Annotated in this window: 98 protein-coding genes, 1 tRNA gene, 1 rRNA gene and 1 other annotated feature; of the genes, 28 read left to right on the forward strand and 72 right to left on the reverse strand. The window is 58.8% G+C overall.

Annotated elements, in window-relative coordinates:
• The 44 genes from QWJ34_RS10375 to QWJ34_RS10590 form a co-directional block, all read right to left on the reverse strand.
• Positions 1-67 (reverse strand): 16S ribosomal RNA (locus tag QWJ34_RS10375); the annotation flags it as partial.
• A 595-nt stretch (positions 68-662) separates the two neighbouring features.
• A complete protein-coding gene (gene pheA, locus QWJ34_RS10380; protein WP_302727511.1) occupies positions 663-1550 on the reverse strand; it encodes a prephenate dehydratase in 888 nt (295 codons plus the stop codon).
• On the reverse strand, positions 1547-2521 hold the full coding sequence (gene thrB, locus QWJ34_RS10385; protein WP_483314259.1) for a homoserine kinase: 975 nt from the start codon (positions 2519-2521) through the stop codon (positions 1547-1549). The genes pheA and thrB overlap by 4 nt, the downstream gene beginning before the upstream one ends.
• A 40-nt stretch (positions 2522-2561) precedes the next feature.
• Complete coding sequence (locus tag QWJ34_RS10390; RefSeq protein WP_302727513.1) at positions 2562-3854, reverse strand: homoserine dehydrogenase; 1293 nt, start codon at positions 3852-3854, stop codon at positions 2562-2564.
• Positions 3855-3954: 100 nt separating this feature from the next.
• A complete protein-coding gene (locus QWJ34_RS10395; protein WP_302727514.1) occupies positions 3955-4392 on the reverse strand; it encodes an ACT domain-containing protein in 438 nt (145 codons plus the stop codon).
• A gap of 433 nt (positions 4393-4825) precedes the next feature.
• Positions 4826-6136 carry a GTPase ObgE gene (gene obgE / locus QWJ34_RS10400; RefSeq protein WP_302727516.1) on the reverse strand — a complete coding sequence of 437 codons (1311 nt, stop codon included), beginning with the start codon at positions 6134-6136 and terminating at the stop codon, positions 4826-4828.
• A gap of 13 nt (positions 6137-6149) precedes the next feature.
• Positions 6150-6800 (reverse strand): Spo0B domain-containing protein, encoded by a 651-nt coding sequence (locus QWJ34_RS10405; RefSeq protein ID WP_302727518.1) that lies wholly within the window; start codon positions 6798-6800, stop codon positions 6150-6152.
• Positions 6801-7092: 292 nt separating this feature from the next.
• Complete coding sequence (gene rpmA, locus QWJ34_RS10410; protein WP_018977229.1) at positions 7093-7404, reverse strand: 50S ribosomal protein L27; 312 nt, start codon at positions 7402-7404, stop codon at positions 7093-7095.
• Between the two features lie 22 nt (positions 7405-7426).
• On the reverse strand, positions 7427-7759 hold the full coding sequence (locus QWJ34_RS10415; RefSeq protein WP_302727521.1) for a ribosomal-processing cysteine protease Prp: 333 nt from the start codon (positions 7757-7759) through the stop codon (positions 7427-7429).
• Positions 7760-7773: 14 nt separating this feature from the next.
• Positions 7774-8085 carry a 50S ribosomal protein L21 gene (gene rplU, locus QWJ34_RS10420; protein WP_302727522.1) on the reverse strand — a complete coding sequence of 104 codons (312 nt, stop codon included), beginning with the start codon at positions 8083-8085 and terminating at the stop codon, positions 7774-7776.
• Positions 8086-8098: 13 nt separating this feature from the next.
• Positions 8099-8182: a sequence feature (ribosomal protein L21 leader region), on the reverse strand.
• Between the two features lie 65 nt (positions 8183-8247).
• Complete coding sequence (locus tag QWJ34_RS10425; protein ID WP_302727523.1) at positions 8248-9486, reverse strand: Rne/Rng family ribonuclease; 1239 nt, start codon at positions 9484-9486, stop codon at positions 8248-8250.
• A 217-nt stretch (positions 9487-9703) separates the two neighbouring features.
• Positions 9704-10501 (reverse strand): septum site-determining protein MinD, encoded by a 798-nt coding sequence (gene minD / locus QWJ34_RS10430; protein ID WP_302727525.1) that lies wholly within the window; start codon positions 10499-10501, stop codon positions 9704-9706.
• Positions 10502-10504: 3 nt separating this feature from the next.
• Positions 10505-11191 (reverse strand): septum site-determining protein MinC, encoded by a 687-nt coding sequence (gene minC / locus QWJ34_RS10435; protein ID WP_302727527.1) that lies wholly within the window; start codon positions 11189-11191, stop codon positions 10505-10507.
• 130 nt (positions 11192-11321) lie between these two features.
• The gene (gene mreD, locus QWJ34_RS10440; protein WP_302727528.1) at positions 11322-11852 is read right to left on the reverse strand and encodes a rod shape-determining protein MreD; all 531 of its coding nucleotides are present in this window, start codon (positions 11850-11852) and stop codon (positions 11322-11324) included.
• Entirely contained in the window at positions 11849-12748 is a 900-nt protein-coding gene (gene mreC / locus QWJ34_RS10445; protein WP_302727530.1) for a rod shape-determining protein MreC, read from the reverse strand. The genes mreD and mreC overlap by 4 nt, the downstream gene beginning before the upstream one ends.
• 43 nt (positions 12749-12791) lie before the next feature.
• Positions 12792-13829: a rod shape-determining protein gene (locus QWJ34_RS10450; RefSeq protein ID WP_302727532.1), complete on the reverse strand. Its 1038-nt coding sequence runs from the start codon at positions 13827-13829 to the stop codon at positions 12792-12794.
• 109 nt (positions 13830-13938) lie between these two features.
• Complete coding sequence (gene radC / locus QWJ34_RS10455; protein ID WP_302728186.1) at positions 13939-14610, reverse strand: RadC family protein; 672 nt, start codon at positions 14608-14610, stop codon at positions 13939-13941.
• A 293-nt stretch (positions 14611-14903) separates the two neighbouring features.
• Positions 14904-15500 (reverse strand): Maf family protein, encoded by a 597-nt coding sequence (locus QWJ34_RS10460; protein WP_302727534.1) that lies wholly within the window; start codon positions 15498-15500, stop codon positions 14904-14906.
• A 194-nt stretch (positions 15501-15694) separates the two neighbouring features.
• On the reverse strand, positions 15695-16543 hold the full coding sequence (locus tag QWJ34_RS10465) for an ABC transporter ATP-binding protein (protein ID WP_302727535.1): 849 nt from the start codon (positions 16541-16543) through the stop codon (positions 15695-15697).
• Between the two features lie 63 nt (positions 16544-16606).
• Positions 16607-17695, reverse strand: a complete 1089-nt coding sequence (locus QWJ34_RS10470) for a taurine ABC transporter substrate-binding protein (RefSeq protein ID WP_302727537.1) — start codon at positions 17693-17695, stop codon at positions 16607-16609.
• Positions 17696-17728: 33 nt separating this feature from the next.
• A complete protein-coding gene (locus QWJ34_RS10475; protein ID WP_302727538.1) occupies positions 17729-18577 on the reverse strand; it encodes an ABC transporter permease in 849 nt (282 codons plus the stop codon).
• Positions 18578-18604: 27 nt separating this feature from the next.
• A complete protein-coding gene (locus QWJ34_RS10480; RefSeq protein ID WP_302727540.1) occupies positions 18605-18922 on the reverse strand; it encodes a DMT family transporter in 318 nt (105 codons plus the stop codon).
• Positions 18919-19302: a DMT family transporter gene (locus QWJ34_RS10485; protein ID WP_302727541.1), complete on the reverse strand. Its 384-nt coding sequence runs from the start codon at positions 19300-19302 to the stop codon at positions 18919-18921. Before QWJ34_RS10485 ends, QWJ34_RS10480 begins: the two co-directional genes overlap by 4 nt.
• A 21-nt stretch (positions 19303-19323) precedes the next feature.
• Positions 19324-20232: a LysR family transcriptional regulator gene (locus QWJ34_RS10490; protein ID WP_302727543.1), complete on the reverse strand. Its 909-nt coding sequence runs from the start codon at positions 20230-20232 to the stop codon at positions 19324-19326.
• 93 nt (positions 20233-20325) lie between these two features.
• The gene (locus QWJ34_RS10495; RefSeq protein WP_302727545.1) at positions 20326-22389 is read right to left on the reverse strand and encodes an alkaline phosphatase family protein; all 2064 of its coding nucleotides are present in this window, start codon (positions 22387-22389) and stop codon (positions 20326-20328) included.
• A gap of 274 nt (positions 22390-22663) precedes the next feature.
• On the reverse strand, positions 22664-24043 hold the full coding sequence (gene murC / locus QWJ34_RS10500) for a UDP-N-acetylmuramate--L-alanine ligase (RefSeq protein ID WP_302727547.1): 1380 nt from the start codon (positions 24041-24043) through the stop codon (positions 22664-22666).
• 8 nt (positions 24044-24051) lie between these two features.
• Positions 24052-25425 (reverse strand): bifunctional folylpolyglutamate synthase/dihydrofolate synthase, encoded by a 1374-nt coding sequence (locus tag QWJ34_RS10505; protein ID WP_302727548.1) that lies wholly within the window; start codon positions 25423-25425, stop codon positions 24052-24054.
• A gap of 12 nt (positions 25426-25437) precedes the next feature.
• A complete protein-coding gene (locus QWJ34_RS10510; protein WP_302727550.1) occupies positions 25438-28110 on the reverse strand; it encodes a valine--tRNA ligase in 2673 nt (890 codons plus the stop codon).
• A 648-nt stretch (positions 28111-28758) separates the two neighbouring features.
• Positions 28759-29760: an RluA family pseudouridine synthase gene (locus tag QWJ34_RS10515; protein WP_302727552.1), complete on the reverse strand. Its 1002-nt coding sequence runs from the start codon at positions 29758-29760 to the stop codon at positions 28759-28761.
• On the reverse strand, positions 29760-31061 hold the full coding sequence (hemL, locus tag QWJ34_RS10520) for a glutamate-1-semialdehyde 2,1-aminomutase (RefSeq protein WP_302727553.1): 1302 nt from the start codon (positions 31059-31061) through the stop codon (positions 29760-29762). Before hemL ends, QWJ34_RS10515 begins: the two co-directional genes overlap by 1 nt.
• A gap of 11 nt (positions 31062-31072) precedes the next feature.
• A complete protein-coding gene (hemB, locus tag QWJ34_RS10525) occupies positions 31073-32074 on the reverse strand; it encodes a porphobilinogen synthase (protein ID WP_302727555.1) in 1002 nt (333 codons plus the stop codon).
• A gap of 103 nt (positions 32075-32177) precedes the next feature.
• Positions 32178-33740: a uroporphyrinogen-III C-methyltransferase gene (gene cobA / locus QWJ34_RS10530; protein WP_302727557.1), complete on the reverse strand. Its 1563-nt coding sequence runs from the start codon at positions 33738-33740 to the stop codon at positions 32178-32180.
• Between the two features lie 4 nt (positions 33741-33744).
• Complete coding sequence (hemC, locus tag QWJ34_RS10535) at positions 33745-34677, reverse strand: hydroxymethylbilane synthase (RefSeq protein WP_302727558.1); 933 nt, start codon at positions 34675-34677, stop codon at positions 33745-33747.
• Between the two features lie 5 nt (positions 34678-34682).
• The gene (locus tag QWJ34_RS10540; protein WP_302727559.1) at positions 34683-35330 is read right to left on the reverse strand and encodes a precorrin-2 dehydrogenase/sirohydrochlorin ferrochelatase family protein; all 648 of its coding nucleotides are present in this window, start codon (positions 35328-35330) and stop codon (positions 34683-34685) included.
• 9 nt (positions 35331-35339) lie between these two features.
• Complete coding sequence (ccsA, locus tag QWJ34_RS10545) at positions 35340-36167, reverse strand: cytochrome c biogenesis protein CcsA (RefSeq protein WP_302727560.1); 828 nt, start codon at positions 36165-36167, stop codon at positions 35340-35342.
• Positions 36168-36180: 13 nt separating this feature from the next.
• Positions 36181-37536, reverse strand: coding sequence for a glutamyl-tRNA reductase (gene hemA / locus QWJ34_RS10550; protein WP_302727562.1), 1356 nt, complete (start codon positions 37534-37536; stop codon positions 36181-36183).
• A gap of 139 nt (positions 37537-37675) precedes the next feature.
• A complete protein-coding gene (locus QWJ34_RS10555; RefSeq protein ID WP_302727563.1) occupies positions 37676-38263 on the reverse strand; it encodes a non-ribosomal peptide synthetase module in 588 nt (195 codons plus the stop codon).
• A 163-nt stretch (positions 38264-38426) separates the two neighbouring features.
• Entirely contained in the window at positions 38427-39122 is a 696-nt protein-coding gene (gene yihA, locus QWJ34_RS10560) for a ribosome biogenesis GTP-binding protein YihA/YsxC (protein ID WP_302727565.1), read from the reverse strand.
• Positions 39123-39209: 87 nt separating this feature from the next.
• Positions 39210-41573, reverse strand: coding sequence for an endopeptidase La (lon, locus tag QWJ34_RS10565; protein ID WP_302727566.1), 2364 nt, complete (start codon positions 41571-41573; stop codon positions 39210-39212).
• 199 nt (positions 41574-41772) lie between these two features.
• Complete coding sequence (ispG, locus tag QWJ34_RS10570) at positions 41773-42903, reverse strand: flavodoxin-dependent (E)-4-hydroxy-3-methylbut-2-enyl-diphosphate synthase (RefSeq protein WP_302727567.1); 1131 nt, start codon at positions 42901-42903, stop codon at positions 41773-41775.
• A gap of 145 nt (positions 42904-43048) precedes the next feature.
• On the reverse strand, positions 43049-44305 hold the full coding sequence (gene clpX / locus QWJ34_RS10575; RefSeq protein WP_302727568.1) for an ATP-dependent protease ATP-binding subunit ClpX: 1257 nt from the start codon (positions 44303-44305) through the stop codon (positions 43049-43051).
• 19 nt (positions 44306-44324) lie between these two features.
• On the reverse strand, positions 44325-44915 hold the full coding sequence (gene clpP / locus QWJ34_RS10580; RefSeq protein ID WP_087801036.1) for an ATP-dependent Clp endopeptidase proteolytic subunit ClpP: 591 nt from the start codon (positions 44913-44915) through the stop codon (positions 44325-44327).
• Positions 44916-45210: 295 nt separating this feature from the next.
• Positions 45211-46530, reverse strand: coding sequence for a trigger factor (gene tig / locus QWJ34_RS10585; protein ID WP_302727572.1), 1320 nt, complete (start codon positions 46528-46530; stop codon positions 45211-45213).
• A gap of 181 nt (positions 46531-46711) precedes the next feature.
• Complete coding sequence (locus tag QWJ34_RS10590) at positions 46712-47611, reverse strand: hypothetical protein (RefSeq protein WP_368046480.1); 900 nt, start codon at positions 47609-47611, stop codon at positions 46712-46714.
• 276 nt (positions 47612-47887) lie between these two features.
• Here QWJ34_RS10590 and QWJ34_RS10595 point away from each other — a divergent pair.
• Positions 47888-47961, forward strand: a tRNA-Arg gene (locus QWJ34_RS10595).
• Between the two features lie 134 nt (positions 47962-48095).
• Positions 48096-49490, forward strand: a complete 1395-nt coding sequence (locus QWJ34_RS10600; RefSeq protein ID WP_302727574.1) for an ATP-binding protein — start codon at positions 48096-48098, stop codon at positions 49488-49490.
• A gap of 115 nt (positions 49491-49605) precedes the next feature.
• Here QWJ34_RS10600 and QWJ34_RS10605 read toward each other — a convergent pair whose 3' ends face one another.
• The 6 genes from QWJ34_RS10605 to QWJ34_RS10630 form a co-directional block, all read right to left on the reverse strand.
• Entirely contained in the window at positions 49606-50187 is a 582-nt protein-coding gene (locus QWJ34_RS10605) for a copper amine oxidase N-terminal domain-containing protein (protein WP_302727575.1), read from the reverse strand.
• A gap of 119 nt (positions 50188-50306) precedes the next feature.
• On the reverse strand, positions 50307-51887 hold the full coding sequence (locus QWJ34_RS10610) for a response regulator (protein WP_302727576.1): 1581 nt from the start codon (positions 51885-51887) through the stop codon (positions 50307-50309).
• The gene (locus QWJ34_RS10615) at positions 51884-53791 is read right to left on the reverse strand and encodes a cache domain-containing sensor histidine kinase (protein ID WP_302727578.1); all 1908 of its coding nucleotides are present in this window, start codon (positions 53789-53791) and stop codon (positions 51884-51886) included. The genes QWJ34_RS10610 and QWJ34_RS10615 overlap by 4 nt, the downstream gene beginning before the upstream one ends.
• Positions 53792-53980: 189 nt before the next feature.
• Complete coding sequence (locus QWJ34_RS10620) at positions 53981-55645, reverse strand: type 2 periplasmic-binding domain-containing protein (protein WP_302727579.1); 1665 nt, start codon at positions 55643-55645, stop codon at positions 53981-53983.
• Positions 55646-55768: 123 nt separating this feature from the next.
• Positions 55769-56659, reverse strand: coding sequence for a carbohydrate ABC transporter permease (locus QWJ34_RS10625; RefSeq protein ID WP_302727580.1), 891 nt, complete (start codon positions 56657-56659; stop codon positions 55769-55771).
• Between the two features lie 22 nt (positions 56660-56681).
• The gene (locus tag QWJ34_RS10630) at positions 56682-57647 is read right to left on the reverse strand and encodes an ABC transporter permease (protein WP_302727581.1); all 966 of its coding nucleotides are present in this window, start codon (positions 57645-57647) and stop codon (positions 56682-56684) included.
• 638 nt (positions 57648-58285) lie between these two features.
• Here QWJ34_RS10630 and QWJ34_RS10635 point away from each other — a divergent pair.
• On the forward strand, positions 58286-59296 hold the full coding sequence (locus QWJ34_RS10635) for a bifunctional helix-turn-helix transcriptional regulator/GNAT family N-acetyltransferase (RefSeq protein ID WP_302727582.1): 1011 nt from the start codon (positions 58286-58288) through the stop codon (positions 59294-59296).
• Between the two features lie 148 nt (positions 59297-59444).
• On the opposite strand, the gene QWJ34_RS10640 is transcribed toward QWJ34_RS10635, so the two are convergent.
• Entirely contained in the window at positions 59445-60965 is a 1521-nt protein-coding gene (locus tag QWJ34_RS10640) for a DHA2 family efflux MFS transporter permease subunit (RefSeq protein ID WP_302727583.1), read from the reverse strand.
• 262 nt (positions 60966-61227) lie between these two features.
• Here QWJ34_RS10640 and QWJ34_RS10645 point away from each other — a divergent pair, with 262 nt between their 5' ends.
• Together QWJ34_RS10645 and QWJ34_RS10650 are read left to right on the forward strand one after the other, a co-directional pair.
• A complete protein-coding gene (locus QWJ34_RS10645) occupies positions 61228-61851 on the forward strand; it encodes a TetR/AcrR family transcriptional regulator (RefSeq protein ID WP_302727584.1) in 624 nt (207 codons plus the stop codon).
• Positions 61852-62136: 285 nt separating this feature from the next.
• A complete protein-coding gene (locus QWJ34_RS10650; RefSeq protein ID WP_302727585.1) occupies positions 62137-63330 on the forward strand; it encodes an asparaginase in 1194 nt (397 codons plus the stop codon).
• 207 nt (positions 63331-63537) lie between these two features.
• Here the strand turns inward: QWJ34_RS10650 and QWJ34_RS10655 are convergent, their stop codons facing one another.
• Positions 63538-63801: a hypothetical protein gene (locus tag QWJ34_RS10655; protein ID WP_302727587.1), complete on the reverse strand. Its 264-nt coding sequence runs from the start codon at positions 63799-63801 to the stop codon at positions 63538-63540.
• Complete coding sequence (locus QWJ34_RS10660) at positions 63798-64064, reverse strand: hypothetical protein (protein ID WP_302727588.1); 267 nt, start codon at positions 64062-64064, stop codon at positions 63798-63800. The genes QWJ34_RS10655 and QWJ34_RS10660 overlap by 4 nt, the downstream gene beginning before the upstream one ends.
• Positions 64065-64300: 236 nt before the next feature.
• Between QWJ34_RS10660 and QWJ34_RS10665 the strand changes: the two genes are divergently transcribed.
• Genes QWJ34_RS10665 through mnhG form a run of 7 tightly spaced genes read left to right on the forward strand, consistent with a single transcriptional unit; the run spans position 64301 to position 70286 of the window.
• Positions 64301-66853 carry a Na+/H+ antiporter subunit A gene (locus QWJ34_RS10665; protein WP_368046484.1) on the forward strand — a complete coding sequence of 851 codons (2553 nt, stop codon included), beginning with the start codon at positions 64301-64303 and terminating at the stop codon, positions 66851-66853.
• A complete protein-coding gene (locus tag QWJ34_RS27105; protein ID WP_368046486.1) occupies positions 66840-67265 on the forward strand; it encodes a Na(+)/H(+) antiporter subunit B in 426 nt (141 codons plus the stop codon). Before QWJ34_RS10665 ends, QWJ34_RS27105 begins: the two co-directional genes overlap by 14 nt.
• Positions 67265-67621 carry a Na(+)/H(+) antiporter subunit C gene (locus tag QWJ34_RS10670; protein WP_302727590.1) on the forward strand — a complete coding sequence of 119 codons (357 nt, stop codon included), beginning with the start codon at positions 67265-67267 and terminating at the stop codon, positions 67619-67621. The genes QWJ34_RS27105 and QWJ34_RS10670 overlap by 1 nt, the downstream gene beginning before the upstream one ends.
• Positions 67618-69096, forward strand: coding sequence for a Na+/H+ antiporter subunit D (locus QWJ34_RS10675; RefSeq protein WP_302727592.1), 1479 nt, complete (start codon positions 67618-67620; stop codon positions 69094-69096). Before QWJ34_RS10670 ends, QWJ34_RS10675 begins: the two co-directional genes overlap by 4 nt.
• 5 nt (positions 69097-69101) lie before the next feature.
• Positions 69102-69581 carry a Na+/H+ antiporter subunit E gene (locus tag QWJ34_RS10680; RefSeq protein WP_302727593.1) on the forward strand — a complete coding sequence of 160 codons (480 nt, stop codon included), beginning with the start codon at positions 69102-69104 and terminating at the stop codon, positions 69579-69581.
• A complete protein-coding gene (locus tag QWJ34_RS10685) occupies positions 69581-69871 on the forward strand; it encodes a Na(+)/H(+) antiporter subunit F1 (protein ID WP_483314260.1) in 291 nt (96 codons plus the stop codon). Before QWJ34_RS10680 ends, QWJ34_RS10685 begins: the two co-directional genes overlap by 1 nt.
• Positions 69843-70286 carry a monovalent cation/H(+) antiporter subunit G gene (mnhG, locus tag QWJ34_RS10690; protein WP_302727594.1) on the forward strand — a complete coding sequence of 148 codons (444 nt, stop codon included), beginning with the start codon at positions 69843-69845 and terminating at the stop codon, positions 70284-70286. Before QWJ34_RS10685 ends, mnhG begins: the two co-directional genes overlap by 29 nt.
• Positions 70287-70430: 144 nt before the next feature.
• Here the strand turns inward: mnhG and QWJ34_RS10695 are convergent, their stop codons facing one another.
• From QWJ34_RS10695 to QWJ34_RS10705, 3 genes are all read right to left on the reverse strand, one after another.
• Complete coding sequence (locus QWJ34_RS10695; RefSeq protein WP_302727595.1) at positions 70431-71150, reverse strand: class I SAM-dependent methyltransferase; 720 nt, start codon at positions 71148-71150, stop codon at positions 70431-70433.
• A 293-nt stretch (positions 71151-71443) separates the two neighbouring features.
• The gene (locus QWJ34_RS10700; RefSeq protein WP_302727597.1) at positions 71444-71758 is read right to left on the reverse strand and encodes a ribosomal protein L7/L12; all 315 of its coding nucleotides are present in this window, start codon (positions 71756-71758) and stop codon (positions 71444-71446) included.
• 52 nt (positions 71759-71810) lie between these two features.
• The gene (locus QWJ34_RS10705; protein ID WP_302727598.1) at positions 71811-71966 is read right to left on the reverse strand and encodes a hypothetical protein; all 156 of its coding nucleotides are present in this window, start codon (positions 71964-71966) and stop codon (positions 71811-71813) included.
• A gap of 388 nt (positions 71967-72354) precedes the next feature.
• On the opposite strand from QWJ34_RS10705, the gene QWJ34_RS10710 reads away from it, so the two are divergent.
• Together QWJ34_RS10710 and QWJ34_RS10715 are read left to right on the forward strand one after the other, a co-directional pair.
• Positions 72355-73596 carry an outer membrane protein assembly factor BamB family protein gene (locus QWJ34_RS10710; RefSeq protein WP_302727599.1) on the forward strand — a complete coding sequence of 414 codons (1242 nt, stop codon included), beginning with the start codon at positions 72355-72357 and terminating at the stop codon, positions 73594-73596.
• Between the two features lie 434 nt (positions 73597-74030).
• The gene (locus QWJ34_RS10715) at positions 74031-74291 is read left to right on the forward strand and encodes a GlsB/YeaQ/YmgE family stress response membrane protein (protein ID WP_302727601.1); all 261 of its coding nucleotides are present in this window, start codon (positions 74031-74033) and stop codon (positions 74289-74291) included.
• 188 nt (positions 74292-74479) lie between these two features.
• Here the strand turns inward: QWJ34_RS10715 and QWJ34_RS10720 are convergent, their stop codons facing one another.
• The 4 genes from QWJ34_RS10720 to QWJ34_RS10735 form a co-directional block, all read right to left on the reverse strand.
• On the reverse strand, positions 74480-75715 hold the full coding sequence (locus QWJ34_RS10720) for a methyl-accepting chemotaxis protein (protein WP_302727603.1): 1236 nt from the start codon (positions 75713-75715) through the stop codon (positions 74480-74482).
• Positions 75716-75858: 143 nt separating this feature from the next.
• Positions 75859-76203, reverse strand: coding sequence for a hypothetical protein (locus QWJ34_RS10725; protein ID WP_302727604.1), 345 nt, complete (start codon positions 76201-76203; stop codon positions 75859-75861).
• A gap of 117 nt (positions 76204-76320) precedes the next feature.
• On the reverse strand, positions 76321-83127 hold the full coding sequence (locus tag QWJ34_RS10730) for a non-ribosomal peptide synthetase (RefSeq protein WP_302727606.1): 6807 nt from the start codon (positions 83125-83127) through the stop codon (positions 76321-76323).
• A 74-nt stretch (positions 83128-83201) separates the two neighbouring features.
• Positions 83202-83903, reverse strand: a complete 702-nt coding sequence (locus tag QWJ34_RS10735; protein ID WP_483314263.1) for a 4'-phosphopantetheinyl transferase family protein — start codon at positions 83901-83903, stop codon at positions 83202-83204.
• Between the two features lie 255 nt (positions 83904-84158).
• On the opposite strand from QWJ34_RS10735, the gene QWJ34_RS10740 reads away from it, so the two are divergent.
• From QWJ34_RS10740 to QWJ34_RS10785, 10 genes are all read left to right on the forward strand, one after another.
• Positions 84159-85109, forward strand: coding sequence for a DNA-binding transcriptional repressor DeoR (locus QWJ34_RS10740; RefSeq protein WP_302727609.1), 951 nt, complete (start codon positions 84159-84161; stop codon positions 85107-85109).
• Between the two features lie 80 nt (positions 85110-85189).
• Positions 85190-85855 carry a deoxyribose-phosphate aldolase gene (gene deoC, locus QWJ34_RS10745; protein WP_302727611.1) on the forward strand — a complete coding sequence of 222 codons (666 nt, stop codon included), beginning with the start codon at positions 85190-85192 and terminating at the stop codon, positions 85853-85855.
• 55 nt (positions 85856-85910) lie between these two features.
• Positions 85911-86324 (forward strand): cytidine deaminase, encoded by a 414-nt coding sequence (locus QWJ34_RS10750; RefSeq protein ID WP_302727613.1) that lies wholly within the window; start codon positions 85911-85913, stop codon positions 86322-86324.
• A gap of 176 nt (positions 86325-86500) precedes the next feature.
• Positions 86501-87703: a NupC/NupG family nucleoside CNT transporter gene (locus QWJ34_RS10755; RefSeq protein WP_302727615.1), complete on the forward strand. Its 1203-nt coding sequence runs from the start codon at positions 86501-86503 to the stop codon at positions 87701-87703.
• A gap of 55 nt (positions 87704-87758) precedes the next feature.
• Positions 87759-88940 (forward strand): phosphopentomutase, encoded by a 1182-nt coding sequence (gene deoB / locus QWJ34_RS10760; protein ID WP_302727616.1) that lies wholly within the window; start codon positions 87759-87761, stop codon positions 88938-88940.
• Positions 88941-89159: 219 nt separating this feature from the next.
• Positions 89160-89867, forward strand: coding sequence for a purine-nucleoside phosphorylase (gene deoD, locus QWJ34_RS10765; RefSeq protein WP_302727618.1), 708 nt, complete (start codon positions 89160-89162; stop codon positions 89865-89867).
• Positions 89868-89892: 25 nt separating this feature from the next.
• Positions 89893-91194, forward strand: a complete 1302-nt coding sequence (locus QWJ34_RS10770; protein WP_302727619.1) for a pyrimidine-nucleoside phosphorylase — start codon at positions 89893-89895, stop codon at positions 91192-91194.
• Between the two features lie 204 nt (positions 91195-91398).
• Positions 91399-92013, forward strand: a complete 615-nt coding sequence (locus QWJ34_RS10775; RefSeq protein WP_302727620.1) for a hypothetical protein — start codon at positions 91399-91401, stop codon at positions 92011-92013.
• 332 nt (positions 92014-92345) lie between these two features.
• Positions 92346-94175, forward strand: coding sequence for an HSP90 family protein (locus QWJ34_RS10780; RefSeq protein WP_302727621.1), 1830 nt, complete (start codon positions 92346-92348; stop codon positions 94173-94175).
• Positions 94176-94181: 6 nt separating this feature from the next.
• Complete coding sequence (locus QWJ34_RS10785) at positions 94182-95255, forward strand: hypothetical protein (protein ID WP_302727623.1); 1074 nt, start codon at positions 94182-94184, stop codon at positions 95253-95255.
• Positions 95256-95550: 295 nt separating this feature from the next.
• Here QWJ34_RS10785 and QWJ34_RS10790 read toward each other — a convergent pair whose 3' ends face one another.
• Positions 95551-96246 (reverse strand): MgtC/SapB family protein, encoded by a 696-nt coding sequence (locus QWJ34_RS10790; RefSeq protein WP_302727625.1) that lies wholly within the window; start codon positions 96244-96246, stop codon positions 95551-95553.
• 479 nt (positions 96247-96725) lie between these two features.
• On the opposite strand from QWJ34_RS10790, the gene QWJ34_RS10795 reads away from it, so the two are divergent.
• Positions 96726-97394, forward strand: a complete 669-nt coding sequence (locus tag QWJ34_RS10795) for an S-layer homology domain-containing protein (RefSeq protein WP_302727626.1) — start codon at positions 96726-96728, stop codon at positions 97392-97394.
• 94 nt (positions 97395-97488) lie between these two features.
• Here QWJ34_RS10795 and QWJ34_RS10800 read toward each other — a convergent pair whose 3' ends face one another.
• The 4 genes from QWJ34_RS10800 to QWJ34_RS10815 form a co-directional block, all read right to left on the reverse strand.
• Positions 97489-98118 carry a PepSY domain-containing protein gene (locus QWJ34_RS10800; protein ID WP_302727627.1) on the reverse strand — a complete coding sequence of 210 codons (630 nt, stop codon included), beginning with the start codon at positions 98116-98118 and terminating at the stop codon, positions 97489-97491.
• Between the two features lie 161 nt (positions 98119-98279).
• Positions 98280-99215 (reverse strand): PepSY domain-containing protein, encoded by a 936-nt coding sequence (locus QWJ34_RS10805; protein WP_302727629.1) that lies wholly within the window; start codon positions 99213-99215, stop codon positions 98280-98282.
• The gene (locus tag QWJ34_RS10810; RefSeq protein ID WP_302727631.1) at positions 99212-100678 is read right to left on the reverse strand and encodes a sensor histidine kinase; all 1467 of its coding nucleotides are present in this window, start codon (positions 100676-100678) and stop codon (positions 99212-99214) included. Before QWJ34_RS10810 ends, QWJ34_RS10805 begins: the two co-directional genes overlap by 4 nt.
• Positions 100675-101409 (reverse strand): response regulator transcription factor, encoded by a 735-nt coding sequence (locus QWJ34_RS10815; protein ID WP_302728192.1) that lies wholly within the window; start codon positions 101407-101409, stop codon positions 100675-100677. Before QWJ34_RS10815 ends, QWJ34_RS10810 begins: the two co-directional genes overlap by 4 nt.
• 320 nt (positions 101410-101729) lie before the next feature.
• Here QWJ34_RS10815 and QWJ34_RS10820 point away from each other — a divergent pair, with 320 nt between their 5' ends.
• Positions 101730-102716 carry a diaminopimelate dehydrogenase gene (locus QWJ34_RS10820; RefSeq protein ID WP_302727633.1) on the forward strand — a complete coding sequence of 329 codons (987 nt, stop codon included), beginning with the start codon at positions 101730-101732 and terminating at the stop codon, positions 102714-102716.
• 336 nt (positions 102717-103052) lie between these two features.
• On the forward strand, positions 103053-104429 hold the full coding sequence (gdhA, locus tag QWJ34_RS10825; RefSeq protein ID WP_302727635.1) for an NADP-specific glutamate dehydrogenase: 1377 nt from the start codon (positions 103053-103055) through the stop codon (positions 104427-104429).
• A 455-nt stretch (positions 104430-104884) separates the two neighbouring features.
• On the opposite strand, the gene QWJ34_RS10830 is transcribed toward gdhA, so the two are convergent.
• From QWJ34_RS10830 to chvE, 7 genes are all read right to left on the reverse strand, one after another.
• Entirely contained in the window at positions 104885-105316 is a 432-nt protein-coding gene (locus tag QWJ34_RS10830) for a DUF6526 family protein (RefSeq protein WP_302727637.1), read from the reverse strand.
• A 128-nt stretch (positions 105317-105444) separates the two neighbouring features.
• Entirely contained in the window at positions 105445-106674 is a 1230-nt protein-coding gene (locus QWJ34_RS10835) for a response regulator (protein WP_302727639.1), read from the reverse strand.
• Positions 106671-108521 carry a cache domain-containing sensor histidine kinase gene (locus QWJ34_RS10840; protein ID WP_302728194.1) on the reverse strand — a complete coding sequence of 617 codons (1851 nt, stop codon included), beginning with the start codon at positions 108519-108521 and terminating at the stop codon, positions 106671-106673. Before QWJ34_RS10840 ends, QWJ34_RS10835 begins: the two co-directional genes overlap by 4 nt.
• A 37-nt stretch (positions 108522-108558) precedes the next feature.
• The gene (locus QWJ34_RS10845) at positions 108559-109569 is read right to left on the reverse strand and encodes a substrate-binding domain-containing protein (protein ID WP_302727640.1); all 1011 of its coding nucleotides are present in this window, start codon (positions 109567-109569) and stop codon (positions 108559-108561) included.
• 200 nt (positions 109570-109769) lie between these two features.
• Positions 109770-110933, reverse strand: a complete 1164-nt coding sequence (mmsB, locus tag QWJ34_RS10850; RefSeq protein WP_302727641.1) for a multiple monosaccharide ABC transporter permease — start codon at positions 110931-110933, stop codon at positions 109770-109772.
• Positions 110908-112467, reverse strand: coding sequence for a multiple monosaccharide ABC transporter ATP-binding protein (gene mmsA, locus QWJ34_RS10855; protein WP_302727643.1), 1560 nt, complete (start codon positions 112465-112467; stop codon positions 110908-110910). The genes mmsB and mmsA overlap by 26 nt, the downstream gene beginning before the upstream one ends.
• A gap of 22 nt (positions 112468-112489) precedes the next feature.
• On the reverse strand, positions 112490-113575 hold the full coding sequence (chvE, locus tag QWJ34_RS10860) for a multiple monosaccharide ABC transporter substrate-binding protein (RefSeq protein ID WP_302727644.1): 1086 nt from the start codon (positions 113573-113575) through the stop codon (positions 112490-112492).
• A 327-nt stretch (positions 113576-113902) separates the two neighbouring features.
• Between chvE and QWJ34_RS10865 the strand changes: the two genes are divergently transcribed.
• Positions 113903-114943 (forward strand): ABC transporter substrate-binding protein, encoded by a 1041-nt coding sequence (locus QWJ34_RS10865; protein WP_302727645.1) that lies wholly within the window; start codon positions 113903-113905, stop codon positions 114941-114943.
• Positions 114944-115343 lie beyond the last annotated feature (400 nt).

Below are 115343 nucleotides of genomic sequence, written 5' to 3' on the forward strand. Positions count from 1 at the left end.
GCTCGACTTGCATGTATTAGGCATGCCGCCAGCGTTCGTCCTGAGCCAGGATCAAACTCTCCATTAAAGTTGCGATCCGAAAATCGCTTTAAAAGAAAGCACCGTGTGCTCGTTTAAAACGTGGCGATTCTCGATTGCTCAAGAATCTTTATTTCTCACGACGACCGAAGCCGCCATGACTCAACTTCACTATCCAGTTTTCAAAGAACAAACTTGGTTGAACTCCCTGACTTTCATCAATTCATTCTATCCCCGCCGCTCACTCATTCGATCGCAGCAGCAACTCTTATATATTAGCATGTTCGTTTTCGTTTTGCAAGCCTTTTTTCGAAATCTTTTTTCAGCTTCTTGCGAAGCCTCTTATTCGATCTCGTTATTCGCCTGCTCAACTCGACAAACCGCTCCGCCTCGCATTTGCTCGGCTAGATTTATAATATACCATCGTTTCTTTTCGATTTCAAGCATATTGCCAATATTTTTTACGCCATGCAACACTTCTTCCTTTGGGCATCTACTACCCTTCTCTTTGCTGCTTTTCTCCGTTCCGCTTATCTATTGATTTTCTTATAAATAAAAAGCAAAAAGGAACGCGGCGCGCTCCTCTGTGCCTTGCTGTGCGGTTCTTGTCTTTTTACAATCCACTGTTCGGTACGTCCCGCCTCCTACTTCACTTTCGTATGCGAATCCTCGTAAGCGAAGCAAGGGTAAGAACCCAGAATGCGCACCTGGCAGCCCAGGGCTTCGATCTCTTCTACCGCCGCCTGAAACAGAATCGAATCTCCCGGCACCATTACATCGATATAGAAGTAGTAGTTTCCCAGTTTCTTCTTCGTCGGACGCGACTCGATACGGGACAAGTTCAAGCGTCTCCAGGCAAAAGCGGACAGCACCTGGTGCAGAGCGCCCGTGTAGTCTTCCGGCAAAATGACCTGGATGCTCGTTTTTTCGTGATCGACTTTGCCGGGAAGCTCGATGGGATCGGCGCCGATCAGTACAAAACGGGTATAGTTGTTGTCGTGGTCGGTCACGCCTTCCGCCAGAATATCCAATCCGTGCCGCTCCGCGCCCAGACGGGTCGAGAAAGCGGCCCAGCGCAGACCGGGATTGGCCGCGACCGTACCGGCGCCTTCCACGGTGCTGTTGGCGTTCTCCAATTCGGCCTGTGGCAGATTCGCGGCGATAAACGCCCGGCACTGCGCGATTGCGACCGGATGGGACAGTACCTTCACGACTTTTGAAAAATCCAGTTCCCCGTGTTCGCCGACAAACTCTTCTCGCCGTCCGACCAGGTTCTGAATCGAAGGATACACCCACTCGGCGCGCATCGGCACATCGATTTCGTTGACCAACCAATCCATATGCAGGCTGACCGAGCCCTCTATCGTATTTTCGATCGGGATTACGGCATAGTCCGCCGTTCCGTTGACCACGGCCAGGAACACATCCGAAATCACTTTATAATGAATCAGCCCGGCAGGCCGGTCTCCCAACACGTAACGAACCGCTTCGTGCGAGACGGACCCTGCGGACAGCAGCGCTATTCGTTTCATGACGAGATTTCTCCTTTGATCCGCTCCGACAAAAGTTCGGGCTCCGCATTCGTTTCGCCGACGGCTCCGTCCAGATCGGGTTCCAGCCAGAGCGTGCGCGCTTCAATGCCGTTCTCACGCATGACGTCCTGCATAAAGCTTTCCAGTTCCGCGTGTCTGCCCCCTTCGCGGTCGACCAGAGCGAGCAGCGTCGGTCCGGCTCCGCTCAAAGCGGCTCCGAGCGCGCCGCGCTCCGGCGCTTCCGCCAGGATGCGTTCCATCCCCGGCACCAGCGCCGCCCGGTAAGGCTGATGCAAACGATCCTGCATCGCCGAAGACAGCAGATCCAATCGGCCGGATACCAGCGCCGCTGTCAGCAGGGACGATCGGCTGATATTGTAAACGGCGTCCTGGAGGCTGAGCTGCTGCGGCAGCACCGCGCGCGCTTTCGACGTTTCCAGTTCGAAGTCCGGGATCAGCGCCAGCACCTGTAAGTTTTTCGGCGGTTCAATCCGGATGTAATCCGCATGATTGCCGTCCCAGGCCGCCGCGACAATACCGCCGAACAGCGACGCTCCGACATTGTCGGGATGCTTTTCCAGCCCGGTTGCCAGATCGAACAAACGGTCGTTGGACAGCGGATAGCCGATCAGCGCGTTGGCCGCGACCAGCCCGGCGATAATCGCCGAAGCGCTGCTGCCCAGTCCGCGCGTCAGCGGAATATCGGAACGCATGCCGATTTCAAGCTCCGGTACTTCCACGCCCGCCGTTTCAAATACCAGCTGCGCGACTTTATAAATCAGATTGCGTTTATCGGCGGGAATTTCTTCGAACCCGTCTCCTTCAAAATGCACGATCGTCCGCTCGGAGCGGCGCATCTCGATCCAGATATAAAGGGACAGCGACATGCCGAGCGTATCGAACCCGGGTCCCAGGTTGGCCGTGCTGGCCGGTACCCGTACGCGCACCGTCCCGGCATTTTCGTTCATCATGTTTCTGCTCCTTCCGACTGCTTCTAAAGTTTGCGGGCTTTTATCCCTCCACCCGGTACACGCTCTTGATCCGGCGGACGACTTCCAGCTCCTCGAATCGCTTCAAGACCTGGTCGATACTTTCTTTGCTGGCCCGGTGCGTCACGATAATAATTTCCGCGTCCGGATTCAGCTCGTTCGGCTGCTGGACAACGGATGCGAGACTCACATCGAATTCGGCAAAAATCTGCGTAATCCGAGCCAGTACGCCCGCTTTGTCGTCAACATGCAGCAGAATGAAGTTTTTGCACAGGATTTCGGCGTCGCTTTTCAGTTTTTTCGGTTTGTGCGGCACGATCTGCTTCAAGCCGTTGACGCCCAGACGCAGATTTTTGATCACCGCGATCAGATCGGCCACCACCGACGTCGCCGTCGGCATCTCGCCCGCTCCCGCGCCGTAAAACATCGTTTCGCCCACCGCTTCGCCGTATACGTATACCGCGTTGAACACACCGTTGACCGATGCGATCGGATGCGAAGCGCGAACCATCGTCGGCTGCACGCTGATCGAGATCGCATCGTCTTCGCGTTCCGCGATTCCCAGCAGCTTCACTTCGTAACCCAGATTTTTGGCATACGCGATATCCGCCTGGCTGACGCCCGAAATGCCTTTGACGTTCACATCGGCCAGCTCGACGTTCGTGCGGAATCCCAGCGTGCCCAGGATCGTCATTTTGCGAGCGGCGTCCAGCCCTTCCACATCGGAAGTCGGATCGGATTCGGCGTAACCCAGCTCCTGCGCCTCCTTGAGCACATCGTCGTAGGAAACGCCTTCCTTGCTCATTTTGGTCAGCATATAGTTGGTCGTCCCGTTGACGATGCCCACGATCTTCGTGATACGGTCCGACGAAAACCCTTCGATCAGCGTACGGATAATCGGAATGCCGCCGGCGACGCTCGCTTCGTAAAAGACGTCGCACTGCATCTCCTGCGCTTTGGCCAGAATCTCCGTTCCGTACAGCGCCATCAGGTCTTTATTGGCCGTCACGATATGTTTGCCCTGGGCCAGCGCTTCCAGCACGTATGTACGAGTCTGCTCCACGCCGCCCATCACTTCCACGATAACGTCGATCTCGGGATCGCGAATCACTTCCCACGGATCGTCGGTCAATTTGGACGGGTCGATCGGGATATTGCGCGACTTCTCCCGGTCCTTGACGGAGATCTTCTCAATCACGATCGGCGAACCCACCTGCCCGCTCAAGTCTTCCTGATGGCCCTCGACGATGCGTACTACGCCCGTTCCCACCGTACCGAGTCCGAGCAGTCCTACCTTTACCGGCTTGTTACTCACGTACAATTTCCTCCCCGTCATTTCGCAGTTCGCAAGCGAAGCGCACGCCGCGCCTTGCTCCCTGCCTGTTCCGATTAAAAATTTCCGCCCTTCGCCTTCGTCAACCCTGCCCGATCACGACGACCCTGCTGACTCCCGTCAGTTCTTCCAGCGCTGCCGTCATTTGTCCGAGGTCTTCGTGCAGGCGGGACGTTTCTACCGATAATACCACATTTGCGCTTCCCTGGAGCGGAATGCTCTGATTGATCGTCAGAACGTTCCCTCCGCTCTCCGCGATCAGTCCCAGCACTTTGGACAGAATCCCCGCCTTGTGCTCCAGCAGCAGCGAGAGCGTCACCAGTCTCTCCCGGTCGAGCTGGTTCACCTGATGAATCCCGTCTTTGTACTTGTAAAAAGCGCTCCGGCTGATCCCTGCGATGTTAACCGCTTCGTTTACCGTCTTCGCCTGCCCGCCCGCCAAAAGCTCTTTGACATGCAGCGTCTTCAGAATCGCTTCCGGCAAAATATCTTCTCTCGCCAAATAATAACGTTCTTTCACAAAAGTCCTCCCCTTAAAGACTGCTGTTTTCATATAGCGGACATTATATCGAAGAAACCGACCCAGCGTCAACCCTTTAACGCAAAAAAGTTACATGGCATGGTACTTCTCTTGTATCACTAATCGCAATCCGGCTACAAAAAAAGCGGAAGAGCGTTGTTTTCTTTAAGAAAACAACGCTCTTCCGCAAGCCTATCCATCGCACAGCGGACAGTTAGTCCGCGCCTGCGATACTGGTTGTATCTTTACTGCTTCTTTTGACAAAAAGAAGCAGCCTTAATCCTCCGAGCCGGAAAACAGGCGAGGGGCTATTCCCCCTCCCGGCGAGCGGTTTGCGATTGGAGCGACCTTTGGCTTTCCTTCTACTGCCGGACTCTATTAAAGTCCGCAGAGGAAAACAACCGGAGCGACAAGCGCAAACCGCGAGCCCCGCTTAATAATAACTGCTTCCCTCCACAAACTCGAACTCGAAGTCCGCGATCCGTACGATCGTGCCGTCCTTCGCGCCCCGCTTGCGCAGCTCCTCATCAACGCCCATATGGCGCAGCGTGCGCGCCAGTTTGAGAATCGCATCGTGGGAAGTGAGCTGCATGCGCTTCATCATGCGCTCGATCTTCACGCTTTCCACGACGAATATCTCGTTCTCGCGGCGAACCGTAAAGCCTTCGTCTTCGACTTCCTCGACGCGGTAGACTTTGCGTTCCGCCGCATCGGCCGTTTCCTGGATCGCCGGAGCTTCCGGAATCGAGTCCAGTACGTCCGCCGCGCGGTACATCAGTTCCTGTACGCCTTGGCGGGTCAGCGAAGAGATCGGCAGAATCTCGATTTCCGCATTGACTTCCGCTACTTTTTCGCGGAAAATGCGCAGATTTTCTTCGGAGTCCGGCATATCCATCTTGTTCGCCGCGACGATCTGCGGACGATTCTCCAGTTCCGCGTTATACAGTTTGATCTCTTCGTTGATCTTGATCCAGTCCTCGAACGGATCGCGGCCTTCGGAGCCGGACATATCCACCACATGGATGATGACCCGCGTCCGCTCGACGTGACGCAGGAACTCGTGTCCCAGACCCACGCCTTCGTGCGCGCCTTCGATCAGTCCCGGCAGGTCGGCCATGACGAAGCTGCGGCCTTCACCGACGCCCACCACGCCGAGGTTCGGCGTGATGGTCGTGAAGTGATACGCGCCGATCTTCGGCGTCGCGCCGGAAACGACGGACAGCAGCGTCGACTTGCCCACGCTCGGGAAGCCGACCAGACCCACGTCTGCCATGACTTTCAACTCGAGCACGATATAGCGCTCCTGGCCTTCTTCGCCGTTCTCCGCAAGCTCGGGCGCCGGATTGTTCGGCGTGGCGAAGCGGATATTGCCGCGTCCGCCGCGTCCGCCGCGCGCGATGACGAGCTGCTGCCCCTGACGGGTCATATCCGCCAACACTTCCTGCGTATCGTCGTCGATAATCAGCGTGCCGGGCGGAATGCGTACGACCATGCTTTCGGCGTTCGCGCCGTGCTGGCTTTTGTTGCGGCCTTTTTCGCCGCGCTGCGCTTTAAAATGGCGCTGGTAACGGAAGTCCATCAGCGTGCGCAGGCCTTCGTCGACGCGGAAAATAACGTCGCCGCCTTTGCCGCCGTCCCCGCCGGCCGGACCGCCGTTCGGTACATACTTCTCCCGGCGGAAAGAAACGATACCGTCCCCGCCGTCTCCGCCTTTTACATAAATCTTCGCTTTATCTACAAACATGGATTCACCTCTTTTAAGTTTGAAGCGGCAGCTTCCAGCGGATCAACGTCCCGCTTGCTTCCGCCTCCGCCAGCAGCGAACACGGCTCCAGCGCTTCTTCGAACGCGCGGTGCAGCACCGGTACGGCCAACGGATCGTTTTCCGGTTCGATGAACAAAGTCGCTTCCCCGCTCTCTTCGCCGAACACGATCCGCAGCGCCGGCTTCGCGGCTTTGGCCGCAAGCCCCGAGTAACGATAAGCCGCGACTCCCGCCCTTACGGCGCGAATCAGGCATTCTTCTTCCTCGCTTGTCAGGCTGCCCGCAAAGTGAAGTTCCTGCTCCGCCTTGACATGCAGTTCGACTTCCCGGTTCTCCGCTTTGACCGTCATCAAATAGAAAACGAATTCGGGAAGACCCAGCTTTGCAAGACGGCTCTCCGCATGCATATCGCCGCTGACGCGGTTTACGATTTCATGGATCTTCTCGTTTCGACCCATTTTCGAATAGCTGAAGACCAGTTGGAGTTCGTTCATCCAATCGTGCCGCTGATGACTGAGGACTTCGAGAAAAAATTTCTGCATGGACTGTCTCAGCGCGCCAAGCTCCCTCTTTCTGGAATTTCTCCTCTCCCGCGACATCAGCAGGAAAACGCCGGCCAGCCATGCGGTCAGCAAAGCGAACATGAACGTTCTCGGAAAAATCCAGGTTAAAATCAGAGGAACTGCGACAGACAGCGGCAGCATCACAGACAGGTCTCTCCACCTTCTCATCGGCTCTCACCGCTCCTAATCGTAATAAAAATTCAAAAGGCTCACTAAATTTGAGTATAACCAGAAATCGGTAAAAATCCAAGCGCGACGGGTATTTTTACCGTAAATCCGGCCGTGAACCGCTGTTTTGCTTGCATTTGCGGCCCGGCAACAAAAAAAGACCTTCGGTACGAGTACCGAAGGCTTCTTGATTACCCGTTAGGCCTTAGGCCTCTACGGAAGCTGCTACGTCAGCAACTTGCACCGGGTAGACGCTGACTTTTTTGCGGTCGCGGCCGAGACGTTCGAATTTTACAACGCCGTCGATCAGAGCAAACAAAGTGTCGTCTTTGCCAATACCTACGTTCGTTCCCGGGTGAATCTTCGTTCCGCGCTGACGGAAGATGATTCCGCCGCCGCGTACGGCTTGACCGTCCGCACGTTTAGCGCCGAGGCGCTTCGAGTGGCTGTCACGTCCGTTTTTCGTCGAACCTACACCCTTTTTGGAAGCGAATAACTGGAGATCCAATTTCAACATAGTGGTCTACCTCCTTCTTTGCTTATTTTTTAACCTCATCGAGGCGAATATATTCACGATAAGAAGTCTCGATCGTATTCAGCATGACCACCATCGATTCAAGAATCAACTCGGCTTTGGTCTTGAGTTCGTCCGATTCTATCGGCGGAAGACTTCCGCTGAGAAAACCGTCCTTCATCCGCGTCTTCATCACCGTTCCCGCGAGCACTTCGACCGAATTCACCGTTCCGACCGTAATGGCCGAGATGGCGGAACAGACGATATCCTCGCCGCGATCAGCGTAACCCGCATGACCCTTGACTTTAAACCCCGTGATCTTGCCGTCCGGCGATCTTAATATCTGGACGATAACCAAGTTATCACCTTCAATTATGCTTGAATTTTGCCGATCGTTACTTTAGTGTACGGTTGGCGATGGCCTTGTTTCTTGTGGTAGTTCTTTTTAGGTTTGTATTTGTATACAACAACCTTTTGGCCTTTACCGTGTTTTTCAATGGTCGCCGTTACGGTTGCTCCGGATACCAATGGAGCGCCGATTGTCAGTCCGTTTTCTTGGGAAACGGCCAGGACACGGTCGAACGTTACGCTTTCGCCGTCTGCGGCTTCCAGCTTCTCGATGAACAGAACGTCGCCCTCTTGGACTTTGTACTGTTTACCGCCTGTTTCGATAATTGCGTACATCTTCTTGCACCTCCTCATGTCTCAGACTCGCCTGGTTCGGGTGGAACGCCTGCAAAGGGAGTTCGCTTAGACCCGGCCTGTGCGGTTGCAGCATGTGCAAGACGGATAAACCGGCACACATACCAGAACATTCTATCATGTATCGACGAGCGAGTCAACAGATTAACGAATCATAATTTGGCCGCTTCCGCCGCAGGTGCCGCATATCCGATAAAATAGCCCGGCTCCGCTTTCGCGAACCTTTTTGCGCGTCAGTTCGAGCAGTCCCAGCTTGGTCCAACCCACCACATGCGACTGGGTACGGTCTTTATGCAGTCTTTCTTCGAGCCGGTTCAGCACCCTTGAACGATTTCCGTCTTCCTGCATATCGATAAAATCGATAATGACGATCCCGCCCACGTCCCGCAAACGCAGCAGCCGCGCGATCTCGCCGGCCGCTTCGAGGTTGGTATCGGTCACGGTCGTTTCCAGACTGCCGTCGGCCCCCGTAAATTTGCCCGTGTTGATATCGACAACGGTCAGCGCTTCGGTCTGGTCCCAGACGAGATAACCGCCTCCCGGCAGCCAGATCTTGCGTCCGAAATCCCGGTGCAGCTGGCGCTCGACCGGATACGCTTCGAACACGGGCGTTTGTTCCCGGTGCAGCAGCACGCGCGGCAACACGCCCGGTAAAGTCCGTTCTAGATAAGATAAAGCGCGTTCCTGCTGCCCGGGATCGTCGACTACCAGCTGATCCGTTTCCGGATCGAACACATCCCGAATCAAGCGCTGGGTCAGGTCCAGATCCCGGTAAAGCTCGACAGACGCTTCGGCGGCTTCGGCTTTTGACCGGATTTCTTCCCAGCGTTCACGCATTCTCCGCATTTCTTCGCCGATCGTCTCCTCGTGCTCGCCGCCCGCCACCGTACGCAAAATAATTCCTTCGCCGGGACGCCGAACATGTTCGCCGAGCAGCTTCAGCCGCGTGCGCTCCGACTCCGGCTCGATCTTTTTCGATACGGCCACATAATCGGCTTCCGGCATATACACCAGCCTGCGGCCCGGCAGCGAATAGTGCATCGTGACCCGCGCGCCTTTGCCGCCCAGCGGTTCTTTCATAATTTGGACGAGCAGCTGCTGCCCTTTGCGGGCGATCTGCTCGATCGAAGGTTTGGCTTTGGGCTGCTTTTCCAGATGGGCCGGCAGCATGTCGTCGATATATAGAAACGCGTTCTTTTTCAATCCGATATCCACAAACGCGGCCTGCATCCCCGGCAGCACGTTAACGATCCGTCCTTTGTAAAAACTGCCGGCCATCCCGTACTCGCGGGTGCGTTCCGCCGCAAATTCAATCAATTTTCCTTCTTCCAGCAAAGCCGTCTGTGTCCATTCCGCTTCGCTGTGCACCACCAGTTGTTTCATGGGTCACCTCTTATGCCCTGCAATTTTCGGCGTTCGCCTGCCGCGCGCAAACCGCGGCACGCGCCTATTCCACTAGACGCAGCCCGTCCGTCAAAAGTTTCGCGGCCGCGGCTTTCGTCATTAAAAAAAGCAGACCTTCCGCCGGACGGCGAAAAAGTCTGCTTGCTGCTTCTTGTATCGTATTGCGGCGCAGAGCGCGATGTGCTTTCCGCCGCCTTTATCTGCCCCGTCCGAAAATTTTCTTGAACAAATTGAAGCGTCCTTTTTTCTCGTCCAGCTGCATCAGCGGAACGGTATCCCCCTGGATGCGGCGGGCGATATTGCGGTACGCAATCGACGCTTTGGAATCCGGGTTCATCACGGTAGGCTCGCCGGTGTTGGCCGCTCTGATGACCATCTCGTCGTCCGGCACGATGCCCAGCAGATCGATATTGAGCACCTGGAGCACTTCGTCCACGTCCAGCATCTCTCCGGCTTTGACCATATTCGGCCGAATCCGGTTGACAACGAGCTTGGGCGATCCGATATGCGAGCTTTCCAACAGGCCGATAACCCGGTCCGCGTCGCGCACGGCGGCGTTCTCCGGCGTCGTGACGACAATTGCATGGTCGGCGCCCGCGATCGCGTTCTTGAACCCCTGCTCGATGCCCGCCGGGCAGTCGATCAGCACGTATTGAAACTCGCCTTTCAGTTCGACGATGATATCGCGAACCTGTTCGGGCGACACGGCGTTCTTGTCTTTGGTCTGCGCGGCCGGCAGCATATACAGCTCCTCAAACCGTTTATCTTTGACAAGCGCCTGATGCAGCCGGCAGCGTCCGTCGGCCACGTCGCAAATATCGTAAATAATGCGGTTCTCCAGGCCCATCACGACGTCCAGGTTGCGCAGGCCGATATCCGTATCGACCAGACAGACCTTTTTGCCGAGCAGCGCAAGCGCCGTCCCGATATTGGCCGTGGTCGTCGTTTTGCCGACGCCGCCTTTTCCCGAAGTGACGACTATAGCCTCTCCCATACTCTACACTCCTTTGAACACATTCAGATCCCGGCGCAGCCGGGCGATATTCGCCATCTTGTCGATCTGCATCTGTCCGTCTTTGAGGTAAGCGAACTCCATCTGCGTCTCGTGCGGATGCTCGCTTGCCGCATCTTCGCTGTCCGGAGGACGGCTGATCACTTCCGCGATCCGCAGCTGCGTCGGCGCGAAATGCGATGCGCCGATCACGGCCTGTTCGCCGCCTTCGGAACCCGCATGAGCCATTCCGCGCAGCGCTCCGAGAATATAAATATCCCCCGTGCACACGATTGTGCCGCCGGGGTTGACGTCTCCCAGAAACAGGAGGTTGCCGTCGTGCCGGAGCACCTGCCCGGAACGGACCATGCCGCTCATCGTAAACATCGGCATCCGAAGCACCGCGTTCTCGCGGACTTCTTCCGCCTTCGCTCCTTCGATCGAACGCACCAGCAGGTTGCGCCTGCTGCGCAGCACGTCCAGGATCTGCAGCTTCTGCTCGTCGGACAGCTCGCGTTTGCCGAAGCGCACGTCGATCGCCACAAGCGGGCCGCTCAGGATCGCCTGGTGGCTGTGTTCAATCATCTCTTTCAGCGCGTCCAGCAGTTCCGCGAAGTCGCACTGCTCGTCCAGGCGGAAAACGAGTCCGTCCTTGATTCCTTTGATTGTCACCGGATTGCGCTTGATGGACATCTCCCCCGCTCCCCCTTCACCTTAGAACATCTTTTCGAGACGAAGGCTCCGTTCTCCTGCCCGGGAATTCATAAAACTTCGTGAACGCCCCGTCCGCGGGTGTTTCTGCAGGACGGTCCGCTCCTTCGGCTTATTCTTTGTCCGCCTTCTTCGAACGAAGCGGCATCTTGTCGAACTGCCGGCGAATCGGCACGTAAACGATCAGCGCGAATATAAGGCGGAACAGCAGATCGGGCACGATATACTGCACCAGCGCCCAGTCGTACGTTTGTTCATTGAAGTTGAATACCCGGTAGATTCCGTACAGCATGCTGTCCATAATCAGGCTGCCCAGCATCACGACCGACAGCATCACCGGCAGAGGCGCCTTTGGCAGTTGGAAAATCAAACCGAGCAGATAAGCCGTAAATCCCATCGTAAACGAATAAGGTCCGAGCATCGCGCCGTAATACACCACGTCGTGCAGCATCCCGAATACGAGCCCCAGCACCATCGCGGCATAGCGATGGCGATAGACGGCTACAAACAAAATGCAGATAAAGACCAGATTCGGCATCAAATGCGGAATCCAGGCGTGCGGCAGAAACCACGGCAGCACGCTGCCTTCGAACAGGAACAGAACGAACAGCAGCAGGACGAGGAACTGTTTGCGCCACGTCATGGCGTATCGGCTCCTTCTGCAGGTTCTGGCCCCGGAATCACGACGAAGAGTTCTTTCCATTCCACGAAATTAGCAGTCGGATAGATTTTGGCGGTCTTCGTCAAACCAAACTCGCTTGATTCAACGGCTCTGACCTCTCCAAGCACAATGCCGGCCGGGAACACTCCGCCGCTGCCCGAAGATACAATTTTGTCGCCTTCTTTAACCACATTGTTCGGATCGTCGTTTTTAATTCCGGTCATAAGAAGACGGTTATCCTTCTTATCGTAGCTTTCGACAATACCGAACGTTCCAGGCTTTCCGTCTGCGGTTACTGCAATTGCATAGCTATCGGGCGAAGTCAGACTGAGCGAAGTAATCAATTGAACGGTCGCTGTATAGTCCGTCGTTGTGCTGATAATACCGACCATACCTTTGATACTGGTAACCGCCATGCCAACTTCCACGCCGTCTTTTGCACCCACATCAATATTGACAGTTGGATTGTTGACGTCTTCGCTTACGGAAACAACCTGAGCGAAACGGTAATGTTTAGAAACTTTATCCGTCTGATTCTTCGTGAAGTGAAGCGAATCCCGAAGAACATCGATATCATCTTGCAGGCCATGGTACTCAACTAAATCGCGTTCGAGTCGAGACACTTCAATTCTGAGTTTGTCATTCTCCGCGTAAACGCCTTTCAAATCCGCAATATCCTCAAAAAAACCCGACACTGCGGTTGCCGGTTTATTCACTACCCGCTGCGTAAACCCGACCGTGTCCTTCACGAACTTCTCCGGCCAGGTCAGGCCGATCCGGTCGCCGAGCGTTACGCCCATCAGGGCGACGAAGAGGACGAGCACGATCAGCAGGATGAACAGCTTTCGATTTCCCAGTACTCTAAACAGTTTGACCACCCTCTAACATCGCTGAATTCTTCGTAAGCCTCATGACGAACGATCAGCCGCGCTTGGAGCGGCCCGAACCGTTGCCGCGCGCTTTGAACAGGTGGATATTGTCGAGCGCGCGGCCTGTGCCGATCGCGACGCAGTCCAGCGGGTTCTCGGCTACGATGACCGGCATGCCGGTTTCGCCCGCGAGCAGTTTGTCCAGGTTGCGCAGCAGAGCGCCCCCGCCCGTCAGCACGATGCCGCGGTCCATAATGTCGGCCGCAAGCTCCGGCGGGCACTTCTCCAGCGTCACTTTGACCGCTTCGACGATCGAAGCGACGGTGTCGGCCAGCGCTTCGGAGATTTCCTGCGACGTCACGGTAAGGGTCTTCGGCAGCCCGCTGACCAGGTCGCGGCCGCGGATTTCGATCGATTCCGGCGTTTCGAGCTGGATCGCCGAACCGATTTCCATTTTCAACATTTCCGACGTGCGCTCGCCGATCATCAGGTTGTACTGGCGCTTCACGTACTGGATGATCGACTCGTCCATCTCGTCGCCGGCTACGCGCACCGAACGCGCGGTTACGATCCCGCCCAGCGAGATAACCGCGACTTCGGTCGTGCCGCCGCCGATATCGACGACCATGCTGCCCGTCGGTTCCCATACCGGCAGATCCGCGCCGATCGCGGCCGCAAACGGTTCTTCGATCGTATAAGCTTCGCGCGCTCCGGCCTGCTTGGTCGCGTCTTCGACGGCGCGCTGCTCGACGGCCGTGATGCCCGACGGCACGCAAACCATCACGTTCGGATGACGCTGGAACATGGAGCGTTTCTTCTGCGCCTGGTTAATGAAATATTTGATCATCGTCGCCGTCGTATCGAAGTCGGCGATAACGCCGTCCTTCATCGGACGGATCGCGCGGATATTGCCCGGCGTTCTGCCGATCATTTTCTTGGCGTCCTCGCCGACCGCTTCGATCGTTTTCGTATCGGTGCGCAGCGCCACCACGGAAGGCTCCCGTACCACGATTCCCTTGCCCCTTACATAAACCAGCGTGTTTGCCGTTCCCAAGTCGATTCCCAGATCCTTATTGAAGCCACCCATCATTCTCTTAAACTCCCTTTCTCGTTCGAATTCGTATATTTTCTTGGACTCGTCGTCCGATTAAAAGCGTGCATGCTTAAATAAAGGCTCGTCCTGCGCCGAACGTCCGGGCTTACATCAAGCCCCGTTCTTTGAGGCTGACAAAGCTTCCGTCTCCCACGACGATATGATCGAGCACGTCGATTCCTACGATGCGTCCGGCCTCGACCAGCCGTTTGGTGATGGCGATGTCTTCCGGACTCGGTGCCGGATCGCCGCTCGGATGGTTATGGGCGCATACGATCGAAGCGCTGCTGAGTTTGATCGCGGCGCGAAACACTTCGCGCGGATGCACAATCGAAGCGTTCAAGCTTCCGATCGACAGTGTTTCCTGCGCGATTACATGATTTTTCGTATTTAGAAACAGGCACACGAAATGTTCTTTTTGAAGGTAACGGAGCTGCTCGCTCAGCAGTTCCGCCGCGTCCTGCGGACTGCGGATCACGATCGGCTCTCCCAGTCGGGAAGCCGACATTCGCCGGCCCAACTCGATCGCCGCTTTCAGTTGAATCGCTTTTGCCGGGCCCACGCCCTTGATTTCGATCAGTTCTTCGACGCCCATATCGACGAGTCTGCGCAGGCCGCCGGCCTGTCCGACGATTCGCTGTGCAACCGCGATCGCCGATTCCCGTCTGGTTCCGGTGCGCAGCAGGATGGCCAGCAGTTCCGCCTGGCTCAGCGCTTCCGCTCCGTACTGCATCATGCGTTCCCTCGGCCGTTCCGCTTGAGGAAGATCCCGCAGCATCATATTCGTCGTTTCCGTTTGCAATCTTCGTCCCTCCGTAATGGAAAGCCGCTTCAGTGTTCAACGTTTGTATTCGATCATGGCAGGATCGGGACATGCACTTGTTCAACGCAAAAACGGCAGCACCGATTTGCCCCTTTTAAACAATACCAGCTTAAAGCGGCTTGTCAACCTGAACCGTTCGCCGCGCTCGGCGGCAGCCGGTCACGCGCAGTGCCGGCCCCTATGTAACACCCGCCCATTATACCATGACTGCGGCGCGCAATCGAGTCGGATGCACGCGCCGCCGAAAATCAAGCCAGCGCGCGGATTCCGAACTGTTCGAGCATGCCATGCAGCAGGTTCAGCGGAAGGCCCATGATGGCATGGTAGTCGCCTTCGATCCGCTCGATAAACACCGCTCCCAGCCCCTGCACGGCGTAAGATCCGGCTTTGTCCATCGGCTCGCCGCTCGCGATATAAGCTTCGATCTCCGTTTCGCGAATCTCGCGCATGGTCACCCGGGACCGGCTGAAATCCGAAAAGATTCTGCCGTCCGGAATGCCGATGCAGGCCACGCCCGTGTAAACGTCGTGCGTCCGGCCCGACAGACTTCGCAGCATCTCCGCCGCCTGCCGGCCGTCTTCCGGCTTGCCCAGCACGGTTCCGTCCAGCACGACGATCGTGTCGCTGCCGATCACAACCGCTCCGCTTGCGTCCGCCGCGGCGGCAACAGCTTCCGCTTTGCGCCGCGCCAGCTCCGTCACGATCCGCTCCGGCGTCCACTCCTCCGGCGTGCTCTCGTCGGCATCGCTTACTCTCACCTCGAAAGGCAAGCCGAGCAGCGCCAGAAGCTCCCGCCTGCGGGGCGAACCCGAAGCCAGAAGCAGTAAACGTTTCTGTTCATTCATGCTGTCTTTCCTCCTCAAAAAGGCACCGGCCGGCTTAACGCCGCGCCGCTGCCCGCCAAAATAGCACTTCACTATTATAAAGGAACGTTCTTTGCGGCTCAAGTTCATCCGTGTTGCCGTTCCCAAGCCCGTCGATGCGAAAACGCAAACAGCGGGACCCCCTTGCCGGGAGTCCCGCTGTTTGTCCGCCGCTTTCAGCCGGCGTGATGTCCGATTCGTCCGATCAGCCAGCGCCGCAGCTCCGCATATTCCCGGCCGGACCGAATCTCTTCGAACGAGCCGGAACCCGCCAGCGGATTGGACAGATCTTCTACAATACGGCCCGGTCCCGGGTGCATCACGATCAAACGAGTGGCAAGCAGAAGCGCTTCGTCCACATCGTGCGTAATAAAAAACAAACATTTGCCGGTCTGGCACCAGATCTCCCGCAGATGGGACTGCATGTTTTCCCGCGTCAGCGCATCCAGCGCACTGAACGGCTCGTCCAGCAGCACGATCTCCGGCTCCGCCGCCAGCGTGCGCGCAATCGCCGCGCGCTGCTTCATCCCGCCGGAAAGCTGATGCGGCAGCCGACGGCCGGAAGAAGTCAGGCCCATCATATCGAGAAAATAGGCGACCCGGGCCTGCCGTTCTTGTTTCGGCCGATTCTTCATGCGCAGCCCGAACTCGATATTGCGGGCCAGAGACAGCCAGGGAAACAGATTGGGCTGCTGGAACACGACGCCAACTTCGGAATCGGGAGCCGTATGGGGTCTGCCGTTGATCGTCACGCTGCCGCCGCTCGGCCGGATATAACCGGCGATCACATTCAGCAGCGAGGTCTTGCCGCAGCCGGAAGGACCCAGCACCGCGACGAACTCGCCGGGCGCAATCTCCAGATCGATCCGGTGCAGCGCTTCTTCTTCGGCTTTTCCGTTCCAGTAGGACAAGCCGATCTCGCGCAGCCGGATTCCGCGCTCCGAAGCGGCCGAAGCCTCCGGCCCGCTTTCGCCGCCGCGCTCAATCTTTTTATTGGCGGACTTTTCGTGTCCGATACTTTCCATACTTTTCCTCCTTTCCGGCGGCTACCTCCAGCGACTTCCCCGTTTCAGCCGGGCACCGCCCGATCAGTCGGCATACAGGTCGCTGCGCAGCGCTTTTTGATACACGGATAAATCCGGCGAAGACGTAATCGATTTCTGTTCCAGCAGAAAGTCGCCGGTGTCTTTCAACAGCTGGCCGAAAGCGCCGGGCTGTTCGGGCGTTCCCATATACTCGGCTTCCGTCTGCTGCGAAGCGTCCAGCACGATGATCTCGTTCATCGCCTGAAGCGAAGCTTCCGGCGTCAGGCCCAGTTCCTGCGACAGCGCTTCGGCCGCTTCCTGTGGATGATCGCGGTAATACTTGACCGCTTCGTCCAGCACGGCGATATAGCCTTTGACCGCATCGGGATATTTGGCGATAAAGTCGTTGTGCACTACACCGAACTCGCCGGTAATACCGCCTTTGGCCGCAACGTCGGCGGAACTGACGATGACTTTGCCGCCGTCTTCGACCAGCTTCGACTGGCTGGGCTGCCAGGTGTAAGCCCCGTCGATATCTCCGCGCTGCCAGGCGGCCACGATATCGGGAGCCTGCATATCGAGAATAGTCAGCGTGCCCGGATCGATGCCTTCCTGCTTCAATGCGGACAGCAGGCTGAAATGCGAAGTCGAACCGAATGTCGTGGCGATCTTATGGCCTTTTAGATCCTGCAGCGATTGAATACCCGAATCTTCTTTGACGACCAATGCTTCGCTTTTGCCGATAACGTCGTGGATGTAATACACCTGATCGGGCAGTCCTTGAGCGATGCCGGAAGCGCCCGGCGGCGTTCCGAGCAGGCCGAAGTCGATACTGCCGCTGGCGATCGCCACGTTCACATCGCGCCCGGAATCGAATTTAAGCCAGGAGATCTTCGTATCCGGGTATTTCTTTTCCAGCAGTCCGAGCGCTTTGGCCAGCAGTTCGCCGTTCGGCGAAACCTGGTAGCCGATCCGGATTTCTTTCGGCAGTTCGCCGGACGGCTGCGAAGCTTCGGCCGTCTTGGCGGACGAACCCGCCGGCGCCGCGGCGTTCGTTCCGTTCGACGCACCGCCGCAGGCCGTCAAAGCCAGCACAAGCAGCAGCGAAGCCGCCGCACCAAACGACCGATCAAACAAAGTGTTGATTCTCATTCCCGGTTTGTCCCTTCTACAGTGAAATGCGTGCTAGTGTTCGATCCAGGGCGAGACGCGCCGGATCAGCATGCGGATAATCAGGTCGATAGCGACCGCAATCAGCGCCATCACGATAATGCCGAGATACATAATGTCGCTTCGCAGAAACTTGCTGGCGTCGAGCACCATCCAGCCGACCCCCGATACGGCCGCGACCATTTCGGCGGCGACCAGCGTTGCGTAACTGACTCCCACCGCCGTTCTCAGTCCGGTCAACAGCTCGGGCAGAATCGAAGGAAAGATAACGAATACATACAGCTTCCAGCCTTTCGCTCCCAGCGATTTGGCTCCGTTGATCCGGTCGGCGCTTAAGCGCTGAACGCTGAACACGGCCGTGATAAACAGCGGAGCGAACGCGCCCAGGAACAGCAGCAGTACTTTGGATACGTCGGTGATGCCGAACCAGAGGATCAACAGCGTATAGTAAGCCAGCGGGGGCAGCGGCCGGTAGAATTCGACGAACGGATCGAACACCGCTCTCAGCCAGCGAAATCTGCCGCACAGGATGCCCAGCGGCACCGCGGTGACGAACGCAAGTCCCAGCGCGAGAAACAGTCTTCTCATGCTGGTTCCGATATGACTGAGTAGACTTTCTCCTTTGTATCCTTCCCGCACGATATCCGTAAAAGCCGCCCAGACGGCGGCCGGAGACGGCAGAAACAGTGGATTGACCCACTGCCTGGCGCTGACCAGCCACCAGAGCAGGAACACGGCCAGAACGACGCCCGCCGAGATGCTCCGGTACAGCCATTCGCCGGTCCCGGAGCGGCGCCGTGCGGCGCGCACCGCGACCTTCCCGGCGCTTTCGCGCGCCGATCCTGCCGCATGATCCTGATTCATTGCGATAATCTCCTCCCGGGCGTAAGGCTACCCTCCATATTTCAATCCCAGAATGCCGGTAACGATCATGGCCGCAAACAGCAGCCGCGGCAGCGTCGCCGGTTCTTTGTACAGCGCGATGCCCCAGACGATCGCTCCGCAGCAGCCGATTCCGGTCCAGACGGCGTAAGCCGTGCCGACCGGAATATCGATCAGCGAACGAGACAGGCCGTAGAAGCTCAGCACAAGCGCCGCGACGGCCGCGGCCCCGAAGCCAACGCGGCGGAACCCGCGCGAAGCTTTGAGCAGCGGAACGCTGGCGACTTCGGCGCCGCCGGCCAGCAGCAGCCAGAGCCAGGCGTTCATGCTTTCTCCCGGCTGCCGTGTCGGCGCTCGCTCAAGCCCAGCCCCGCCATGCCCAGAAGCAGCAGCCCCAGATACGGCAGAGAAGACGGCTCCGCGCGCTCGCCGAGAACCAGTATTCCCATCACCGCCGTTCCGGCCGTTCCGATGCCAGTAAACAGCGTATAAGCCGGACCGACCGGAAGCCGGGCGATCGCTTTGATATACAGCGTATAACTTGCCGCGATACATACTGCGGCCAGCAGAGTCGGACCCGGTGAAGTAAAACCGTTCGTGCGCTTCAGCAGCAGCGCCCACACGACGTCCAGCGCGCCGCCGGCGATCACCAGGTTCCAGGCGCTGCCCGGCCAACCGATTCTGCGCTTTTGCGCTTTTCGAGTCATAAATATTCTCCTTCGCCGGTTCTATCCGGCAAATTCGTTCATGGTGCAGAAAGACCGGATCGTGTCCATCATTTCTTTTTCGATCCGTGAGAGATGATGCCGCTTGCTCCAGGCCATCACAATGGAAATATCGAGCCGGACGTCCGAAATATCCAGCGGAACCATATCGGGACGGCTGCGAAAATAGTCCTGCATAAAACGCGGGACGAAAGCCGCTCCCTGGTTCAGCGAAATGACTTTCTCGAACATCGGAATACTGTCCAAACGGTAAGCGACTTTCAGTTCGCCGTGACGCTTGAGCAGCGAGGACACCTCGCAGTCGGTGACGAACTCCGTATTGTACAGTACAAGCGGCTGTTCGATCGCTTCGGCCAGCGTGGCGGACTTACGCGCCGCAAGTTCCGAATCGCGGCCGACAAGCAGCATCAGCCGGTCTTTGAACAGCTCGCGAATGCTCAGGTCTTTGTCTTCGGACAGCGGCCCCGTTTTCATCAGCACGCCGAAATCGGCTTTGCCCGCCGCGATATCGCGCAGATTGTTGCCGGATTCCCCTACCTTCATCAGCACATCCACTCCAGGGTGCCGATGCTTGAACTGGGTCAGCGTGCTGACCATGATCGTATTGCTCAGAAAAGGCTCGACCGCTAGATGAAGACTGCCGGTCGGTGTCTGCGCGCTCTGCCGGGTCAGCGCCCGGATGTCTTCCAGCAAATCGAGCACGTCCATCGCTTTGCCGATTACCGCTTCTCCGACTTCCGTCGGCTGGACTCCCTGGCTGCTGCGCTTGAACAGCGGAGCGCCGAGTTCCGTTTCCAGCTTCGAAACAGAAGAACTGAGCGCGGGCTGAGAAATAAAGTTGCGCTCCGCCGCCAGCGAGATCGAACCCGTACGGGCGATAGCCACAATATGATAGAGCTGTTCCAGGCGCATATTCCCACCCTTTTCTCCTATGATCTCGGATTATACAATAAATCCAATCAGAATAATAGGATAAAGTCCCGGGAACGGAGGCGCAGCGATGTGTCAGACCGTTTCGGCCGCGGCTTCGCGCTTTTCTTTTTCAGCCGCTCCGTCTTGCTCCTGCTCGATGCCCTCAAAAATCTGGTACAATACGCCGCCTTCGGCTTGATACGGAACCGGAGCGCCGGACAGCGCGCACAGCGTCGGCACGATATCCACCACTTTTACTTTGCGGTCGATCGTTTGGTTCTGCTTGATTCCGGCGCCGAGCGCGATAAACAGGGCTTTCATGGAATAGCCCGACAGGCTGTGGTTGCTGAGGCCGTTGCCGTGGCAGCGGGTAAAGTCCGGTTCGAGAATATAGAAGATGTCCCCGCTGTTCTCGCCGCCGAGCCCCACCACTTCCATATCGTTGCGATTGAGCGCGAAGCTGATGACCCGCCGTCCCGTTTTGGGATCTCGATAGTTGTAGAGGTCGTCGATGATGCCGCGAACGACGGCGTCGTAATCGGCGGGATCGACAATGCCCTGCGGATCGCGGCCTTTTACGTTCAGATAGATAAAAGTGGCCCGCTGGGCGACGGCCGTCGTGCGGCTCCAATCGATCTCCTTGCCGCCGAGTCCGTCGTCTTTAACCGCCGTATATCCCAGTTCGCCGAGGATGCCGACATTGATGCCCCACATATCGCCGATCAGCGGATGATCCGTTTCTGGATTTTTGGCTACCCCGCCGTGGTCCGACACGATAAAGATGGAGGTCTTGCCGTCCAGCCGTTCCAACAGCGCGCCGATAAAGCGGTCGGTGATCTCGTAAATGCGGTACACGATTTCCTGATAACGTTCGTATTCCGGCGACGCCGCTTCCAGCGTATGATCCAGATAAAAGTGCATAAACATATCGATTCCGTGCATATGCGTGTAAAACAAATCCCATTCTTTGTTGTCCAGCAGATAGTTGATCGCATCCACATGCCAGCGGTACATCTCTTCGATCGATTCCAGCAGCACTTCGTCGGCGAGCGGCGTCAGGCGGCTGTAGTTGGACGGCTGGAGCATCGGTCCGACTTCGGTATACAGCTCTTCGCCGATGCCGCGGGGATGGAAAAACTTGCCGGTCTTGAGGTCGAGCGCGTAGGACACGTAAAAAGAAAAACTATCGCCGGCCGCGTCCAGCTCCAGTACGCGAATCTTGTAGGCGACCGGGATGTCCGCTCCGCCGATGCGGTACGTATCGTAGATCCAGCCGCTCCAGCAGCCGCTTTTCGCTTCGCCCAGCGACTGCTGCGACTGCCGGTCCGCGTAGACGCGGATTGTATCGTAAGCGGCTCCGGCTCCTTCCGACGAGGCAACGACCAGCCCCCATCGCCGTTCCGCTCCGCCGTTGACGGTGAATTCGAACGCCCGCGCGTTCGGCGGAACGGAAGCCCAGCCGTCGGCCGAACCGATCGGCGTCCGGATCCAATCCGCCGTCGGCACGTCGGCGGACAGCTCGCCGTCCTGCGTCGTGGTGACCAGTCCCGGCTGGGAATAACCGAAGCCGTCGTACGTTTCTTTGCTGATACCGGCTTTTTGCGTCGTTTCTTCGCCTTCGAACCGGCAGTTGGCGCCCGTGTTGTCCAGCGTATGCGGCACTTCGATCAGCTGCGCCTGGTCGACGCTGCCTTCCACGACTTTCTCGTAATCGACATAACCGCGCAGATTGGTATAAATACTGGTACCGTCGACATAAATCGAATCTTCCGCTTGAGGCGGCCAGGACGTCGGATAATTGAACACGATACTTTTTTTGCCCGCCCGGGCATAAGCCTGCCAGATCGTTTCCGCTTTGAGCAGCCCCGAGTCGAATCCGTAATCGAGTACGTCCAGTTCGTTGCCCAGCGTATGATTCCAGAAGCAGGTGATTCCGTGCGTGCTCGGATACGCGCCGGTTGCGATCGAAGCCCAGTTGGGCGGCGTAATGGCGGGAAGCACGCTTTGCATGCTGAGATCGGCCGCCGCCGAACCGAGCTCCAGCGCTTTTTTGAAGTTCGGCAGTTTGCCCTGTGCGATATACCGCGAGACCAGTGTCGGATCGGCTCCGTCGAGACCGAGCACCATGACTTTGGCGGCTTTGTTTGTCGATGACATTGACGATTCATCCTCTCTTCCATCACTTTAAATCTTAAATCCCCATCAATTAACTCGGTTTTGGTATTGTCGTCATTATAGCGGGCCGGGCGCGGCAGGAGAAATAGCCTTTCGTTATACGGGGTATAACGCGCGTCTATCCCGCCGGAATTCGCTCCGCAGCAGAAACGGCAAAAAGCCGCTTCCCGCGCCCGAAGGCGGAGAAACGGCTTGGATCATCGGTTCGATAAAGTTCGTCAAACGAAGCGGCGCTGTCGGGGATGCCGAAACGGTCTTAGACCGTTTTGCGTTTCCAGTCTTCGGCGAGCGTGTGCGACACTTTCCAGATATCGCCCGCGCCCATCGTAATCACGAGGTCGCCGTCTTGAATCCGGTCCGACAGGTCGCCGAGCACTTCTTCCTTCGTCGCCAGATACCGGGCGTTCGGGTTGCTGCGTTCTTTGATCAGATCGGTCAGGATCGACGAGTGCACGCCTTCGATCGGCTGCTCGCCGGCCGGCGAATAGATATCGACGATGATCGCCTCGTCGGCGTCGGTAAACGCGCGGCTGAACGCGTCCAGCAGGAAGAACGTGCGCGTGTAACGCTGCGGCTGGAACACGGCGACGATCCGTTTGCCCGTGGTCTTGGCGGCGCGCAGCGTCGCTTCGATCTCGGTCGGATGGTGCGCGTAGTCGTCGACGACCAGCACGCCGCCCTCGTCGGCCAGGACTTGAAAACGGCGCTTCGCGCCGTGGAACTTCGACAGTCCGATCGCGGCTTGCTCAAACGGGATGCCCGCTTTGAGGCAGGCGATCAGAGCGGCGGTCGCATTGTACACATTGTACGTGCCCGGCACGAACAGCTCTACGCGTCCCAGTGTCCGGCCTTCCGTACTCACGGTGAACGACGAACGGCGGTCGCCGAGCTCGACTTCCCCGATCACATAGTCCGCGTTTTCGCCCATGCCGTATGTAATCAGCCTGGCGTTCAGTTTCGGCATCAGTTCGCGCAGGTTCTCGTCGTCCGCGCAGACGATCGCATAACCGTCCTCGCGCGTTTGATTCAGGAACTGTACATACGCTTCCTTGATCTTCTCAAAGCTGCCGTCATAGTTCTCCAGATGATCGGCTTCGATATTGGTCACGATGCTGATGTACGGATGATACTGCAGGAACGTGCCGTCGCTTTCGTCGGCTTCCGCCACGACAAAGTCGCTTTTGCCCGCTTTGGCGTTGGTGCCGAAGCCGACGATCTCGCCCCCGATAATGTAAGTCGGATCGACGCCGCATTCTTCCATGGCGAGCGCGGTCATCGACGAAGTGGTCGTTTTGCCGTGCGCGCCCGCGACGGCGATGCCTTTGCGCTCGTTCAGCAGGCGGGCCAGCATCTGCGAGCGGTGCAGCGTCGGAATGCCGAGCCGCTGCGCTTCGACGCGCTCCACATTGTCTTCCGGCAGCGCTGTCGAATACACGACCGTATCGGCGCCGCGCACATATTCGGCTTTGTGGCCGTAGTGGATCTCGGCGCCTCCTTCAACCAGTTTCTTCGTCAACCCCTGCTCGGCCACGTCGGACCCCGTAATCTTGTATCCCATTTCCAGCAGCACGCGTGCGATCGCGCTCATGCCGTAACCGCCGATGCCGATGAAATGGATGTGTTCTGTCTTTTTCATATGTTGTTTCACCAACCTTTCTCAGAATCGGCCTGGTGCAGTAGCTGCGCACGCACGTCGGAAATCAGGTAAAGCGTACCGGACACGACCCCGAGGTCTTCCGATCCGATCGAAGAGCGGAATTCGGCCAGCGCCGTTTGCCAATCGGGCTGCACCGTAATGCGCAGATTCGGCTTGGCGTATTCCGCCCGCAGTCCCTCCGCGATTTCGGCCAGCGACGAAGCATTCATTTTTTTGCGAAAATCCGGTTCCGTGATGATCAGTTCGTCGACCAGCGGCAGAATGGATTTGAAATAGTCTTCGTGGCTTTTGGTGGACAGCATGCCCATCATCAGCACAAGGCGGTCGTACGTCCAGCCGCTTTGCAGACTTTGCGCCAGCGCCGCCGCCCCTTCCGGGTTGTGCGCGCCGTCCATCAGGATGCGCGGGCGCTCCGACACCAGTTCCATGCGCCCGGCCCAGAAGGCTTCTTCGAAACCGGCGGCCGTTTTCTCGTCTTCGAGCTGGAACGCCATATACTGCCGCAGCACTTCGAGCGCCATAAAAGCGCCGGCCGCGTTCTCCAGCTGATACTCTCCGCGCAGCGAGAGAGACAGGTCGAAATCGCGGAAAGGCCCCTTGAAATGCAGGCTTTGGCCGCTTTCGCCCGTGCTTGTTTTCTCGTAGGAAAATCGCTCGCCGGCCGCATAGCAGGTACTTTTGCGCAGCTCCGCCGTGTCTTTGATGACCCGAAGGACTTCCGGCTGGCTGACGCTGGTCACAACCGGAACGCCCGGCTTGATAATGCCCGCTTTCTCGGCCGCGATCTTCTCCAGCGTATCGCCCAGAATATCCATATGATCGTGTCCCACGTTCGTAATGATCGACAGCACGGGATTGACGATATTGGTCACGTCCATCCGGCCGCCGAGCCCCGTTTCCCAGATTACGACGTCCGGGTAGCATACTTCGGCGTAATACAGGATCGCAAGCGCGGTCGATACTTCGAACATGGTCGGCGATCCGAGTTCCGTTTGCGCGATCTTCTCCACGGCGGGACGCAGGCGGTTCGCCAGCTCCAGCAGCGTTTCGTCCGGAATATCGCGTCCGTTGTACTGGAAGCGGTTCGTGAACTTGGTGATATAAGGGGACGTAAACGTCCCGACGTCGTAACCGTTATGGATCAGCGCGCTGGTCAGAAAAGCACAGGTCGAGCCTTTGCCGTTCGTCCCCGCGACATGCACGAATTTGAGCCGGCGGTGCGGATGGCCGAAAGCTTCCATCAGCGCCTCGATCCGCTCCAGCCCCGGACGGATGCCGAACGGAATCAGCCCGTTGATCCAGTCCACCGCTTCGGCGTAAGAAGTCAGGGGTGCCGAAGCGCCCCGTTCGTTGTTATCCATCGCTGCCTCACCTTACCCTTTCAGCTCGGCGATGCGGGCCAGCACTTTGTCGCGCTTGTCGGAGTAGTCGGCCTGTTTGGCGCGCTCTTCCTCGATCACATGCGCCGGAGCCTTCGACGTGAAGCCCGGATTGGACAGCTTTTTGTCGACGCGCTCCACTTCCGAGTTCAGCGTCTTCACTTCTTTTTCGAGCCGGGCGATTTCCTGGTCGATATCGATCAGGCCCGCCAGCGGCAGATACAGCTCCGCTCCGGTAATCACCGAGATCATCGCTTTATCCGGCGCCTGCAGATCCAGTCCGCTGGAATACTCGGACGTGTTGCAGAAGCGGCGGATGTAGCCTTCGTTCGCACGCAGGATCTCGAACGTTTCCGGCGAAGTCGCTTTGATGTTCAGCTCGATCTTTTTGCTCATCGGCACGTTCACTTCGGCGCGGATATTGCGGACGGAACGGATCACTTCCATCAGCAGTTCCATTTCGCGCGCGGACGCCGCATTTTCCAGGCTGTCCTCGTAAGTCGGCCACTGGGCCAGCGTGATCGTTTCGCCGTCGTGCGGCAGATGCTGCCAGATCTCTTCGGAAATAAACGGCATAAACGGATGGATCAGGCGCAGGGTGCGGTCGAGCACATAAGCCAGCACGGACTGCGTTTTCGCTTTGGCCGCCGCGTCCTCGCCGTACAGCGACAGCTTGGCGAACTCGATATACCAGTCGCACAGATCGTCCCAGATAAAATTGTACAGCAGACGTCCCGTTTCCCCGAACTCGTACGAATCGATCAGGCGGGTAATATCGCGGGAAGTCTCGTTCAAGCGATGCAGAATCCAGCGGTCCGCCGTCGTCAGGTCGCCCGTAATATCGATCCGGTCGTACGTGAAACCTTCCAAGTTCATCAGCGCGAAGCGCGAAGCGTTCCAGATCTTGTTCGCGAAGTTGCGGATCTGTTCGACGCGTTCCCAGCGGAAGCGCAGATCCTGTCCCGGCGTGATGCCGGTGGACAGCATAAAGCGCATCGCGTCCGCGCCGTATTTCTCGATGACTTCGAGCGGGTCCACGCCGTTGCCGAGCGATTTGGACATTTTGCGTCCTTCGCTGTCGCGGACGAGGCCGTGGATCAGGGTATCTTTGAACGGCATTTTACCGGTGAATTCAAAGCCCTGGAAGATCATCCGCGATACCCAGAACGGAATGATGTCGTAGCCCGTTACGAGCACGTCCGTCGGATAATAGCGTTTGAAATCTTCGCTTTCTTCGTCCGGCCAGCCCATCGTCGAGAACGGCCACAGGGCCGAGCTGAACCAGGTATCGAGCACGTCGTTGTCCTGGACGAGATCGTCGCGGCCCAGTTTGGCTTTCGCTTCTTCTTCGTTTTTGGCTACGACCATTTCGCCCGTTTCTTCCGAATACCAGGCCGGGATGCGGTGTCCCCACCAGAGCTGACGGGAAATACACCAGTCGCGGACGTTTTCCATCCAGTGCAGATACGTGCGTTCGAAGCGTTCCGGCACGAATTTGACGCCTTCACCCGACTTCTGCGCGCTCACGACCGGCTCGGCCAGCGGCTGCATTTTGACGAACCACTGCGTGGACAGGTACGGCTCGACAACGGCGTCGGTGCGCTCGCTGTGGCCGACTTGATGCAGATGGTCTTCGATCTTGATCAGTACGCCCTGCTCTTTGAGGTCGGCGACGATTTTTTTGCGGCAGTCCGCGCGGTCCAGTCCTTCGTACGGACCGGCTTCGGCGTTCATGACGCCGCCTTCGTCCATCACCGTAATCTGCGGCAGATCGTGGCGCAGGCCGACCTCGAAGTCGTTCGGATCGTGCGCCGGCGTAATCTTGACCGCGCCGCTGCCGAATTCTTTCTCCACGTACTCGTCGGCGATGACCGGAATCTCGCGGCCGACTACCGGCAGCACAAGCGTTTTGCCGATCATGGCGGCGTAGCGCTCGTCTTCCGGGTGAACGGCGACGGCCGTATCGCCCAGCATCGTTTCCGGACGCGTGGTCGCGACCGTGATCGAACCGCTTCCGTCTTTGAGCGGATATTCCAGATGGTACAGATGGCCCTGCGTTTCTTTGTACTCGACTTCGATATCGGACAAAGCGGTGCGCGCGGCCGGGTCCCAGTTGATGATGCGTTTGCCGCGGTAGATCAGACCTTTGTCGTACAGCTTGACGAACACTTCCTTAACCGCGTCGGACAGCCCTTCATCGAGCGTGAAGCGTTCGCGCGAATAGTCGAGCGACAGGCCGATCTTCGCCCACTGCGCTTTGATATTGGCGGCGTAAGTCTCTTTCCATTCCCAGGTCTGCTCCAGGAACTTCTCGCGGCCCAGATCGTAGCGGCTGATGCCCTGCTCGCGCAGTTTCTGCTCCACTTTGGCCTGCGTGGCGATTCCGGCATGGTCGGAGCCCGGCAGCCACAGCGCGTCGTAACCCTGCATCCGCTTGGCGCGGATCAGAATATCCTGGATCGTAAAGTCCAACGCGTGACCGATATGCAGCACGCCCGTTACGTTCGGCGGCGGAATCACGATGCTGTAAGGCTTCGCTTCCGGCACGCGGCCCGCTTTGAAAAAGCCGTTCTCCATCCAGTATGTGTACCACTTCTGCTCCGCGGACTTCGGATCGTAAGTCGTCGGCAGCGACGTTTGATTCTCGTTACTTTGAATATCCGACATCGGACAGCCCCCCGTTATGTGGAATGAATTTGCTGGTTTGCACGGTTTTTTAAAAAAGGCAATAAAAAAAGCCTTTCGTCGCAAAGGACGAAAGGACTTGCTCTCGCGGTACCACCTTTGTTCCGCTGCTAGCTGTTTTCCGCAGGAAAATCAGCAACCTATTAGACACCCGTTTTCCGAAGAAAAATCGGGCTCTATCCGGGTCCTTTCGGTCAACCTTTTTCTTAACGAAAATCGGTTTCCTCTAAAGGACACTCCGCTCGCGGCACTCGTACGGATAACGGCCGTAAACCGGTCTTCCCTAGCTCTGCGCAAAGTCGAAGACTCCGCGTGAAAGGTTCAGGAAAACGACTCCCGGGCGACTTCGGCCAGCGCTCGTCCTGCGAAATCTTCCAGCCTGTGGATTCCGCTCTCTGAAGGGGCAGCTGCCTACTCTTCCCATTCCCCGTCTTTGAAAATGTCATGAATATTCACTATCATACCGTGCCGGGCTGCGGTAGTCAATGATTCCGTGACAAACGCGGGCGGGGCGGTACGTCAAGGGAAAGCGACGCGGGCGGCGAATAAAGCGTGCATGGTTTTAAGTACGGTTCATTCGTGGGCGAAAAAGCGGCTAAAGACATACTTCTGTAGGCTTGAAGACACGCCCTAAGTCAAGCGGTCGAGAAGCGCCCGCATATCGTCGGGCAAAGGATCGTCGACCTCGATCGTCCCGCCGGTAAACGGATGCGCGAAGCTCAGCTTCTCTCCGTGCAGCGCCTGGCGGTTCAGCGGATCGGCCGGGCCGCCGTAAAGCGTATCGCCGATCAGCGGATAGCCGGCGTGCGACATATGCACGCGGATCTGGTGCGTGCGGCCGGTCTCCAGCACAAGTCTGACCAGGCTTGCGCGGCCTCCGGCGAGAACTTCGAGCCGCTCGACGCGGGTGACCGCTTCCTGACCGCCGGGGGACACCCGGCGGCGGCTCTTGTGATGGCGGTCGCGCCCGATCGGCGCGTCGATCACGCGCAGGGCCGGCGGAACTTTGCCCGCCGCGACCGCGAGGTAAACGCGGCCGATGGCTTTCTCGCGCATCTGCGCGTCCAGCGCCAGCCGCGAGAACTCGCCTTTGGCGTACAGCACGGGGCCGGACGTGTATTCGTCCAGCCGGTGCACGTGATGCACGGCGCACTGCTCGCCGTGCAGCTGGTAATGCGCGGCGACGAGGTTCGCCAGCGTAGCGCGCTTCGCGCCGCCGCCATCGGGATGCACCGGCATCCCGGCGGGTTTGCGGACGACTAAGCAGAAGTCGTCCTCGTACAGGGCTTCGAGCCCGTCTTCGGTCCAGACGGGCTCGAAGCCGAAGGGCTCGTCCGGGCGCAGCCGCAGCTTCGCGCGGCCGCCCCGGACCTGCACTTCGCCCGCCGCGAGCAGGCGGCGGGCCAATCTTTCCGGCACGCCGAGCGCGGCGGCGGCCAGAGCTTCGGGCCCGGCGGCCGCAGGCGCCGGGCGGCTTGGCTCGTCCGCGGCTTCGTCCGCGCCCGTCTCTCCCGCCGGGTCCGCGACGCCGCGCCCGTTCGTCCGGTCGGCGGCTTCCGCTCCGCCCGAGCCGCCGACCGCCGGCAGCGCCGTCTCGATCCACTCGCCCCGCCGCGTCCAGGAACGCGCCATCAGAGCGATTGCAGCGCGCCGCGATGCGCTTCGATCGTGGCGTCGATATCTTCGTCGCTGTGCACGCCGGAGATGAACATGCCTTCGAACTGCGACGGCGCCACGCTGACGCCGCGGTCGATCATCGCCGCGAAGTAGCGGCGGAACAATTCCAGGTCGCTTGCTTTGGCGCTGTCGTAATCGACGACCGCGCCTTCCGCGAAGAACGGACACACCATCGAACCGACGCGGTTGATCGTAACCGGGATGCCGGCTTCCCGCGCGTTCCGCTCGAATCCCGCCTGCAGGCGCGCGCCTGCCTGCTCCAGCCGCTCGTACACGGCCGGCGTAAGCAGCTTCAGCGTCGTATAGCCCGCCGCCATCGCCAGCGGATTGCCGCTGAGCGTGCCCGCCTGGTAGATCGGGCCGCTCGGCGCGATCTGCTCCATGATCTCGCGCTTGCCGCCGTAAGCGCCGACCGGAAGGCCGCCGCCGATCACTTTGCCGAAGCAGGTCAGATCCGGCTTGATCCCGAATCGTCCCTGCGCGCAGCTCATGCTTACGCGGAAACCGGTCATCACTTCGTCGAAGATCAGCAGGCTGCCGTGGCGCTCGGTCACTTCGCGCAGCCCTTCGAGGAAGCCTTCGCGCGGAGGCACGACGCCCATATTGCCGGCGACCGGCTCGACGATAATGCAGGCGATCTGCTCGCCGAATTTGTCGAACGCCAGCTTGACCGATTCCAGGTCGTTGTAAGGCACCGTAATCGTATTGCTCGCCACGGATTCCGGCACGCCGGGGCTGTCCGGCAGGCCGAGCGTAGCGACGCCGGAACCCGCCTTGATCAGCAGGCTGTCGCTGTGACCGTGGTAGGAGCCTTCGAACTTCAAGATCTTATCGCGCTTTGTCGCGCCGCGCGCCAGCCGGATCGCGCTCAGCGTCGCTTCCGTACCGGAATTGACCATGCGCACGATATCGACCGACGGCACGCGCTCGACCACGAGCTTCGCCATTTCGGTTTCCAGCAGCGTCGGCGCGCCGAAGCTGGTGCCTTTGGCCGCCGTTTCCTGCAGCGCCCGAACCACGTCCGGATGCGCGTGGCCCATAATCAGCGGCCCCCAGGAACCGACGTAATCGATAAACGTATTGCCGTCGATATCGTAAACGCGCGAACCTTCGCCGCGCTCGATATAAACCGGTGTCAAACCGACGGATTTAAAAGCCCGGACCGGGCTGTTGACGCCGCCGGGAATATACTGCTTCGCTTCCGCAAAAGCGGCGCTCGACTTGGCGTCGATACGCTTGGATACGGATTCGCTCATGGGATCGTCTCCTATTCTTCGCGCAGCCAGCGGGCCGCGTCTTTGGAATGATACGTGATGATGATATCCGCGCCTGCGCGCTTCAGCCCCGTCAGCAGTTCCAGCACGATCGCTTTTTCGCTGATCCAGCCGTTGGCCGAAGCCGCTTTGACCATCGAATACTCACCGCTGACGTTGTAAGCCACGAGCGGCAGATCGAATTCGTTTTTGATTGTGCGGATAATATCCATATAAGCCAGCGCCGGCTTGACCATCAGCATGTCGGCGCCTTCGAGCACGTCGCTTTCCGCTTCGCGGATCGCTTCCAGCGCGTTGGCCGGGTCCATCTGGTACGTTTTGCGGTCGCCGAACTGCGGCGCCGATTCGGCGGCTTCGCGGAACGGCCCGTAGAACGCCGACGCGTATTTGACCGAGTATGCCATGATCGGAATCTGGTCGTAACCCGCCCGGTCGAGTCCTTCGCGGATTGCCTGGACGTAACCGTCCATCATATTCGACGGCGCGATAATATCCGCGCCCGCTTCGGCCTGGGCCACCGCCGTGCGCACGAGCAGCTCCAGCGATTCGTCGTTCAGCACGTCGCCGTGGATATGGCCGTCGCGTTCGAAGGTGTGCACCATGCCGCAGTGGCCGTGGTCCGTAAATTCGCACAGGCAGGTATCCGCGACCACAAGCAGATCCGGATGCCATTCTTTGATTTTGCGCGTCGCCTGCTGGATAATTCCGTCGTTCGCGTACGCTTCCGTACCCAGGCTGTCTTTGGTTTCCGGGATGCCGAACAGGATTACCGCTTTGATGCCCAGTTCGGCGATCTCGTCCACTTCGCCGCGCAGCGTATCGAGCGAGAATTGATACACGCCCGGCATGGAGCCGATTTCGTTCTTGACTCCTTCTCCGTACGTGACGAAGATCGGCATGATAAAATCGTCCGCGCTGATCGCGGTTTCGCGCACCATGCTGCGCAGCGCCGCCGTGCGGCGCAGGCGACGGTGTCTGACTGTAGGAAATGCCATGTGAAAAGACTCCTTTTTATATAAAGTTCGCGATAGTCTTCCAGCGCTGCCGTGCTTGAGCATTCTTGCGCTTAAATTCACCCGCTTTTAAAATGACTTGTCGTTAAGAATTGGGGTTATCCCGGTCCGATGCCGCTTTCCAGTCGCACAGGCAGCGGATCAAGCCTTCGATCGTTGCTTCTTCCGCCAGCAGATCGACGTTCAAACCGGCTTCTTCGGCCGTCTTCGCCGTCTGCGGGCCGATGCAAGCGATCGACGCCCGGTTCAGCAGCTCTGCGGCGTTTTTTTCGCCCATGCGTTCCAGCACCGCGAGCAGATTGCGGACCGTCGACGAGCTGGTGAACGTCACGGCGTGAATCTTGTCGTCATGCAGCAGGTCGAGCAGTTCTTCGTCGTCTTCGCCGGTCAGGACCGTCTCGTACGTATCGAGCTCGGCGACCTCCAGGCCGCGCTCGCGCAGCGCTTCCGGCAGCCAGGAACGCGCCAGGTCGCCGCGCGGCAGCAGCGCGCGCTGCCCCGGCAGCAGATGCTGCCCGTAGGCGGCGATCATCCCTTCGGCGTCGAAGTTCTCCGGCGGCGCTTCGCTGCGGATGCCGCGGAGTTTGAGCGCTTCGATCGTCGCCGGGCCGACGGCCGCGATACGCGCCCGGTGCAGACTGCGAATATCCAGTCCTTCGCGTTCCAGATGACGGAAGAAATAATCGACGCCGTTGACGCTGGTGAAGAACACCCAGTCGTAGCTTTCGATCTTTGCGAACGCCTGCCGGATCGGTTCAAGCTGTTCGTCCTTTTCGGTGATTACTGTCTCGATCACCGGGAACTCGTACGGCTCGCCGCCCAGTTCCTCGATCCGGTCGACCAGTTCGCTGGCCTGGCTGCGCGAGCGCGTCACCAGGATGCGGCGCCCGAACAGCGGCATCTGTTCCGCCCAGTGCAGTCTCTCTCGCTGGCCGACCACGTCGCCGACCACGATCACCGCCGGCGGTTTGAAATCTCTCGCCGCCACGGTTTCCGCGATATCCGCCAGCGTGCCGGTCAGGGTCTCCTGCTCGGCGCGCGTGCCCCAGCGGATCAGGGCGACCGGCGTGGATGCCGGACGTCCGTGCTTGAGCAGCTGCGCGGTGATATGCCCGATCTGGGCGACGCCCATCATAAAGACCAGCGTGCCCGTCGCGTTCGTTACTTTGTCCCACTTGATCATCTTGTCCAGCTTCTCGGGATTCTCGTGTCCGGTAATCACCGAGAACGAAGACGCCAGATTGCGGTGCGTCACCGGAATCCCCGCATAAGCCGGAACGGCGATGGACGACGTAATGCCGGGCACGATCTCGTATTCGATCCCGTTCCGGCGCAGTTCTTCCGCTTCTTCGCCGACCCGGCCGAATACGGTCGGATCGCCGCCTTTGAGCCGGACGACGATATGCCCTTCCAGCGCCAGCTCGACCAGCAGCTTGTTGATATCTTCCTGCTTCATCGTATGGCGCTCGGTGCGCTTGCCGACGTAAATCTTGCGCGCGCCCGGCTTCATCTGCCGCAGCAGCCGCGGGCTCGCCAGCCGGTCGTACACGACGACGTCGGCTTTCTTGATGCATTCCAGTCCTTTAATTGTAATCAGTTTCGCGTCGCCGGGACCGGCTCCGACCAGATACACTTTTCCTTTTGTCATACGCTCAGCTCCTTGCCTGTTCCAGAATGCGGTCCGCGCCCTTGTCCGAAAGCATAGCCGCCACCCGGCGTCCAAGCTCTTCCGGATCGCCGCCGGACGCCGATTCTTTCAGCAGCACGCTGCCGTCCGGCATGCCGACAAGCCCGGTCAGCGTGAGCGTTTCCCGGTCTTCGCCCAGTACGGCATAAGCGCCGATCGGCACCTGGCAGCCGCCGTTGAGCGAGCCCAGCAGCGATCGCTCCGCCGCGACGGTGCGCGCCGTGTCCGCGTCTTGATAGCGGCCGAGCAGCTCCAGCAGTTCGGCGTCGCTTGCCCGGCATTCGATGCCGAGCGCGCCCTGTCCGACGGCCGGCAGACACACCTCGACCGGAATATACGAAGTAATCCGGTCTTCCCAGCCCATCCGCTTCAGTCCGGCCGCGGCCAGCAGAATCGCGTCGAAACCTTCCGTTTCCAGCTTGCGAATGCGCGAATCGATATTGCCGCGAATCCATTCCACGTTCAGGTCCGGCCGGTACGCCAGCAGCTGGCTGGAACGGCGCAGGCTGCTCGTGCCGACTTTGGCTCCCTGCGGAAGATTGTCCAGATCGGCCCCTTCGCGGGAAATCAGGCAGTCGCGCGCGTCCTGGCGCAGCGGCACCGCGCCGTTGACCAGACCTTCCGGAAGCACCGACGGCATATCTTTCATGCTGTGCACGGCCATATCGATCTCGCCGCTCAGCAGCGCCTGTTCGATTTCTTTGACGAACAATCCTTTGCCGCCCACTTTGGACAGGGTGACATCGAGAATCCGGTCGCCTTTGGTCACGATTTTCTTCACTTCGAAACAAAGAGGCAGATTCATTTCTTCCGCCAGTTTCTCCAGCGCTTCGATCACCTGGTTCGTCTGCGTCAAAGCCAGTGCGCTCTGCCGCGATCCTACTACGATTGTACGCATTCTCTCTATTCCTCCCGCTCTCTTTCGATCCATGCCGCCGCTTCCGCATCGCTCCACGGCACGAATTTATCTTGTTTGATCTGGTCCAGTATATCGGTTTCCGCCAGCTTGCGCAGCAAACGATGCCGCACTTCCGGTTCGTTTACCGCTTCCCTGACTTTGCGGCGCATAACATAAAGAAACTCGGCGTACGTTTCGTATTCATCGCCGAAACGTTCGTCGAGTTCCCGAATCAGCGCCGACGCCGCGGCCGGACCGGCTCCCGATGTCGAGACCGACACGACGAGCCTGCCCCGGCGCAGCACGCCCGGATGGATGAAGCTGCCTTCTTCCGCCCGGCTCGAAGAGTTGACCCATATGCCGGACGCGCGCGCCGCGGCGGCGATCCGGGCGTTCAATGCCTCGTCGCCGCTCGATGCGTATACCAGTTTATAACCGTTTACGTCTTCTTCGAACGCTTCTCGCCCGATCCAGCGCAGCATGCCCCGGCTTTCCAGGCGGTGCACCGCTTCACCGGCTTCGGGACTGATGACGGTGATATCCGCTCCGGCATCCGCCAACTGCTGCGCTTTGCGCCCGGCTATGTTGCCGCCCCCGACAACCAGGCAGCGCATTCCGCCCATATCCAGCATAATCGGCATGTAATAGGTCATATCGCCGCTTCAGCCTCCGTTCCACTTGTGATATTCGGAAAAGGCGTTGGTCAGCAGATTCAAAATGACGAGCGCATAGCCGACAAGCGTCCATTTGGCAATCGAAAAGCCCGAATACTTTCGCGTCCGCTTCAAAATAAAATACAAAGCGTACACGGCGAGCGCCGCGAACGTCGTAATTCCTTTGACGTCCAGCAGCATTTCCCAGCGCTTCTGCGCCACGATCAGCAGGAACGCGACCAGCAGCGAGACGATCAGCAGCGGCGTGCCGGTCAGTACGGCCACATGCGCGTAACGTTCCGTTTGCTCCAGACTGGGCAGGCGCCGGACGGTATCGTTCCATCTTTTCTTTTTGAGCATCGCATACAGCACCAGGTACAACACGCCGAAAACGGCGGCGATCGTGAGCGCGACCAGACTGAGGTTCGCCAGCACGATATGCAGGATCAGCAGCAGCCGCTGCGTGTATCCGATATGTTCCGCATGCTCGCCGACCGGGAACCAGAACTCGTTCAGCACGCTGGCCGTAAATCCGATAATGCCGAGCAGCAGCGCGACGAATTCGGTCCGTTTGCTCAGCGCGACGCCCAGGCCCGTTACGGTCAGTACGAACACGAACAGAAACAGGAAATCGTATACCGAGAACAGCGGCACGCGCCCTTCCAACGCAATGCGCACCACGATTACGCAGAACTGAAGCAGCGCCGTGACGCCAAGAAGCCCTGTTCCGATCCGCCGGGATCTCGCGCTGCGGCTTACGCAATCGGAGAAATAGAACAGAAGGCTCAGGGCATAAATATAAATCATCAGCTCGATCAAACTCGCAAGCAGCAGCATGCCGTTCACCCGCCTATAGAACCGCCGGACGCAGGGTAAAAGCAGGACTGTCCGCGGTCGATTTTACAGCTTCTTTGGTTTCGGCCGCAGCGGCCTGCTCCAATCTCGATTCGAGCGCAAAAATCTGGGTGAACATCTCGACGGCTTCGGCGCCGTTTTTCTCCGCCGCCATTTCTTTGACCCGGTCGATCGGATCGTGCATCATCTGGTTGGCGACGCTTTTCATCAGCCGGCTGATGACTTTTCGCTGGCGCTCGTCCAGTTCCGGCAGCTTGTTGAACAAGCTCTCGATTGTTTCCTGGTGAATATCCGACGCTTTTTCTTGCAGAGCCCGGATAACGGGACGCACCCCCAGCGTTTTGAGCCAGCCGTAGAAGTTGTCCGATTCCTGGGCGATCATCCGCTCGATCTTGACCGCTTCGGCCCGGCGGAGTTCCATATTGCTCTCCACAATGCCTTCCAGATCGTCGATATCGTACAGGAACACGCCCGGCAGCTCGGCGATCGTCGGATCGATGTCGCGCGGCACGGCAATATCGATCATGAATAGCGGACGCGAACGGCGCGCCGACGCCAGCAGCTTGACCTGCTCGCGCGTCAGTACGTATTCGGTCGCTCCGGTGGAGCTGATCACGATATCCACTTCGCCGAGCATGCCGACGCCTTCTTCCAGCGTACAGAATACGCCGTTGAATTTGCCCGCCAGCTCGCGCGCTTTCTCCACGGTGCGGTTGGCGACGATCACCTGGGCCGCTCCGCTGGCGTAGAGATGCTTTACCGTCAATTCGCTCATCTTGCCCGCGCCGAGGATCAGTACTTTTTTGTCCGTAAACATGCCGAAGATGCGCTTGCCCAGTTCGATCGCCGCATAGCTGACCGATACCGCGTTCTCGCCGATCGACGTTTCCGAATGGGCGCGCTTGCCCAGCGTGACGGCCTGCTTGAACAGCATATTGAACCAGGTGCCGGTCGCTTTTTCTTTCTGCGCGGTCAGAAACGCCTGCTTCACCTGGCCGAGAATTTGCGTTTCGCCGAGCACCATCGAATCCAGTCCGCAAACGACTTTCATCAGATGCTCGACGGCGCGTTCGTCTTCGTAAATATAGAGATGCTGCGTAAACTCGGTTTTCGGGATACCGAACCACTGCTCCATAAAGTTGCGGATATAAAAAGCGCACATATGCAGCCGGTCCACCACGACGTAAAGCTCGGTCCGGTTGCAGGTGCCCACGATAACGCCCTCGAGCACGCTCTTCGTGTCCTGAAGCCGCTGCAGCGCTTCCGGGAGCTCTTCTTCCGCTATGGTAAACCGTTCTCTGATGTCGACTGGAGCCGTCCGGTAATTCAACCCGACTACCATGATGTGCATAACAAGTTCACCGCCTGATCTGGGATTTCTACTGGGATTCGATCACTACAAACTATATAAATTATATCACACCCCACCCCGCGATTTTGTGAAATTAAATGAAATGTTTATGAATGTTCAATTTATTTTTACTTATTGTTTACGCTTCCAATCTAAATAACTTTTCGGCTTCGGTCCGCAGCAGCGCATCGAGCCTGCGCACTTCTTCGGCTTCTCCGGCGCCGCGGCGGCGGTCGAGCAGCAGATCGACCCGGCGCCGCACGCGTTCGATTTCCGTTTCCACATCGGTCGATTTGAATCGATATTCCAGTTCGGGCAGCCGATCCCTATGCTCGAATACAAGGCGGCTCGCGCCCTGCGTCAGTTCGATAATCCGGCGTACGGAACCTTCGGTATAGAAGTCGAGCATGACGAATCCCGGATAGATGCGTCTGACCATCCCGTTGCCTTTGAACGAAACGAACAGCTTCCGCACGAGATGGGTCAGGCGCGGACTGCTGATCCGGCAGGAGATTTCGCAGATATACAGGGTTCTTCGGTGTTCGAGCGACAGCATGACCAAATCTCCGTCCTCGTCTTCCAGCAGGATTTCCCGGTTTCCGCTATCGAGCATCCGAACGCTATGCCGGATATGCGTATCCCGGACTTGCAGCATAAACGTCGACATCTGGCTTTCCGGCAGCATTAAACGGGCCTTGACGAATTCCGTGGCTAATCGCTGCGCCATGACGGATCTCCTCGATTCCTAAAAGTGGATACACCTTTATTATACCCAAATTATGCAAAAAGGCCGCTTCGTTTCCGAAGCCGCCTCTGCCGTATATCGGCGTAAATTCCGCCGTCAAAACGGTTTGTGTATGCGATTTGTTTGTCCGTGCTCGGCACTGCGCTTATTCCGCCGGTTCGTCCGCTTTCTCGCCGCTTTCTTGCGTCGGCGTCGTTTCGGAATCGGACGGCTGCGTTTGCGCTTCTTCGGCCGTTCGCTCGTCTTCTTCGCTTTCTACGGCCAGATAACTTTCGACGATGGCCCACAATTCTTCTTTGCCCATATCTTCTTCGGACGAAGACATCACAAAAGGCTGCCCGGGGCGCATGCCCAACTCCTGGCGGATGATCTTGGCATGCTTCTGCCGGCGGGTCTTCGGCACTTTATCCGCTTTGGTCGCCACGACGCAGATCGGACGATCGTAGTGGCTCAGCCATTCGTACATCGCGATATCGTCTTTGGTCGGCGGATGCCGCAGGTCGATCACCTGGATGACCAGCTTGAGCGTTTCGCGTTCGAGCAGATAACGTTCGATCATCTGTCCCCACGCTTCGCGCTGCTGCTTGGATACTTTGGCGAATCCGTAACCCGGAAAATCGACAAAGTACATTTTTTCATTGATCAGGTAATAGTTCATATGCTGCGTCTTACCCGGCACGGAACTTGTGCGGGCCAGATTCTTGCGGCGCAGCAGACGGTTGATCAGCGAGGACTTGCCCACGTTGGAGCGTCCGGCGAGCGCAAACTCCGGCAGGCCGTCCTCCGGGTACTGCGCCGGTCCCACCGCGCTGATTTTGAATTCGGAACTGGTTACATTCATTTGAAAAATATCCTCTCCGGAATCGCGCGGGCCGCTTCGCCGCATCGGCGGCGGCCCGCGATTTCTCCGTTACTTAATATTTCCGTTTCAATGCGCTTCGGCCGCGGCGGCCGGAGGCGCGGAAGGAAGAGACTGCAGCGCGTGCCGGAGCACTTCGTCCATATGCGACACCGGTACGAAGTTCACCGCTTCTTTGACGCTTTCCGGAATATCGCGCAGATCGCGCTCGTTCTCCTTCGGCAGCAGTACTTTCTTGTAGCCGGCGCGGTGCGCGGCGAGCGACTTCTCTTTGAGCCCGCCGATCGGCAGCACCCGGCCGCGCAGCGTCACTTCGCCGGTCATCGCCACTTCCTTGGACACGGCGCGCCCGGTCAGCGCCGAGATCAGCGCCGTCGCCAGCGTAATCCCCGCGGACGGACCGTCTTTCGGCACCGCGCCTTCGGGAATATGAATATGCACGTCGTTCTTCTCGTAGAAAGAACCGTCGATGCCGAGCTGCTCCGCGCGCGAACGCGTATAACTGAACGCCGCCTGGGCCGATTCTTTCATGACGTCGCCCAGCTTGCCGGTCAGCGTCAGCTTGCCGCTGCCCGGCAGCACGCTGACTTCGATCGTCAGCGTCTCGCCGCCGACTTCGGTCCAGGCGAGCCCGGTCGCGCTGCCGACCTGGTCTTCCGCTTCGGCCAGGCCGTAGCGGAATCTCGGGCTGCCCAGATACTCCTTGATGGTATCCGGCGTAATCGCGATTGCTTCGCGCTCGCCGGATACGAGCTGCTTGGCCGCTTTGCGGCAGATGGACGCCACCTGCTGTTCCAGGTTGCGCACGCCCGCTTCGCGGGTATACTCGCGGATCATGCGCAGCAGTCCTTCTTCCGGAAGCTCAAGCTGCTCTTCGGACAGACCGTGCTCGCGCTTCTGCTTCGGCAGCAGATAGCGCTTGGCGATCTCCAGCTTCTCAAGCTCCGTGTAGCCCGGAATATTGAGCACTTCCATCCGGTCGAGCAGGGGACGCGGGATGCCCTGCAGCATATTGGCCGTCGTCACGAACATGACTTTGGACAGATCGTACGGCAGCTCGACAAAGTGATCGCTGAACGTATTGTTCTGCTCCGGGTCGAGCACTTCGAGCAGCGCCGACGACGGGTCGCCGCGGAAATCCGACGCCATCTTGTCGATCTCGTCGAGCAGGAATACCGGATTGGAACTGCCCGCCGTGCGCATGCCCTGCAGAATCCGGCCCGGCATGGCGCCGACATACGTCCGGCGGTGGCCGCGGATCTCCGCTTCGTCGCGTACGCCGCCGAGCGACACGCGCACGAATTCGCGGCCGAGCGATCTGGCGATGGAACGCGCCAGCGACGTTTTGCCGACGCCCGGAGGCCCGACGAGGCACAATATCGGTCCTTTGAGCTTCTTGACCAGCTGCTGTACGGCCAGGTATTCCAGCACGCGCTCTTTGGGCTTCTCCAGCCCGTAGTGGTCCTCGTTCAGAATCTCTTCGGCGCGCGCGATATCGAGCACGTCTTCGGTCAATTTGTTCCACGGCAGGGACAGCAGCCAGTCGACGTAACCGCGGATAATGCCGCCTTCCGCCGCGCTTGTCGGCATGCGCTCCAGCCGGTCGATTTCTTTGGAGATGCGCTCATAGACTTTCTCCGGAAATTCTCCGTTTTCCAGCTGTTCGCGCAGTTCTTCCACTTCGCCGGCTCGGCCTTCTTTTTCGCCGAGCTCTTTTTGAATCGCCTTCATTTGTTCGCGCAGGTAATACTCCTTCTGCGTTTTCTCCATCTGCTTTTTCACCCGCTGGCCGATCTTGCGTTCAAGCTCCAGCACTTCGCGTTCGGTGTTGAGCAGATCGAGCAGCTTCTCCAGGCGCGGACGGAATTCCACCGTTTCCAGGATCGACTGTTTGTCTTTGATCTTGAGCGGCAGATGGCTCGTGATCACGTCGGCCAGCCGGCCGGGCTCGTCGATATCCGAGACCGCCGCGAGCGTCTCCGGCGTTACCTTTTTCGACAGATTGATATAATGCTCGAACTGGGTAAGCACCGTGCGCATCAGCGCGTCGACTTCCGGGTCTTCCGTATCCGGCTCCGGCAGTTCGCGGGCGGACACCTCGTAGAATTCCGTATTTTCTTCGACGTATTCCAGCACTTCCGCGCGCTCCAGTCCTTCGACCAGCACACGGATCGTACCGTTCGGCAGCTTGAGCATCTGTCTGACTTTCGCAACCGTTCCGATACGGAATATATCATCCTGCGCCGGTTCCTCGATATTCACCTCGGACTGCGAGCAGAGAAGAATCAAATGATCGTCGACCATCGCCTTTTCCAGCGCCTTGACCGAACGTTCCCGTCCCACATCCAGATGAAGCACCATACTCGGATAGACGAGAAGTCCCCGCAAAGGCAGCAACGGAAAACGGCGGTTTTTCTGTTTATTCAATCCCATCGTTTTCAACTCCCAAAAAAGGCATATCGCGCATGTGCATGCAGGCGGCGCTTACGCGTGTGTTAAGTGTAGCATACCGCCGCTTCGCGCCGCAAAAAATACAAGTGCTTTTGATAAAAAAAGACGGCCTTGCCGGGCGTTTGCCCGCAAGCCGTCCTGCTTATGAATCTTTATTGTCCGACAGCCGTTCTTACTGGGTTCACGCTTCCACCTGCGCCGCTTTCGGCTGATGGCGTTCCTCGCGGCCCGGAATCTGGCCGGTCGCCTCGTAAGCGACCACGATCGCGTCGATTTCTTTCTTCAACTCTTCGACCATATCGGCTTCCGGCACTTTGCGGATCATCTTGCCGTAGCGGAACAGCAGTCCTTCTCCGCGCGCGCCGGCAATGCCGATATCCGCTTCGCGGGCTTCGCCCGGTCCGTTCACCGCGCAGCCGAGCACCGATACTTTGATCGGTACTTTGATCTTGGAAATATACTCTTCGACCTCATTCGCGATCGAGAACAAGTCGATATCCAGCCGGCCGCAGGTCGGGCAGGAGACGAGCGTGGCCGCATTCGTAATCAAGCCGAACGTTTTAAGCAGTTCGCGCGCCACTTTGACTTCTTCGACCGGATCGGCGCTGAGCGAGATGCGCACGGTCGAACCGATGCCCATCGACAGCAGCGCGCCGATCCCCGCGGAACTTTTGATCGTGCCCGCATGCAGCGTGCCCGCTTCGGTGATGCCCAGGTGCAGCGGATACGGAATCACCTGCGCCGCTTTGCCGTAAGCTTCGATCGCCATCGGTACATCCGACGCTTTCAGCGACACGATAATATCGTGGAAGTCGAGTTCTTCGAGGATACCGATATGGAACAGGGCGCTTTCGACCATCGCATCGGCGGTCGGATACCCGTACTTTTCAAGCAGATGGTTTTCGAGCGAACCGGCGTTGACGCCGATCCGGATCGGGATGCCTTTTTCTTTGCAGGCTTTCACGACCGCTTCGACTTTCTCTCGCTTCCCGATATTGCCCGGGTTGATGCGAACTTTGTCGATGCCGTTCTCGATCGCTTTGAGCGCTAGCTTATAGTTGAAGTGAATATCCGCGACCAGCGGAATATGAATACGCTTCTTGATCTCTTTGATGGCGTCGGCCGCTTCGTCGTTGTTGACGGTAACGCGTACAACCTGGCAGCCCGCTTCTTCCAGGCGAAGGATCTCGGCCACCGTCGCTTCGACGTCGGCCGTTTTGGTCGTACACATACTCTGGATAATCACTTCGTTGCTGCCGCCGATCACCAGATTGCCTACCTTTACAGGCCTTGTCTGTTGTCTCAAGTACATTTCGTTCGACCTCCAGATCGGAAAGAGCAAGATAGCGTCCGTTATCGGACGCGGGAATATCGCTTCGGGCTTATCGCAGCAAACCGGCCAAACCTTATAGGTTGACCGGCTCGGCGACTAACTTATGGAAGAGAAAGAAAAGCCGTTAGGCACTTTCTTCCTGCTTTTTGTCTTTGCCTTCGCCAAGTTCGGGAACAACCTTCTCCTTGACGACTTTCTCGGTAATGACGCATTCCGTCACGTCTTCGCGCGATGGAACTTCGTACATGACGTCGAGCATCAGACCTTCGATGATCGCTCTCAGACCGCGGGCGCCCGTGTTGCGTTTGATCGCTTCTTCGGCGATCGCGCGCAGCGCTTCGTCTTCGAACACGAGGTTGACGTTGTCCATCTCAAGCAGCTTCTTGTACTGCTTGGTCAGCGCGTTCTTCGGTTCGGACAGGATGCGCACCAGCGTCTCTTCATCCAGCGGAGCCAGAGTCGAGATAACCGGGAGACGTCCGACAAACTCCGGAATCAGACCGAACTTGAGCAGATCTTCCGGCAGCGCCATCATCAGGTATTCGCCGGCTTTCAATTCGCGTTGGCCTTCGCCTTCCGCATTGAAACCGATGACTTTTTTGCCGATCCGGCGTTTGATCAGCTGCTCCAGGCCGTCGAAGGCTCCGCCGCAGATGAACAAAATGTTCGTCGTATCGATTTGGATAAATTCCTGATGGGGATGCTTGCGTCCGCCCTGCGGAGGAACGGAAGCGACCGTGCCTTCGAGGATCTTCAGCAGCGCCTGCTGCACGCCTTCGCCCGACACGTCGCGGGTAATCGAAGGATTTTCCGATTTGCGCGCCACTTTGTCGATTTCGTCGATGTAAATAATGCCGCGTTCGGCTTTCTCCACATCGTAATCGGCAGCTTGAATCAGTTTGAGCAGGATGTTCTCTACGTCTTCGCCCACGTAACCGGCTTCCGTAAGGGAAGTGGCGTCCGCAATCGCGAAAGGCACGTTGAGAATACGAGCCATCGTCTGCGCGAGCAGCGTTTTACCCGAGCCCGTAGGACCGATCAGCATGATATTGCTCTTCGACAGTTCTACGTCTTCGGATTTGCTCTGCGCGTTAACGCGTTTGTAGTGATTATATACGGCAACGGACAGCGATTTCTTCGCTTGATCCTGGCCGATGACATACTGGTCGAGAATCGCGCGGATTTCCTGAGGTTTCGGAATATCCTTCAGATCCACTTCCTCTTCGTGTCCCAGTTCTTCTTCCACGATCTCCGTGCACAATTCGATGCACTCGTCGCAGATATATACGCCGGGTCCGGCAACCAGCTTGCGTACCTGCTCCTGCGTTTTACCGCAGAAGGAGCACTTCAGCTGACCTTTTTCTTCGTTGAATTTAAACATCTAACCACCCCTTCGAGGATTAAGGATTAATCGGTCGCTCAAGAACTTTGTCGATCAGTCCGTAAGACTTTGCTTCTTCTGCGCTCATGAAGAAGTCGCGGTCCGTGTCCCGCTCGATTTTCTCAAGGGGCTGACCTGTCGTATCCACATAGATTTTGTTAAGCTTCTGCTTCGTCTTGATGATCCAGTCCGTATGGATCAGAATATCAGAAGCCTGTCCGCTAACTCCGCCCAGCGGCTGGTGAATCATGACTTCGCTGTTCGGAAGCGCAAATCGTTTGCCCGGCGCTCCTGCCGTCAGCAGAAGGGAACCCATGCTCGCCGCCATTCCGACGCAGATCGTGGATACATCCGGCTTGATGTATTGCATTGTATCATATATACCCATGCCCGCAGTTACAGAACCACCGGGGGAATTAATGTACAAGTAGATGTCTTTCTCTGGATCTTCCGCAGCCAGAAACAGGAGCTGAGCGATAATCAGATTCGCCACATGGTCGTCGATCGCATCGCCAAGCAGAATGATCCGATCCTTGAGCAGCCTCGAATAAATATCGTAGGAGCGCTCGCCGCGGCTTGTAGATTCAACAACTGTAGGAACTAAACTCATGCGATCAACCTCGCTTTCTTTGGACAATTTGCGTGCAGGGAAGCCGCGCTTTCGGGCTTATGCTTCTATCCTACGCTTTTAGTCTACCATTTTCAAAGGCGGATGTCATTTTTCAGTCCGCGCTAAATGCGCGGAGCCGAAGAAAACTCGCAAACAATGACTTACGGCTTTCAAATAAAACAACAAGACACGCTCAAATTCATAGCGTGCCTTGTCCATATGAATACTTATTTCGAGAATAAGCACCGGTCATGCTGTTCGATTGTTCGAAACCGGTACGGCTCCGGAATCCGAATTACTCGGCGGATTCTTCGGCGGCCGCGGCCGGAACTTCCTTGCTGTTTTCCAGCAGGAATTCGATTGTTTTGCGCAGCGTGATTTCGTCGCCCAGTCCGGACAGCGAACCGTTGGCGCCCAGGATGCCGCGGATTTCGTCCGTGCTGCGTTTGTACATGTCGGCCATCGAAGTCAGTTCTTTTTCGATGTCTTCTTCGGAAGCCGAGATGCTTTCTTCCTTCGCGATCGCTTCGAGAACGAGGTTGTTGCGCACTCTCTTCTCGGCATCGGAAGTCATTTGCTCGCGCAGATCTTCAGCCGTTTGACCGGAGAAGCTTGTGTACATTTCCAGGTTCATGCCCTGCTGGCGAAGACGGTTGTCGAAGTCGCGCATCATGTTCTCGACTTCGCCGTTCACCATGGCTTCCGGAATTTCCACTTCCGCGTTTGCCGCTACCGCTTCGACTACCGCGCCTTCGCGGGCAGCGTCGCTTTCGCGTTTTTTGCGATCCGCGATTTCTTTCTTCAGATCTTCTTTGTATTCGTCAAGCGTTTCGAATTCGCTTACGTCTTTGGCGAACTCGTCGTCCAGCTCAGGAAGCTGCTTGCGCTTGATTTCGTGCAGCTTCACTTTGAAGACCGCTTCTTTGCCGGCCAGTTCGGCTGCATGGTACGCTTCCGGGAACGTCACGTTGACGTCTTTGGAATCGCCCGTGGACATGCCTACAACCTGCTCTTCGAAGCCCGGGATAAACGAGCCCGATCCCAGTTCGAGCGAGTAGTTCTCGGCTTTGCCTCCTTCGAACGCTTCGTCGCCTACGTAGCCGTCGAAATCGATCGATACAACGTCGCCGTCGGCTGCCGCTTCTTCGTCCACGACGGTCAGCTCGGCGTGACGGGTTTGCAGACGCTCCAGCTCGGATGCGATTTCTTCGTCGTTTACGCTGATTTCGGATACCGGCACTTCCACGCCTTTGTATTCGCCCAGTTTCACTTCCGGCTTAACGGTTACTTTCGCTTTGAATTTCAGCGATTGGCCTTTGCCGAATTGTTCGATATCGATCTCCGGACGATCGACCGGGAAGATGCCCGCTTCTTCTACCGCTTCGCTGTAAGCTTCCGGCAGCAGGATGTCGATCGCGTCGTTGTACAGGCTTTCCACGCCGAAGCGGGCTTCGAAAATGGAACGCGGCACTTTGCCTTTGCGGAAACCAGGCACGCTGGCTTTCTTAACGACTTTTTGGAATGCTTTATCAAGCGCGGACGCTACGCGTTCCGCTTCGACTTCGACTTCGAGAACGCCAAGGTTCTTCTCCGTTTTTTCCCAACTTGCTTTCATATTGAGTATTCCCCTCCAACAATTAACTGTCAATTAATGAATGTAAAGTACTGCTTTCACGTTCGCAATAACCATTCTATCATAACCAAATTCATTTCGGATTTCAAGCGCAAACGCTGATCGGACGCCAAAACAAGCCCGAAAGCGTCAAAAAGTAACCGTTTCCCCGGCCGCCGCGACTTTATCGCGTCCCGGGAGCGCTTTGCGTGAATGCGCGAAGCGCGCGATCCGCCTGTTCGCTGCGAAAACGCAGCTCGCCCGTAATCCCGTAAATCTCACGTATGCGCTCGGCGCGTCCGCCGCCTTCGAGCGCTTCCGACGCCCTCGCGTGCAGCGCCGCCGCCCAGGCGTCGAGCTCGCTGTCTTCCTCCCGGACCAGCGCGACGTAATCCGGCGTGCCGTAGGCCGCCATCATAAACTGCATCCACAGTTCCCGCGCAAAATAAAACAGCGAAGGATCGCTCGTCTCGGTCTGCTCCGCTACGCGGCGAAGCACTTCGCCCGCCGCGGGAGGAAACTCGTCCGGAGACAGCGGCGTCCGCTCGATCTCCAGTTCCAGCACGCTTCTGTTCCGGCGCAGCCGGACCGGACCCGAGGCGCCTCTGCGCTTCAGCGTTTGCAGCACCCGGAATTGAAGCAGCGGATGCAGATCGCCGGTTTCCAGCCAGCTCGCCAATTCGCGGTCGGCCGAAGCGTCCTCCAGATACGCGAGCTGCTCCAGCGCGATCTGTCCGCGCTCCGTCATCGGCTCTTCCATCACCCGCCGGACCAGCCTGCCGGCGTACCCGGCGTCTTCGCGCTGCTTCTCCAGCGTTCGCCGCTTCAATACTTCGCCCGGGTCTTCCGCGGCTTCTTCGCCCGCCAGTACGGCCGCATTGTCGTAGGCGTCCTGTGCCCCGCCCGGGAACGCTACCCGCAGCCATTCGAGCAGCGTGCTCCATTCCTGGCGGCTGCTCTCGCTCTGTCCTTGGCAGCCCAACAGGAATTCGAGCGTTTCGATCGCTTCGCCGTAGCGCTCGGTTTCCAGCATTTGAGTGAGCTTCGTCCGGTAAAACTCCAGCGTTTGCGGCAGCAGAACCACCGCCGCCTTGTCCGTTTTGCCCGTGGAATCGATAGGCGTTGCCTCCTTTCTTTCCTCATATCGAGGCTAAATTATACCATACCGCTTTCCCTTCTGCCCAAATTCCGCTCCCGCTCTTGAACGCAAACCCAAAACCAAAATCCAAAACCGAATAAATACGATATATATAAGTAGAAATAAATCCCGAAAGTACTTTTCTTGTTGAAATTCTTTTTTCACGCTTGCACTAACCAAGCATTTATGATATATTAATTTCTGTTCTGTTTTTCATTTCTTGTCCCAGTAGCTCAGTTGGATAGAGCATGCGCCTTCTAAGCGCACGGTCGGGGGTTCGAATCCCTCCTGGGACGTAAAAGGTAAGGCTCTCCTTTCGAGGAGGGCCTTTTTTGTCGTTTCCAAATCGAGCATCCGGCGGCCCATTGTTCAAAACTGGAACTTTCTTGTTATAATTAATTTCATATTTATGATAAAAAGGAGAACGGCCATGAATCGACTGGAATGGATAAGCCGCATCGCCGGCTTGCACCCCGAAGATGCCGAGACGCAGTACTGGCTCGGGCAAGAATTAAGCGGCGCCGGGCGCTACGCCGAAGCGCTGCGCGTCTACAGCGAAGGCCTCGCGTTATGCCGCGAGGAGAAGCTCCGCACAGCGCTGCTGCAAGCGCTGACGTCGGCCAGCGCCGCGCTGCAAAGCGGCGCGGCGGCGGTTCCTCCGGCGGCAGCGGAGGCCCCGGCGGAGCCGCAGGCCGAAGAAGCGGCGGCAGCCGCGGCAGAGGCCCGCTCGCACGAGCGGCGCGAGCACGAAGTCGACCATGGCGAAGACGGCGGCAAAGGGCTGGCTTTGGATCGCGAACCGGAGGCCGCCTCCGACGACGAAAGCGAAGCGGAATCGGACGGCGAGTTCGCGGATCGCGGCGAAGCCGGGACTTCGCCCGCAGCCGCGCCGGGCCGTTCGGCCGGACGGCCAGGACTCCAGGTCGTGGACGGAGGCCGGACTCCGGCCCGGGCGGACAAGCCGAACGCGATCCGCTTCGAAGACGTCGCGGGCCTGGAAGAATTGAAGAAAACGATCCGCATCCGGATTATCAGCCCGTTTCAGAATCAGGGGCTGTTCTCGAAATTCCGCAAAAAATCGGGCGGCGGCGTGCTGCTGTACGGTCCTCCCGGCTGCGGCAAAACGTTTATCGCCCGGGCGACGGCCGGCGAATGCGGCGCAAACTTCATGCCGGTCAGCATCACCGATATCCTGGATCCGTATATCGGGGTCAGCGAACGCAATCTCAAAGATTTGTTCGACAAAGCGCGGCAGCGGAAACCCAGCATCATGTTCTTCGACGAGATCGATACGGTCGGTTATAACCGCGGCCGTTCGTCCTCCAGCATGCGCGGCGTAATCGATACGTTCCTGACGGAGATGGAAGGAATCGACACCGATACCGATCAGGTGCTGATTCTCGGCGCAACCAATATGCCCTGGGATGTCGACAACGCGCTCAAGCGCCCCGGCAGATTCGACCGGCTCGTATTCGTCGCTCCGCCGGACGAACAGGCGCGCGAGCAAATGTTCAGGTTGAAGATCGAAGGGCGATACGCCGAAGGAATCGATTATACTCGACTGGCCGCCCGCACCGATCTGTTCTCCGGCGCGGATATCGAGAATCTTTGCGAGCGCGCCGCGGAACGGGCGATAGGCGAGATCCTGGAGACCGGCCGCGAGCGCGCGATCTCGATGGAAGACTTTGAAGCGGAACTGGAAAGCACCCGGCCGTCCACGCTGGAATGGCTGCGCACGGCCAAAAATTACGTCAAGTACGCCAATCAGTCCGGCATTTACAACGATGTCGAAGCTTTTCTGGGCAAATACGGACGGCGGATTTAGAACGAAGTCAACGATGCGCGGGCTGCTCCGTTCAAGCAATTGGCCGCAATAAAAAAAGCTGTTCCTGCCCGATCCGGGTCCGGGAACAGCTTTTTGCGCGTCAAACCGGTTCTTTTTATTTGGCGGACGGCGGAGTCGGCGGTTTGGGAGCCGTCGGGCCGGATGGCCCTGAAGGCGACGCCGGAACCCGCGAAGGCGTTCCCTGCGAAGAAGACGGGCTTCCCGTATCCGATTCTTTGGTGATCAGCACGCGGCCTCCGTTTTGATCCCATTCCAGCTTGGCATTCAGCAGATTGGCCGCGGTTCGCACAGGCAGCATCGCTTTGTTTTCATAGATCAGCGGCGGTGCTTCCAGCGTGATATTCTGGCCGTTGCGGCGGGCGTCGCGGCTGCCGAGCGTCAGCACGAATCGTTCGCCTTCGCCGGTAATCGTAATCGTGCGCCACGTCTTGCTGTAGCGGAAGGTGTAGTCGCCCAGCGCTTTCAGATCGGTCAGCGTCAGATAAGTCGTCCCGTTTCGAACCAGCACTTCTCCCGACGCAAGCCGGCCGTTTATGTAGACCGACGTCCCTGCGGCTTCGGCCTGTCGGACATACGGCAGCACGGCGACCGACGCCATCAGCGCCGCCAAAGCGATCGAAAGCAGTTTTCTCCGCCCCGACGCTTTCCAGACGTCTGCAAGTTGCTTTTTTATCATGTTTCGCCCTCCCCTCGATATACCGGTTTTTAACCGGCCGCGGGATGTTCTAATCGTATTTCGGACGCTGACGGCGCTGCGCTGTGCCCGAACTGTGCGGCATTGTTCTTTCGATCGTTCTAAGGTGTCTGCTGCGTATGAACTTTGCTCCGGTATTCGTGCGGAGAGATGCCCTCGAGTTCTTTGAACACCCGGGCAAACTGCTTGGCGTTCTCGAACCCGACCGCTTCGCCCACTTCCGACAGTTTGAGTTCGTATCCCGACAGCAGCTCTTTGGCATGCTCGATACGCACTTTCTTCAGGTACACCACAAAGCTTTCGCCGGTATACGCTTTGAACGCTTCGCTGAAATACGAGTAGTTGAGCGATACGTGATTGCTGACCGTGGCCATGTTGAGCGGACGAGCGTAATGGGTTTCGATAAAGGCCACGGCTTCTTTCAAATTCTCGTTCTCGGTATAGGCGAGCCGGACCTGCTTGATGTAATCGTTCAGGCTCGACAGCAAATTCTCCAGCCCGCGGAAATAATCGTGAAAGTAGCGGAAGTTGTTCCAGTCGCCCACCTTGCGGTACAGCTTGAGCACTTCCATGGACGCTTCCCCGTACTGCCGGAATACTTCGTCGAGCAGCCGCTCGTTGATCAGCCGGGCCGCTTGTTCGATATAATCGATATCGATCCGCGCCAGCTGGTCGATACGAAAAATGCGGTACAGCAAATCGCCCATCTCCCGTTTGCGGTCCGTGCCGAGCAGATTGCCCAGCAGACGAACCTCTTCTTCCGGCAGAGGAAACATCCGGCGTTCTCCCTGCTCCCCTTCGATCGCCAGCGCGTTCACGCGCCGAACGCCCGGATGCAGGAACGTATACTTGAGCGCTCTCGACGCCGAGCGGTAGCAGGCGGGCAGATTCTCCAGCCGCCGGCCGGGCGGGCCGATGCCGATCAGCAGGCCGCCCAGTTCCCGCTTCTCGGCCAGTTCCGCCAGCCGGGCGAAGCGGTCCGGCGACGGATCGACCAGCACCAGACGGCCTTCGCGGTCCCAGAGCGCGGCCTGGTAAGCGTCGAACGGCGGACCGTCCAGCCGTTCCACCACGGCTTCCAGCTCCTCGCGGCTCATGCTTCCGCCCTGTTCGTAGCGGTAGGTCACGACGCCCAGGTAAAACGGCAGCGCAATGCCCGCTTCTTCGGCCGAGAAATCGCCGAGGATCTGCGCCGCTTCGCGTTCGTTCTTGGCTTCGAGCAGCTGCCCCAGCCGGGCCAACCGCAGCCGCTTCTTGTAATCGATCGCCGCTTCCTGTTGTTCCGAAGCGGAATCTCTGCGTTCAAGCTCTTCAAAAGCCCTGCCCAGCGCTTCGAACAAATCTTCGCGCCGGATCGGCTTCAACAAATAGTCCCTGACCTGAAACCGGATCGCCGTCTTGGCGTATTCGAATTCGTCGTATCCGCTCAGCACAAGCACGATCGGCCCTTCGGACGCCCTACGCTCGGCGCGCAGCTTCGCCAGCAGCTCCATGCCGTCCATAATCGGCATGCGGATATCGGTAATCACGATCTCGGCCGGCCGCTCGGCGTGCATCTCCAGCGCTTCGCGCCCGTTCGCCGCCAGGCGGACGCGGCACGCTTCGCCGAATTCGCGGCCGATCATCGCCTGCAATCCCTGCCTGATATTTTTCTCGTCGTCCACAATCAGCAGTTCTCTCATTCTTCCCATCCTCCTCCGGTCAGCAGCACCCTGGGGATTGTCAGCACGACGCGCGTATACTGTCCTTCCACGCTTTCCAGGGACAGACCGTACTCTTCGCCGTAGAACAGCCGCACGCGCTGGTGCACGTTGCGCAGCCCGATTCCGCCCAGCTTTACTCCCGTATACGACGTCCCCGGCGAATCGCTGCCGCTGCGGATCTCTTCGTTCAGCTCGGCCAGCCGCCGCGGATCGATCCCGCTGCCGTCGTCGGTCATCCAGATACGGATCTTCGCGTCCGCGTCTTCGCGGATTTCGATCCGGAAGCGCCGATGCTCGCGGCCTTCGTCCAGCTCGTTCCAGGCGTGCTTGACCGAATTTTCCACAATGGGCTGAAGCGACATTTTCAGGATCTCGAGTTCCATAAACCGCTGCGGAATATCGCATACCAGCCTGACCGGTTCGTCAAATCGGATATTCATCACTTCGATATAGTTCTCGATATGGCGCAGCTCGTCTTTAAGCTTGACGTATTCGCCCGTCCATTTGAAGTTGTAGCGCATCATGCCGCCAAGCGAAGTCAGCGCGTCCGAAATCTGCATCTGTTCTTCGATCTCCGCCAGCATCTTGATATTTTCCAGGGTGTTGTACAAAAAGTGCGAATCGATCTGGTTGTACAGGGTGCGCAGCTCGGCTTCCTTCATTAAAGCCTGCTTGCGCACCGCTTCGGCGATCAGCTCGTTGATCGTCTGCGTCATTTTATTGAAATGATGCGCCAGCTCGCCGATCTCGCCGCCTCCGCTGATCTGGAGCGAAGGCCGGAGCTCGCCTTTGCGCACCCGCTTCATCGCGTCGGCGAGCTGTTTCAGATTTTTCAAAATAAACGAATTCATAATGTAGGTCAGCATCGCCAGCACGAGGATAAAGCCGATGTTGGCGTAGATCAGCATGCTGCGGGTCCGGTTAACGTCCTGCAGCATCTTCTCCAGCGACACGGCGTTCAGCAGATAAGCGTCCATGCGTTCGAGCGGCGTGTACATCAGCATATAGGCTTCGCCGCCTTTGTCGTAGCGCAGCGTGCCGTCCGGGATATTCGGGTCTTCGCCGGGATCGCCGAGGCCGCGCAGCTTCGACACCGCGTACTGCACGACCGGGGATGCGTCCGTCAGCAGATCGCCGCCCTGCGCGCGGGTGTACACGCTGTCGCCGGTGACGAGCAGCATCTGCGAACCGTCTTCTTGAAGTTCGCCGAAGATGCGGGGCGCAAACTGGTCGAGCCGCATATCGACCTGGACGACGCCCACATGCCGGTCTTTGGGCAGATTGATCTCCCGCAGCAGCGACAGCTTGGGCGGATCGTTCTCGGACGGCGCCGTCCCGCCTACGTCCTGAAGCGCTTCCCGGGGCTGGAAATACCAGGCCTGACGTTCGCCGAGTCCCTGGGCCAGCGCGAACCAGGGTTTCTTGCGCACCCGGCTTTCCCGGAAAATGATCGGCCAGATTTCGTAGTTCCGCTCGTTGGCGGTGTACAAACGCAGATGCAGCACGGCCGGATTGGTGACGAGAATCCGCGTGAGGTTCGCGTAGGCCGTGTTGTTGAAGTCGACCAGCTCCGAGGTGGGCGTATCGCCTTCCTCGGTCAGATACCGCTGGACGTCCTGGTCCGACAGCGGAAGCTGCCCCGCCCGTTCCATCGTCTCGATCTGATTGACGATTACCTGCTTCTCGCTCTGCATCAAATAGTCGCTTTTGTCCCGCGCGTCTTCGATATAACTGTCTTTGATGTCGTTGTAGAAATAAGTGGACAGCAGCGTGCTCGGAATCAAAATAAGCAGCGCGTAAGCGGTCACCAGCCGGCTTTGCAGCGAACGGGTCGCAAGCCAGCGGTACAGCGCCGTGCCGGCCGACTTGAGTGGTCTGTCCATGGCTCCCCCTGTATCCGTTTTCATCGCTTTGTGCTTTTTTATCATACCGAGTCGGCCGAGCCTCTGACAAGCCCAAAACCCCAAAACAGTCCGGTACCCCGAATATGTATCTTCGGGGTACCGGACTTTCATAAAAGCGGCGGGTCCGCGGAAGCGGCCGATCCCGGCCGTCCGCAGAGAAATCAATCGTTATTTCGCGCCCAATTTTTCGAGATTTTTCTCATACTCGGTCTGCTGGTACGCCTGAACGTCCGCAAGACCGGACGATTCGCGTTTCTTCTGGTAATCGGTCCAGATCTGGTCGAATTCCGCATCCGATCCCGCCAGCAGCAGCTTAGGCAGCGTTCTGCCCCACAGCTGTCCGAGCTTGGTGTTGGCAATGCCTTCTTTGGAGTTGCCCGTCGGATTGATCTGGTCGAATTCGGATACGCTGATCGTTTTGCCGCGCGTCCAGTCCGCCATTTGTTTAAACGGTTCCACCGCTTCCGGCGCCCACTGGTCGGTAATGTTCGTGTCCATCATCATCCAGTATTTATGCGACGCGCCGTATTTCGTATCGAATGCCGGGCGGTCGGTATTGAGCAGTTCCAGCACTTCCGGCTTGAATGTCGGTTTGCCGTCGACTTCGTCGTACGTTACGCCTTTTTCGCCCAGGTACAGATCGCTTTGTCCTTCTTCGCTGGTCAGGTAATCCAGGAAGCTGATGGCGCGCGCTTTGTCTTTGACGTCTTTGGAGATCAGGGTCAGCGTCCAGCCGGAGATAACCGGGCCGGCCAGGGTCGGAGCGTCTTTGGCCGCATTGGCCGGTCCGTCGACCGCGATATAAACAGAGTTCGGATCTTTCGCGAACAGCGCATTCTGCGGGTTCGTGAAGTCGCTCCGCTGGTACATCATGGCAAAGTAACGGCCCTGCGCGATTTTTTCTTCCATTTGAGCGCGTTTGTCGATAAAGATGTCTTTGGCGAGCAGTCCGTCCTGGTTGGCCTGACGGAACGTTTTCAGCCATTGTACGTATTCCGGATCGGTTGCGCGGTCGTAAAGCTTGCCGTCTTTTTGCTGCGGGATCGCCAGGAAGTTTTGCAGGTAGCCTTCCAGCGAGTAGTTGCCGTTATCCGTGAATTCGTGCAGGCCGATCGGGATCAGCGGCTGTCCGTTCACGTCCGGGAATTTTTCTTTGGCGGCTTTGAGCGCGGCCAGGAAACCTTCCGGCGTGCTCATGTCCGGTTTGCCCAGCGCTTCGTACATGTCTTTGCGCACCACGAACGTCTGGTTGGATACATAGTTCTCGCCGTATTTCTCATAGTCGGCCGGCGAGGAGGAAGCGTTCGGATAACCGTAGAAATTTCCGTCTTCCTGCGTGTACCACGAAACTTTCGCCGGATCGGCAACGTTCGTGAGGAAGTAAGGATCGTACTGTTCGGACAGTTCGTTGAGCGGCAGCACCAGCTTGCCTTCGATCATTTTTTTGACCGCGTCGTCGCTCCAGGCGATCGTCACGAAATCGGGCAGCTTGCCGGAAGCCATCATCGTGTTCATTTTTTCCGCTTCGTTGCCGGCCGGCACGATAAAGTTGATGCCGACACCGGTTTTCTTGGTCACGTACTGGCTGGTCAGGTCTTTGCCCCAGTCGGTGCCCGTATACCAGGCGAAGTTGATATACCAGTCGAATGTGATCGGCGAAGTGTCGTTTTTCCAGCCCGGTTGTTCCGGATCGACTTTGGAAGTCTGCGCGGCATCTTCTTTTTTGTCGGTCGACGCCGTTTCCTTGGTCTGTCCGCCCGACGAGCACGCCGTGCTGAAGATCATCAGCATCGCCGCGAGCATAATCGAGAATCGTTTGCCTGTTTTTCTCATGCTTCTACCCCTTTTCTGTGTTCTGTCGATTGTAACGCAAATGCCAAAGCTGTATTTAAACGTGAAGCGTGAAACCGAAAGGTCGGAAAAAGCGATAGGCGATTCGACGCGAAACTTGGAAACTCAGCCCTTGATCGAACCGATCATCATGCCTTTGACGAAATACTTTTGCAGGAACGGATAAGCGAACACGATCGGCGCGGTCGTCACGACCATCGTTGCCAGCTTGATCGACTGCGAAGTTACGGAGCGGGTCGTAATGCCGCCCGGCACCGCCGACATCATCTGGTTGGAGCTGGATTCCGCCACAACCCGGTACAGGTACGTCTGGATCGGCTGCAAGTCCGGATTGTTGATGTAGATCATGCCGGTAAAATAATCGTTCCATTGATATACGCCGTGGAACAGCGCGATCGTGGCGAGCACGGGCATCGATACCGGAAGCACCACGCGCAGGAAGATGGACCAGTCGTTCGCTCCGTCGATTCTCGCCGCTTCTTCCAGTCCGTCCGGGATATCCCGGAAGAACGTCATGAAGATGATGAGATCGAAGAAGCTGAACAGGACCGGAATGATGTAGACCAGGAAATTGTCCAGCATGTGCAGATCGCGGATCAGCAGGTAGGTCGGAATCAGTCCGCCGCCGAAGAACAGCGTTACGGTTCCGATCAGGATGTAGACCTTGCCTCCGATCAATCCTCTGCGGGAGAAGGCATAAGCGACCATCGCGGTAAAAAAGACGTGGGCCGCGACGCCGAGCAGCGTCTTGGCGACCGTAATGCCCATTGCCATCATGATCCCCGGGCTGCGGAAAACGGTGGTGAAGTTCTCTACCGTGAACTGCCGCGGCCACCAGTAAATGCCTCCGCGCATCGCGTCGGTCCCGTCGTTGAACGAGTTGACCAGCACGTACCAGATCGGATAAATGGTCACGAAGCAGATCAGCGCCATGCCGACCACGTTCAGAAAATCGAAGATGGCTTCGCCTCTCGTTTTACGTTTTAAACTCAACATATTCAAGCTCCCCCTCTCCCGCCTAAAACAGCGATGTGTTATTCAATTTTTTGGTGACGCCGTTGGCGATAAGCAGCAGAATCAGCGCGATAACCGATTTAAGCAGGCCGACCGCGGTCGAGTACGAGAAGCGTCCCTGCTGGATACCCGTCTGGTACACGTAAATGTCGATAACATTGCTCGCGCTTTCGTTAAGCGAGTTGCGCAGCACGAGAATCTGGTCGAAGTTCGAATTCAGCACGCCGCTGACCGCCAGAATAAACAGGATTGCGATCGTCGGGCGGATATTCGGCAGCGTGACGTAGAACATTTTCTGGAATCTTCCGGCTCCGTCCATCGTCGCCGCTTCGTACTGCTCCGGCGATACGCCGGCCATGGCCGCCAGATAAATGATCGCCGACCAGCCGAGTTCTTTCCAGATATCCGAGCTGATGACGATGCCCCAGAAATACCGCGGCTCCGCCAGATACGAGATCGGTTCGCTGATCAATCCGAGCGCCATCAGGATGCTGTTGATGATGCCCACGTCGGCGAGCCAGGTCGCCAGAATGCCGCCCAGGATAACCCAGGACAGAAAGTGCGGCAGATACGAGATCGTTTGTACGATCTTCTTGAATCTGATCGAACGCAGTTCGTTCAGGAACAGGGCGAAGACAATCGGCAGCGGAAAACCGATCGCCAGCTTGATCAAGCTGATGCCGAGCGTATTTCGAATAACGCTTCTCAGTTCGTCGTCCTGCAAAAACTCGCGAAAGTGCTCCAACCCTACCCAGGGCGAATTGGCGATGCTGTCTACAATGTTGTATTCCTTGAATGCGATGATGATTCCGTACATGGGAATATAGTTGAAAATAATCATCCAGGCGACGCCGAGCAAAGCCATGGTCTGCAGATGCCGCTGCTGCAGCAGTCTTCTCCACCATTTCCTTGCTTTTCCGTCCTCCCTGGATGGAACCTCCGAAGTCCCCGCCGCGATTTTTCTCTCCATTTTCTCTCTGGCCCCCTCAACCTGTGCGGTCGGCGTATTTGTAAGCACTTACATCTTATAAATTTATTGTAGCCTGCCTTCTCGCGTTGGGTAAGGCTTCATATTTCATATTTGGGTAACGAAATTTCGGGCCCGGTCGACAAACCCGAAATTCCGGGACGGCCCGAAACCCCCGCCGCGCGCGCTCCGGTCTCCCTTCGGCCCTCCGAAACCGATAAGCATTGTGCGCCGTATAAAGACGCATGCAAGCGAGCCGCGCTTCATTCCGGCTATCTTTTCTTGTTATAATCGTAACGAGCCGCTGGGGCGTATGTTCAAACCTCGAAGGAAGCAGATTTGGCTGAATTTTCGTTCGATGCAAGGAACTTTTCCGAAGGCGTGCCGGGGCACGTCAAGGGAACGTGACGCGGCCGTTGAATGAAGCGTACACGCTTTAGGTACGGTTCATTAGCGGGCGAAAAGGCAGCTAAAGATGCACTTCAGTAGGTTTGAACACACGCCCTAGGGCGTGTGTTCAATTCTGCCAATGCGCACCTTTTGCCGCCTTCGGAATTGGAAGACACGTCCTGAAGCGTATCCGCACTCTATCCCCAATACCCGGCGCGAGGCTCGCCATTGCCGGAGAAGGAAGTGAACTTATGCACGATCCCCTGGTATGGAAGCAAAGAATCCGCACAATCCGCGCTTTCAATTACAGCGCAATCATGCAGGCCGGCGTCCTGCGCGAGCGCCTGCTGCACAGCTCATACTCACTGACCGAATCCCGGATCATTTTCGAAATTTCCCAGCATGCCGGTTGTACCGCGACCGACCTGAGCCGCAATCTCGGCCTCGATCCCGGTTATCTCAGCCGGCTGCTCGGCCGGCTCGAACAGTCCGGCGTCATCGAGCGGCCGCGCAGCGAAAGCGACGGCAGACGCCGGGTGCTCCGGCTGACGGCGCAGGGACACAAAGTCGCCGAACTGCTGAACCGCCGGGTCGACGACGATGTGGCGGAATATCTGGCCGGCATCTCCGAGGAGGATCAGCTCCAACTTATGGAAGCGATCGAAACGATCGGCCGTATCGACAAATCGCGCGAGTCTCGCGCCGCGCAGCTGCGTTATTTCCTGCGCGATATGGAAGGCGCCGACGTTCCGCTGCTGCTGCGAGCTTACGAGACGGTGTTCGAACAAACTTTCGGCGGCGTCAGCGGGTTCGGGGAAGTGCTGGCCGAAACGGTCGGCCGCCTGTTCGAAACCGGCCCTTCTCCCGCCGCCCGCTGCTGGATTGCCGAAATGAACGGGGAAGCGGTCGGTTCACTCGTGCTCGAAGCGCTTGAGCGCGACGAAAAATCGGTCCATATCAAGCTGTTTATGGTGGAACCGCGCTCGCGCGGTCTGGGAATCGGCGGCAGTCTGCTGGACGAAGGCATTCGCTGGGCCCTCGGACAGGGCTACGATAAGCTGCTGCTGTGGATGGTTCCCGACCAGGCCCGGATTCATCGGCTGTTCGGCAAAAAAGGCTTTGCGCTGACCGAACGGCCGACGATTCCGTACATGGGCACGAGCTTCGATCTGGAATGCTGGGAGTTAAATCTTCGAGGCGATGCGTCTACCGAAGAGCTGGCGCAAAGCGAACGAACGAGCAAATCAACAAGCGAAAAGTAAACAAACGAAAAGCAAACAAACGAAAAGCAAACAAACGAAAAAGCCGAACCCCCGCCTGCGCAGGCGGAGGTTCGGCTTTGTGCGGCCCGAAGCCGCAAAGGACGCAAAAATGAATATCGGAGCGCCGGACAGTGCTCGGCGCAGCGGCTTACCGGTTCGCCGACTTGCGGCCGGGCTCTACACCGGGCCCGTCGGGCCCGGCTTTGCGGCCTCGGCGCAGCACCAGGCCTAGCACCGCGCCGCCGAGCGCGACGAACGCCATGATATGGAACGTATCCGTAAAGCCGCCCGCGACCGCGGCGTGCATCGCCTGTTCGGCGGAAGCCGGCGAAGCGGAAGCCGCGTTCGCTCCCTGCTGCGCGGCCGCCGCGCGCAGTTCGTCGGCGCGTACGGTCGTTTTGGCCGTAAGTATCGTAACCAGCGTCGAGATCGCCAGCGAATTCACGACCTGCTGCATGGAGTTGGTCAGCGAAGTCACGCGGCTCACCAGATTCTGCGGCGCTTTGTTGATCAGGTGCGTGTTCATCGGCATGGTCATCATGCCCATGCCGAGCCCACACATCACCAGCGGCAGAATAATATCCCGGCTCTGCGTATTCAGGTCGAGAAACGAATACTGGTAAAGGGCTCCGGACACCAGGCTCAATCCGGCGACGACCAGCCACCTCACGCCGATCCGGTCGAACAGGAAGCCGGCGATCGGCATCATCAGTCCCGAAGCGATCGCCTGCGGCAGCAGCGTCAGTCCGGTATCGAACGCGCCGAATCCGCGCGCCTGCTGAAGGAACTGCGGCAGCAGGAACAAAGCGCCGTACAGCCCGAACTGGCCGACCCATTGTACGATAATGCCCGCGCTGAAGTCGACGGAACGGAAGATCCGGAGTTCCAGCAGCGGCGTTTCCACCCGCAGCTCGTTGATTACGAAAGCAACCAGCGCCAGGATGCCGACGCCCAGACCGATCAGCGTCTTATCCGACGTCCAGCTTTCGGAGCCCTGGCTGACGCCGTACGACAGCGCCGCGAACGCCAGCGGTCCCAGCAGAATGCCGAATTTATCGAATCCGGCCGCTTTGCCCGGCTCTACGCGCGGCAGCTTGAACCAGCCGATCAGCACGCAGATGATTCCTACGGGGATATTGATCAGGAAGATCCAGCGCCAGGAATGATATTCCACCAGCCAGCCGGACAGCACCGGACCGATCGCCGGCGCGAACAAGACCGGCACGCCCATGATGCCCATCACGACGCCGACTTTGTTCATCGGGCTGAGGCGGTAGACGTACGCCATCGAGACCGGCAGTACGCAGCCTCCTCCGAGACCCTGAATCACGCGGAATACGATCAGCCATTCCGCGCTGCTCGGAGTCGCGCACAGGATCGAACCGATCGTAAACAGCACGATCGCGGTCAGAAACACCTTTTTGGCGCCGAAACGGTCGGACAGCCATCCGGACAGCGGAATCACCGACGCCTGCGCCAGCATATAGCCCGTCACGACCCACTGCAGGGTCGTCAGCGATGTGGAGAAGTCTTTGACCAGCGTCGGCAGCGCGACATTCATCGCCGTGCTGTCCAGCACGACCATGAATACCCCGGCGATAATCGCCAGCAGCGGCACCAGTATGCTTCTCAATTTGAAGTCCGCGTCCCGCGGAGCGGCAGTTTCCATTCTTTTCTCCTTCCGGATATACGGGCGCGGCTGACGAGCCGCGCATCCCGCTCTTTCCTTTTCCTTCAATCTACGGATTCCGCTGTCTTTCCGAAGCGTGTATTTGTATAATTCAGATAGACGGCAGTTTCATCGGACAGTTGTCCTTAATGAACGAATTTCAGTTTAAGGACAACTGTCCTTAATGTCAAGATATTTAATCGTGCGCAGCGCCGCAGTTTGCGCCTGATGGACATCCGCGCTTATAAGGAGCGATTTTTCAATGAATAAAAACACACCCTCAGGAAATTCGCCGGGCAAAAGACGCAGCGGCGAAGCTTACCGCGAATTGATCCTCGAAGCGGCCCGGTCGCTGATGCGCGAGCACGGCCCGGAGTCGGTCAGCATGCACCATATCGCGCGCAAAGCCGGGATCGGCCAGGCTTCGCTGTACCGCCGGTACGCCGACAAAGGCGAGATCTGCTCGGCCCTGCTCAGGGACAGCTCGGAGCGTTTTCTGCTGCGGCTCGAAACGGGTTTGTCCGAAAACGAAAACGGCACGCAGCTTCCGCCCGGACGACGCCTGGAGCAAACGATCGGGCTTATCCTCGATTTTATCGACGAGCACGCCGATTTGTTGAACCTGATCAAAGCCGAATTTACCGGCAAGCATCAATTGACCCAATTCGAACATCCTTTTTTTCTCCGGCTGGGCGCGATCGGCGAGCGGCTGTTCGAAAGTTTGATCGGCCAAGAATCTTCTTCGCCCGAAGTCCGCTTTGCCGCCAGCGCTTTCGTTTCCCAGCTCAGTCCCGATCTGTATCTGTACCGCCGCAAAACGGGACTGTCCAAAGAAGACATTCGTTCGGGCACGATCCGTTTATTTTCGTCAAACCTATCTTCGTAAGAACTCCCTGTCAGTTTACCTCCCGCAAAAGCGGACTACATGCCAACTTTGTACGCTCCTCTGTTTTTCTTCTGTCCTTAATCCGCCTTTCCCTAAAAGTTAGACAGCTGCGAAAAAGCGAGCATTCTTTCAAATTTCAACGAAATCAATTCGGTTAAACGCTTTATCGCTTTAAATCGGAACTTGTTAATTATCCTTACGCATTATTATAGTTGAAGCAAATCGGGAAGCAAAATGTCAGATAACCTTCCTTTCCGAATATTATCGCATCCGAGGAGGAATATTATGTCCCAACTGTCCACGAAGGTCCTGAAAGCAGCCCTCGCGCTGAGCGTAACCGCGGCTGTCGCCGCTCCGGTCGTCCGTCTGCCTTCCGCTTCCGCCGCTTCCGTGACAGGAACGGTCGTTGCCAGCACTCCGGCCCAAGCGGGCACCGCTTCGACCGGAGTCAAGGCGCTGCCCAAAGTCGAGGTCATCGCCACGGGAGGCACGATCGCCGGGCAGTCCGTCGACGCGACCAGCTTCGCCAACTACCGCGCCGGCACGCTGCTGATCGCCGATATGGTCGCTGCGCTTCCGGACAAAGACAAGATCGCTCAGGTCAGTACATACCAGTTCGGCAATTCCGGCTCCAGCGCTTATACGATCGCGGACCTGTACGATCTCTCGCTGCGCGTCGATCAGGCCCTCCAAACGCAGGACGCCGTCGTCGTGACCAGCGGGACGGACACAATGGAGGAAATCGCCTACTTCCTCGACCTGACGGTGCGCAGCAGCAAACCCGTCGTCGTCACCGGTTCGATGCGTCCGTGGACGGTTATCGGCAGCGACGCGCAGGCCAACCTGTACAATGCGATCAAGCTGGCGGCCAGCGGCAAAACCAAAAAATTCGGCGCGGTTCTGATGCTGAACGACGAATTCCATGCGGCGCGGGAAGTCACCAAAACCAACTCCTACCGGACCGATACGTTCTCGACGCCGGAGCTCGGCGCGCTCGGCTATATCGATGAAAGCGGCGTACGCGTGTACCGCGCGCCTTACCGCGCTCTGCTCAAAGCCGACAGCTGGAACACGCCGTTCGACCTGAGCAAGATCGGCAAAGACCAGCTCGCCAAAGTTGAAATCGCGTATTCCTACCAGGATGCCGGAGCGGGCGCCATTGCCGGATTTGCGGCCAACGGCGCGGACGGGATCGTGACGGCCGGTACGGGCGCCGGGGGCATCTCCAAAGCGATGAGCGCCGAGCGGACCGCCGCGGTCAAAGAACACGGCACGATCTTCGTGGCCACAACGCGGACGGGATCGGGCAGCAATTATTCCGAAGGCGACCATATTATCGCGGGAGACAACTTGAACGCGGCTCACGCGCGCATCATGCTGCTGCTGTCGCTGTCGTTCTCCAAAGACTTCGATACCGTCAAAGGCTGGTTCGAAACTTACGGTTACGCGCAGATCGATGCGCCGGATGCCGAAGAATAAATCGCTTCGGGACGATAACCGGGCCGGCTGCCCAAAATAAAAAAAACGCCGGAAGTTCCGACTTCCGGCATGCGCAAAAAAAGCCTTTCCGCGAGCATCCGCCGCGGAAAGGCTTTTTCCTATATGAACCTCCTGAATCAAACGCCGTCCGGATCGCATGAATCGATCTTCGCGTGAAAGTCGCTGCCGTATTGTTCCAGTCCGAGCTTATCGGCCAAACGCATCGAAGCCGCATTGCCCCAGGATGTACTGTACAGCGGAACGAGACCTTCCTGCGCCGCAAGCCGCGCCCAGAGCCGGACGCAGCCGCAGCACGCTTCCTTCCGGCGTGTCGCCGAAGAAGAACGCCGGCGCTTCGCCGCCGCCGTATTCGTTGATTCGCACCAGGGACAGCGAATCGTCGTGCACGAACAGCGTTTCGGCCTGCAATTCCATGTGCTGCAAACGGGAAAGCTTCGGTCCGCCGCTCATAGACGCTCCGATCTTTGCCGTCCGGATTCCGCCGCCCCGATTCCCGGCGTTTCCGGCGCAGGCTCCCGCCCGTCTATTTTCATTCCCGGCGCAAAACGCTCGAAGCCCAGACTTCCGTAATACTCCAAATGTTCCTCGGAACAGAACAGCTGGATATGCAGCCCTTCTCGGCGCGCTTCCCGCAGCAGCGCCCCTGCATCGGGAATCCGGTTCGTATAGCGAAGCGTCCCGCCGCTTACGGTCTCCTGTGTAAATTCGTTCAAAATCGCCACCCTCTTTCCGTCTATTTCTTGTATGGTCTACCACGATACGAATTTGCCGCGCGCCGGGCAAGCCGGGGCTTTTTTTGTCCACAAACCACATTCGGAAGCTTGGACTTACCTAAAGTCGGGTAATAAAGAAAGCAAAGCCGGCTTGGTTGAAACCGGCCGGGTCGGAACGCGGTCCGTTCCGATCGAAACCCTACCGAATAAACTACGCTGCGGAAAGGAGAAGCCGTTTGTCCCTACTCCATCTCTTGACGCTGTCGCCGTTTCTGATTGCCGCTTTGATTCCCTTACTCGGAAAAGCGGTTCCCCGATTGCATAAAGGCTGGTTCGTCGCGGCGCTGTCCGCCGCCTTGTTTACGATCCTGCTCGGTTATTCCGCCGATATTCGCGGCGGTTCCCCGGTTATCGAATCGTTCGATTGGATTCCGACGCTCGGCATTTCGTTCACCGTCTATCTCGACGGGCTGTCCCTGCTGTTCGCCCTGCTGATTACCGGCATGGGAGCCTTGGTCGCCGTTTATTCCGTTGCTTATATGAACCCGGAAGAAGAAGATCTGACGCGCTTTTATATCCTGCTGCTGATCTTTATGGGCGCCATGCTGGGACTCGTCCTGTCGGACAATCTGCTGACGCTGTACGGCTTCTGGGAGCTGACCAGCGTATCGTCGTTCCTGCTGATCGGATACAACCACGCCAAGCATCGTTCTCGCTACGGCGCGCTCAAGTCTCTGCTGATTACGATGACGGGCGGGGTCGGCCTGCTGAGCGGTTTTATCCTGCTGTATGTGATGAGCGGCACATACCGGATTCGCGAATTGTTCGAAGCCGGCGCTCCGCTTGTATCGGAGCCGCTGTTCCTGCCCGCCATGCTGCTGATCCTGCTCGGGGCGTTCACCAAATCGGCGCAGTATCCGTTTCATATCTGGCTGCCCGACGCGATGGAAGCGCCGACTCCCGTCAGCGCGTATCTGCATTCGGCCACCATGGTCAAAGCCGGGTTGTATCTGGTCGCCCGGCTGAGCCCGATCTTCGCCGGCACGTCCGAATGGTTCTGGTTCGTCTCGCTGGGCGGACTGGTGACGCTGCTGTACGGCTCGGTGGGCGCGGTCAAGCAGACCGATCTCAAAGGCATCCTGGCCTACTCGACCATCAGCCAGCTCGGTCTGATCATGTGCCTGCTGGGCCTGTCCTCGCTCGCCGGAGTGTTCGACGGCGAGGAGCGGCTGCTGTACGCGGCGGCCGGCACCGCCGCCGTGTTCCATCTGCTCAATCACGCCGCGTTCAAAGGCGCGCTGTTTATGGTCGCCGGCATCGTCGACCACGAAGCCGGCACCCGGGACATCCGCAAACTGGGCGGCCTGGTCCAGGTCATGCCCGTTACGTTCACGATCTCCGCGTTCGGCGCGCTGTCGATGGCCGGACTTCCGCCGTTCGGCGGCTTCCTGAGCAAAGAAATGTTTCTGGAAGCGGTCATCGAACCGCTCCACGCCGGAATCTTCCGGCTGGAAACCTGGGCGCTGCTGTTTCCCGTCATCGCCTGGATCGCGAGCGTATTCACATTTATTTACTCGGCGCTGCTGGTCGTCCGCACCTTCCTGGGACGCCGACAAGAAGCGCTGAGCGAAGCCAAGATTCACGAAGCGCCGCCGCTGATGCTGATTCCTCCGGCGCTGCTGGCGGTTCTGGCGCTGGCGCTCGGCTTGTTTCCGGGGCTTGTCGCTTATTCGCTGATTCGTCCGGCGGCCGAAGCGATTCTGCCGATCGTCCAGGCTTCGGGCGAGCGCATGCCGTCGGATATCAAGCTTTGGCACGGATTTACGCCGGCGCTGTGGATGACGGTCGGCATCGTCGCCACCGGCACCGTGCTTGCCCTGACCGCCCGCCGCTGGATCGGACTTTACAGCCTTTTTCCTCCGCGGCTGTCGATCAACCGGCTGTACGACGCCAGTCTGCGTTTCTTCGAACGGATTACGGTGCGCGTCACTTCCCTGTACATGAACGGATCTTCGCGCAGCTACGTCAAGTATATTCTGGGCTTTATGCTGCTGGTGCTCGGCTTTATCCTGTTCAATTCGACCGGAATTACGTTCCGCGTCGGCGCTTACGCCCAGATCGCGCCTTACGAATGGTTTATCCTGCTCGGGCTCACGGCTTCGGCGCTGTCCGTCCCGTTCGCCAAATCCCGGCCTGTCGCGATTATTCTGACGGGAGCGGCCGGCTATCTGATGACGCTGATGTTCGTCTTCCTGCGGGCGCCCGATCTTGCGCTGACCCAGATGGTCGTGGAATCGATCTCCGTCACGCTGTATCTGCTCTGTTTCTATCACCTCCCCAAGCTGCGGACGGAGCGGCAGGCCGCGAAATTCCGGCTGCCGAACTTCCTCGTCGCCGTCGCGGTAGGAGTGCTGGTGACGCTGATCTCGCTCGCGGTGCTCGGCACCAACCCGTTCGATCCGGTATCCGATTACTACGTCCGGGAAAGCTACGAATCGGCTGGCGGCAAAAATATCGTCAACGTCATTCTGGTCGATTTCCGCGGTTTCGATACGATGCTGGAGATCATGGTGCTCGGCGTCGCTTCGCTCGGAATCTATAACATGATCAAGCTGCGGCGCAAAGCCACCGACGTCGGCTCGCGCCACGTCACGCACGAAGGCGAGGAAGCCGACGACGAAGCGGCGCGTCTGCGCAAAGCGCAGTACGGCCACGACGGACCGGACGCGCAGCCGGAAGACATGCCGCAATCGCGCACCGAAGGAGGAGAACCGGATGCCGAAAGGTAACGATATTTTTTTGCAAAACGTCTCGAAAGTCGTGGTATTCATTATTCTGGCGTTCGCGCTGTATCTGTTCTTCACCGGCCACGGCAGTCCCGGCGGCGGCTTTATCGCCGGGCTGATGACGGCGGGCGCGCTGCTGCTGCTGGCGCTATCTTTCGATATCGAAACGGTGCGCAAAGTGGTGCCGGTCGATTACAAGCTGCTGACGGCCGCCGGGCTGCTGATCGCGCTGTGCACCGGAACCGGCGCCCTGTTCTTCGGAGAGCCGTTCCTGAAGCACGCATTCGGTTACTTCGATCTGCCGCTGCTCGGCAAGACCGAACTGCACACCGCCCTGATCTTCGATCTGGGCGTGTACCTGGCCGTTATCGGCGTAACGATGACGATCCTGCTGACGATTGGAGAGGATAACTGATGGAAGTCATTGCAGCCGTCGTCGTCGGCATCCTGTTCGCCGTCGGCATATACCTGATTCTGACCCAGGACCTGCTGCGCATCGTGCTCGGCACCTCGCTGATGACGCATGCCGTGCACCTGCTGCTCATGGCGATGGCCGGACTCAAAGGCGGCGCGGCTCCGCTGCTGGACCGGGGCAAAGAAGAATTCGCCGATCCGCTGCCGCAGGCGCTGATCCTGACTTCGATCGTGATCAACTTCGGGATCACCGCATTCTTCCTGGTGCTGTCTTACCGGGCGTACCAGAAGCTCGATACGACCGATATGGATCAGCTGCGCAGCGAATCTTCGCGGCATAGGGGGAGGAGCCGATGAACAACTGGGTAGCCGCTCCGCTGCTGATTCCGCTGTTCACGGCGGTCATCCTGATCTTTCTGCACAATAAACTCATGCTCCAGCGCTGGATCAGCCTGTTCAGCACGCTGCTGAACACCGCCGTCGCGATCGGACTGCTGCTCCGCGTGCACGAAGACGGCATCCAAACGCTGAACATGAGCGGCTGGAAACCGCCTTACGGCATCGTGCTTGTGGCGGACATGTTCGCCGTCCTGCTCGTTCTGACCGCTTCGGTCGTCAGCGCATGCTGCCTGGCGTATTCGTTCCGCGGTATCGACGAACAGCGCGAACGGCATTACTTTTATTCGCTCGTGCACTTTATGCTCGCCGGAGTCAACGGTTCGTTCCTGACGGGCGATTTGTTCAATCTGTTCGTCTGCTTCGAACTGATGCTGATGTCGTCTTACGCGCTGATCGTCCTCGGCGGCACCAAGCGGCAGTTTCGCGAAACGCTGCACTACATCCTGATCAACGTGCTGTCTTCGACCCTGTTCGTCGCGTCGATCGCTTACCTGTACGGAGCGACCGGCACGCTGAATATGGCGCATCTGTCGCTGCGGATCGCCGAACTCGGACAAAGCGGGCCGATTACCGCCGTGGCCGCGCTGCTGCTCGTCGTGTTCAGCGTCAAAGCCGGGCTGTTCCTGTTTTTCTGGCTGCCCGGCTCCTACGGCGCTCCTCCGGCGGCGGTCTCGGCCCTGTTCGGGGCCCTGCTTACCAAAGTGGGCATGTACGCGCTCATCCGGACTTTTACGCTGATCTTCTACCACGAGGCCGTCGTCACCCATACGCTGATCGGCATCATGGCCGTCGCCACGATCGTGCTGGGCGGATTCGGCGCCGTCTCGCAAACGAATGTCAACCGCATTCTCGGCTACAACGTCATCGCCAGTATCGGTTTGATCTCGCTCGCCCTGGCCGTTTCCAACGAACACGCCCTGACGGGCGCGGTGTTCTATCTGGTCCACGACATGATCGCCAAAGCGCTGCTGTTCCTGCTCGCCGGCGTCCTGGTCGCGGAGACCGGCACGGAGCGCATCAACCGCATGGGCGGCGTGCTGCTGCACTCGCCGCTGCTGGCCTGGATGTTCCTGATCGCTTCGCTGTCCGTGGTCGGCCTGCCGCCGCTGAGCGGCTTCCCCGGCAAGCTGCTGATTATCCAGGGCAGCCTGGAAAGCGGAAGCTATATCATCGCCGCGGCGGGAGTCCTGCTGACGCTGCTGCTGCTGTACTCGCTGATCAAGATTTTTATTCTCGGCTTCTGGGGCGACGCGCGCAAAGAGCGGAATCCCGAATGGAAGCAGCCGCGCAAACTGCTGGCGAGTTCGGCTCCGCTTATGCTGATCATCGTCCTGCTCGGATTGTTCGCCGAACCGGTTCTGCCGTATATCCAGCAGGCCTCGGGAGCGCTGAGCGATCCTTCGGTGTATATCCAAGCCGTTTTTAAGGAGTAGATGCCATGGCTTTTCAACTGCTGCTCAATATCGTGATCGCTTTCGTATGGATGCTGCTGATGCGCGAAATGACGGTGTCGGGATTTATCGTGGGTTTCCTGATCGGCCTGCTGCTGATGAGCCTGATGCGCCGATTTTTCCCCAAGCCGTTCTATCCGCGCAAAGTCTGGTCCTGTCTCAAACTGCTGCTTCTGCTGCTGAAAGAACTGGTGGTCTCGTCGTCCGCGGTGATCCGCCAGATCCTCAAGCCGAAACTTGATATGACGCCCGGCATTTTCGCTTACGAAACGAAGCTGAACCCCGGCTGGGAGCTGACGCTGCTGTGCGGACTGGTCAACCTGACGCCCGGCACGCTGCTGCTGGAGGTCGATCCGGAAGAAAACATGCTTTATATCCATGCCATGCATATCGAAGAAGCGCACGGGGTGGAAAAACATATCCGCAGCACGTTCGAACGCGCAATTATGGAGGTGACCCGAAGCTGATGCAAACCGTTCTGCTGATCTCGATGATGCTGTTGGCGCTGGCGATTACCGGCTGTTTGTTCCGCGTGCTCAAAGGACCTTCGATCGCCGACCGGATCGCGGCGCTCGACACGATCGGCGTCAACGTCGCGGCCGAAGTCGCCGTAGCCGGCGCCTACATGCGATCCACCGCTTACTTCGAACTGGTGCTGCTGATCGGCATTCTCGCTTTTATCGGCACGGTCGCGCTGGCCCGGTATATGGAAAGGGGGCGGGTGCTCAATGCCCCAGACGATTCTGCTGGCGATTGAATGGCTGTCCGTTCTGCTGATCCTCGCCGGCGCGCTGCTCAGCGTACTCAGCGCTTTCGGACTGATCCGGCTGCCCGACGTTTATCTGCGCTCGCACGCCGCCACCAAAAGCTCCACGCTTGCCGTTATGTGCGTATTGAGCGGCGTGTTTTTGTACTTCGCTTCCGCCATGCAAACCGTCAGTATCAATATCCTGCTCGGCATCGTTTTTTTCTTTATCACCGCACCGGTGGCCGGTCACCTGAACGGCCGCGCGGCCCATCGCAGCGGAGTGCCGCTCTGGAACCGCAGCATCCGCGACGAGCTGGCCGAAGCCGGGCGGTCGGACAAGGCTCCCGACGCGAATACCGGCCAGCCCGCCGATGACGCGGAAACGGATGCGGATACCGGCAAATCGGACGCCAAAGATTCTTAGCCCTTTTGTCCGACTTTGCCGGCCGTCTTCTTTTCTTCACGCAAAAAAGCGCTTTTCGGGCCGTCCGGCGGCATTCCTGTGAATGTCCGGGCGATTCCGAAAAGCGCTTTTTCGATTGCGGTTGCAAGCCCGATTCGGCTCCGTTCACGGCTTGCGGAACGTCAGCCGGTACATCAGGCCTTTGCAGACTTCTTCGTAGCGGACGTCCAGCATATCGCCCGGCAGGATGCGGAGGATGTCCGGACGGAGAGGATCTGTTTTCTTGGCCAGCGAGATGCGGTTGTGACGCCGCCGCGTCCGCCGGTCGACCTCGTCCGCGATCAGCAGCGTGGTGCCGCTTTTGGCGACCCGGACCATCTCGCGCACCGCGCGCGCCGGATCGTCGAAATCGCTCAGCCCGCCGATATGATACACGCAGTCGAACGAAGAAGAACGAAAAGGCAGATACTCCGCTTCGCTTTGAAACAGCTGCGCGTTTACGCCCCACTCTTTCAAATGGCGGGAAGCCGCGCGCAGCATGGCCGGCGAAGCGTCCACGCCGTAAAGTCTGGCTCCGGCCGGAAGAATATGAAGATTGCCTCCCGCGCCCGTCGATACTTCCAGCACGCGATCGCCGCGGCCGATATCCAGCCGGGACAAAAACGTCCAGCGATAATGAATTTCCCCGCCGAATCTCAGCTTGAAGTAAATCCGGCTCGACAGCGTATAACAGCGGACAAACCCGTCATACAGCCGCTGACGCCCGAGATTCGCCAGTCCCGTTCCCCGCGGACGGACGACATGCGCGAATCCGTCTCCGCTATGTATGGGCGCGTAGGGCTCCGGCTGCTGAATCTCTTCCGAAGTCCCTGTCGAATGCAGCATAACCATCCCTCCCCGAGTTCAGTCACGCAGACTTTCCGTCTTGGTTTCAGTGTACTGCGCCGGAAAAGAATACGCCTCTGGCCCGGGAACGAAACCGGACTCGGTCCCGGGAACGACGCCGCTGTTTGGCTCTAGGGCGTGTCTCCAAACCTCGAAGGAAGCAGATTTGGCTGAATTTCCGTTCGATGCAAGGAACTTTTCCGAAGGCGTGCCGGGGCACGTCAAGGGAACGTGACGACGCAGCGGGCGAAAAGGCAGCTAAAGATGCACTTCAGTAGGTTTGAAGACACGGCCTAAAGAGAATCCACATAATCTTTGGCGTCTTTGAGCGATAAATTGTACAGTTCCCTGGCTTCTTTGATCGCTTCGATCTTGCGTCCGCGCGCCACCAGATTGCGAAGATGCTCCTCGCCGTTTGCGTCCGCGCGCGAAGAAGCGCCGGCCGGGCCGGAAGCCGCTTCGCCGGAACGCATATGAATGCGCGGCGAAGCGGCGATCCGGTCGAGTTCCTCGCGCATGCTGCGCACCTCGAAGCGAAGCCGGATCACCATCAGCATCAACGAAAATACGATAATCGCCAAAACGACGGATATGTATGTATCGGTCATACGCTCCGCCTCCCTTTTTGGTTCATTATACACGATACCCGTCCGGGATGTCTCAACGAATCGCCGCCGAAGCTTCCATTTTCTCGTTCAGGATTTCGCGAAAGCTTTTGCTTTTCTCTCCGTCCGCGTTCTTCTCCGGCGATACGGCCGGCTGCGCTCTGAAGTGATGGGGATTGAACGCCATCAGGTTATGTATGCTCATATTCATCCTGCTTCTCTCCTCCCGGTTATGTGCTCGGTCGCTCTCTTGCAGCTGTTACGAATATATAACCGAGGCGGCATGCAAATAAACCGTTTTTGAGACTTTCAGGAATAAAGTTCCACCGTTTTGGCAGCAAACCCGACCGAAGCCGCAGCATATGCGACCGAGCGAATATTTGCGATTTTAAGTAATTTTTCAGAAAAAACGCCGCTCGCCGCCTAACTTCAAGCCGTTTGCCCTGCCGGTTTGAAGAAAAGCCAGGCCTTACGTCTCGAAACACGCATAAAATGAAAAGCTGGGGAAGGCTGGAAAAGCTTATGCACAGCGTGTATAATCAGCGTAGCCCATTTTCTGCGGGCGCAAGGTTTACAGAAAGGAATTGACTTTATTCATTATGAAATCGACTGAAAAATGGGGAGCTCTCGTCCTCAGCGCAGCCGTGCTGCTCAGTACTCCTCCGGCTTACGGCCACGCCCAGGCCGCTCCGAGCGCGCTTCCGCAGCCTTCCTGGACCTCTTCGTCCCTGTACGACGCGAAATCGGCTTCCGTGCACGACGTGCATGCCGTTTCCGCCGCGGGACTGGTGTACGCCCATACCGTGCAAAGTATCAAGAAAACCTCCTCAAAGACGTCATACGACTGGTACCAAGAAACGATTACCGCTTTCGACGCAAACAGCGGCGCCCGGAAGTGGACGCATACTTTCCACGATAAAGCGGGACCTTACACCGTTTCAAGCTCCATCCTGTATACCGGCGAAGGATCGGTTTACTTCGTCGGAAGCTTCTCCGACAAAACGCAGAAAATATACGCGCTCGGCGCGGACGGCAAACTGAACTGGACCCGTCCGCTCTCGTTCGGCAGCGATGTGTATCTGCTCGGCGACGAAAGCCTGCTGATCGCTTCTCCTTCGGCGCCCGACAAACGCGGCGCCGTCAAAACGTCGATGGTCCGCTGCGACGCTTCCGGCAAAACGCTGGCCCAGAGGACCGTCCAGGGCAGCGTGCTGACGGCCGACGGCAGCCGCATCGTCGTCGATACCGGCGGCAAGGTCAAGATCGGCGGCGTATGGGATCGCTCCCCGAGTCCGTCCATCGCCGTCTGCGCGCCTGATCTCAACACGCTTTATACGTATCGTTTCCCCTCCAGCGTCAATCTGCTCGGCGACGGCGGCGGTTCGCCGATCCTGGTTCTGGGCGACGGCTCCGTGATTTTCCGCGGTTCGGTAGCCGGGACGGTGAACCGGCTGTTCGCGTTCGAACCGAAGGGCAGGCTGCTGTGGGCGCGCACGATTCCCGCCGATTCCGTGATCGCTTCTTTCGGCAGCGGCTACGTTACTTATTCCGGACGCCAACTTTCTTCGTTCAGTCTGGACCGCCAGCTGGCGCAGCGGACGCTGGACGATCAGCCCGGGCAGATCGTGCTGCTGGAACGCTCCGGCGACGGCCTGCTGCAGGTGGACATGAACGATACGCTTTACATCCTCGATCCCGATAACCTGAATGTGCGGCAGGCCGTTTCCAACCGTCCGCTCCGGTCCGAGTACGCTTTCGCCTACGACGGCGGGGTGCTGTACGCGGCGGACGCGGGGGCGCTCGTCAAATATACGCTTCAGGCGGATGCCCGGGACAATTGACCCGCCGCCCGCCTGATCTCCCCGGACCGTTTTTTGGAGCAGTCCGGCGATCGAACGGCCCCGCGCGCATCGCGCGGAGGCCGTTTATTTTTCGTTCCGACCTTTCTTCCTGTCTTACTTCTTACCCCGCACCTCCCCCTTCTGCAACAAAACCCCCGCTTTCCCGCCGATTCCTTTATTTTTTCGGGTTCCCCAAAAAAATTTCAAAATTTTTGTTTGCGCTTCGCAGGCTCCTTTTGCATTTTCCCGCCGAAAACGAGCAACCTATATATATGCCTTTGGGAAGCCCCGGCAAAGCCGCCCGGCCGCGCGGCGGAATGCTCGAATCGTCGGCGGATTTTTCAAATTAAATATTTTCTGCCGTATTCAAATGCTTGCTTCGCGGTTAAGTTGTAGTAGAGCAAACAAAACACATCACAGTGGAGGCGATACTAATGGGTTGGTTATGGGCACTTATCGTAGGCGGCATCATCGGCTGGTTGGCCGGACTCATCGTAGGTAGAGATATCCCGGGCGGCATCATCGGAAATATCATCGCCGGTTTCATCGGAGGTTGGCTCGGCGGCGTACTGCTTCCGGAGTTCGGTCCGGAAACAGGCGGATTCTATCTCATCCCGGCATTGATCGGCGCTATCGTTCTGGTCGCGATCGTCAGCCTGATTATGCGTTCGATCGGCGGCAGAAACAGAGCCTAACCGCAGCGAACGACATTTTGCAAAACCGGCAGCACGCCGATTCCGCAAGGAACCCGCGTCTTGCCCCAATTAAAAAGAGCGCATCCCGCCATGCAGCGGAATGCGCTCTTTTTAATTGTTGGGAAATCATTACGGCTCGACGGTCCGTAAGAAATACCGAGCTTTGAAGCAGTCGTTTCAACGACCGGTCAGTTCGCCGCCTGCAGTTGGCGGAAGCGCTCGACCGCTTCCTTCACGCCTCCGGTACGCTGCGCCAGAACCGCCACCGTCTCGGTAAGCTGCTGCATGCTCGCCAGCTGCTCCTCCGCCGCCTGGCGAACCGTCGCCGACTCCGCCGAGTTGCCGGCGATCATTTCTTCGGTCCGGTCGATCGTATCGCCGACCTGCTCGGTATGCGCCGAAATCTGCTCCACCGCGGCGGAAACGTCCTGCATCTGCATGTTGACTTCGTCGACGGCCGCCTGGATAAACTGGAACGCGCGTCCCACGCCCTCCAGCGACTGGATGCCTTCTTTCATATCCTCCGCCACCTGCGAAGAAGTCGCGACCACCTCGCTCGTATCCTGCTGGATGCTCGCGTTAATCGTCGATACCCGCTTCGCCGATTCGGAAGACTGCTCGGCCAGTTTGCGCACTTCCGACGCGATGACCGAGAAGCCCTGGCCGGATTCCCCGGCCCGGGCCGCTTCGATCGCGGCGTTGAGCGCCAGCAGATGCGTCTGCGAAGAAATTTCCGTAATGATGCGGACGAAATATTCGATCTCGTCCGATTTCTCGTCGAGACGATTGACCTGTTCGAGCAGCGTCTGAATCGTGCCGTCCGTTTTGCGGACCTGCCCCATCGCTTCGGTCAGCAGTTTATACCCTTCTCCGGCCTGCTCCGACGTGACCAGGGTCGCGCTCGCCACTTCGTCGGCGCTGCTTGCAACCTGCTGCACCGCGGAAGACATTTCGCCCGCGGTCCGGGCGATTTCCTTCATCTTCTCGGACTGTTCGGCCGAGCCGTTCGCCGCGTTGCGCGCGGAGTCGGCGATCAGATCCGCGGTAAACATCCCCTGCTCCGCGCCCGATTTGACCTGCTCGACATGTCCGTCGATCTCCAGCATATGATCCTGCATACGCTCGATCACGTGCTGCATGGCGCGGCCCGGTTCTTCATGCTCGCCGTCCTTGCCGGTTTCCGCGGCGTCCGTTACGCCAAACCCTCTGCCCAGCTCCGCGGCCCGCCGATCCATCGCGCGCAGCACCATAACGATGCCTCCCCCGAACGCGGCCGCCGCCGCAAGCGCGGACAGCATCATTCCCGGCACGAAGCTTCCCCAGCCCCGGCCCGGCACCATAAACAGAAAAGCGATAAGAAGTTCGACCAGCGCGGCCGCCGCGGCTCCGATCAGAACCAGGCGTCCGTTTCCTTTTGTATGCATTGTTCCCCCACCAACTTATGTTATAGTCGGCCCGTAAGCCCGGGCGCCGGCGCTTCCGTCCCCTCCCCGGGAAGACGGAAGTGAAAAAAGCCCGGCTGGCCGGGCTTTCTTCCGATCGGTTCGCTGCCTGCGTCAAACGACGATCAGCTGTTCAGGTAAGCTTCGGCGTCTTCGAGCTTCTCGAACGATACGACGATATCGCCGAACATCCGCTTCATCTGCATCTTGGACACGGCGGAACCGGTGTAGTAAGCCCATTTCTTCAGGCCTTTTTGCACGGACAGCTCGCCCAGCGGAGCCAGCGCCACCGCGACTTCCTGCGTGAACAGTTTGCCTTTGCTAAGATCGGTCAGACCGGTGAAGTCCGGTTTTACTTTTGCAAGTTCGGCCTTGTAAGCGCGATTGTAAGCGTCGACTTCATCCATCGTGATGCTCTCCACCGTACAAACGATACGATTGATAGCCGGAAAATATTCAACTTTAAACATGTGCAGCTCCCCTTAAATCAAATTAAGTGCTCTCATCAACAGTGTACTAAAAAAATTGTCGAATTCAAAGAAATAAATTGCATAATTTCATGTAAATCCTTTATTTTCATCCAAATGTCACGAAAGGAAGCCGGTTTCTCTGGCATACCGGATCATACGGTCCGCCGTTTCGTCGTCCAGCGCTCTCCATTCGAAGCCGAGCCGCTCCAGATAAGCCGTTGTCAGCTCGGAAGCGATCTCGAACCGGGTCTGGATCTGGGCGCTTTCCAGCCATCCGTAATGCAGCATAATCTTGTCGATCTCCGCACGCGATTCGTTTGCGGCGAATTTGGCGGCAATCTCGTCGACAAATTCCGCAAATCCCAACGCGCGCATCGGACGTCCCGCGCGCCGCTGCGTCAGGACCCGATGCAGACTTTCAAGCTTCGGATTCAACAGGTGAAAAATGCCGTTTTGCGCGCCTTCGGGACGCATCAGCAGCAGAATCGCCCGGCTGATTCCGTCCACGTAAGAGAAGTCGATATCCGGCGCAAGTTCCGGGACGAGTCCCAGGCGAACGAACGACTGCATCAGGGTATAAAACGCGTTTTCGCCGATATTTTCCTGGAAACGGCCCGTTTCGGAATTGAACACGACGTTGCCCAGACGATAAATGCTGGTATTCAGACCGTCTTCGCGCGCGGCGGCCACCCATTCTTCGGCTTCGAATTTCGTTCGGGCATAATAGTTCTCGTATTCCTGGCCCTTATCCAGATCGTATTCGCCGAAAAACACTTCTTCGCGGCCCGGCACGACTCCCGTCGCTACGCCGAGCGTCGAGATATGGTGGAAGTCTTTGCGGCGCGGCGAGCGGGCCAATTCCAGCAGGCGCCGGGTCGCGTCCACGTTATGACGCTTGAAATCTTCGTAGCTGCCGTAATGTTTGACCGTCGCCGCGGCATGTACGATCGCGTCGGTCCGGTCCGCCAGTTCCGCATAAGCGGCTTCCGGCAGGCCGAGCCGTTCTTCCGCCAGGTCGCCGCAGCGCACATGCAGGCGTCCGAGCGTTTCCTTCAGCGAATCTTCGCCGAAGTAGAAGCCCAGTTTCGCCCGCAGGCGGCGCCCCGCCCCGGCCTCGTCTTCGCCGCGGACGATGGCGTAGATCTCCCAGTCCGTGCGCAGCAGCATATCGCGCAGCAGATACACGCCGACATAACCGGTGGCCCCGGTCAGCAGCACGCTTTTGTAGCCGCGCAGCCTGTCCAGGTCCGCGGCCGCCGCATCGGCCCGCGCCTGTTTGCGGTACGCTTCGCGCTCTGCTTGCAGCGTATCCGCCTGCGATTTGAGACTGGCGCTTTTCAGTTCCGCCAGCTTCTCGGCGATGCGGTTCGAAGCCGGTTTGACGACGGCGGCCAGTTCGGCCAGCGTCTGGTGCTCGAATACGTCGTTGATGCTCAGCTCGAACTGCTCCTGCAGGCGAGCGACCATGACGGCCGCTTTGAGCGAATGCCCGCCGAGGTCGAAGAAATTGTCTCCGCGGCCGATTCTGCCGGCGCCGAGCACCGCCTGCCAGACTTCGGCGATGCGGATTTCGGTTTCCGTTGCCGGAGCGGCATACTCCGCGCCCGATACGGCTTCTCCCGGCTGCGGCTCCGGCAGGGCGCGGCGGTCGATCTTGCCGTTCGGCGTCAGCGGCATGACTTCCAGCCGCACGAAGTACGACGGAACCATGTAATCCGGCAGCCGGGCCGCCAGATGCTCGCGCAGTTCGCGCTGCGGGACGGGCTCCGGCGAAGCCGTATACGCGCACAAATATTTGCCGCCCGCCTCGTCTTCTTTGGCGAGCACGATCGTTTCCTTGACGCCGGGATGCTCCAGCAGCGCCGTCTCGATCTCGCCGAGCTCGATCCGGAATCCCCGGATCTTCACCTGGTGATCCAGCCGCCCGAGAAATTCCAGCTCGCCCGATCCGTTCCAGCTCGCCAGATCGCCGCTTTTGTACATGCGGCCGCCCGGCACGAACGGGTCGGGCAGATAGCGTTCCGCCGTCAGGCCCGGCTGGTTGTAATAGCCTCTGCCCACGCATTCCCCGGCGATATACACTTCGCCCGCGGCTCCGAGCGGCTGCAGCGCCAAGAACTCGTTCAGCAGATAGACGCGCGTATTGGCGATCGGTTTGCCAATCGGCGGCAGCTCGGGAATCTCTCCGGCGGGATCGACCGTATGCGCGGTGGCGACATGCGTTTCGGAAGGACCGTAGTGGTTGTGCAGGAAAATCCCGTTGCGCCGCAGATGCTGTTTGAATTTGTCCGGAACGACCAGCTGCTCGCCCGCCGTGACGATATGCCGGATGCAGGACGGAAAGCGTTCTTCGTATTTTTTTTCGCTCAAAATGAATTTCAGGAACGAAACCGGCATAAACAGCACGCCGATCTCCTGCTCTTCGATCAGATCGAGCAGCTGCCCGACTTCGCGCCTTGTCTCGCCGCGAATCATGCACAGCGTGCCTCCGGCCAGCAGCGTCGACCAGATCTCCTGCGAGCAGACGTCGAAGCTGATCGTCGTAAACTGCAGCACGCGGCCGGAGTAGTCGATATTCGTTTCCGTATACGCCCAGTGCAGCAGATTGTTCATATTGCGGTGCTCGATCATGACGCCTTTCGGCCGGCCGGTCGTGCCCGACGTATAAATGACATACAGCAGATTCTCCGCCGAACTGCGGCCCCGCGGATTGCCGGTTTCCGGCGAGTAAGCGTCCGCTTCGTCGAGAACAACCGATTCTCCGGCGAAAGCAAGCTTGCCCGCCAGACGGCGCTGCGTCAGCAGCAGGTCCGCGCCGCTGCTCTCCATCATATACAGGATGCGGTCTTCCGGATATTCGGGATCGATCGGAACGTAAGCGCCGCCCGCTTTGAGGATACCGAGCAGCCCGACGATCATTTCGAGCGAACGGTCGACCATCAGCCCCACCAGTTTATCGGCGCGTACGCCCTTCCCGATTAGCGTATGAGCCAGGCGGTTCGCGCGCTCGTTCAATTCGGCATAGCTCAGCGATATTCCTTCGAACGTCACGGCCGTGCTGTTCGGCGTTCGCGCCGCGATCCGTTCGAAGCCTTCCTGGATCGTCAGACCGCGCTCGTAATCGGCGGCGGTATCGTTCAAACCGAACGCCAGCGCTTTCTGTTCGGAGACGTCAAGCATCGGCAGCGCGTGCAGCGCCGCATGTTCGCCCGCCGCGGCGGACTCCAGCAACGCGAGATAATGTCCGGCCATCGCCCGGATCGTCCGCTCCTCGAACAAATCGGTGCAGTACTGAAAATCCACGCGAATCCCGTTTTCTTCTTCGGTTACGTCGGCCATCAGGTCGTACTTGGACACCTTCGGCGCATGCGGACGAACCGTCGTCTCCGCGCCCTCGAGCACCGGAGCCAGGCTGCCCGTGTTCTGCATGACGAACATCGTATCGAACAGCGGGCTTCGCCCGGCGACCCGCGGCACGCCCAGCTCGTTGACCAGCTCGCCCAGTTCGTATTCCTGATGGTCGAACGCGCCGAGCAGCTCGCGCTTGACCTCCTCCAGATAATCCGCAAACGGCCGGGAAGCGGCGGGATAGGTGCGCAGCGGCAGCGTATTGACGAACATGCCGATCACGCCGTGCAGCTCTTCCCGGCTGCGGTTGGCGACCGGAACGCCGACGATCACATCCTCCTGCCCGGCATAGCGTCCGAGCAGCGTTCCGTAAGCCGCCAGCATCACCGTAAACAGCGTGGTGCCCGACCGGTCCGCCAGTCTTTGCAGCGCTTCCCGCAGCGCGGGTCCGATCCCGACGCGCAGCGTATCCCCCCGGAAGCTTTGCTTGTCCGGCCTCGGCTTGTCGGCGGGCAGCTGCAGCATCGGCAGTTCGCCGGACAGCTTCTCCCGCCAGTACCCGAGCTGCGCGGCGCGGATCTCGGCCGCCGCTTCGCGTTGGTACCAGACGGAGAAGTCTTTGAATTGGAGCCCCGGCGCTTCCGGGCGTTCGCCGCGGTACAGCTTCGACCAGTCTTCGAAAAAGACGTGCATCGAAACGCCGTCGACGGCGATATGATGAAAGTCCAGCAGGATAAAATGCAGCCCGCCGCCGCACGATACGAGCCCTGCCCGCATCAGCGGCGCGCGGCCCAGATCGAACGGCCGGACAAACTCGTCCATCAGGGCCGGCACGTCCCTTTCGGCGGCTCTTCGCGCCGACAAGCGCAGACGAACGCCGCTTTGTATAGATTGAACGATCTGCTCGCCGAAAAGTTTGAAAGAAGTTCGCAGCGAATCGTGGCGCGCGATCAATTCGTTCAGCGACCGCTCCAGCCTGTCCGCGTCCAATGTCCCTTCGACGCGAAGCAGCACCGGCGCGTTGTAAGACAGATCGGCGCCTTCCATCTGCTCGATCAGGAACAGGCGGCTCTGCGCCGGATAAGCCGGATAATACGGGGCCGGATCGGCGCAAGGAATCGTTCCGGCAGCCGCGACTCCCCGCTCCCTGCGGCCGATCTCCGCCGCCTGCGCGCGGACCGTCGTATGCTCGAACAGTTCCCGGATCGACAGCCGCACACCGAATTCGCGCTCGATCCGCGCTCTGAGCACTGCCGCCTGGAGCGAGTGGCCGCCGATGTCGAAGAAGCGGTCGGCCGCGCCGAAACGGTCGTGTCCGAGCACATCCCGCCACAGCGCGTACAGCTTCGCTTCGGCTTCGCCCGCCGGCGGTTCGAACGCCGCCGGCGGAGCCAGCTCCTGCGGCTCGGGCAGCGACCGCCGGTCGATCTTGCCGTTCGCGTTGACCGGCAGCCGTTCCAGCGTCACAAAGTGCGCCGGAATCATATAATCCGGCAGCGTGCGGCCCAGTACTTCCGTCCACTGGGCGTACGGCAGTTCTTCGTCCGCTTCCACATAAGCGCACAGATAAGCGTCCCCTCCCGGCGCGCTCAGCGCCGCGACTACGCAGTCCCGCACCGATTCATGCTCCAGAATCCGCTGCTCGATCTCGCCGATCTCGATCCGGAAACCGCGGATCTTGACCTGGTGATCCAGCCGGCCGAGAAATTCGATCGTGCCGTCGCGTTTCCAGCGGGCCAGGTCGCCCGTGCGGTACATGCGCGCGCCCGGCCGATACGGATGGGCGATAAATTTCTCCGCCGTCAGTTCCGGACGGTTCAGGTAACCGCGCGCCAGCCCGTCTCCGGACGCGCACAGCTCGCCGGCCACGCCGACCGGCTGCAGACGGCCGAAAGCGTCGAGAATCAGAATCTGCGTGCCTCGCACCGGCTTGCCGATCGGGATATTGTCTTCCATCTCGGTCACGAGATGGGAAGTCGTCACGATCGTGTTCTCGGTCGGCCCGTAGCAGTTGTGCAGTTCGTACGGGCGCGGCCGGAACGTCTTGAGTTTATCGCCGCCGGTCAGCAGAACCCGCAGCGAATAATTGTCGTATTCCATAAACTGCTCGCACAGCTGCGTCGGCAGGAACGCGATCGTGATGCCTTTTTCGTTGAAATGCATATTGAGTCCCGCCGGGTCGAGCCTAAGGTCTTCCGGGATCATGCGAATCGAAGCTCCCGACAAGAGATACGGGAAGATCTCCCAGACGGAGGCGTCGAAGCCGAAGCCCGCGTACTTGACCGTGCGATCCTCCGGCGTTACCCGGAAATGGTCGATATGCCACTGCGAGAGATTGATCAGCGAGCGATGCTCGATCACGACGCCTTTGGGCGTTCCCGTGGAGCCGGACGTGTAGATCACATAAGCCGGCGCGTTCGGATCGCCCGCGACTTCCGCTTCGCCCGGCGCCGCGTCCCACTCGCGGTCGCCGCGCACCGGAACGACCTCGCCGGCATAGCCGATCGGCGGGGCAAGTCCCGGCGTCAGCAGCAGCTGCTTCGCGCCGCTGTCTTCGAGCATAAACAGGATGCGCTCTTCCGGATATTCGGGATCGATCGGCAGATAGGCGGCTCCGCTTTTGAGCACCGCCAGCACCGCAAGGATCATCTCCGCCGACGGCCGGGCCATAATGCCGGCGATCGCGCCGGCTCCCAGACCGAGTTCCCGCAGTTCCGACGCCAGTATGTCGGAACGCTCGTCAAGCTCGGCGTAAGTCAGCGAGCAGTCTTCGCAGACGACCGCTTGGCGCTCCGGCATCTGCGCCGCGCGCTCTTTAATCAGCGCGTGCACCGGCCGCTTCGGCTCGAACGGAGTTCCCGCCGCGCTCCACAGATTCAGCAGAATCTCGCGTTCCTGGTCGCCGAGCAGCTCGAGGCTTCCGATCTGCGCTTCGGGTTCTTCGATCATGCGGGCGGCTATGCGCTGGAGATGATCGACGACACGCGCGACAAATTCTTCGTCGAACACCGACCTGCGGAACGCGACGCGCAGGCGAACGCGCCCGTTCGCGCCGGAGAAAGCCAGAAACAGATCGCAGCCCGCGGCCGCCAGCGCTTCTTCCGCCCGGATGGGCAGATCGAAGCACGCGCCCGTATTGTAAGGACGCTCCGCGTCCCCGGAAGCATACCAGCTTTCGAGCGCGTCGGGCGCGGGCGCCCATTCGCCCTGATCTTCCAGCTGCTCCGATACCGCTTCGATGCGGGCCCGCAGCGTGTCCCTCGCGTCGGTTTTGAGCAGAACGGGCAGCGTCCGGTCCGGCCCCGGCAGATAGACGACGAAAGCCGGTTCTTCGGCGCGCAAATAGCGCTGCAGCAAAACGGACCAGGCGGCATACAAAGCGGGCGCGGCGGAGGCGAAGCGGCCGCGAAGCCCGTTCGCGTCGATCGCCCGGAATTCATATTCCGACGCGCCGATCGCGCCGTCCGCCGGGACGGAAGGCGCATCGGTGACCAGCAGCGTTCTGTCTTCGATCGTTTCCAGCTTTTTCAGCCAGTGGTTCTTGATCTTCGTTTCGTACTTCGGCTCGGCTCTCATCGTTGGGTTTGTTCTCCTTCCGTGACTGTGCAGTCTGTGCAGTCTTGTATATCGAACAAGTCGGGCGCCAGGGGTTAAAACAGGCGGATAAAACGCGTCAGCAGCTCCGGCCAGGTCAGCAGGTCGGCTTCCCGGCACGGCGGCTCGCCCGGACGCCGGCATGCGGACAGCGCGTACCCTTCCTGCAGCGGGATCGTCTCGACGATCCACGGAGTCTCGCCGCCGCCCGCTTCCGCGCGAAAAGACGTTTTCCCGGGTTCGAGGCAAAAGGCGTTCTTGATCCGCCGCCCGCTCAAACCGGCGCCTTCCGCTTTGAGCCGGCTCTCCAGCATGGTCCATCGTCCGTAAAACCGGACCAGATCCACGGCGCCGCCGTCTTTCGCATCGTTATCCGCTTTTATTCCATCCAGAATCGCTTGAATCGTTTCGTGGTCCAGCGGGAAGATGCGTTCCACGTCGATGCCGACCGCTTCGTCGGCCAGCGCGCAAACCACCCAGCCGCCGGAATGCGACAGGCTGAAAGCGGGAGCGTCCGGACGATCCAAAAATGGTTTGCCGTAAGTCCCGCGGCTCAGTCTTAGTTCGCCGTACCCAAGGCCGAGCCGTTCGCCGAGCAGCACGCAAATCAGCATATGCGCGGCCGTTCTTCGCATTCTGTCGTCGGATCGGACAAAGCGCAGAATCCGGGTCCGCTCTTCCGGGATAAACGTCGAAAGTACGCGTCTCCACTCGTTTTCCGCAATGTTCGGGATCAGCGAAACCGCATAAACGTCGATCCGTAACTCCCCCTTTCATTTCCGTGGATTCCGATGTTCGGCCGGAATTGCTCTATTTTCCAATTCGTCTTCTCCCCTATGATACCAAAAAACCTTCTCCTAGGAATATCGGAACACAAATAAAAAAACGAAAGTTTTTTTGAGAAAAAAGTCTTAACAGGTTCTTTAGGCCCATAATCGATAATCTTCGACTCCCAAACGCTCGATATGGCTTATAGTAGAACCAGAGAGAACAGACAAGACGGAGGGAAAATCATGACGGATAAAACGGATCTGGACAAACAGCGGCTCAGCATCGAAGCGGCCCGGCTGTATTATCTGTCCGATTACAGCCAGCAGGACATCGCCGCGCGGCTGGGTTTGTCGAGGCCGACAGTATCGAGGCTGCTTCAGTACGCCAAAGAAAACGGGTTCGTGCGCATCAGCATCGCCGATCCGCTGGAAGACCTCGATGCGCTGAGCGGGGAATTGGTCCGCAGGTTCGGTCTTCAATCGGCGCGAGTATGCTACTCGCCCCGGAACGACTACCAGGAGATCCGGGGCCGCGTCGCCGCCGAAGCCGCGGACTATCTGGACGAAGCCGTGCAGGACGGCGACATTATCGGCATCACCTGGGGCACGACCATGCACGCGCTGGCGCGGCGGCTGCGGCACAAGCCGGTGCGCGGCGTGGAGGTCGTCCAGCTCAAAGGCGGCGTCAGCCACTCGCAGGTGCCGACCTACGCCGCGGAGACCGCCGCGCTGTTCGCGGAAGCGTTCGGCACCATCGCCCGCTATCTGCCGCTGCCGGTCATCTTCGACAGCGTCGAGCTCAAGCGGATGGTGGAAGAAGACCGGCATATCCAGCGGATTATCGAACTGGGCCGCCAGGCCAATGTGGCCGTGTTCACCGTGGGAACCGTCGAAGAAGACGCCCTGCTGTTCCGGCTCGGCTATTTCGACGACAAGCAGCGCAAGATGCTGCGCGACGTCGGAGCCGGAGACATCAGTTCCCGCTTCTTCGACAGCGAGGGCCGCATTTGCAGCGAAGAGATCGATGCGCGCACGGTCGGCATCGACCTGCACGAACTGCGGCGCAAAGAAAAGTCGGTGCTGGTCGCCGGCGGCCCGCGAAAAATCCGCGCCATCCGCGCGGCGCTGGCCGGCCGCTACGCCAATATCCTGGTCACGGACCAGTTCACGGCGCTTGCGCTGCTGAATGAATGAACAAAATTTCAAACGAACTTTTACATTTGTTCAGAACGTGATATGATACCCCTATAACGAACCGAAGGAGAGATTTCAACATGAACCTTGCGTCCATGATCGACCATACGCTGCTGCGCGCAGACGCCGCGGAAGCGGAAATCGCCAAACTGATCGAGGAAGCGAAAGCGTATACGTTCGCTTCCGTCTGCGTGAACCCGACCTGGGTATCCTACGCCGCCGAGCGTCTGGCCGGAACGCCGGTCAAAGTCTGCACCGTAATCGGATTCCCGCTGGGAGCGTCCACCCCGGAAACGAAAGCGTTCGAAACCCGCGACGCGATTCAAAACGGCGCCGGCGAGATCGATATGGTGCTGAATATCGGTGCGATCAAAAGCAGCGATGCCGCGCTTGCCGAGCGCGATATCCGCGCGGTCGTCGAAGCGGCCGAAGGCAAAGCGCTGGTCAAAGTCATTATCGAAACGTGCCTGCTGACCGATGCCGAGAAAGTGCTCGCCTGCGAACTGGCGGTACGCGCGGGCGCCGATTTCGTCAAAACGTCCACCGGCTTCTCGACCGGCGGAGCGACTGCCGAAGACGTGGCTCTGATGCGCAAAACGGTCGGCCCCGCGATCGGAGTCAAAGCTTCCGGCGGCGTTCGCAGCCGCGAAGACATGGAGAAGATGATCGAAGCCGGCGCGACCCGCATCGGCGCAAGCTCCGGCGTCAAGATTATGCAGGGCGAGCAATCCGATTCGTCGTACTGATCCGCGCCGCCCGTACGGCCGGAGCCTATTTGTTATCCAGAAGGAGGCCCATGCCATGAGCGCCCATTCCATGAAAGACCGGCTGATCGAAGCCGCGATCGAAGCCCGCCTCGGCGCCTATGTGCCGTATTCGCATTTCGAAGTCGGCGCCGCCCTGCTCGCGGACGGCAAGATTTACAGCGGCTGCAATATCGAGAACGCTTCGTTCGGCCTGACCAACTGCGCCGAACGGACCGCTATTTTCAAAGCCGTGTCCGAAGGCGGCCGCCGCATCGAAGCGATCGCGGTCGTCGCCGATACGGACGGTCCGGTCTCCCCCTGCGGCGCATGCCGCCAGGTGATCGCCGAATTCGCCGACAAAGACACGCTGATTTACCTGACCAACCTGAACGGCAATACCGAGGAATGGACGCTGGACCGTCTGCTGCCGGGCTACTTCCAGGCGGGCGATATGGAGAAAACGAAATGAATCCCGCGGGATTCTTTCTCCATTCGTTCTTGCAAACGCTTTAGAACCGTTCGATCTTTTTTCAACCGCAAAGTCCGGAGAGAGCCCAACCGAGGCCCTCTTCCTGCCTTTCGATGTCAGAAGCTTGTCAGATTCGTCTCGGTTTTTATCACAAACACGCATAGGAGATCCACACCATGAACATCCTTATCGCACTGCTCGGTCTGGCCGTCATATTCGGTCTTGCGTTTGCCGCCAGCAACGGCAGAAAAAATATTCGTTACCGTCCGCTGATCGTGATGATCGCGCTGCAGGCGCTGCTCGCGTTTGTGCTGCTTAACACCGTCGTCGGCACCACATTGATCAGTGCTTTCGCCAACGTCTTCGAACATTTGCTCGGTTACGCCAAATCCGGCATCGACTTCGTGTTCGGGGGACTGGCGCGAGGAGAAACTCCGACAGGACAGGCGACCGTCTTTTTCCTGGACGTGCTGATGCCGATCGTTTTTATTTCCGCGCTGATCGGCATTCTTCAATATTTGCGCATCCTGCCGTTTATCGTTCGCTATATCGGACTTGTGCTGAGCAAGATCAACGGCATGGGCAAGCTGGAATCGTACAATGCGGTCGCTTCGGCCATCCTCGGCCAGTCGGAGGTTTTTATTTCCGTCAAAAAGCAAATCGGCCTGCTGCCCGCACACCGCCTGTACACACTCTGCGCTTCTGCGATGTCGACCGTATCCATGTCGATCGTCGGCGCCTATATGGGCCTGATTCCGCCCAGATACGTCGTTACGGCGCTCGTGCTCAACCTGTTCGGCGGATTTATCGTCGCTTCGATCATCAATCCTTATAAAGTGGAAGCGGAAGAAGATATACTGGAAGTGCAGCAGGAGGAGAAACAATCGTTCTTCGAAATGCTCGGCGAATATATCATGGACGGCTTCAAGGTCGCGGTCGTCGTCGCCGCCATGCTGATCGGCTTCGTCGCCCTGATCGCCATGCTGAACGGCATCTTCGCCGCAATCTTCGGTATTTCGTTCCAGGACATGCTCGGCTACGTCTTCTCTCCGCTCGCTTTCGTTATGGGCGTGCCGTGGCACGATGCCGTGACGGCGGGCAGCATCATGGCCACCAAGCTGATGACCAACGAATTTACCGCCATGTTCCAGTTGAACGGACTGATCGAATCCGGAACCCTGAGCGACCGCACGATCGGCATCGTCTCCGTTTTCCTGGTCTCGTTCGCCAACTTCTCTTCGATCGGCATCATCGCCGGCGCGGTGAAAGGGCTGCACGAAAAGCAGGGCAACGTCGTCGCCAGATTCGGACTCAAACTGCTGTACGGCGCGACGCTGGTCAGCATGCTGTCGGCCATCGTCGCCGGATTGTTCATTTGATCGCAATGTGTCCAAAAAAGGTGTAGAATAAGATTTTTCGAAAGGAGCAATACTTATGTCCACATTTAAACGCATTCACCTGATCGTCATGGATTCGGTCGGAATCGGAGAAGCGCCCGACGCGGCGGAATTCGACGATTTCGACGTCGATACGTTCGGCCATATCGCCCACGAGGTCGGAGGCCTGAACATGCCGAATATGGCCAAGCTCGGCCTGTCCAATATCGAAGAAGTGCAGGGCGTGCCGAAAGCCGACAAGCCACTCGCCTACTATACGAAGATGCAGGAAGCTTCGCGCGGCAAAGACACGATGACCGGCCACTGGGAGATCATGGGCCTGTATATCGATACGCCGTTCCGCGTGTTCCCCGACGGTTTCCCGGACGAACTGATTAACCGGATCGAACAGAAAACGGGCCGCAAAGTGATCGGCAACAAGCCGGCCAGCGGCACGGAAATTCTGGACGAGCTGGGCGAAGAGCATATGAAGACCGGCGCGCTGATCGTCTACACGTCGGCCGACTCCGTGCTCCAGATCGCCGCGCACGAAGAAGTCGTTCCTTTAAAAGAACTGTATGAGATCTGCGAGTTCTGCCGCGAAATCACGCTGGAAGACCCGTACATGCTCGGCCGCATTATCGCCCGTCCGTTCCTCGGCGAGCCCGGCGCGTTCAAGCGTACGTCCAACCGCCACGACTACGCGCTCAAACCGTTCGGCCGCACCACGATGAACGAGCTTAAAGACAGCGGCTTCGACGTGATCGCGCTCGGCAAGATTTCCGATATCTACGACGGCGAAGGCGTCACGCGTTCGGTGCGCACCGTATCCAACATGGACGGCATGGACAAGCTGGTCGAAGAACTGCACAAACCGTTCCACGGCCTCAGCTTCCTGAACCTGGTCGATTTCGACGCCCTGTTCGGCCACCGCCGCGATCCTCAAGGATACGGACAGGCGCTGGAAGAATACGACGCCCGCCTTCCGGAAGTGTTCGCCAAAATGACCGACGACGATCTGCTGCTGATCACCGCCGACCACGGCAACGATCCGACGTACCGCGGCACCGACCATACCCGCGAGTACGTGCCTCTGCTCGCCTACTCGCCGAGATTCAAGAACGGCGGCGGCGAACTTCCGCTGCGCCGCACGTTCTCCGACCTCGCGGCCACCGTCGCCGAGAACTTCGGCGTCAAGGCGCCGGAATACGGCGCCAGCTTCCTTGGCGAGTTGAAGTAAAGTAAAACGCGAATTGGATTTTAGCCTCAAGTTTCGTCCTGCGCCGAGCCCAGCGGAGAATTGGGTGGAGCCGGAGAAACGAAGTGGTCGCCTTTTCATTCCGATTTTTCACCGCATAAATATAATCATAAAAAAATCGAAATGGAACAGCGATCGCAGGCCCACCCCATTCGCAGCGTCTCTCAAGCACCACACATCGAAACTGGAGGTTATCATCCCATGAGTGTTCATATCGAAGCCAAACCCGGCGATATCGCCGAAACGATCCTGCTCCCCGGCGATCCGTTGAGAGCGAAATTTATCGCCGACACCTATCTCGAAGACGTCGTGCAGTACAATCAGGTCCGCGGCATGCTCGGATTCACCGGCACCTATAAAGGTCAACGCATTTCCGTCCAGGGTTCCGGCATGGGCATCCCGTCGTTCGCGATCTACGCCAACGAGCTGATCAGCCAATACGGCGTGAAGAACCTGATCCGCGTCGGCACCTGCGGCGGCATGCAGGAAAGCGTGCGCGTGCGCGACGTGATCCTGGCGCAGGCGGCCTGTACCGATTCCAGTATGAACCGCAATACGTTCCCGGGCTTCGACTTCTCCCCGATCGCAAGCTTCGGCCTGCTGAAAGAAGCTTACGAGCGCGCCGTGGACAAAGGCCTGAACGTGCACGTCGGCAATATTCTCAGCTCCGACATCTTCTACCGCGACGATACCACGGTCACGACCAAGCTGATGCAGTACGGCATCCTCGGCGTGGAAATGGAAACGACGGCGCTGTACTCGCTGGCGGCCAAGTTCGGCGTGAACGCCCTGACGATCCTGACCGTGAGCGACCATCTGCTGACCGGCGAAGAAACGACTTCGGAAGAACGTCAATCGACGTTCAACGACATGATGGAAGTCGCGCTGGAAACGGCTCTTTCTCTGTAAACATACGAAAGCGAGGCAGACAATCATGAGAATGGTAGACTTGATCGAGAAAAAACGCGACGGCGGCGAATTGACCACCGAAGAAATCAACTTTATTGTCGAAGGCTATACCAAAGGCGATATCCCGGATTACCAGGTCAGCGCTTTTGCCATGGCCGTCTTCTTCAAAGACATGACCCAGCGCGAGCGCGCCGACCTGACCATGGCAATGGTCAATTCCGGCGACACGATCGACCTGTCGGCGATCGAAGGCGTCAAGGTCGACAAGCACTCCACCGGCGGCGTGGGCGATACGACTACGCTGGTACTGGCGCCGCTCGTCGCGGCGCTGGACGTGCCGGTCGCCAAAATGTCCGGCCGCGGCCTGGGCCATACCGGCGGCACGGTGGACAAGCTGGAAGCCGTCGCGGGCTTCCACGTCGAGATCACGAACGAAGAGTTCGTCAAGCTCGTCAACGAGCATAAGATCGCGGTTATCGGCCAGAGCGGCAATCTGACGCCGGCCGACAAGAAGCTGTACGCGCTGCGCGACGTAACGGCGACCGTCGATTCGATCCCGATGATCGCAAGCTCGATCATGAGCAAGAAGATCGCCGCCGGCGCGGACGCGATCGTGCTGGACGTCAAGACCGGCGCGGGCGCGTTTATGAAAACGCTGGAAGGCTCCAAAGACCTGGCCCACGCCATGGTCTCGATCGGCAACAGCGTAGGCCGCCGCACGATGGCGGTGATCTCCGATATGAGCCAGCCGCTGGGCGCAGCGATCGGCAACGCGCTGGAAGTGCAGGAAGCGATCGATACGCTGAGAGGCCATGGACCGAAAGATCTGGAAGACCTGTGCCTGGCGCTCGGACGCCAGATGGTCTTCCTCGCCGGCAAAGCTTCGTCGCTCGAAGACGCCGAAGACAAGCTGCGCGAAGTGATCGCCAATGGCAAAGCGCTGGATAAATTCCGCGAGTTCCTCGCGAACCAGGGCGGCGACGCTTCGGTCGTCGACCATCCGGAACGCCTGCCGCAGGCGCCGTACCGGTTCGAAGTTCCGGCGCCGAGAAGCGGCGTCGTATCGCGGATCGTCGCCGACGAGATCGGCGTCGCCGCGATGCTGCTCGGCGCGGGCCGCGCGACGAAGGAATCGGAGATCGACCTCGCGGTCGGCCTGATGCTGAACAAAAAAGTCGGCGAAGCCGTCGAAGAAGGACAATCGCTCGTGACGATTCATGCGAGCAGCGAAGACGTCGCGGCCGTCAAAGCCAAGATCCTGGCTTCGATCGAGATCTCGGATAGCGCCGAAGCGCCGACGCTGATCTACGGCACGATTACGGAGTAACGAAAACTTTTAGCATGAATTTCCTGGCGGCTTCCTCCGTTTGATTGCGGCGGAGGAAGCCGGCGTTCTCCAAATCCATATCCAACGTTTTCGGTCCCTCGGGCATCGAAAACGTTTTTTTGATTGCTAAATCGCTTGAATTTCATATATAGTTTAACCAAGCTGGCTAAAACCAGAAATCATATCGATTTAGGAGTGTTTAAAATGTCGGATACTTCTCGCCTGATTGCCGCAATCGCCGCTTTGGCTGCGGGTCTTTGCTTGTTTGCCGGTCATCTGCTCGGCCTGATCGCCTATCCCGCCGAAGGCAGCGTCGCCGGCAGTCTGTTCGTGCTTGCCGGACACACGCTGGCCGTTTTTCCGCTGATTGCGCTCGCCGCTTTTCTTCGTCCGGGCTTCGTTTCGCTTCTGGGCGCTCTCGGCTGCGTTTTGAGCACGATCGGCACCGTACTGACTTCGGCTGTCGTCTATGTCGAGACCGCCGAACTCGCGGGCGCCGACGCAAGCCCGGTCTGGGCCGCGGCTCCGGCCGCTTCGATCCAGGCGTTCGGGCCGCTTGTTTTTGTGGCGGGTCTGCTGCTGCTGGCCGGCTGCCTGCTGGCGGGCGCTTGGCGTGTCCGGGTTACGGGTCTGCTGTTAATGGCGGGCACGGTGCTGTTCGCGGCGGGCAGCGTATTTTCCGCTCCCTTTACGCAGGCGATCGTCGAAACGATCGGCTCGGGCGTAACGGCAGCCGGTTTTTTCTCCGGCGGACTCCTGCTTTTAAGCGGAAACTCCGTCAATTACAAAAACGGCGGCCGCCTGCCGTATACCGCCTGAGACTTTCGCGCCCGATGCGCGCTCGTTTGCGGCCGATTCTTCCTTTTTGGCAGCGCGATGCGGATATGCGAAAAACACCGGATGACGGAATTCCCGAAATCCGGTGTTTTTTTGCGTAAAAAATCTTAATCGTTCGGAACTTGGAGAAGCAAACGCGCGAAGCCTAATACCCGCGAATTTGTTTTTCTTTATATGCGTTTCAATTCTGCATCAAAACGATTCGATTTGGAAAAACAGACCGATCGCGTTAAAATATCTATTGGATATCAAAGCACGTATGCAAACTCCGGATGAACATGATTTAATTGAATACCCTGAACAGGAGGATGACAATGACGGATCACGAAGAGTATCGCTTCCAGGTCAACCTGAGCGGCATGATCGACATCCTGTCCAACCATTTGTACAGCAGTCCCCGCGTGTTCCTGCGCGAACTGCTCCAGAACGCCACCGACGCGATTACCGCGCGGCTGGAGCACGATCCTTCCGCCTCGGGCGAAGTGTTCGTCGAGCTGGCCGGTTCCGGTTCGAACGCCACCCTGCTCATGCAGGATAACGGCATCGGCCTTACCGAGGAAGACGTGCACGAATTCCTGGCCATGATCGGCCATTCGTCCAAGCGCAGCGGCGGCGAGCTGCTCGGCGAGACGTCGTTTATCGGCCGGTTCGGCATCGGACTGCTGTCGTGCTTCATGGTCAGCGACGAGATCGTCATGCTTACCCAGTCCGCCAAAGGCGGCCCGTCGATCGAATGGCGCGGCAAGCCGGACGGTACATACACCATTCGCAGACTCGATACTTCGCTGACGCCCGGCACCAAAGTGTATCTGCGCTGCAAGCCGGAGACCGATTTCTATTTCGAGCCGGAAACGGTCGAACTCGATCTGCTGCACTACGGCGCGCTGCTGCCTTACCCGATCCGTTTGTCGGCGGAAGGAAGTGAACGCCGGATCAATCCGGAACCGCCGGAGTGGATCTTCCGCCCCGAATTGATCCGCGGCCGCAGGGGCGAAGTGCTGCGCTTCGGCGAAAAAATGCTCGGCGAACGGTTTCGCGACTACATCCCGCTGCGCACGTCGGCCGGGCGCACGGGCGGCATCGCGTACATCCTGCCGCACGCCGTCAACTTGAACGCCAAACGCTCGCACAAAGTGTATCTCAAGCGCATGCTGATCTCCGAGCAGGCGGACAACATTTTGCCGGAGTGGGCGTTTTTCGTCAAATGCCTGATCTGGACCGACGAACTCCAGCCGACCGCGTCGCGCGAACACTTCTACGAAAACGAACAGCTCGAACGCGTGCGCGGCGAGCTGGGCGAATCGATCCGGGCCGAGCTGATCGCCATGAGCGAGACCGACCAGGACCGCCTGGGCCGCATCATCGATCTGCACGCGCTGTCGATGAAGAATCTCGCGGCGGAAGACGACGAGTTCTATCGGCTGATCCACCGCTGGCTGCCGTTCGAAAGCACTTACGGGTACAAAAGTCTGGGCGGGCTGCTGGACGAGCGCCGGACGATTTATTACACGGCGACGCTGGACCATTACCGCCAGCTCCGCCACGTCGCGTCCGCCCAGTCCATGCTTGTCGTGAACGCCGGTTACATTTACGAAAAAGAACTGCTCGACGCGCTGCACCGCATCCTGCCCGGAGCCGATATCCGCAGACTGCTGCCGGAAGACGTCTCGCTGGCGTTCACCGACCCGGATGCAGGCGAACGCGCCGCGTCGCTCGAAGCGATCCGCGCCGCGGACCTTGCGCTTCAGCGCTTCCGCTGCCGCGTGATGCTCAAGCGCTTCAAACCCGAGGAGCTGCCCGCGCTGTTCACGCTGCCGGAAGAAGCGGCGACGCTGCGCTCGATCGAACGCGCCGGCGAAGAAAGTCCGCAGGCGTTCGCATCGGTACTGGGAAGCCTCGGCGGTTCGCTGCAGGGCGGCGCGTACTCGATCCTGTATCTGAACCTGAACAACCCGGTGATCGGACGGCTGTTTGCCGGAGCCGGACGGCTTGCGAAACGCCTGGATACGCTGATCGAGATGCTGTACGCCAATGCGCTCATGATGGGCCATTATCCGATGAGCCGTTCCGAACTGGCGCTGCTCAATACGGGCATCCTGGCGCTGATCGACTGGAGCATGGAATCCGAAGACAAGGAGGATTAAGACGATATGGAAGATTATTCGATCGAATTCGAGGATTTGATGGAACAAGCGTACGATCTGCCGGACGGAGCGGCCAAGATTGCGCTGCTGGAACGGGCCGCGGAAATCGCCGATCTGGCGGGAGACACGGAGTCCGGTTACGAAGCGCGCGAAGCGATCGTCGAAGCCGGCAGCTTCGGCGGCTTCCCGATGAAGGCGATCGTGGCTTACTCCTGGCAGCTCGGCCAGTACGACCGCAATCCCGAAGCGTACGACGCGCATACGCTGCACTGGAACTACAAATGGGTGATCGACGACGTGCCGTCTTTCCCGGACGTGCCCGCCGAGCAAATCGACGGACTGCTGGAAGATCTGCGCCGGCGCTATCGCGAGTACGGCGTCGGCGACCGGACGTATCTGTACTACCGGTTCCGCCTGTCGATGTATATGGGCAAGCTGGACGAAGCCGGCGAGTATCTCAAAGAATTCCGCAAGCTGAAAAAAGATCAAATGAGCGACTGCGCCGCCTGCGAGCTGGACGAACAGGTGCAGTATCTGGTCATGACCGGCCAGGACGAGCAGGCGGTCAAGAAAGCGAAGCCGATCGTCGAAGGACGCCAGCGCTGCGCGCATGTGCCGCATGCGACGCTGCCGTTCCTGCTGCTGCCGCTGCACCGTCTGGGGCGGGAAGAAGAAGCGGAGAAGACGCGGGAGCAGAGTTACGCGCTGATCCGCGACAATATGAGCTTCGTGGACGGATTCGCCGAGCATATCGGCTATCTCTCCGTCGTCGATCCGCAGCGCGCGCTGCCGCTGCTGGACCGCCACCTGCCGCAGGTGGAATCGCACGAGGAACCGCTGAGCCGGATGCTGTTTTTCCTGAATTCCGCCGCGCTGCTGCGCAGGCTGGAACGCGCCGGCGAAGCTTTCGCGATCAACCTGCCGCCTTCCTCGCGCTTCTACGAGCTGGCGGACAAGCCCGTCGAGCTGCGCGCGAAGCTGGAGGAAGAAGCGTTCGCGACGGCCGCGGCGCTCGACAAGCGCAACGGCAACGACTATTACGTGAATTACGGCCAGGAACTGCTGAAGGAGCGGGGATAAAGGAGAGGAGCAGGGAATGATCCTCGCTCCTTCTCAGGCTGTCGAGAAAGCCGGGTATGGTTCCAAACGGAAAATAGCGGCACAGGTACACTTATTTGGGGCGAAATCCTTCGATTTCTCCAAATAGCGACGCAGGTGCAGCTATTCGGGGATCAGAGGCCGAATCGAAGCGCAAAAGTTCGAAATAGATGTATGAGTGCAGTTATTTGCTCGAAAACGTAAGAGAAAGCCGGAATAAGGGCCTATACGCAGCTATTTGGATTCTTCTTGCCGCTGGCTTTATTTCTCCAGCCCTTTACCTGACTTCGATGCCGAGGATCTCGTCTTTCTCCTGCAATAAAGGCATCAGTTCGTCCGTGCTCATGCCTCTGGGCAGACGGACGACCATGTCGAGCGTCAATCGACGCTTCTCTTCGTCTTTGGACACGGCTTTGAAATTGATCACGGTCAGGCCCCGCTCCTCGATCAGCTTCTGGAAACGTTCGGTCGCTTCCTTTTCCTGGCGCACCGTAACCACCAGCCGCTGCGTAGCCGCAATGAGCTTGCCTTTGTATTTGCTGTGCATCATAATCTGCGTCAGATAGATCATCAGCGTCGCCGCGATGCCCAGTATGTACAATCCCGCGCCCATCGCCATTCCGACGCCCGCGGTCGCCCACATGCCGGCCGCCGTCGTCAGCCCGTTGATCGCATATTTGCGCATAAAGATCATGCCCGCGCCGAGGAAGCCGATCCCGCTGACGATCTCGGACGCGACTTTGGTCGGATCGATCTGCACGCCGTCGCGCCCTTCCAGATCCATGAACCCGTATTTGGAAATCACCATAATCAGCGCCGCGCCCACGGCCACGATAAAGTGCGTCCGCGTCCCCGCTTCCTTGCGCCTGCTTTTTCGCTCGTAGCCGATCAGCGCCCCGCACATGCCGGCAATCAGGATCCGCAGCAGATGTTCCAGCTCCAGCGGCAGATCCACCATATCGAAATACTCCATGACACCCGGCTCCTTTCCGTAAAAGCCTGCTCTCTTTGAACTTTCTGCTAGGGCGTGTCTCAAAACTTACTGAAGTGCATCTTTATCCGTGTTTTCGCCCTCTAAATGAACCGTACTTAAAGCGTGTACGCTTCATTCAACGAATGAACCTTACTTAAAGCGTGTACGCTTCATTCAACGAATGAACCTTACTTAAAGCGTGTACGCTCCATTCAACGAATGAACCTTACTTAAAGCGTGTACGCTTCATTCAACGCCGCGTCACTTTCCCTTGACGTGCCCCCGGCACGCCTTCGAAAAAGTTCCTTGTTGAGAACAAAAATCCAGTCAAATCCGCACCTTCAAAGTTTTAAGACACATCCTAATTTTTACCCAGCGTTTACCGGTTTGCGGACGCTTTTTTTACGATTGCTCGCAACATTTGTCGAAAAGACGCCGTCTGAAAAAGCAGAAGTCCATTCCAAAGGAGAGTGAAAGACATGAAAAACAAAATCGTCAAAACGCTGCTGGCTTCTTCGGCCGCGGCCGCTATTCTGCTTTCGGGCACAGCCGGCGGTTCCGCTTATGCGGCTTCGGCGTTTAAAGACGTAGAAGGTTATCCGCAGGCCGCGCAGATTACAGCGCTCCAGCAGGCGGGCATCTTCAAAGGCGGCTCGGACGGCACATTCAATCCGCAGGGCATCCTGACCAACGCCCAGGCGGTTCAGCTGACCGTGGACACGTTCGGCCTGAATATCGACAATCTGCGCTTTATCAAGAAACCGGAAGCGTCCGACTCGTTCCCGAAAGCGAAAAACGACGCCTGGTATTCCGGCGCGCTTATCATCGCCGCATACAGCGGTCTGGAACTGCCGCGCGATCTGGACCCGAACGCTCCGGCCACGCGGTCTTCGTTCGCTTCGATGCTGATCCGCGCCGGACAAAGCTCGGGCGCGCTGCCGATGCTGCGTCTGGTTCCGGTGGACATCAAAGACGAAGCGTCCATCCCGGACGGAGGCAGCGGACCGATGCAGGAAGCGCTGGCGTTCGGCCTGCTCAAGCTCGACAAAGACGGCAATATCCGTCCGAACCAATCGCTGACCCGCGCCGAAGCGGCGGCCGTACTCTACCAGGCGGCGGTCAAAGGCCATGCGATCGAAGCGAAGTAACCGCAAGAGCGTGAAAAAAGACCGGCCGCAGGGCCGGTCCGAACGCATGCGATACCCGTCGTCGGTTCACGATCGGCCCTCAGCGCCGCGTCGCTCAATCGTCGTCGCCGTCATCGTCGAAGTCCGCTTCGAACGACAGGACTTTGCCCGTGTTCGCATCGACATCGACATCGGCTTCGCCGTCCGCCGTTTTGACTTCGATTTCATAAACATAGCGGCCGTCTTCTTTGTCGAGGTCGAGATCGGTTACCGTGCCGCCTCCGGCCTGCTTCACGGCGATATCTTCCGCCTGCTCGGACGTAATCTTCACCGCGGCCGCGGACTGCTGCGCCGATCGGTCGCTGCCGCCGCGGTCGTCGTTGCCGTCGTCGTCGTTCACGACTTTAAGCACCGAACCGGTGTAAGCGTCGATCCAGACGTCCACATCGCCGCCCGTTTTGCGGTCGATATCCACTTCATAGTAGGTTTTGCCGTTTTTCGTTTCCAATTCGATATCGTCCACCGTGCCAGTTTGCGCTTTGAGCGCCGCGGCTTTGGCCTGGTCCAATGTAATCAAAGAACCGCCGTTCGAGCTCGTCTGCGCGGAAGCGTTTGTCGCCGCCGATGCTCCGGACGATGCCGGGGAAGCCGCTCCGCTTTGTCCGGCGCCGCTTGCGAAAGCCGCCGTTCCTCCGAGTGCCAGGGCCGCCGCTGCCGCGCCGGCGATCAGTTTGCGTTTTACCATGTCGATCTCCTCCTTAATGATTGCTCTCTGTTGCAGGGCTTTTCTCCTGCTGCATCTATAGAATAAACGCGGCGTCTGAGAACGCAGCGAGAGAACCATTAGAATTCGATGAGAAAATAAAAAAGCCGGTTCCGCGGCGATTTACGCGGAACCGGCTTTCTTTAACTGTCGTCTTCTTCCCAGGTGATCGACTGCACGCCGCCGGAGACCGCATTGACCTGCACGGAAGCTTCCCGCCCGTTCTCCAGTTCGATCTCGACCAGGTAATAAGCTTCCCCGTCGTCTTCGGTGCGAAGCTCGGCATCGCTGTCCTCCACCGGCGAACCGGCCTGGGCCAGCGCTTCCTCGGCGCGGCGCTCCGCCTGCTTCTCCGTCAGCAGCTTTGCCGGCTGTTTGCCGCCGCTGCCACCCGCGTCGTCCGTACCGCCCGGTTCGCCGCCGCTGTCCGCCGGATTCGTTCCGCCGTTACCCGGCGATTCCGATTCCCCTGCCGATCCGCCGTTATCGCCGGGATTGCCGGCATCGCCCCCGCCGTTCCCTCCGTTTTCGGCGCCGCTGCCGCCGGCCGTACCGCTTCCTCCATCCGCGCCCGGAGCCGTCCCGCCGGAAACCGGTTCCTCCGAAAGCGTCTCGCCGGTAGACGCATTCAGTTCCAGCAGCCGGCGCTCGCCGGAAGTCGTTTCGATCTCCGCCGCGTACAGATGTCCGCCTTGCGCGGACGCCGAAGATTCCAGTTCGAGCCGCAGAATCTTTGCGCCTTCATACCGCCGCTCCAACTGCGCCTTCATTTCGCTGCGGCCGAGAATGCCGCCCTGCGCCTCGTCGGCCGCTTCCAGCCGGCGGATCGCTTCGATGCGCCCGTCCGCGGCGGCCAGCGAGACCGCGTACAGTCCTGCCGAGGTGCGCAGCGTCATCTCGTAGCGTCCGCCGCTGCGCTCGGCCGACTCCACGTTGCCCGGGTACTGCGCCAGCAGCGCCTGCTCGGCCTGGTCCGCCGTCAATGCCGGTTCCGCCCCGCTCCAGGGGCTCCACCAGATCAGCGCCGCCGCTGCCGCCGCAAGCCCGATTCCCGCCGCCGCGGCTGTGCGTCGTTTCATGGTCGCTTCGCTCCTTTCCGCGCGCGCCGCTCTTCGGTCCGCCCGCTTCGCCGTCCCGCGCCGCTCCGCGCATGACGGCTTTCGCCCCATTCGTCTGCCGCTTCCCGCGCCTCCGGAAACATCAGCCATACCGTCGTGCCTTCGCCCGGCTCGCTGTCGATGCGGATCTCCGCGCCCAGCGCGTCCGCGATGTCTTTCGCCAGCGACAGCCCAAGACCCGAGCCGCCCGCATCCTGCTGACGGGTCCGGGATACATCCACGCGATAGAAGCGGTCGAACACCTTCGGCAGTTCGTCCGCCGGAATGCCGATGCCTTTGTCCGTAACGGACAGCGCCGCGGCGCCCTCCCCGCCGGAATGCGCTTTGACCTCGATATCGCCTTCGCTGTATTTCCGGGCGTTATCGAGCAGGATGAACAGCAGCTGACGCACTTTGGACGCATCCGTCAGCACCCGGACGGCCGCCGGCGCTTCCACCCCGATCGTCCTGCCGTAAGCACCCGAGAAAGAACGCGCCGACTCCCGCGCGCATTCCGCCAGATCCGTTTCGGACAGCTCCAGGCTTTCCGCGTCCGGCCTGCGCGCCAGCTGCAGCAGCTGCTCGGTCAGCTCGCGCATGCGCACCGATTCGGACAAAATCGCGTCCACCGCTTCGTCGAACACTTCCGGCCGTTCCCGGCCGCGGCGGCGCAGCAGGCTCGCGTAGCTCTCGATAATCGTCAGCGGCGTCTTGAGTTCGTGCGAGGCGTCGGAAACGAAGCGTTCCTGCCGCAGAAAGTTCGCTTCCAGCAGCCCGATCATCTCGTTGAATTTCCGCTCCATCTCGGCCAGTTCGTCGCCCTGCTTCGCCTTCGTTTCGATTCGCTGAAATTTGCCGCTGCGCCGGATATCGCCCATCGTGCCGGTCAGCGCGGCGATCGGCCTGACGATCCGGTTCGCCAGCACCCGGCTGGCGAATACGGCGGGAATCAGTGCCAGCAGCGCAACCAGCACCAGCACGGTACGCAGCACGACCAGCCGGTTCTCCGTATCCGCGATGCTGCGGCTGACCTGGAGGCTGACCACTTCGCCGTCCGTCCAGATCACCGGCACGGACACGCGGATATACCCGTGTCCTTTGTCGTCGAGCCGCTCGGTCGCGCGCGAATCGCGGTAAGCGTAAGGCGCCTGAGCCAGCCCGGCCGCGTCGCCCGTCGTGACCGCGGGCAGGCTGCTTCCGCCGGCGCGCACGATCCGCAGCATGCCGTCCGCCGGCGCATAAGCGCGCAGCAGATCGTCCGGCGCTACCTCCGAAGCGTTTTCGCGCACCCGGCCGGCAATCAGCTCCGCTTCGGTTTCGATGCGGCTCGTTTCGTCGTCCAGCGACATTTTCTCGAACAGCAGATAGACCGAAGCGCATACCAGAGCCAGCAGCACCGCGAACAGCACGGACGTATACAAATAAATTTTGCTTTTCAGCTTCATGAAGGCTCCTTCAGCACATAGCCGACGCCGCGCACCGTTTGGATCAGTTCGGGCGTATCCGCTTCTCCGATTTTTTTGCGGACATAGCGGATATAAACGTCGACGATATTCGTGTCACCCGCGTAATCGTAGCCCCATACTTCGCGGATCAGCTGCTCCCGGCTCAGCACCTGTCGCTGGTTGCGCAGCAGGAACACGAGCAGATCGAATTCGCGCGGCGTCAGGTCGATCCGGCGGTCTGCGCGGAACACTTCGCGCGTGCGTTCGTTCAACCGCAGATCGCCCGCGCTCAGCTCGCCGCCGGCCGGCCCGGCTGTTTCATCCGATCCTTCGCCCGCCGCTTCCGGGGCCGCGCTTTCAAGCGCGGCGCGCACCCTCAGCGCCGAGCGGACGCGGGCCAGCAGTTCCTCGATGCGAAACGGCTTGGTCACGTAATCGCTCGCGCCGAGATCCAGTCCCGCCACTTTGTCTTCGACCGAATCCCGGGCCGTCAGCAGAATAACCGGCGTGCGCGGATCGGACGCGCGAATCCGGCGCAGCACCTCGATTCCGCTCAGTCCCGGCAGCATAACGTCCAGCAGCACCAGGTCCCAACCGCCCTGCCGGTAAATCTCCAGCCCTTCCGTGCCCGAAGCGGCGCGGCCCGTCCGGTATCCTTCGTATTCGAGCTCAAGTTCGAGCAGTCGGCCGATCTTGTCTTCATCCTCGATAATCAGCACCGCTTCGCCCATTTCGACGTCCTCCTCTTCCCGCGGCACCGCCGCCGTGCTTTTCCCCATTTTAGCCAAACTGCGCCCGATCCGCCAGAAGCGCGCGGTTAGGCGGGTAATTCCGGCCGAACTTTTTAACGCCGGCATTTGCTTTAACCGCCGCCTTTTTTCGCGTTTTTTTTATTTTTTCGCGCTTTGCGGCAAAAAAATATTTTACATTGGTTGTTACCTTTTTTATACTTATGTGATATACCCGGCCTGAATCCGACGGATCGGGACCGGCGCTTCAACCGCTGGAGCAGATAAAAAAAGCTGAAAGTATCCAATGGGAGGGTTTATCCATGCAGCAAACCATCAAAATCGGTATCGTCGGTTACGGTAATCTCGGACGGGGCGTGCGCAGCGCGATCGAGCAGAATGCGGATCTGGAGCTGGTCGCCGTCTTCAGCCGCAGAGATCCCAAATCGCTAGAAGAGCGCGGCGAATCCGTTCGCTTTGTACATATTGCGGATGTGGAGAGCTATCGCGGACAGATCGACGTCATGATTCTGTGCGGCGGTTCCGCCACCGATCTGCCGGAGCAAACGCCGCAGCTCGCGAAGTCGTTCCACACGGTCGACAGCTTCGATACGCATGCCAAGATTCCCGAGTTTTACGAAACGGTCAATGCGGCAGCCTCGCAGGGAGGCTTCGTCAGCGTCATTTCGACCGGCTGGGACCCGGGGCTGTTCTCCATGAACCGGCTGCTGGCCCAATCGATCCTGCCGGAAGGCAAAGAATACACGTTCTGGGGCAAAGGCGTCAGCCAGGGCCACTCCGACGCGATCCGGCGCATCCCGGGCGTCAAAGCCGGCGTGCAGTACACCGTGCCGGTCCAAACGGCGATCGATCTGATCCGCGCCGGCGAAACGCCGGAGTTCGAAACGCGCGACAAGCATAACCGCGACTGTTACGTCGTTGCCGAAGAAGGCGCCGACCTGGACGCGATTCGCGAAGCGATCGTGACGATGCCGAATTATTTTGCCGACTACAATACGACGGTAACGTTTATCGATATGGAAGAACTGCGCGAGCAGCATTCCGGCATGCCGCACGGCGGATTCGTAATCCGCAGCGGCGTAACCGGCAGCGGCACGAAGCAGCGGATCGAATTCGGGCTTGAGCTGGAAAGCAATCCCGAATTCACCGCCAGCGTGCTTGTCGCGTACGCGCGCGCCGCTTTCCGTCTGGGCGGCGAAGGACAAACGGGCGCGCGGACGGTGTTCGATATTCCGCTCGGCTATCTGTCGCCGAAATCCGCGGAAGAACTGCGCCGCGAACTGCTGTAAGAAGCTGCAAGAATAAGATCCCGCATGCCGGGGGCTGTACCGCAAACCGATCGGCCGGTTCGAATTCAAAGACTCCTTCGACGTTCGAAAAATCTTCGTCTCCCGCCTGCTTAACGGCGGGAGACGGGGACAGGGCCGGTTCGAAGTTTGCCTATCCGCCGCGCATGCCGCTTTATCACGCTGACGCTTGGTCCCGGCTCTCCGGAAAAGTTCCGCGGAGCCGATCGGACCGTCCCCCGATTGTTTGCCTCGTCCGGCCGGCCGCGCCGCTTTCGGTCTTGCTGTACAGGAAGCCGGCCGGATATCCAAATTCGATACCAGGGAGTGCTGCCAACCATGATCGAAACTTATAGCCAAAGCGCCGTCGCCGAAGCGAAGGCCTATGTCGAAAACGTCTATCGTTCCGTCGTTCTGCGCAATCCGCACGAAAGCGAATTCCACCAAGCCGCCCGCGAAATCTTCGATTCTCTTGTGCCGGTATTCGCCAAGCATCCCGATTACCGCCAGCTCGGTCTGCTCGAACGCTTGTCCGAACCGGAGCGCATGGTTACGTTCCGCGTGGCCTGGGTCGACGATTCGGGACGCGTGCAGGTCAACCGCGGCTTCCGCGTCCAGTTCAACAGCGCGATCGGCCCGTACAAAGGCGGCCTGCGCTTCCATCCGTCGGTCAACGCCAGCATCGTCAAGTTCCTCGGCTTCGAACAGGTGCTGAAGAACTCGCTGACCGGCCAGCCGATCGGCGGCGGCAAAGGCGGAGCGGACTTCGATCCCAAAGGCAAATCGGACATGGAGATCATGCGCTTCTGTCAGAGCTTCATGACCGAGCTGTACCGCCATATCGGCGCGGACACGGACGTGCCGGCCGGCGATATCGGCGTTGGCTCGCGGGAGATCGGCTATCTGTACGGCCAGTACAAGCGGATCCGCGGCGCCAGCGAAGCGGGCGTGCTGACCGGCAAGAACCCGCTGTACGGCGGCAGCCTCGCGCGGACCGAAGCGACGGGCTACGGCTGCGTCTACTTCGTGCAGAAGATGCTGCAAAGCGCGGATCTGGACTTCCGCGGCAGCCGGGTCGTCGTGTCGGGATCGGGCAACGTCTCGATCTACGCGATGGAAAAAGCGATCCAACTCGGCGCGACCGTCGTCGCGTGCAGCGATTCCGCCGGCTATATCCACGATCCGGACGGCATCGATCTGGAAACGGTGAAGCGGATCAAGGAAGCCGGCCGGGGCAGGATCGCCGAGTATGCGGCCGAGCATCCGCAGGCGATCTACGTCGAAGGGTGCGGCGGCATCTGGAGCCTGCCGTGCGAGATCGCGCTGCCCTGCGCGACGCAGAACGAGCTTAACGAGCAGGACGCGGAGCGCCTGATCGCCAACGGCGTCAAAGCCGTGGGCGAAGGCGCCAACATGCCTTCGACGCTCGAAGCGATCGACCGTTTCCACGCGGCGGGCGTGCTGTTCGGACCTGCCAAAGCGGCCAATGCCGGCGGCGTGGCCGTCTCGGCGCTCGAAATGGCGCAGAACAGCGCCCGCGTCTCCTGGACGTTCGAGAAGGTGGACGGCCAGCTGCACCGCATCATGGAAAAGATTTATGCGGACTGTACCGAGGCGGCCGAGGAATACGGCCATCCCGGCAATCTGGTAGTCGGCGCCAATATCTCCGGCTTCCTCAAAGTCGCCGGTGCCATGATCGCCCAGGGCGTGGTGTAAACCGACTCTCTAATCGCTATAAACGAAATCGCAAATAACTGCGCAGATACAACTAATTCCCGGAAATCGGCGGTTTTTGAGCCAATAACTGCGCAGGTACAACTAAATCGCGATTTTTACGCTCCGATTCGCCGTTAGGCGCGAAATAGTTGCATCTCCGCGCTTATTTCAAATCGCCACGGCTTTCCGCATCAAATAGCTGCGTCTGCGCGCTTATGTACGGTTCAGGCAAGGTTCATTCGTTGAATGAAGCGTACACGTCCTGCTGCTTTGTCACCGATGAATGTAAGGTTAGGCTTGGCTGACCCCCACCATTTGAAGTGTGACAAAGTACTATCTCCAAACGATAAAGGCTTCGTTCTCCGTATCATCCGGAGAACGAAGCCTTTATCGCGTCGCCGGCTCAAGCAGGCGGCGCTTGACTTGCGAGGCTTGACTTGTGAAGCCGATGCGCCTCAAATCCGCATCGTATCCGTTCGATACTCCTTGATCGACGAGCGGATGCGCTTGGCGTCCCAGTTCTCTTCGGCGGCGCGGGCGCAGAGCGACGGAAACTCTTTGTCGCCGGCGTTGCGCAGCGCGATGATCTGGGGCAGCCCCAGCCGGCGGTCCAGTTCGCGCCCCGTGAGGCGATAGTATCGGAACTGCTCTTCGATCCGCACGATGCGGTCCTGCGTTTTGGTCGCGTAGACGCGCATGCGAAGCAGCGCGAGCAGCAGCACGAACGCCAGGCCGACCAGAATCCAGGCGGGCAGCGAATCGACGTCCCGGCCCAGTACGCGAACCAGATTGACGATCGACGCAATCAGCACGATCAGCCCGAGCGGCAGCGCCAGGAAATGATGCGGCCAGTCGAAGCGCACACTGAATTTTTTTGGTTGATCCAATGTCTTCCCCTCTTTTCTCCAAACTTCCCGGCCCGGAAAAATCCCCGGCCGCTACGTTCTATTACACGTCCGGCGCGGTTGGCAACCATGCGGACGCCGGGGAAGCGAAAAGGAAGCCCCGAAGCGGCTCAGCGCCCGGCGGGCTGGTCGGGAAAAGCGGCGCCGCGCCGGTACTGGTTCGGCGATACGCCCATCACTTTTTTGAACGCGGTGCTGAAGTAATGCTGGCTGTCGTAGCCGCTTTGCTCCGCGATTTCGTAGATCGGCAGATCGGTCGAGTTCAGCAGTTGGATCGCCCGTCGGATGCGGGTATGGGTCAGCAGCGCCACGAAGGAATCGCCCAGCTCTTTTTTGAGCACCCGGCTCAAATACACGGGCGACACCTGAAGATTCCGCGCGAACGATTCCAGCGTCAGCTCGGGATCGCCGTAATAGTCCCGGATATATTCCCGCGCGCGCCGCACAAGCGGCGACAGCTGGGCGTCTTTGTACACCGCTTCCCGGCAGCGCTTGTACACTTCGGGCAGCGAAGCCGCCGCGCCGCCCACGCTCTCCATATGCGCCTGCACGGTAATCTTGAGGAACTGCCGCACGCTGCGCTCGATCTGCGCGGTCATGCCGTCTTCGGCTTCGTCCCACAGAAACAGCAGAAGCAATCCGGCGGAATCGCGGATCAGCATGCTGCGCCGCGTCCCGGCCAGCTCCGACACGATATTCTCCGCCGCGAACAGATACAGCTGCCGGTCGTTCTCCCGAATGACCGGCTGCGCCGCTTCGGGTTCCGGCCAGCGCACCACGCACAGCTGAGCGGGACTTGCCGGCGGCAGACCCAGGAACCGCAGCCGCTCTTCCGCCTCTTCTTCCTCCAGCAGGCCTTCCGCCCATTCCTGGCCGAAGCGGGCCTGGAGCATCGGGATATTGCGCCGGATCTGCTCCGACGCAAGCTTCAGGTACTCATCCTGCTTCGCCCGGTTGTCGAGATTTTCTTTGACCCGCAGCAGCACCCCGCGCAGCAGTTCGGGATTAACCGGCTTGAGGATATAATCTTCGACGCCGAGCCGGATGCCTTCGCGCGCGTAATCGAATTCGTCGTGTCCGGTAATAATCACGAACCGGCAGTCCGGCAGGCGTTCGCGCAGTTTCTTCATCAGTTCGATGCCGCTGAGAAACGGCATATTCATATCGACCAGCACCAGGCTGGGATTCAGCTCCAGCGCAAGTTCCAGCGCTTCTTCCCCGTCTTCGGCTTCGCCGGCCACTTCCATGCCCAGCGCCGCCCAATCCACGGCTTCTCTCAATCCTTCGCGGATAATCGGTTCGTCGTCCGCGATCAATACCCGATACGGCGCTTCTTTCATGTTTCCTCCTCCTGTTCCTTGTCGCTCGCAATCGCCGGCGGCTCCGTCAGCAGCGGATGCCGGACCGTCACGACCGTGCCTTCGCCCGCTTCGCTCCCGATCCCGATGCCGTACGCTTCGCCGAACGCGAGCCGCAGCCTCGCCTGCACGTTCAGCATGCCGTAGCTGCGGCCGCTGCGCTCCCGCTCGGACGCCTGGCGCTCCAGCGCTTCCAGCGGCTCCGCCAGCTTGCAGCGCAACTCTCCCAGCCGCTCCGGCTCCATGCCGGCGCCGTCGTCCCGTACGGTCAGGATCAGCGCGCCCGCTTCGGCGTTAACGGCGATCGAGATGCGGCCCGGTCCCCGCCGCGCCTTGATCCCGTGATAGATCGCGTTCTCCACCAGCGGCTGGAGCAGCAGCTTCAGTACGAACAAGCCGCCAGCTTCGGTTTCCGGTCCCGCTTCGATATCCACGACCAGGCGACCCTTGTACCGGGTCTTCTGGATCAGCAGATAGCTGCGGATATGCTCCAGCTCGTCCGTCAGCGGAATGATATTACTGCCTTTGCTGAGCCCGATGCGGAACAGCTTCGACAGCGACTCGACCATTTCCGAGACTTCGTCCGCGCCTTTCTTGCGCGCCATCCAGTGAATCGTGTCCAGTGTATTGTACAGAAAATGCGGCTTGATATTATCCTGCAAACTGCGCAGCTCCGCTTCCCTCTTCTGCCGCTCCTTCCGTTCGCTCAACCGGATCAGCCGCCGCAGCTCGACCAGCATGTGGTTGAAGCTGCGCCCGAGCATCCCGACCTCGTCGCCCCGCTTCCCTTCGTAGCGGACCGACAAGTCGCCCGATTCCGCCTGCCGCATAAAAGCCATCAGCTGGCTGATCGGCCTGGAGATGGAGCGCGACAGCCGCAGCGACGCGGTCAGCCCCGACAAGCAGACGAGGAACAGGAAGCAGATGACGTAGAAATGAATCTGCCGCACTTCGTAGCCCGTTTCGCGCGTCAGGAACACGCCCGCGGTCGTCCAGCCCGTAAACGAAGACGTCGCATAGATCAGCTGAAGCTCCCGCCCGTCCACATTCCGCGTGACCGAGCCGGAATCGCCGCCCGCGAACCACGCCGGCGGCAGGCTGTCCGTATACGGCTCGTCCGGCGCATAGATCACGCCGCCGCTCTGATCCGTGACGGTCAAATAGCCGGTCCGCCCGAGCTTGACGTCGCGGGCCGCTTTGGACACCGTCCACAGCTTGAGGTCGATCAGCACCACGCCGATCGCCCGCTCCGTATCGGGATCGACGACGGCCCTCACGACCGTCACCACTTCGTCGTCCCGGTAATTGACGTGCGAGGTCAAATTGCGCTGCGAAGGCTGGCCGAGGATCGTGAACAGCCCTTCGCTGGCGACCGCCCGCTTGTACCAGTCTTCCCGCGTCAGGTTGTCCGCCGTCCGGGCGTACAGCTCGTTGCTGACATAGCTGCCGCCTCGGCCGACGACCAGCAGTCCGGCGATCTCCGGGTACAGCGTCGTGTAGCGCTGGAGATACTGCTTCAATTGATACAAGTCCGCGCCGGACTCCAGCCCGCCGGTCATAAAAGACCGGATGCCGCTGTCGAAGCCGATCAGGTACGTCATATTCTGGAGATTCTCCATGTCGCTGTCCAGCGTCTGGTTGACTTTGCCGATCAGCTGGAGCGTGTGGTCCACCGCCTGTCTTTCCAGCACCCTGCTGACGGTCCAGTTCACCAGGTAGCCGAGCCCGATTGACGGCAGCAGGCTGATCAGCAGAAACAGGATCATCAGCTGGTAGCGCAGACGCAGATCGTGCAGACGCAGTCCCTTCAACCTTTTAAACGTCCGCATAACCGGTTTCGCCGCGCGGCCGCCGTCGTTACCGTCGTTATTTCGCATAATAATCGTCCACGTTCTCCGGCGTCACGACCGAGATGCCCGTATCGACCCCCACAGGCAGCGGAGATACATCGCCGGAAGCGGCGGGAGACGGAATCGTCAGGTCGTGGTGCAGATGGAACAGATACTGGAGCGACCAGTAGCCCATATTCCACGTTCCCTGCGCGATCGTCGCCGAGATACTGCCTTCGCGGATCATATCGAGCGTATCTTTGTCGGTATCGAACGCGATAACGCGCAGCTTTTCTTCGCGCTCCAGTTCTCCCGCCGCTTCGCCCGCGCCTTTGCCCCCGGCCGCTTCGGTCACGAACACCCCGGCCAGATCGGGATACTTGTCCAGCAGCTTTTCGGTCAGGTCTTTCGCCACCATGGCGTCGCCTTTGTCGTCTTCCACCGCGACCACCCGCATGCCCGGATACGACTGCGCGACCGCTTCGCGGAATCCCTGCGTCCGCTCGTCGTGGTTCTGCTGGGACGGCAGCGTTACCACCGCCACTTTGCCTTTGCCGCCGAGCAGATCGGCCATCCGGTCCGCCGCGGCCTCGCCCGCCGCGTAGTTGTCCGTGCCCAGAAACGAATACGCTTTGCTGCCCGGCGCGCCCGAATCGAACAGCACGACCGGAATGCCCGCGTCCACCGCTTTGTCGATCACGCCGGTCAGCGACGTGGGATCGAGCGCGGAAATCGCGATGCCCGCCGGTTTTTTGGCGATAATCTGCTCCAGTACAGTAATCTGTTCCCTCGCATCGTACTGGGTCGCGCCGCGGTACTCGATCGATACATTCAGCGCTTCCGCCGCGTCTTCGAAGCCTTTGAGGCAGCTTTTCCAGTATTCGATGCCCGATAAAAAAGTGACCATGACGTAATTCTCGCCGAGTTCTCCCCGCAGCTCCTCCGAGCGGAACGATCGTTCGCTTTCCGAATTGGTGTAAACGTGCTGGACCACATACGCCAAAAAGGCGGCAATCAGCACGACGTAAAGCAGAGCCGTTTTCTTCACGGGGACGTTCTCCTCCTTGTATTCGCCTGCGCGGCCTGCGCCGCCGTTCACCCTACAGTGTATCCAAATCCGATCGCGAAAAAAAGAGCGGACAGCCCGCGGATCATTCGCCCGGAAAAAGGCAAAACCGTACCCGCGCATCGGGATCCCCCGCGGCGGGTACGGCTGACAGCCGCTTAAAGAGTTGACGTCAATCCGGATCAGGCGACTCTTTTGTTTTTGTTGTAAATATCGAACGCCACCGCGAGCAGCAGCACCAGGCCTTTGATGCCCTGCTGCCAGTCGATGCCGAGGCCGATCAGAGACATGCCGTTGTTGAGCACGCCCATGACCAGGCCGCCGATGATCGCGCCGAATACGGTGCCGATGCCGCCGGAAGCGGACGCCCCGCCGATAAAGCAGGCCGCGATCGCGTCGAGTTCGAAGTTGGTGCCGGCTTTCGGCGTCGCCGCGTTCAGACGGGCCGCGAAGATCAGGCCGCTGACGGCGGCCAGCATGCCCATATTGACGAAGACCCAGAACGTGACTTTTTTCGTTTTGACGCCCGACAATCCCGCCGCTTTCTCGTTGCCGCCCAGCGCGTAGATATGCCGGCCCATTACGGTCTTGTTCATCACGAACGAATAGGCGAGCACCAGGATGAACAGCAGCACCAGGATATTCGGAATGCCCGCGTAGCTCGCCAGCATGAACGTGAACACGTTGATGACGATCGCGATCACGGCCAGCTTGAGAATGAACAGTCCGTTCGAAGACGTTTCGAACTTATACTTGGCCTGCTCGCGGCGTCCGCGCAGCTCGTTCAGGACGAACAGCACCGTGAACACGATGCCCGCCAGGATCGCGACCATATTGGTCGCCGTATCGGCCAGGTTCGGCAGGAAGCCGGCGCTGATCTTGGTGAATCCGCCCGGGAACGGCGAGATCGACTGCCCTTCCAGCACGATCATGGTCAGGCCGCGGAACAGCAGCATGCCGGCCAGCGTCACGATAAACGCCGGTATCTTGACGTACGCGACCCAGAAGCCCTGCCAGGCGCCGATCAATCCGCCGACGACCAGCGAAGCGATTACGGCGATCCAGGCCGGAAGGCCCCAGTCCACCATCATGATCGCGGAGATCGCGCCGACGAACGCCGCGACCGAGCCGACGGACAGATCGATATGCCCGGTGATGATGACGAGCACCATGCCGATCGCGAGCACGAGAATGTAGCTGTTTTGCAGAATCAGGTTCGTGATATTGATAGGCTTGACGAGCAGGCCGCCGGTCAGCGCCGTAAACAGAATCATGATGACCACGAGGGCGATAATCATGCCGTACTGACGGACATTGCTTTTAAACAGTTTGTTGATCGCTTCCACGCTTAACCCCTCCAGTATTGGTCATGTATTTCATCAGCGTTTCCTGCGACGCCTGCTCGCGGCCGACTTCGCCCGTGATCCGGCCGGCGTTCATGACGTAGATCCGGTCGCTGAGCCCGATCACTTCCGGCAGTTCCGACGAGATCACGAGCACGGCTTTGCCCTGGGCGGCGAGCTGATGAATAATCGTATAGATTTCGTATTTGGCGCCGACGTCGATGCCCCGCGTGGGCTCGTCCAGGATCAGGATATCCGGTCCGGCGAAGATCCATTTGCCGAGTACGACTTTCTGCTGGTTGCCGCCGCTCAGATTGCCCGTTTTTTGCAGGATGCTCGGCGCTTTGATATTCATGCGCTTGCGCATATCCTCGGCCACCAGCACTTCTTCGTGCTCGTTGACGACCGCGCGCCTGGTCAGCTTGCCGATACCGGTCAGCGAGATGTTGCGCTTGATATCGTCCATCAGGATCAGCCCGTATTCTTTGCGGTCTTCGGTCACATACGCGAAGCCGTTCCCGATCGCCTGGTTGACGGTGTCGTTGCGAATCTCCCGGCCGTCCTTGAGCAGCTTTCCGCTGATATTGCGTCCGTACGCTTTGCCGAAAATGCTCATCGCAAGTTCCGTCCGTCCCGCGCCCATCAGCCCCGCGATCCCCACGATTTCGCCGTGGCGAAGCGTCATGTTGATGCTGTCGAGCGCTTTGCGGTCGGGATGATGTTCGTGATAAACCGTCCAGTCCCGCACTTCGAGCGCCACATCGCCGATCTCCGGCTTGCGTTCGGGGAAGCGCTGCGTCATATCGCGTCCAACCATGCCGCTGATAATCCGGTCTTCCGTTACCTGATCGGCTTGCATATCCATCGTTTCGATCGTATGTCCGTCGCGCAGAATCGTGATCGAGTCCGAGACTTTCGACACTTCGTTGAGCTTGTGGGAAATCAGGATGCAGGTCATGCCTTCGCGCTTGAACTCCAGCATCAGCCGCAGCAGATTCTCGCTGTCGTTTTCGTTGAGCGCCGCGGTGGGTTCGTCGAGAATTAGCAGCTTGACCTTTTTGGACAGCGCTTTGGCGATCTCGACCAGCTGCTGCTTGCCGACGCCGATATCGCCGACGAGCGTGTTCGGATTCTCGCTCAAGCCGACTTTTTTGAGCAGTTCGCCGGTGCGCACGATCGTTTCGTTCCAGTCGATGACGCCTTTTCTCGCCCGCTCGTTGCCCAGAAAGATATTCTCGGCGATCGACAAATACGGAATCAGCGCCAGTTCCTGGTGGATAATCACAATGCCTTTTTCTTCGCTCTGCTTGATGTCTTTGAATTCGCACGTCTGTCCTTCGAACAGGATATCGCCTTCGTAGCCGCCGAACGGATATACGCCGCTCAGCACTTTCATCAGGGTCGATTTGCCCGCGCCGTTCTCGCCGCACAGCGAATGGATCTCGCCCTGGCGCACCCGGATATTTACGTCATCCAGCGCTTTGACGCCCGGGAACGTTTTGACGATGCCGCGCATTTCCAAGATATACTCCGACATGGCCGCGTCCCTCCTTCTTTTTTTATTTCAGGCCGATTTCTTCTTTGGTGTAGTAGTCCTGGTCCACGATTTCTTCCTGCACGTTGTCTTTGTCGACCGATACCGGATCGAGCAGGTACGCCGGCACGACTTTGACGCCGTTGTCGTACGACTCCGTATCGTTCACTTCCGCTTCCTGCCCCTGCAGCACGCTTTCCACCATACTCACCGTCTGCTGCGCCAGCTTGCGGGTATCTTTGAACACCGTCTGCGTTTGTTCGCCGGCCACGATCGATTTGACCGAAGCGAGTTCGGCGTCCTGTCCGGTAATGACCGGCAGAGGGTTCGAAGACGAACCGTAGCCGATGCCTTTGAGCGACGACAGAATCCCGATGCTGATTCCGTCGTACGGCGACAGCACCGCATCGACGTGCTCGCTCGAATAATAGGCGCTGAGCAGATTGTCCATCCGCGTCTGGGCGAGCGCCCCGTCCCAGCGCAGCGTGGCGATCTGGGCCATCGTCGTCTGCTTGCTGCGCACGACCAGCTTGCCGGAATCCATGTAAGGCTGAAGAATCGACATCGCCCCGTCATAGAAAAAGTATGCGTTGTTGTCGTCCGGCGATCCGCCGAACAGCTCGATATTGAACGGGCCTTTGCCGTCTTTGAGTCCCAGTTTGCTCTCGATATACGAAGCTTGCAGCACGCCCACCTTGAAGTTGTCGAACGTCGAATAATAGCTGATATAAGGCGTGTTGCGGATCAGCCGGTCGTAAGCGATCACCCGGATGCCCCGGTCGTGCGCTTTGCCGATGACGTCGGTCAGCGTGTTGCCATCCACCGCCGCGATCACGATCACGTCCACGCCTTTGGTGATCATATTTTCGATCTGCGAGATCTGGTTCTCGACCACGTCTTCCGCGTACTGCAAATCGGTTTTGTAGCCTTTTTCTTCGAACAGCTTCCGCATATTGCTGCCGTCCGCGACCCAGCGCTCCGACGACTTGGTCGGCATCGACAGGCCGATATACCCTTTCTCCGCGCTTCCCGCGCTGCTTTCGGCCAGATTGCAGCCGGCCAGGACGGCCGTCAGCACCAGCGTCAGCAGAAGCGCCGCTATTCTTCTCATCTCCGAGTTCCTCCCCGTATGCCGTCGTAGATAGCGCTTCCAATTTGCCTGCGCCGTCTTTTTCGTTTACGTGTTCCAGCATAGCATCGCTTTTCCGGGGGGTCTTTATACGGAACCGAACCTTTTTTATAAAAATTTAACTTTTGCGCGGCGATTTCGAGTTTGGAGCCGGAATGAGGAAGAAGATAAAACAGAAAAAGGCCGGGGCTATGGAAAGTCGAGGATCGAAGCAGGCGATTTGACAGTTTTACGTGCGTTTTATATGATAATGATTATCATTTTCGTATAAATATTCGTTTATTATCCCATTTTACATAGGAGGTTATTATGTTTTCCCGCTTCTCTTATTCTTCGTTCTCAATCGTGCGCCGTACTTCTCTGCCGCTCGCGCTCTGCGCGCTGACGCTGACTGTGGGCTGCTCGGCCGGCGCTCCGGCGGCGCAGCCCCGGTCTTCGGCAGGCTCCGATTCCGACGCCGCGCAAACGACGCAGGATGCGAAATCGCCGGCCGCGGCTTCGCGCGTCGTCAAGCATCTGGGCGGCGAAACGACGATTACCGGAACGCCGCAGCGAATCGCCGTGCTGGATTATCGCCTTGCCGACTCGCTGAGCGCGCTCGGGCTCAAACCTTATGCCATGAATACTTATCTCGGCGACACGCAGCTGCCTTATATGGACGCGGATGCGTTGGCGGGCGTACAGCCGCTCGGCGACGAAACCAACCTGGAAGCCGTGCTGGCCGCCAAACCGGACCTGATTATCGCGCGCGAACCGGATCTGGAAAAATACGATCAGCTGACCGCGATTGCTCCGACGCTGGTCGTCGGCAATCCGGCGCAGAACTGGAAAAGCGACCTGCTGGCGTTTGGGGATATGCTGGAACGCCGTCCGCAGGCGGAAGAATGGATCGCGAATTACGAAGCGAAAGCCGCGGATGTCCGGGCGGACATCGACAAAGTCGTGCCGGAAGGCAGCACTTTCCTTTACCTGCGCGTACTGCCCAAAGAAATTCGGGTTCACGCGCCGGACAAAGCGCTGGCGGAAGTCTTGAACGGGGAGCTGAAGCTTGCGGCGGCCAAAGGCGTGGAGAAGATCGACAACATCGAAGCGATCTCGCTTGAAGTGCTGCCGGACTTCGACGCCGATTATATCTTTATGCAGGTAGGCTTCCCGGAAGCCGAAGGCGACGACGACGCCAAGCAGAACCTGAGCCGGATTCAACAGAGTTCGATCTGGCAAAATCTCAAAGCCGTCAAAGCCGGCCATGTGTACGAGGTTCCGCACTGGGCGATCAGCGATTATCCGAATATCAAGGACCGTTCGCTGGACCTGGTAAGGGAAGCGCTGACGGGGGCGGATCGAGAATAGGATCCGAGATCGGGTTGCGAATAAAAATAACGTCTCCAGTACAACTATTTTAGCTCCGGAGCGGCGATTATACGAAATAACGGCGCATGTACACTTATTTTCGCGTTCTCAGGGGGAATCGGGACTTTTAGGCAAAAATAAGTGTACCGGGGTCGTTATTTCGTGGATCTGTCGTTATTGTGGACAGATAGCTGCACCTGTGCAGCTTTTCTTCCAATGCACAGATCCATCTGCTTAACCGCTCGGCCCACTGTCCGGTCGCACGCTCGTCTTTTTTCTCCGCAGAGCGCCGCGCTTTCTTCACAGGCGATTTTGATCCTCCGCGCGATTTTCTTGCTTGCCGATTCGGCTCCGCCGCCGATCTCCGGCTTTCATCTACGCTTCCATCGTTTTCTTTCCG

It is taken from the genome of Saccharibacillus sp. CPCC 101409 (assembly GCF_030518235.1).
Taxonomy (GTDB): Bacteria; Bacillota; Bacilli; order Paenibacillales; family Paenibacillaceae; genus Saccharibacillus.

What these genes read in the sequence shown, in the direction of transcription:
- rplU (WP_302727522.1), bottom strand. Translation starts at nt 8,085, where the DNA reads ATGTACGCAATTATCGAAACAGGCGGTAAACAGTACAAAGTCCAAGAG.
- QWJ34_RS10615 (WP_302727578.1), bottom strand. Translation starts at nt 53,791, where the DNA reads ATGGACAGACCACTCAAGTCGGCCGGCACGGCGCTGTACCGCTGGCTT.
- QWJ34_RS10740 (WP_302727609.1), top strand. Translation starts at nt 84,159, where the DNA reads ATGACGGATAAAACGGATCTGGACAAACAGCGGCTCAGCATCGAAGCG.
- thrB (WP_483314259.1), bottom strand. Translation starts at nt 2,521, where the DNA reads ATGATGAACGAAAATGCCGGGACGGTGCGCGTACGGGTACCGGCCAGC.
- QWJ34_RS10710 (WP_302727599.1), top strand. Translation starts at nt 72,355, where the DNA reads ATGAAATCGACTGAAAAATGGGGAGCTCTCGTCCTCAGCGCAGCCGTG.
- QWJ34_RS10555 (WP_302727563.1), bottom strand. Translation starts at nt 38,263, where the DNA reads ATGGCGCAGCGATTAGCCACGGAATTCGTCAAGGCCCGTTTAATGCTG.
- ccsA (WP_302727560.1), bottom strand. Translation starts at nt 36,167, where the DNA reads ATGCTGCTGCTTGCGAGTTTGATCGAGCTGATGATTTATATTTATGCC.
- yihA (WP_302727565.1), bottom strand. Translation starts at nt 39,122, where the DNA reads ATGAATGTAACCAGTTCCGAATTCAAAATCAGCGCGGTGGGACCGGCG.
- minC (WP_302727527.1), bottom strand. Translation starts at nt 11,191, where the DNA reads ATGTCCATCAAGCGCAATCCGGTGACAATCAAAGGAATCAAGGACGGA.
- radC (WP_302728186.1), bottom strand. Translation starts at nt 14,610, where the DNA reads ATGCTGCGGGATCTTCCTCAAGCGGAACGGCCGAGGGAACGCATGATG.
- QWJ34_RS10405 (WP_302727518.1), bottom strand. Translation starts at nt 6,800, where the DNA reads ATGTTCGCTTTGCTGACCGCATGGCTGGCCGGCGTTTTCCTGCTGATG.
- QWJ34_RS10755 (WP_302727615.1), top strand. Translation starts at nt 86,501, where the DNA reads ATGAACATCCTTATCGCACTGCTCGGTCTGGCCGTCATATTCGGTCTT.
- QWJ34_RS10715 (WP_302727601.1), top strand. Translation starts at nt 74,031, where the DNA reads ATGGGTTGGTTATGGGCACTTATCGTAGGCGGCATCATCGGCTGGTTG.
- deoB (WP_302727616.1), top strand. Translation starts at nt 87,759, where the DNA reads ATGTCCACATTTAAACGCATTCACCTGATCGTCATGGATTCGGTCGGA.
- QWJ34_RS10475 (WP_302727538.1), bottom strand. Translation starts at nt 18,577, where the DNA reads ATGAATCAGGATCATGCGGCAGGATCGGCGCGCGAAAGCGCCGGGAAG.
- QWJ34_RS10840 (WP_302728194.1), bottom strand. Translation starts at nt 108,521, where the DNA reads ATGCGGACGTTTAAAAGGTTGAAGGGACTGCGTCTGCACGATCTGCGT.
- mmsA (WP_302727643.1), bottom strand. Translation starts at nt 112,467, where the DNA reads ATGTCGGAGTATATCTTGGAAATGCGCGGCATCGTCAAAACGTTCCCG.
- QWJ34_RS10480 (WP_302727540.1), bottom strand. Translation starts at nt 18,922, where the DNA reads ATGAACGCCTGGCTCTGGCTGCTGCTGGCCGGCGGCGCCGAAGTCGCC.
- QWJ34_RS10835 (WP_302727639.1), bottom strand. Translation starts at nt 106,674, where the DNA reads ATGAAAGAAGCGCCGTATCGGGTATTGATCGCGGACGACGAACCGATT.
- QWJ34_RS10675 (WP_302727592.1), top strand. Translation starts at nt 67,618, where the DNA reads ATGAACAACTGGGTAGCCGCTCCGCTGCTGATTCCGCTGTTCACGGCG.
- QWJ34_RS10635 (WP_302727582.1), top strand. Translation starts at nt 58,286, where the DNA reads ATGCACGATCCCCTGGTATGGAAGCAAAGAATCCGCACAATCCGCGCT.
- QWJ34_RS10450 (WP_302727532.1), bottom strand. Translation starts at nt 13,829, where the DNA reads ATGATGGGTGGCTTCAATAAGGATCTGGGAATCGACTTGGGAACGGCA.
- minD (WP_302727525.1), bottom strand. Translation starts at nt 10,501, where the DNA reads ATGGGAGAGGCTATAGTCGTCACTTCGGGAAAAGGCGGCGTCGGCAAA.
- gdhA (WP_302727635.1), top strand. Translation starts at nt 103,053, where the DNA reads ATGATCGAAACTTATAGCCAAAGCGCCGTCGCCGAAGCGAAGGCCTAT.
- mnhG (WP_302727594.1), top strand. Translation starts at nt 69,843, where the DNA reads ATGCCCCAGACGATTCTGCTGGCGATTGAATGGCTGTCCGTTCTGCTG.
- QWJ34_RS10805 (WP_302727629.1), bottom strand. Translation starts at nt 99,215, where the DNA reads ATGAAACGACGCACAGCCGCGGCGGCGGGAATCGGGCTTGCGGCGGCA.
- QWJ34_RS10485 (WP_302727541.1), bottom strand. Translation starts at nt 19,302, where the DNA reads ATGACTCGAAAAGCGCAAAAGCGCAGAATCGGTTGGCCGGGCAGCGCC.
- clpP (WP_087801036.1), bottom strand. Translation starts at nt 44,915, where the DNA reads ATGAGTTTAGTTCCTACAGTTGTTGAATCTACAAGCCGCGGCGAGCGC.
- QWJ34_RS10425 (WP_302727523.1), bottom strand. Translation starts at nt 9,486, where the DNA reads ATGAAACAACTGGTGGTGCACAGCGAAGCGGAATGGACACAGACGGCT.
- QWJ34_RS10865 (WP_302727645.1), top strand. Translation starts at nt 113,903, where the DNA reads ATGTTTTCCCGCTTCTCTTATTCTTCGTTCTCAATCGTGCGCCGTACT.
- QWJ34_RS10470 (WP_302727537.1), bottom strand. Translation starts at nt 17,695, where the DNA reads ATGAGAATCAACACTTTGTTTGATCGGTCGTTTGGTGCGGCGGCTTCG.
- pheA (WP_302727511.1), bottom strand. Translation starts at nt 1,550, where the DNA reads ATGAAACGAATAGCGCTGCTGTCCGCAGGGTCCGTCTCGCACGAAGCG.
- QWJ34_RS10790 (WP_302727625.1), bottom strand. Translation starts at nt 96,246, where the DNA reads ATGGAGTATTTCGATATGGTGGATCTGCCGCTGGAGCTGGAACATCTG.
- QWJ34_RS10465 (WP_302727535.1), bottom strand. Translation starts at nt 16,543, where the DNA reads ATGGAAAGTATCGGACACGAAAAGTCCGCCAATAAAAAGATTGAGCGC.
- QWJ34_RS10630 (WP_302727581.1), bottom strand. Translation starts at nt 57,647, where the DNA reads ATGGAGAGAAAAATCGCGGCGGGGACTTCGGAGGTTCCATCCAGGGAG.
- QWJ34_RS10775 (WP_302727620.1), top strand. Translation starts at nt 91,399, where the DNA reads ATGTCGGATACTTCTCGCCTGATTGCCGCAATCGCCGCTTTGGCTGCG.
- QWJ34_RS10460 (WP_302727534.1), bottom strand. Translation starts at nt 15,500, where the DNA reads ATGAATGAACAGAAACGTTTACTGCTTCTGGCTTCGGGTTCGCCCCGC.
- QWJ34_RS10515 (WP_302727552.1), bottom strand. Translation starts at nt 29,760, where the DNA reads ATGGCGCGTTCCTGGACGCGGCGGGGCGAGTGGATCGAGACGGCGCTG.
- chvE (WP_302727644.1), bottom strand. Translation starts at nt 113,575, where the DNA reads ATGAGAAGAATAGCGGCGCTTCTGCTGACGCTGGTGCTGACGGCCGTC.
- QWJ34_RS10780 (WP_302727621.1), top strand. Translation starts at nt 92,346, where the DNA reads ATGACGGATCACGAAGAGTATCGCTTCCAGGTCAACCTGAGCGGCATG.
- QWJ34_RS27105 (WP_368046486.1), top strand. Translation starts at nt 66,840, where the DNA reads ATGCCGAAAGGTAACGATATTTTTTTGCAAAACGTCTCGAAAGTCGTG.
- QWJ34_RS10750 (WP_302727613.1), top strand. Translation starts at nt 85,911, where the DNA reads ATGAGCGCCCATTCCATGAAAGACCGGCTGATCGAAGCCGCGATCGAA.
- deoD (WP_302727618.1), top strand. Translation starts at nt 89,160, where the DNA reads ATGAGTGTTCATATCGAAGCCAAACCCGGCGATATCGCCGAAACGATC.
- QWJ34_RS10620 (WP_302727579.1), bottom strand. Translation starts at nt 55,645, where the DNA reads ATGAGAAAAACAGGCAAACGATTCTCGATTATGCTCGCGGCGATGCTG.
- QWJ34_RS10505 (WP_302727548.1), bottom strand. Translation starts at nt 25,425, where the DNA reads ATGGATAACAACGAACGGGGCGCTTCGGCACCCCTGACTTCTTACGCC.
- QWJ34_RS10655 (WP_302727587.1), bottom strand. Translation starts at nt 63,801, where the DNA reads ATGAGCGGCGGACCGAAGCTTTCCCGTTTGCAGCACATGGAATTGCAG.
- QWJ34_RS10605 (WP_302727575.1), bottom strand. Translation starts at nt 50,187, where the DNA reads ATGATAAAAAAGCAACTTGCAGACGTCTGGAAAGCGTCGGGGCGGAGA.
- QWJ34_RS10625 (WP_302727580.1), bottom strand. Translation starts at nt 56,659, where the DNA reads ATGTTGAGTTTAAAACGTAAAACGAGAGGCGAAGCCATCTTCGATTTT.
- lon (WP_302727566.1), bottom strand. Translation starts at nt 41,573, where the DNA reads ATGGGATTGAATAAACAGAAAAACCGCCGTTTTCCGTTGCTGCCTTTG.
- QWJ34_RS10785 (WP_302727623.1), top strand. Translation starts at nt 94,182, where the DNA reads ATGGAAGATTATTCGATCGAATTCGAGGATTTGATGGAACAAGCGTAC.
- hemC (WP_302727558.1), bottom strand. Translation starts at nt 34,677, where the DNA reads ATGCGTACAATCGTAGTAGGATCGCGGCAGAGCGCACTGGCTTTGACG.
- QWJ34_RS10770 (WP_302727619.1), top strand. Translation starts at nt 89,893, where the DNA reads ATGAGAATGGTAGACTTGATCGAGAAAAAACGCGACGGCGGCGAATTG.
- QWJ34_RS10820 (WP_302727633.1), top strand. Translation starts at nt 101,730, where the DNA reads ATGCAGCAAACCATCAAAATCGGTATCGTCGGTTACGGTAATCTCGGA.
- hemA (WP_302727562.1), bottom strand. Translation starts at nt 37,536, where the DNA reads ATGCACATCATGGTAGTCGGGTTGAATTACCGGACGGCTCCAGTCGAC.
- murC (WP_302727547.1), bottom strand. Translation starts at nt 24,043, where the DNA reads ATGAAAAAGACAGAACACATCCATTTCATCGGCATCGGCGGTTACGGC.
- obgE (WP_302727516.1), bottom strand. Translation starts at nt 6,136, where the DNA reads ATGTTTGTAGATAAAGCGAAGATTTATGTAAAAGGCGGAGACGGCGGG.
- QWJ34_RS10720 (WP_302727603.1), bottom strand. Translation starts at nt 75,715, where the DNA reads ATGCATACAAAAGGAAACGGACGCCTGGTTCTGATCGGAGCCGCGGCG.
- deoC (WP_302727611.1), top strand. Translation starts at nt 85,190, where the DNA reads ATGAACCTTGCGTCCATGATCGACCATACGCTGCTGCGCGCAGACGCC.
- QWJ34_RS10725 (WP_302727604.1), bottom strand. Translation starts at nt 76,203, where the DNA reads ATGTTTAAAGTTGAATATTTTCCGGCTATCAATCGTATCGTTTGTACG.
- QWJ34_RS10495 (WP_302727545.1), bottom strand. Translation starts at nt 22,389, where the DNA reads ATGTCATCGACAAACAAAGCCGCCAAAGTCATGGTGCTCGGTCTCGAC.
- QWJ34_RS10810 (WP_302727631.1), bottom strand. Translation starts at nt 100,678, where the DNA reads ATGAAGCTGAAAAGCAAAATTTATTTGTATACGTCCGTGCTGTTCGCG.
- QWJ34_RS10685 (WP_483314260.1), top strand. Translation starts at nt 69,581, where the DNA reads ATGCAAACCGTTCTGCTGATCTCGATGATGCTGTTGGCGCTGGCGATT.
- QWJ34_RS10510 (WP_302727550.1), bottom strand. Translation starts at nt 28,110, where the DNA reads ATGTCGGATATTCAAAGTAACGAGAATCAAACGTCGCTGCCGACGACT.
- clpX (WP_302727568.1), bottom strand. Translation starts at nt 44,305, where the DNA reads ATGTTTAAATTCAACGAAGAAAAAGGTCAGCTGAAGTGCTCCTTCTGC.
- QWJ34_RS10640 (WP_302727583.1), bottom strand. Translation starts at nt 60,965, where the DNA reads ATGGAAACTGCCGCTCCGCGGGACGCGGACTTCAAATTGAGAAGCATA.
- QWJ34_RS10650 (WP_302727585.1), top strand. Translation starts at nt 62,137, where the DNA reads ATGTCCCAACTGTCCACGAAGGTCCTGAAAGCAGCCCTCGCGCTGAGC.
- hemL (WP_302727553.1), bottom strand. Translation starts at nt 31,061, where the DNA reads ATGAGCGAATCCGTATCCAAGCGTATCGACGCCAAGTCGAGCGCCGCT.
- QWJ34_RS10730 (WP_302727606.1), bottom strand. Translation starts at nt 83,127, where the DNA reads ATGAGAGCCGAGCCGAAGTACGAAACGAAGATCAAGAACCACTGGCTG.
- QWJ34_RS10795 (WP_302727626.1), top strand. Translation starts at nt 96,726, where the DNA reads ATGAAAAACAAAATCGTCAAAACGCTGCTGGCTTCTTCGGCCGCGGCC.
- QWJ34_RS10680 (WP_302727593.1), top strand. Translation starts at nt 69,102, where the DNA reads ATGGCTTTTCAACTGCTGCTCAATATCGTGATCGCTTTCGTATGGATG.
- QWJ34_RS10540 (WP_302727559.1), bottom strand. Translation starts at nt 35,330, where the DNA reads ATGACCTATTACATGCCGATTATGCTGGATATGGGCGGAATGCGCTGC.
- QWJ34_RS10600 (WP_302727574.1), top strand. Translation starts at nt 48,096, where the DNA reads ATGAATCGACTGGAATGGATAAGCCGCATCGCCGGCTTGCACCCCGAA.
- QWJ34_RS10610 (WP_302727576.1), bottom strand. Translation starts at nt 51,887, where the DNA reads ATGAGAGAACTGCTGATTGTGGACGACGAGAAAAATATCAGGCAGGGA.
- QWJ34_RS10695 (WP_302727595.1), bottom strand. Translation starts at nt 71,150, where the DNA reads ATGCTGCATTCGACAGGGACTTCGGAAGAGATTCAGCAGCCGGAGCCC.
- QWJ34_RS10815 (WP_302728192.1), bottom strand. Translation starts at nt 101,409, where the DNA reads ATGGGCGAAGCGGTGCTGATTATCGAGGATGAAGACAAGATCGGCCGA.
- QWJ34_RS10645 (WP_302727584.1), top strand. Translation starts at nt 61,228, where the DNA reads ATGAATAAAAACACACCCTCAGGAAATTCGCCGGGCAAAAGACGCAGC.
- tig (WP_302727572.1), bottom strand. Translation starts at nt 46,530, where the DNA reads ATGAAAGCAAGTTGGGAAAAAACGGAGAAGAACCTTGGCGTTCTCGAA.
- hemB (WP_302727555.1), bottom strand. Translation starts at nt 32,074, where the DNA reads ATGGCATTTCCTACAGTCAGACACCGTCGCCTGCGCCGCACGGCGGCG.
- mreD (WP_302727528.1), bottom strand. Translation starts at nt 11,852, where the DNA reads ATGACGTGGCGCAAACAGTTCCTCGTCCTGCTGCTGTTCGTTCTGTTC.
- QWJ34_RS10800 (WP_302727627.1), bottom strand. Translation starts at nt 98,118, where the DNA reads ATGGTAAAACGCAAACTGATCGCCGGCGCGGCAGCGGCGGCCCTGGCA.
- rpmA (WP_018977229.1), bottom strand. Translation starts at nt 7,404, where the DNA reads ATGTTGAAATTGGATCTCCAGTTATTCGCTTCCAAAAAGGGTGTAGGT.
- QWJ34_RS10700 (WP_302727597.1), bottom strand. Translation starts at nt 71,758, where the DNA reads ATGACCGATACATACATATCCGTCGTTTTGGCGATTATCGTATTTTCG.
- QWJ34_RS10705 (WP_302727598.1), bottom strand. Translation starts at nt 71,966, where the DNA reads ATGAATATGAGCATACATAACCTGATGGCGTTCAATCCCCATCACTTC.
- cobA (WP_302727557.1), bottom strand. Translation starts at nt 33,740, where the DNA reads ATGACAAAAGGAAAAGTGTATCTGGTCGGAGCCGGTCCCGGCGACGCG.
- ispG (WP_302727567.1), bottom strand. Translation starts at nt 42,903, where the DNA reads ATGTACTTGAGACAACAGACAAGGCCTGTAAAGGTAGGCAATCTGGTG.
- QWJ34_RS10670 (WP_302727590.1), top strand. Translation starts at nt 67,265, where the DNA reads ATGGAAGTCATTGCAGCCGTCGTCGTCGGCATCCTGTTCGCCGTCGGC.
- QWJ34_RS10490 (WP_302727543.1), bottom strand. Translation starts at nt 20,232, where the DNA reads ATGCGCCTGGAACAGCTCTATCATATTGTGGCTATCGCCCGTACGGGT.